The organism is Micromonospora aridisoli (assembly GCF_056150025.1).
Genome location: NZ_JAXCFK010000001.1, coordinates 1 through 115,343, shown reverse-complemented (window position 1 = coordinate 115,343; position 115,343 = coordinate 1). Strand labels below are relative to the sequence as shown.

General features: G+C 69.9%; 93 protein-coding genes and 2 pseudogenes (1 of these 95 running past the window's edge). 38 read left to right on the top strand and 57 right to left on the bottom strand.

Going from position 1 to position 115,343, the window contains the following annotated elements:
- From SM447_RS00475 to SM447_RS00465, 3 genes are all read left to right on the top strand, one after another.
- Positions 1 to 929: the 3' portion of an aldo/keto reductase gene (locus SM447_RS00475; RefSeq protein WP_474570709.1), read on the top strand. Its footprint begins 58 nt before the window's first position; only the last 929 of its 987 coding nucleotides appear in the window; its start codon lies off the left edge, out of view; its stop codon occupies positions 927 to 929.
- A 271-nt stretch (positions 930 to 1,200) separates the two neighbouring features.
- Positions 1,201 to 2,214 (top strand): ATP-binding cassette domain-containing protein, encoded by a 1,014-nt coding sequence (locus SM447_RS00470; protein WP_474570708.1) that lies wholly within the window; start codon positions 1,201 to 1,203, stop codon positions 2,212 to 2,214.
- Complete coding sequence (locus SM447_RS00465) at positions 2,211 to 3,068, top strand: ABC transporter permease (RefSeq protein ID WP_474570707.1); 858 nt, start codon at positions 2,211 to 2,213, stop codon at positions 3,066 to 3,068. Before SM447_RS00470 ends, SM447_RS00465 begins: the two co-directional genes overlap by 4 nt.
- Before the next feature lie 91 nt (positions 3,069 to 3,159).
- Here the strand turns inward: SM447_RS00465 and SM447_RS00460 are convergent, their stop codons facing one another.
- On the bottom strand, positions 3,160 to 6,600 hold the full coding sequence (locus SM447_RS00460; protein WP_474570706.1) for an ATP-binding protein: 3,441 nt from the start codon (positions 6,598 to 6,600) through the stop codon (positions 3,160 to 3,162).
- Positions 6,601 to 6,697: 97 nt separating this feature from the next.
- Positions 6,698 to 8,035: an AAA domain-containing protein gene (locus SM447_RS00455; RefSeq protein WP_474571215.1), complete on the bottom strand. Its 1,338-nt coding sequence runs from the start codon at positions 8,033 to 8,035 to the stop codon at positions 6,698 to 6,700.
- A gap of 401 nt (positions 8,036 to 8,436) precedes the next feature.
- On the opposite strand from SM447_RS00455, the gene SM447_RS00450 reads away from it, so the two are divergent.
- Positions 8,437 to 11,577 (top strand): NACHT domain-containing protein, encoded by a 3,141-nt coding sequence (locus SM447_RS00450; protein ID WP_474570705.1) that lies wholly within the window; start codon positions 8,437 to 8,439, stop codon positions 11,575 to 11,577.
- A 125-nt stretch (positions 11,578 to 11,702) separates the two neighbouring features.
- On the opposite strand, the gene SM447_RS00445 is transcribed toward SM447_RS00450, so the two are convergent.
- Positions 11,703 to 13,313 (bottom strand): DHA2 family efflux MFS transporter permease subunit, encoded by a 1,611-nt coding sequence (locus SM447_RS00445; RefSeq protein WP_474570704.1) that lies wholly within the window; start codon positions 13,311 to 13,313, stop codon positions 11,703 to 11,705.
- A 306-nt stretch (positions 13,314 to 13,619) separates the two neighbouring features.
- On the opposite strand from SM447_RS00445, the gene SM447_RS00440 reads away from it, so the two are divergent.
- Positions 13,620 to 13,940 carry a GYD domain-containing protein gene (locus SM447_RS00440; RefSeq protein WP_474570703.1) on the top strand — a complete coding sequence of 107 codons (321 nt, stop codon included), beginning with the start codon at positions 13,620 to 13,622 and terminating at the stop codon, positions 13,938 to 13,940.
- Positions 13,941 to 14,033: 93 nt separating this feature from the next.
- On the opposite strand, the gene SM447_RS00435 is transcribed toward SM447_RS00440, so the two are convergent.
- Both SM447_RS00435 and SM447_RS00430 read right to left on the bottom strand, forming a co-directional pair.
- Positions 14,034 to 16,454, bottom strand: coding sequence for an acylase (locus SM447_RS00435; RefSeq protein WP_474570702.1), 2,421 nt, complete (start codon positions 16,452 to 16,454; stop codon positions 14,034 to 14,036).
- 251 nt (positions 16,455 to 16,705) lie between these two features.
- A complete protein-coding gene (locus SM447_RS00430) occupies positions 16,706 to 17,290 on the bottom strand; it encodes a TetR/AcrR family transcriptional regulator (protein ID WP_474570701.1) in 585 nt (194 codons plus the stop codon).
- A 108-nt stretch (positions 17,291 to 17,398) separates the two neighbouring features.
- Here SM447_RS00430 and SM447_RS00425 point away from each other — a divergent pair, with 108 nt between their 5' ends.
- Together SM447_RS00425 and SM447_RS00420 are read left to right on the top strand one after the other, a co-directional pair.
- Positions 17,399 to 18,301, top strand: a complete 903-nt coding sequence (locus SM447_RS00425; RefSeq protein ID WP_474570700.1) for an alpha/beta hydrolase family protein — start codon at positions 17,399 to 17,401, stop codon at positions 18,299 to 18,301.
- A gap of 47 nt (positions 18,302 to 18,348) precedes the next feature.
- Positions 18,349 to 19,284, top strand: coding sequence for a cellulose binding domain-containing protein (locus SM447_RS00420; protein ID WP_474570699.1), 936 nt, complete (start codon positions 18,349 to 18,351; stop codon positions 19,282 to 19,284).
- Between the two features lie 187 nt (positions 19,285 to 19,471).
- Here the strand turns inward: SM447_RS00420 and SM447_RS00415 are convergent, their stop codons facing one another.
- Together SM447_RS00415 and SM447_RS00410 are read right to left on the bottom strand one after the other, a co-directional pair.
- A complete protein-coding gene (locus tag SM447_RS00415; RefSeq protein ID WP_474570698.1) occupies positions 19,472 to 19,849 on the bottom strand; it encodes a DUF4267 domain-containing protein in 378 nt (125 codons plus the stop codon).
- A 270-nt stretch (positions 19,850 to 20,119) separates the two neighbouring features.
- Positions 20,120 to 21,265: an FAD-binding oxidoreductase gene (locus SM447_RS00410; protein ID WP_474570697.1), complete on the bottom strand. Its 1,146-nt coding sequence runs from the start codon at positions 21,263 to 21,265 to the stop codon at positions 20,120 to 20,122.
- Positions 21,266 to 21,348: 83 nt separating this feature from the next.
- Between SM447_RS00410 and SM447_RS00405 the strand changes: the two genes are divergently transcribed.
- The 8 genes from SM447_RS00405 to dbpB (SM447_RS00370) all read left to right on the top strand — a co-directional run bounded on the left by SM447_RS00405 (position 21,349) and on the right by dbpB (SM447_RS00370) (position 27,886).
- Positions 21,349 to 21,480 carry a hypothetical protein gene (locus SM447_RS00405; protein ID WP_474570696.1) on the top strand — a complete coding sequence of 44 codons (132 nt, stop codon included), beginning with the start codon at positions 21,349 to 21,351 and terminating at the stop codon, positions 21,478 to 21,480.
- A gap of 149 nt (positions 21,481 to 21,629) precedes the next feature.
- A complete protein-coding gene (queC, locus tag SM447_RS00400; RefSeq protein WP_474570695.1) occupies positions 21,630 to 22,331 on the top strand; it encodes a 7-cyano-7-deazaguanine synthase QueC in 702 nt (233 codons plus the stop codon).
- Positions 22,328 to 22,975 carry a 7-carboxy-7-deazaguanine synthase gene (gene queE, locus SM447_RS00395; RefSeq protein ID WP_474570694.1) on the top strand — a complete coding sequence of 216 codons (648 nt, stop codon included), beginning with the start codon at positions 22,328 to 22,330 and terminating at the stop codon, positions 22,973 to 22,975. The genes queC and queE overlap by 4 nt, the downstream gene beginning before the upstream one ends.
- On the top strand, positions 22,975 to 23,334 hold the full coding sequence (queD, locus tag SM447_RS00390) for a 6-carboxytetrahydropterin synthase QueD (RefSeq protein WP_474570693.1): 360 nt from the start codon (positions 22,975 to 22,977) through the stop codon (positions 23,332 to 23,334). The genes queE and queD overlap by 1 nt, the downstream gene beginning before the upstream one ends.
- Before the next feature lie 101 nt (positions 23,335 to 23,435).
- The gene (locus SM447_RS00385) at positions 23,436 to 24,320 is read left to right on the top strand and encodes a hypothetical protein (RefSeq protein ID WP_474570692.1); all 885 of its coding nucleotides are present in this window, start codon (positions 23,436 to 23,438) and stop codon (positions 24,318 to 24,320) included.
- Complete coding sequence (dbpB, locus tag SM447_RS00380; protein WP_363922005.1) at positions 24,320 to 25,462, top strand: DGQHR domain-containing protein DpdB; 1,143 nt, start codon at positions 24,320 to 24,322, stop codon at positions 25,460 to 25,462. The genes SM447_RS00385 and dbpB (SM447_RS00380) overlap by 1 nt, the downstream gene beginning before the upstream one ends.
- Positions 25,459 to 26,700 carry a tRNA-guanine transglycosylase DpdA gene (gene dpdA / locus SM447_RS00375; RefSeq protein WP_474570691.1) on the top strand — a complete coding sequence of 414 codons (1,242 nt, stop codon included), beginning with the start codon at positions 25,459 to 25,461 and terminating at the stop codon, positions 26,698 to 26,700. The genes dbpB (SM447_RS00380) and dpdA overlap by 4 nt, the downstream gene beginning before the upstream one ends.
- The gene (gene dbpB / locus SM447_RS00370; RefSeq protein ID WP_474570690.1) at positions 26,684 to 27,886 is read left to right on the top strand and encodes a DGQHR domain-containing protein DpdB; all 1,203 of its coding nucleotides are present in this window, start codon (positions 26,684 to 26,686) and stop codon (positions 27,884 to 27,886) included. The genes dpdA and dbpB (SM447_RS00370) overlap by 17 nt, the downstream gene beginning before the upstream one ends.
- Before the next feature lie 115 nt (positions 27,887 to 28,001).
- Here dbpB (SM447_RS00370) and dpdD read toward each other — a convergent pair whose 3' ends face one another.
- From dpdD to dpdF, 7 genes are read right to left on the bottom strand one after another with little or no spacing between them, the layout of a single operon-like run.
- On the bottom strand, positions 28,002 to 30,155 hold the full coding sequence (dpdD, locus tag SM447_RS00365; RefSeq protein ID WP_474570689.1) for a protein DpdD: 2,154 nt from the start codon (positions 30,153 to 30,155) through the stop codon (positions 28,002 to 28,004).
- Entirely contained in the window at positions 30,155 to 30,685 is a 531-nt protein-coding gene (gene dpdK / locus SM447_RS00360; RefSeq protein ID WP_474570688.1) for a phospholipase D-like domain-containing protein DpdK, read from the bottom strand. The genes dpdD and dpdK overlap by 1 nt, the downstream gene beginning before the upstream one ends.
- Positions 30,682 to 35,106: a protein DpdJ gene (gene dpdJ, locus SM447_RS00355; protein ID WP_474570687.1), complete on the bottom strand. Its 4,425-nt coding sequence runs from the start codon at positions 35,104 to 35,106 to the stop codon at positions 30,682 to 30,684. Before dpdJ ends, dpdK begins: the two co-directional genes overlap by 4 nt.
- On the bottom strand, positions 35,099 to 35,788 hold the full coding sequence (locus SM447_RS00350; RefSeq protein ID WP_474570686.1) for a hypothetical protein: 690 nt from the start codon (positions 35,786 to 35,788) through the stop codon (positions 35,099 to 35,101). Before SM447_RS00350 ends, dpdJ begins: the two co-directional genes overlap by 8 nt.
- The gene (locus SM447_RS00345; RefSeq protein WP_474570685.1) at positions 35,781 to 38,858 is read right to left on the bottom strand and encodes an AAA family ATPase; all 3,078 of its coding nucleotides are present in this window, start codon (positions 38,856 to 38,858) and stop codon (positions 35,781 to 35,783) included. Before SM447_RS00345 ends, SM447_RS00350 begins: the two co-directional genes overlap by 8 nt.
- Positions 38,855 to 39,769: a protein DpdG gene (dpdG, locus tag SM447_RS00340; protein WP_474570684.1), complete on the bottom strand. Its 915-nt coding sequence runs from the start codon at positions 39,767 to 39,769 to the stop codon at positions 38,855 to 38,857. Before dpdG ends, SM447_RS00345 begins: the two co-directional genes overlap by 4 nt.
- Positions 39,769 to 42,201, bottom strand: a complete 2,433-nt coding sequence (gene dpdF, locus SM447_RS00335) for a protein DpdF (RefSeq protein ID WP_474571214.1) — start codon at positions 42,199 to 42,201, stop codon at positions 39,769 to 39,771. Before dpdF ends, dpdG begins: the two co-directional genes overlap by 1 nt.
- Between dpdF and SM447_RS00330 the strand changes: the two genes are divergently transcribed.
- Positions 42,139 to 42,288: a hypothetical protein gene (locus tag SM447_RS00330; RefSeq protein ID WP_474571262.1), complete on the top strand. Its 150-nt coding sequence runs from the start codon at positions 42,139 to 42,141 to the stop codon at positions 42,286 to 42,288. The genes dpdF and SM447_RS00330 overlap by 63 nt on opposite strands.
- 14 nt (positions 42,289 to 42,302) lie before the next feature.
- Here SM447_RS00330 and dpdE read toward each other — a convergent pair whose 3' ends face one another.
- Entirely contained in the window at positions 42,303 to 45,470 is a 3,168-nt protein-coding gene (gene dpdE / locus SM447_RS00325; protein WP_474570683.1) for a protein DpdE, read from the bottom strand.
- Positions 45,471 to 45,986: 516 nt separating this feature from the next.
- Between dpdE and SM447_RS00320 the strand changes: the two genes are divergently transcribed.
- The 7 genes from SM447_RS00320 to SM447_RS00290 all read left to right on the top strand — a co-directional run bounded on the left by SM447_RS00320 (position 45,987) and on the right by SM447_RS00290 (position 55,976).
- On the top strand, positions 45,987 to 49,058 hold the full coding sequence (locus tag SM447_RS00320) for a DEAD/DEAH box helicase (RefSeq protein ID WP_474570682.1): 3,072 nt from the start codon (positions 45,987 to 45,989) through the stop codon (positions 49,056 to 49,058).
- A gap of 348 nt (positions 49,059 to 49,406) precedes the next feature.
- Complete coding sequence (locus tag SM447_RS00315; protein WP_474570681.1) at positions 49,407 to 50,384, top strand: phosphotransferase family protein; 978 nt, start codon at positions 49,407 to 49,409, stop codon at positions 50,382 to 50,384.
- A 135-nt stretch (positions 50,385 to 50,519) separates the two neighbouring features.
- Positions 50,520 to 52,733 carry a choice-of-anchor J domain-containing protein gene (locus SM447_RS00310; protein ID WP_474570680.1) on the top strand — a complete coding sequence of 738 codons (2,214 nt, stop codon included), beginning with the start codon at positions 50,520 to 50,522 and terminating at the stop codon, positions 52,731 to 52,733.
- Positions 52,734 to 53,076: 343 nt separating this feature from the next.
- The gene (locus SM447_RS00305; protein WP_474570679.1) at positions 53,077 to 54,132 is read left to right on the top strand and encodes a trypsin-like serine peptidase; all 1,056 of its coding nucleotides are present in this window, start codon (positions 53,077 to 53,079) and stop codon (positions 54,130 to 54,132) included.
- Between the two features lie 147 nt (positions 54,133 to 54,279).
- Positions 54,280 to 54,633: a nitroreductase/quinone reductase family protein gene (locus SM447_RS00300; RefSeq protein WP_474570678.1), complete on the top strand. Its 354-nt coding sequence runs from the start codon at positions 54,280 to 54,282 to the stop codon at positions 54,631 to 54,633.
- Positions 54,634 to 54,661: 28 nt separating this feature from the next.
- A complete protein-coding gene (locus SM447_RS00295) occupies positions 54,662 to 55,096 on the top strand; it encodes a VOC family protein (RefSeq protein ID WP_474570677.1) in 435 nt (144 codons plus the stop codon).
- Positions 55,097 to 55,247: 151 nt separating this feature from the next.
- Positions 55,248 to 55,976 carry a DivIVA domain-containing protein gene (locus SM447_RS00290; protein WP_474570676.1) on the top strand — a complete coding sequence of 243 codons (729 nt, stop codon included), beginning with the start codon at positions 55,248 to 55,250 and terminating at the stop codon, positions 55,974 to 55,976.
- Positions 55,977 to 55,982: 6 nt separating this feature from the next.
- Here the strand turns inward: SM447_RS00290 and SM447_RS00285 are convergent, their stop codons facing one another.
- The gene (locus tag SM447_RS00285; RefSeq protein ID WP_474570675.1) at positions 55,983 to 57,215 is read right to left on the bottom strand and encodes a multidrug effflux MFS transporter; all 1,233 of its coding nucleotides are present in this window, start codon (positions 57,213 to 57,215) and stop codon (positions 55,983 to 55,985) included.
- A 108-nt stretch (positions 57,216 to 57,323) separates the two neighbouring features.
- On the opposite strand from SM447_RS00285, the gene SM447_RS00280 reads away from it, so the two are divergent.
- A complete protein-coding gene (locus SM447_RS00280; RefSeq protein ID WP_474570674.1) occupies positions 57,324 to 57,767 on the top strand; it encodes a MarR family transcriptional regulator in 444 nt (147 codons plus the stop codon).
- 50 nt (positions 57,768 to 57,817) lie between these two features.
- On the opposite strand, the gene SM447_RS00275 is transcribed toward SM447_RS00280, so the two are convergent.
- Together SM447_RS00275 and SM447_RS00270 are read right to left on the bottom strand one after the other, a co-directional pair.
- The gene (locus tag SM447_RS00275; RefSeq protein ID WP_474570673.1) at positions 57,818 to 58,702 is read right to left on the bottom strand and encodes an NAD(P)-dependent oxidoreductase; all 885 of its coding nucleotides are present in this window, start codon (positions 58,700 to 58,702) and stop codon (positions 57,818 to 57,820) included.
- Positions 58,699 to 59,568, bottom strand: a complete 870-nt coding sequence (locus SM447_RS00270) for an NAD(P)-dependent oxidoreductase (RefSeq protein WP_474570672.1) — start codon at positions 59,566 to 59,568, stop codon at positions 58,699 to 58,701. The genes SM447_RS00275 and SM447_RS00270 overlap by 4 nt, the downstream gene beginning before the upstream one ends.
- A 147-nt stretch (positions 59,569 to 59,715) precedes the next feature.
- On the opposite strand from SM447_RS00270, the gene SM447_RS00265 reads away from it, so the two are divergent.
- Positions 59,716 to 60,075 carry a winged helix-turn-helix transcriptional regulator gene (locus SM447_RS00265; protein WP_474570671.1) on the top strand — a complete coding sequence of 120 codons (360 nt, stop codon included), beginning with the start codon at positions 59,716 to 59,718 and terminating at the stop codon, positions 60,073 to 60,075.
- Positions 60,076 to 60,272: 197 nt separating this feature from the next.
- Here SM447_RS00265 and SM447_RS00260 read toward each other — a convergent pair whose 3' ends face one another.
- Together SM447_RS00260 and SM447_RS00255 are read right to left on the bottom strand one after the other, a co-directional pair.
- Positions 60,273 to 60,539, bottom strand: a complete 267-nt coding sequence (locus SM447_RS00260; protein WP_474570670.1) for a hypothetical protein — start codon at positions 60,537 to 60,539, stop codon at positions 60,273 to 60,275.
- A gap of 270 nt (positions 60,540 to 60,809) precedes the next feature.
- Entirely contained in the window at positions 60,810 to 61,925 is a 1,116-nt protein-coding gene (locus SM447_RS00255; RefSeq protein ID WP_474570669.1) for a hypothetical protein, read from the bottom strand.
- A gap of 274 nt (positions 61,926 to 62,199) precedes the next feature.
- Here SM447_RS00255 and SM447_RS00250 point away from each other — a divergent pair, with 274 nt between their 5' ends.
- Positions 62,200 to 62,997: a hypothetical protein gene (locus SM447_RS00250; protein ID WP_474570668.1), complete on the top strand. Its 798-nt coding sequence runs from the start codon at positions 62,200 to 62,202 to the stop codon at positions 62,995 to 62,997.
- 102 nt (positions 62,998 to 63,099) lie between these two features.
- Here the strand turns inward: SM447_RS00250 and SM447_RS00245 are convergent, their stop codons facing one another.
- From SM447_RS00245 to SM447_RS00195, 11 genes are all read right to left on the bottom strand, one after another.
- Positions 63,100 to 63,384 carry a putative quinol monooxygenase gene (locus SM447_RS00245; RefSeq protein WP_474570667.1) on the bottom strand — a complete coding sequence of 95 codons (285 nt, stop codon included), beginning with the start codon at positions 63,382 to 63,384 and terminating at the stop codon, positions 63,100 to 63,102.
- Between the two features lie 76 nt (positions 63,385 to 63,460).
- Complete coding sequence (locus SM447_RS00240; RefSeq protein WP_474570666.1) at positions 63,461 to 64,219, bottom strand: MerR family transcriptional regulator; 759 nt, start codon at positions 64,217 to 64,219, stop codon at positions 63,461 to 63,463.
- A 36-nt stretch (positions 64,220 to 64,255) separates the two neighbouring features.
- Positions 64,256 to 66,583 carry a putative bifunctional diguanylate cyclase/phosphodiesterase gene (locus SM447_RS00235; RefSeq protein ID WP_474570665.1) on the bottom strand — a complete coding sequence of 776 codons (2,328 nt, stop codon included), beginning with the start codon at positions 66,581 to 66,583 and terminating at the stop codon, positions 64,256 to 64,258.
- 452 nt (positions 66,584 to 67,035) lie between these two features.
- On the bottom strand, positions 67,036 to 68,529 hold the full coding sequence (locus tag SM447_RS00230; protein ID WP_474570664.1) for a hypothetical protein: 1,494 nt from the start codon (positions 68,527 to 68,529) through the stop codon (positions 67,036 to 67,038).
- The gene (locus SM447_RS00225; protein WP_474570663.1) at positions 68,526 to 69,656 is read right to left on the bottom strand and encodes a hypothetical protein; all 1,131 of its coding nucleotides are present in this window, start codon (positions 69,654 to 69,656) and stop codon (positions 68,526 to 68,528) included. Before SM447_RS00225 ends, SM447_RS00230 begins: the two co-directional genes overlap by 4 nt.
- Before the next feature lie 129 nt (positions 69,657 to 69,785).
- Entirely contained in the window at positions 69,786 to 69,956 is a 171-nt protein-coding gene (locus tag SM447_RS00220) for a hypothetical protein (protein ID WP_474570662.1), read from the bottom strand.
- On the bottom strand, positions 69,956 to 70,189 hold the full coding sequence (locus SM447_RS00215) for a zinc-ribbon domain-containing protein (RefSeq protein ID WP_474570661.1): 234 nt from the start codon (positions 70,187 to 70,189) through the stop codon (positions 69,956 to 69,958). The genes SM447_RS00220 and SM447_RS00215 overlap by 1 nt, the downstream gene beginning before the upstream one ends.
- A 92-nt stretch (positions 70,190 to 70,281) precedes the next feature.
- Positions 70,282 to 71,139 (bottom strand): SRPBCC domain-containing protein, encoded by an 858-nt coding sequence (locus SM447_RS00210; RefSeq protein ID WP_474570660.1) that lies wholly within the window; start codon positions 71,137 to 71,139, stop codon positions 70,282 to 70,284.
- Positions 71,132 to 71,689: a helix-turn-helix domain-containing protein gene (locus SM447_RS00205; RefSeq protein ID WP_474570659.1), complete on the bottom strand. Its 558-nt coding sequence runs from the start codon at positions 71,687 to 71,689 to the stop codon at positions 71,132 to 71,134. Before SM447_RS00205 ends, SM447_RS00210 begins: the two co-directional genes overlap by 8 nt.
- 103 nt (positions 71,690 to 71,792) lie before the next feature.
- Complete coding sequence (locus SM447_RS00200; RefSeq protein WP_474570658.1) at positions 71,793 to 73,133, bottom strand: class I SAM-dependent methyltransferase; 1,341 nt, start codon at positions 73,131 to 73,133, stop codon at positions 71,793 to 71,795.
- Positions 73,130 to 74,509 (bottom strand): FAD-binding oxidoreductase, encoded by a 1,380-nt coding sequence (locus tag SM447_RS00195; protein ID WP_474570657.1) that lies wholly within the window; start codon positions 74,507 to 74,509, stop codon positions 73,130 to 73,132. The genes SM447_RS00200 and SM447_RS00195 overlap by 4 nt, the downstream gene beginning before the upstream one ends.
- 166 nt (positions 74,510 to 74,675) lie before the next feature.
- On the opposite strand from SM447_RS00195, the gene SM447_RS00190 reads away from it, so the two are divergent.
- The gene (locus tag SM447_RS00190) at positions 74,676 to 75,371 is read left to right on the top strand and encodes an RICIN domain-containing protein (RefSeq protein ID WP_474570656.1); all 696 of its coding nucleotides are present in this window, start codon (positions 74,676 to 74,678) and stop codon (positions 75,369 to 75,371) included.
- 12 nt (positions 75,372 to 75,383) lie between these two features.
- Here the strand turns inward: SM447_RS00190 and SM447_RS00185 are convergent, their stop codons facing one another.
- The gene (locus tag SM447_RS00185) at positions 75,384 to 76,685 is read right to left on the bottom strand and encodes an MFS transporter (RefSeq protein WP_474570655.1); all 1,302 of its coding nucleotides are present in this window, start codon (positions 76,683 to 76,685) and stop codon (positions 75,384 to 75,386) included.
- Positions 76,686 to 76,756: 71 nt separating this feature from the next.
- On the opposite strand from SM447_RS00185, the gene SM447_RS00180 reads away from it, so the two are divergent.
- Positions 76,757 to 77,743, top strand: a complete 987-nt coding sequence (locus SM447_RS00180) for a GlxA family transcriptional regulator (RefSeq protein WP_474570654.1) — start codon at positions 76,757 to 76,759, stop codon at positions 77,741 to 77,743.
- Positions 77,744 to 77,812: 69 nt separating this feature from the next.
- Here the strand turns inward: SM447_RS00180 and SM447_RS00175 are convergent, their stop codons facing one another.
- Positions 77,813 to 78,280, bottom strand: coding sequence for a hypothetical protein (locus tag SM447_RS00175; RefSeq protein WP_474570653.1), 468 nt, complete (start codon positions 78,278 to 78,280; stop codon positions 77,813 to 77,815).
- Between the two features lie 32 nt (positions 78,281 to 78,312).
- The gene (locus SM447_RS00170) at positions 78,313 to 79,095 is read right to left on the bottom strand and encodes an SDR family NAD(P)-dependent oxidoreductase (protein WP_474570652.1); all 783 of its coding nucleotides are present in this window, start codon (positions 79,093 to 79,095) and stop codon (positions 78,313 to 78,315) included.
- A 105-nt stretch (positions 79,096 to 79,200) separates the two neighbouring features.
- Here SM447_RS00170 and SM447_RS00165 point away from each other — a divergent pair, with 105 nt between their 5' ends.
- Positions 79,201 to 79,773, top strand: coding sequence for a TetR/AcrR family transcriptional regulator (locus tag SM447_RS00165; RefSeq protein ID WP_474570651.1), 573 nt, complete (start codon positions 79,201 to 79,203; stop codon positions 79,771 to 79,773).
- A 49-nt stretch (positions 79,774 to 79,822) separates the two neighbouring features.
- Here the strand turns inward: SM447_RS00165 and SM447_RS00160 are convergent, their stop codons facing one another.
- From SM447_RS00160 to SM447_RS00150, 3 genes are all read right to left on the bottom strand, one after another.
- Complete coding sequence (locus tag SM447_RS00160) at positions 79,823 to 81,775, bottom strand: vWA domain-containing protein (protein WP_474570650.1); 1,953 nt, start codon at positions 81,773 to 81,775, stop codon at positions 79,823 to 79,825.
- Between the two features lie 2 nt (positions 81,776 to 81,777).
- A complete protein-coding gene (locus SM447_RS00155) occupies positions 81,778 to 83,283 on the bottom strand; it encodes a magnesium chelatase ATPase subunit I (protein ID WP_474570649.1) in 1,506 nt (501 codons plus the stop codon).
- A gap of 80 nt (positions 83,284 to 83,363) precedes the next feature.
- Entirely contained in the window at positions 83,364 to 83,954 is a 591-nt protein-coding gene (locus SM447_RS00150; RefSeq protein ID WP_474570648.1) for a TetR/AcrR family transcriptional regulator, read from the bottom strand.
- A 74-nt stretch (positions 83,955 to 84,028) separates the two neighbouring features.
- Here SM447_RS00150 and SM447_RS00145 point away from each other — a divergent pair, with 74 nt between their 5' ends.
- On the top strand, positions 84,029 to 84,484 hold the full coding sequence (locus tag SM447_RS00145) for a GNAT family N-acetyltransferase (RefSeq protein WP_474570647.1): 456 nt from the start codon (positions 84,029 to 84,031) through the stop codon (positions 84,482 to 84,484).
- Between the two features lie 51 nt (positions 84,485 to 84,535).
- Here SM447_RS00145 and SM447_RS00140 read toward each other — a convergent pair whose 3' ends face one another.
- The 3 genes from SM447_RS00140 to SM447_RS00130 all read right to left on the bottom strand — a co-directional run bounded on the left by SM447_RS00140 (position 84,536) and on the right by SM447_RS00130 (position 87,575).
- Complete coding sequence (locus SM447_RS00140; RefSeq protein ID WP_474570646.1) at positions 84,536 to 85,603, bottom strand: hypothetical protein; 1,068 nt, start codon at positions 85,601 to 85,603, stop codon at positions 84,536 to 84,538.
- Between the two features lie 77 nt (positions 85,604 to 85,680).
- Positions 85,681 to 86,331, bottom strand: coding sequence for a response regulator (locus SM447_RS00135; RefSeq protein WP_474570645.1), 651 nt, complete (start codon positions 86,329 to 86,331; stop codon positions 85,681 to 85,683).
- Positions 86,328 to 87,575 carry a sensor histidine kinase gene (locus SM447_RS00130; protein WP_474570644.1) on the bottom strand — a complete coding sequence of 416 codons (1,248 nt, stop codon included), beginning with the start codon at positions 87,573 to 87,575 and terminating at the stop codon, positions 86,328 to 86,330. The genes SM447_RS00135 and SM447_RS00130 overlap by 4 nt, the downstream gene beginning before the upstream one ends.
- Before the next feature lie 193 nt (positions 87,576 to 87,768).
- Here SM447_RS00130 and SM447_RS00125 point away from each other — a divergent pair, with 193 nt between their 5' ends.
- Positions 87,769 to 89,058 (top strand): TIR-like protein FxsC, encoded by a 1,290-nt coding sequence (locus SM447_RS00125; protein WP_474570643.1) that lies wholly within the window; start codon positions 87,769 to 87,771, stop codon positions 89,056 to 89,058.
- Complete coding sequence (gene fxsT, locus SM447_RS00120; RefSeq protein ID WP_474570642.1) at positions 89,045 to 93,097, top strand: FxSxx-COOH system tetratricopeptide repeat protein; 4,053 nt, start codon at positions 89,045 to 89,047, stop codon at positions 93,095 to 93,097. The genes SM447_RS00125 and fxsT overlap by 14 nt, the downstream gene beginning before the upstream one ends.
- Here the strand turns inward: fxsT and SM447_RS00115 are convergent.
- The 4 genes from SM447_RS00115 to SM447_RS00100 form a co-directional block, all read right to left on the bottom strand.
- The gene (locus SM447_RS00115) at positions 93,066 to 95,003 is read right to left on the bottom strand and encodes an HEXXH motif domain-containing protein (RefSeq protein ID WP_474570641.1); all 1,938 of its coding nucleotides are present in this window, start codon (positions 95,001 to 95,003) and stop codon (positions 93,066 to 93,068) included. The two genes, fxsT and SM447_RS00115, sit on opposite strands and share 32 nt — an antisense overlap.
- Complete coding sequence (locus SM447_RS00110; RefSeq protein ID WP_474570640.1) at positions 95,000 to 96,202, bottom strand: FxsB family cyclophane-forming radical SAM/SPASM peptide maturase; 1,203 nt, start codon at positions 96,200 to 96,202, stop codon at positions 95,000 to 95,002. Before SM447_RS00110 ends, SM447_RS00115 begins: the two co-directional genes overlap by 4 nt.
- Positions 96,184 to 96,354 (bottom strand): FxSxx-COOH cyclophane-containing RiPP peptide, encoded by a 171-nt coding sequence (fxsA, locus tag SM447_RS00105; protein WP_474570639.1) that lies wholly within the window; start codon positions 96,352 to 96,354, stop codon positions 96,184 to 96,186. Before fxsA ends, SM447_RS00110 begins: the two co-directional genes overlap by 19 nt.
- A gap of 197 nt (positions 96,355 to 96,551) precedes the next feature.
- Positions 96,552 to 97,520, bottom strand: a complete 969-nt coding sequence (locus tag SM447_RS00100; RefSeq protein ID WP_474570638.1) for an aldo/keto reductase — start codon at positions 97,518 to 97,520, stop codon at positions 96,552 to 96,554.
- A 144-nt stretch (positions 97,521 to 97,664) separates the two neighbouring features.
- On the opposite strand from SM447_RS00100, the gene mgrA reads away from it, so the two are divergent.
- A complete protein-coding gene (gene mgrA / locus SM447_RS00095; RefSeq protein ID WP_474570637.1) occupies positions 97,665 to 98,660 on the top strand; it encodes an L-glyceraldehyde 3-phosphate reductase in 996 nt (331 codons plus the stop codon).
- Between the two features lie 19 nt (positions 98,661 to 98,679).
- On the opposite strand, the gene SM447_RS00090 is transcribed toward mgrA, so the two are convergent.
- On the bottom strand, positions 98,680 to 99,615 hold the full coding sequence (locus SM447_RS00090; RefSeq protein WP_474570636.1) for a lytic polysaccharide monooxygenase auxiliary activity family 9 protein: 936 nt from the start codon (positions 99,613 to 99,615) through the stop codon (positions 98,680 to 98,682).
- A gap of 146 nt (positions 99,616 to 99,761) precedes the next feature.
- Here SM447_RS00090 and SM447_RS00085 point away from each other — a divergent pair, with 146 nt between their 5' ends.
- Entirely contained in the window at positions 99,762 to 100,763 is a 1,002-nt protein-coding gene (locus SM447_RS00085; RefSeq protein WP_474570635.1) for a 2-hydroxyacid dehydrogenase, read from the top strand.
- Between the two features lie 91 nt (positions 100,764 to 100,854).
- Here the strand turns inward: SM447_RS00085 and SM447_RS00080 are convergent.
- Positions 100,855 to 101,007 (bottom strand): annotated as a pseudogene (locus SM447_RS00080) (helix-turn-helix domain-containing protein); the annotation flags it as partial.
- A gap of 254 nt (positions 101,008 to 101,261) precedes the next feature.
- Between SM447_RS00080 and SM447_RS00075 the strand changes: the two are divergent.
- Together SM447_RS00075 and SM447_RS00070 are read left to right on the top strand one after the other, a co-directional pair.
- Positions 101,262 to 102,317 (top strand): trypsin-like serine peptidase, encoded by a 1,056-nt coding sequence (locus SM447_RS00075; protein WP_474570634.1) that lies wholly within the window; start codon positions 101,262 to 101,264, stop codon positions 102,315 to 102,317.
- 108 nt (positions 102,318 to 102,425) lie between these two features.
- Positions 102,426 to 102,824, top strand: a complete 399-nt coding sequence (locus tag SM447_RS00070) for a carboxypeptidase-like regulatory domain-containing protein (protein WP_474570633.1) — start codon at positions 102,426 to 102,428, stop codon at positions 102,822 to 102,824.
- A gap of 43 nt (positions 102,825 to 102,867) precedes the next feature.
- On the opposite strand, the gene SM447_RS00065 is transcribed toward SM447_RS00070, so the two are convergent.
- Positions 102,868 to 103,458: an FHA domain-containing protein gene (locus SM447_RS00065; RefSeq protein ID WP_474570632.1), complete on the bottom strand. Its 591-nt coding sequence runs from the start codon at positions 103,456 to 103,458 to the stop codon at positions 102,868 to 102,870.
- Positions 103,455 to 105,308, bottom strand: a complete 1,854-nt coding sequence (locus SM447_RS00060) for a serine/threonine-protein kinase (protein ID WP_474570631.1) — start codon at positions 105,306 to 105,308, stop codon at positions 103,455 to 103,457. Before SM447_RS00060 ends, SM447_RS00065 begins: the two co-directional genes overlap by 4 nt.
- 320 nt (positions 105,309 to 105,628) lie before the next feature.
- Here SM447_RS00060 and SM447_RS00055 point away from each other — a divergent pair, with 320 nt between their 5' ends.
- Complete coding sequence (locus tag SM447_RS00055) at positions 105,629 to 108,229, top strand: CHAP domain-containing protein (RefSeq protein ID WP_474570630.1); 2,601 nt, start codon at positions 105,629 to 105,631, stop codon at positions 108,227 to 108,229.
- Between the two features lie 76 nt (positions 108,230 to 108,305).
- Positions 108,306 to 108,869, top strand: a complete 564-nt coding sequence (locus tag SM447_RS00050; protein ID WP_474570629.1) for a hypothetical protein — start codon at positions 108,306 to 108,308, stop codon at positions 108,867 to 108,869.
- Here the strand turns inward: SM447_RS00050 and SM447_RS00045 are convergent.
- The 9 genes and pseudogenes from SM447_RS00045 to SM447_RS00005 form a co-directional block, all read right to left on the bottom strand.
- On the bottom strand, positions 108,770 to 109,189 hold the full coding sequence (locus tag SM447_RS00045) for an Hsp20/alpha crystallin family protein (protein WP_474570628.1): 420 nt from the start codon (positions 109,187 to 109,189) through the stop codon (positions 108,770 to 108,772). The two genes, SM447_RS00050 and SM447_RS00045, sit on opposite strands and share 100 nt — an antisense overlap.
- Before the next feature lie 352 nt (positions 109,190 to 109,541).
- On the bottom strand, positions 109,542 to 110,042 hold the full coding sequence (locus tag SM447_RS00040) for an inorganic diphosphatase (protein ID WP_474570627.1): 501 nt from the start codon (positions 110,040 to 110,042) through the stop codon (positions 109,542 to 109,544).
- A 129-nt stretch (positions 110,043 to 110,171) separates the two neighbouring features.
- Entirely contained in the window at positions 110,172 to 110,660 is a 489-nt protein-coding gene (locus SM447_RS00035; RefSeq protein ID WP_474570626.1) for a DUF5994 family protein, read from the bottom strand.
- A 68-nt stretch (positions 110,661 to 110,728) separates the two neighbouring features.
- Positions 110,729 to 111,130, bottom strand: coding sequence for a lipopolysaccharide assembly protein LapA domain-containing protein (locus SM447_RS00030; protein WP_474570625.1), 402 nt, complete (start codon positions 111,128 to 111,130; stop codon positions 110,729 to 110,731).
- A gap of 180 nt (positions 111,131 to 111,310) precedes the next feature.
- Complete coding sequence (locus SM447_RS00025) at positions 111,311 to 112,348, bottom strand: fatty acid desaturase family protein (protein WP_474570624.1); 1,038 nt, start codon at positions 112,346 to 112,348, stop codon at positions 111,311 to 111,313.
- A 297-nt stretch (positions 112,349 to 112,645) separates the two neighbouring features.
- Positions 112,646 to 112,819: a hypothetical protein gene (locus SM447_RS00020; protein ID WP_474570623.1), complete on the bottom strand. Its 174-nt coding sequence runs from the start codon at positions 112,817 to 112,819 to the stop codon at positions 112,646 to 112,648.
- 79 nt (positions 112,820 to 112,898) lie between these two features.
- Entirely contained in the window at positions 112,899 to 113,621 is a 723-nt protein-coding gene (locus SM447_RS00015; RefSeq protein ID WP_474570622.1) for a SigB/SigF/SigG family RNA polymerase sigma factor, read from the bottom strand.
- A 222-nt stretch (positions 113,622 to 113,843) separates the two neighbouring features.
- Positions 113,844 to 114,575 carry a GAF and ANTAR domain-containing protein gene (locus tag SM447_RS00010; RefSeq protein WP_474570621.1) on the bottom strand — a complete coding sequence of 244 codons (732 nt, stop codon included), beginning with the start codon at positions 114,573 to 114,575 and terminating at the stop codon, positions 113,844 to 113,846.
- A gap of 17 nt (positions 114,576 to 114,592) precedes the next feature.
- Positions 114,593 to 115,343: pseudogene (locus tag SM447_RS00005) on the bottom strand (hypothetical protein); the annotation flags it as partial.

Sequence of the window (115,343 nt, the reverse complement as noted above, 5' to 3'; positions counted from 1 at the left end):
GCCTCGGCGCGATGCTGTTCGGCACGAAGACCGACGAGGCCACCTCGTACGCGATCCTGGACCGGTTCGTCGAGGCCGGCGGCACCTTCATCGACACGTCGAACAACTACGCGTTCTGGATGACCGGCGGGCAGGGCGGCGACAGCGAGGAGTTGCTGGGCCGGTGGCGGCGCAGCCGGGGCGTCGGCGACGAGATCGTCATCGCCACGAAGCTCGGCGCGCGACCGCTGGCCCCCGGCACCAGCTATGTCGACAATCGGGAGGGGCTGTCGGCCAAGGTGATCCGGGAGTCCGCGGAACGCAGCCGGGAACGTCTCGGCGTGGACCGGCTGGACCTGCTCTACGCCCACATCGAGGACCACGAGGTGCCGATCCGGGAGACCGTGGAGGGCTTCGCCGAACTGGTCGCCGAGGGCACGGTCGGGCTGCTCGGGGCGAGCAACCACCGCACCTGGCGGGTCGAGCGGGCCCGCGCGCTGGCCGCCGCGGCCGGCCTGCCCGGGTACGAGGTGCTCCAGTACCACCGCAGCTACCTGCCCGCCCGGCTGGACGGACCGACCGACCTCGACCCCGACGGCAACGTGGGGGCAGTCGGCGGCGACCTGGTCAGCTACCTGCGGGCCGAACCCGGCCTGACCCTGGTGTCGTACGGGTCACTGCTGTGGGGCGCCTACGTCCGTCCGGACAAGCCGCTGGGGCCGGAGTACGACCTGCCGAGCGCACCGGTTCGGCTGGCCGCGCTGCGGGAGGTGGCGGAGCAGACCGGAGCGACGGTCAACCAGGTGGTCCTGGCCTGGCTGATCGACGGTGAGATCCCCACCATCCCGCTGGTGGGAGTCTCCTCGGTGGCGCAGTTGGACGAGAGCCTCGCGGCCGTGGACCTGGAACTGACGCCCGAGCAGCGGCACCGGCTCGACACCGCCTGGTAACGGGGGCCGGCAGCGCCACCGGCGCACTGCCGGCGGGTGGTGTCAGGACAGCCGCCGCTAGATCTGATCTAGCGGCGGCTGTCCGCCGTCTCGCGCCTGTGGGGTGAGCCGGTCACCGCCGGCCATCACCCGCCGTCCGGCGTCGTTGTAGCAGGCGGGCGGCCACGGGAGGAAGATTCTGTCGTACCCGTGGGATGTGGTGGGGCGTCGGATCGCGGTGTTGACACGCGACCGGCTCGCAGGTGTGACGAGCGGAAGGAACAACCCAATCATGAGTAGACGGACCGGCCTCGCCATCGAGGCCGAGGGTCTGACCCGGTCGTTCGGTGAGACCCGTGCACTCGCCGGCATAGACCTCCAGGTTCCTGCCGGCGCCGTGTACGGCCTGCTCGGTCCGAACGGGGCCGGCAAGACCACGGCGGTACGCGTGCTGGCCACCCTGCTGCGCCCGGACGGCGGGCAGGCCCGCGTGTTCGGTCACGACGTGGTCGCCGAGGCCGACGCGGTGCGCGCCCGGGTCAGTCTGACCGGCCAGTACGCCTCGGTCGACGAGGACCTGACCGGCATGGAGAATCTCATCCTGCTGGGCCGGCTGCTCGGGCTGCCCAAGTCCGCCGCCCGGCAACGGGCGGAGCAGTTGCTGACCGCGTTCGGGTTGACCGAGGCGGCCGGACGGCAGGTGAAGAAGTACTCGGGTGGCATGCGGCGGCGCATCGACATCGCGGCGAGCATCCTCAACACCCCCGACCTGCTGTTCCTCGACGAGCCGACGACCGGACTGGACCCGCGCAGTCGCAACCAGGTGTGGGAGATCGTCCGGGCGGTGGTGGCGCACGGCACGACCGTGCTGCTGACCACGCAGTACCTGGACGAGGCGGACAAGCTGGCCAGCCGGATCGCGGTGGTCGACCACGGCCGGGTGATCGCGGAGGGCACCCCGGGCGAGTTGAAGTCGTCGGTCGGCTCCGGCACGGTCCACCTGCGGCTGCGGGACGCGGACCAGCGGCCCGAGGCCGAGCGGGTGCTGCGCGCGGCGCTGAGCGTACCGGTCCAGTTGGAGGCCGATCCGGTGGCGATCACCGCCCGGGTCGGCGGTGACGGCAGCGACCTGGACGCCAGCGCCCAGGCCGCCCTGGCGTTGGGCGAGCTGTCGCGCGCCGGGATCGTGGTCGACGACTTCTCCCTCGGCCAGCCGAGCCTGGACGAGGTCTTCCTGGCCCTGACCGACCACCCCGCCGTGCCGGCCGAGGACGAGCGGGACGACGAGCTGGAGGCAGCCCGATGAGCAGCGACACCGCCACCTCGACCGGCCGGGCGCCGACGGTCTACGTCCCCTCGTCCGAGGCGTTGGCGACGGTCCTCGCGCCGGGTGCCCGACCGCCGCGGCCGAGCCCGCTGTCGGCGTCCCTGACGTTCAGCTGGCGCGCCCTGCTGAAGATCAAGCACGTGCCGGAGCAGCTCTTCGACGTGACCGCGTTCCCGATCATCATGGTGCTGATGTTCACGTACCTGTTCGGTGGCGCTCTCGCCGACAGCCCCCGTGACTACCTGCAGTTCTTCCTGCCGGGCATCATGGTGACCAGCGTCGTGATGATCACCATGTACACCGGTGTCGGGTTGAACACCGACATCGAGAAGGGCGTCTTCGACCGGTTCCGGACACTCCCGGTGTGGCGGCCCGCCGCCCTGGTCGGCATGATCGTCGGCGACGTGCTGCGCTACGTCCTCGCGGCGGTGGTGATCCTCACCGTCGGCCTGGTGCTCGGTTTCCGTCCGGACGGCGGCGTGGTCGGCGTCCTCACCGGGATCGGCCTGCTGGTGGTCTTCTCGTTCGCGTTCTCCTGGGTGTGGACGTTCTTCGGGCTGATCCTGCGCAGCGAGAAGTCGGTGATGGGGGTCAGCATGATGGTGCTGTTCCCGTTGACGTTCCTGAGCAACGTCTTCGTCGACCCGTCCACCATGCCCGGCTGGCTTCAGGCGTTCGTCAAGGCCAACCCGATCACGCATCTGGTCTCCTCGGTGCGCGCCGCGATGGCCGGCACGACGGACACGTCCGCCATGATGTGGATGCTCCTCTGGAGCGCCCTCTTCATCGTCGTTTTCGGCACCCTCACCATGTACCGCTACAACCGCCGCTGACCCACCCCCGGCACCGTTGGTCATGAGGTTGGCGGCACTCTGAAGATCAGAGATTGCCGTCAACCTCATGGTCAACTTGGGTCGGGTCGCGTCAGAGGTGCCAGGGGACGGGGGTGGGTGGGAGGTAGCGGCAGGCGGCGCCGGTGGAGACCGTGCCGCGCAGGTGGGCGGCGAGCGGTGGGTGCCGCTGATCGAGACGCCGCAGGGTGTCGCGGATGCGGGCGGTCACCGTCTTGCGGGCCCGTTCCGCCTCGTCGCCGAGCCGACGGGTACGTCCGGCCAACCCGGCGGCGGCCCGCAACTGGTCGATCAGCGCCTGCCGCTCGGTGTCCAGCGCCGCCACCCTGCCCTCGTCGCCGCGCCGGGCCGCCAGGTCGATCTCGTCGTCGAGCCGTTCCAGGTGACGCCGGTAGCGGTTCTTCGCTTCGTCGTCGAGCACCTCGTCACCGCCCATCCGGCGGGCGGCGACCAGCTCCGGACCGGCGGCCGGGTCGAGCAGTTCGACCGCGGGCACGTCGACGCCCGGTCGGCCGAGCAGCAGGCGCAGGTCGTGCAGTCCCTTGGCGTCGGGCAGGTGGACAGTGCGCCCGTCGAAGGTGAGTCGCCAGACGGCACCGTCCCGTCGGAACTCGTACGCCGGCCCCACCGCTCCACCGTTCGCGGCCGCCCCCACCGGCACCGACCCCGCCACCCCGACCGGTCGCGGCCCGGTTACGGCCGGCCCCATCCCCGCCGCACTCAGTGCGGCTGCTGCCGATCCCGCCGCCGAACCGGCCACCGCCGAACCGGCCACCGCCGAACCGGCCACCGCCGGGCCGACCGACGCTGGGCCGGCCGACACCGGACCGACCGACACCGGACCGGCCGAGGCTGGGCCGGCCGACACCGAGCCGGACGAGTCGGCGCCGGGCACGGTCGGGGTGGCCGGCGGGGCCGGCGTTGCGGTGGCGAGTCGGGCCAGGACCTGCGGCATGTCGAGTTCGCGGGCCTCCCGCTCGGCGTCGGCGCGCAGGGCGGCGGCGCTCGCCGCGTCACCGGTGCCGCCACGGGCGGTCAGTGCGTCGGCGAGTGCCGCGCGGGCGATCAGCGACCACGGGCGGGAACCCATCCGGTCGGCGGCGGCGCGGGCGGCGGAGAACCCTTCGACCGCGTCGTCCCAGCGCCGCTCGGCGGCGTCGACCACGGCGAGCCAGTGGTCGACCGGGCCGCTGAGGTCGCAGCCGTACAGCGAGACGAGCCACTGGCCCCGGTACGGCAGCAGAGCCGCACGGACTTCGGCGCAGCGGCTCGGGTCGGCGACCGTGGCGTGGGCCCGCAACCGCAACCACAGCGGGGAGATCGAGTTGGCGAACCGGGTACCGGCGGCCTCGAACTCCCCGGTGAGACGGGCGGCGGTGCCGTGGTCACCACGTTCGGCGGCGGTGATCGCCCGCAGCAGGCCGAGATGGGGATGGTCGGCGGGAGTGAGCCCGTCGAGCAGAGTGTCGGCCTCGTCGGAGCAGCCCCGCAGCACCAGCAGCGCCCAGCGCAGGTGATGACCGAGAAAGGCGTGGTCGGCGTGCTCCCACTCGTCCAGTTCACCCAGTTCGGCGTAGCAGGTCTCGGCCGCCGCGAAGTCGCCCCGGAAGGCGTTGATGATGCCGCTGTCGATGGCCGCCGCCATCCGGTGCCGGGGTTTGCCGGTCGCCCGCCCGCCGGCCACGAAGGCGGTGAGTTCGTCGAGGTAGTGCGGGTCACCGAGTTCCACCAGCGCCACCCAGCGCAGGGAGGTGGACCACAGCTCGGTCTCCCGGTCGCTGTTGCGGCGGGCGACGTCGCGGATCTCCGCGGTGAGAGCGGCCCGTTCGGGAGCCGTACCCAACCCCCAGGTGGAATCGTGGCGCACCCACAGGCTGAAGGTGAGCGCCTCGTCGTCCCGGGTCGACCGCGCGAGCGTCTCGGATGCGGTGATCAGGTCGGCTTCGAGGACGGCCGGCCCGGCGCTGTCGTCCGGTTCGCCGATGAGCCGCCGGTACGCCTCGCGCAGCAACGCCTCACCGTCGACGCCGGGTATGGCCTCGACCTGCCAGTGGCGACGCACGTTGAGGGCGAACCGGGCCAGCGCCGCCGAGTCGTCGACCATCAGGGCGAACGCCGTGGCATCGCTGAGCAGTTGGCGTGCCTCCTCGCGCTGGCCGGTGTGGAACAGTTGGTCGGTCAACGCCGTCATGATCTTGACTCGTTGGAGGTCGTCCCGCACCACCTCCAACGCCCGCCGCAGGTGGACGGTGGACTCGTCAAGCGCCAGCCGGCACCTCGCGTCGCGAGCGGCGTCGAGCAGCAGCTCGGTGACGCGGAACGCGTCGAGCCGCGTACCGGCCAGCCACGCGTGGCGGGCCACGTCCGCCGGGATCAGCAACCTGCCCAGGGCCTCGTGCTCCTCGACGGCCCGCACCACGGTGGCGTGCCAGTTGGTTCGCTCGTCATCGGAGAGACCGTCGTAGAGCGTCTCACGCACCAGATCGTGGACGAAGGCGTACCGGCCGTCGCCGAGAGCGAGCAGCAGTCGCGCGGTGACCGCGACGTCCAGCAGCTCACCGACCCGGGTCGACGGCAGGCCGGCACAGGCGGCGAGCACCTCACCGTGGCACTCCCGCCCCAGCACGGCGGCGCCGGTGAGCGCGTCGGTCACCATGGTGGGCAGGTGGTCCAGCCGACGCCGAACCACCTCCCGGACGCCGGGTGGAATGGTGGCCAGCGCGCCGTCGGCGTGCCACAGCCGAGCGGTCTGCTCCACGAAGAACGGGTTGCCGCCGGTACGCCGGTGCACGTCGTCGACGCACTGCGGGTCGGGCACCCGACCGGCGGTGCGGGCCATCAACGCGCCGACCTCGTCCCGGGCCAGGCCGGTGAGGCTGATCGTGGTGGCCTTGGCCACCAGCGACATCAGCAACGGACGCAGCGGATGGTCGGTGGCCTCCACCTCGGCGTCGCGGTACGTGCCGACGAGCAGCAGCCGCTCGAACCAGGTGTGCTGGGCGGCGAAGCGCAACAGCCGCATCGACGCCGCGTCGGCCCAGTGCAGGTCGTCGAGGATCACCATGACCGGCCGGCGCTGCGAGACCGCGACCAGGGCGGTGGTGACCGCGTCGTAGAGGGCGAACGCCTCCTGCTCCGCCGTGTCACCCTCGCCATGAGGCGTGGCCGGTGTCAGGGCGCTGCCCTCGCCGAGCAGCAGCGCGAGCGCCGGCTCGGCGGAATCCCGGGCCACCGCCCAGTCCTCCGGCGAGCGCCGCAACCGGCGCAGCACCTGCGTCCAGGGCCAGTAGCCGGGGGCGCTCGTCGAGTCCCAGCAGGCACCGCCGAGCACCAGCGCACCCTGTCGGCGGGCCTCGTCGGCGGCGGCGGTCACCAGGGTCGTCTTGCCGATGCCGGGCTCCCCGGCGACCAGGACCAGGCCGCCGTGGCTGGCCGTGGCCCGGTCGACCTCGCCCCGCAACAGGCTGGCGGGATGATCCCGCCCGATCATGGCTCCGCCGGCCTGCGCCCTCATGGCAACCGACGGTAGCCGAACAGGCCGACACGAAGAGCCCTCGCGGCCTTCCTTCCGGTCCCCGCGCGGTTCGCCGCAGGTCCGGCCCTACCGCCCGTTATCGGGTCACGGCGGCGAGGTGGGCGAGGATGGCCTGATTGGCCTCCCACCCGTCGGGGAACCGGACCGGCACGTCCAGCTGCGGCGCCTCGGTCGACGGGTGGGCGTCCAGCAGTTCGCCGATGCCGGCCCGGGCCACCACCAGGCAGGCCTGCCGATGCCGGGAGGCGAGCACACAGAGCCGCCCCGACTCCAGGTGGAAGGCGGTAGCGTCGCGCCGGCCGGAGAGCGGGTGCAGCACGACCGTCACGTCGTACTCCCGGCCCTGAAGGCGGTTGGCGGTGTCCACGGTGATGTCCGCCCCCGCCTCGCCGAGCTGCGCGCGGATGGCCGCCACCTGGTCGCGGTGGGCGGCACCGACGGCGATCCGGTCCGCGGTCACCGGCGCGCCGCCGGGCGCCTGCTCGCAGACCGCGACCGCGCCGCGCCGCAGCACCCGCAACGCGAGCGCGGCGCACGCGGCGGCGGCCTCCCCGTCGGTACGCAGGGTGTGTCGGGCCGGCAGCTCGTGCAGCGCCCAGCCGGTGGCGGCGGCCGACTCCACCGCCCGGTCGATGGCGTCACCCGGACCGTTCTCGGTGAGGTGAAGTACCCGGTCGGCCGGACCGGTGCCGGCGCGGAAGCCGGTGAACGGGTAGAACGCCCGCGACACGACCGGGGCCGCCGAGGCGGGCAGCCGCCAGGAAACCGGCAGCCGGTGCACCGGCAGGTGCGGGTTGTGGCGCAGCAGCACCGCCACCGCCGACTGCATCGGATCCCAGGTCAGCCCCGCCCACCGGCCAACCTCCACGGTGGAGAACGGGTCGAGCTGCCCCGGATCCCCCACGAACAGGGCCCGTTCGAACCTGCCGGCCACGCGCAGCAGGGCGTCCGAGCGCATCTGGTACGCCTCGTCCACGATCGCCCACGGCCAGCAGCCCTCGGTGACCGTGGCCCACTTGGCGGCCGTACCGATGACCACGGCCGAGGCGGCCAGGTCGGTGACCTTCGCGGCCACCCGGACCTGCGGGTGTGCCAGCACCCGGGGCGACGGCCGGTAGTCGCCCGCGGAGAGCCGCCCCACCCGCAGCTCCGGTGCCTTGGTCGCAAGTCGGTCGATCAGGTCGTCGACCTGCTCGTTCGTCTGCGCAATGATCATGAGCGGCTCGCCGAAGCCCGACCCTCCGGCGGCCAGCTCGATGGCGGCCCGTACCACCAGGGTCGACTTGCCGGCCCCCGGCGGCGAGTCGACCACCACGCCCCGATGCTCGCCTGACCGCAGGTCGGCCAGGACGGCGGTGATCACCCGCTCCGCCTCGACCGCCGGTGGCACCGCCAGCGGCGGCATCAACCCCATCTCCCCCACCGGCCGCACCCTACCGGCCCGACGGCGCTGTCGAGTTGCGGCATCTCGGGGCCTCCCGTTCCCCGGAGGGCAGCGGATGCCGCAACCCGCGCGGCTCAGCTTCACAGGCCCGTCCGACCCTGAGACCGCCCATCGCCGACCTGGATGGTCGCCGGCAAAACCGCGCCCCACCTGGGCAGACGCCACTAGCCTGGTACGGGAAGCCGCGTTGTGGCTCCGTCAGGTGCCGGCCATGCAACTCATGGGGGGTGACCATGCGCGGGCCGAAACGTGGTCCGGTCTGGGCGGCCCAGTTGTGGCTCCACCAACGCCGTCGTCAGTGGCGTATCCGTCGGGAGCGCCAAACTGAACGCAGTCTCCGCCGGCGGACGGAGGGACGCGCCGAACAGCGAATGAGCTGGCGGCACCACCGCGGGCTACGCCGACTGATCATCACGGCGGCCACGATTCTCCTGTTGTGGATGATCGGCTCATTGGTGCTGATGATCCTCGATACCGAGCCGCGATTCCTGCGGATCTCCGGCTGGTGCAAGAACTCGCAGACGAGAGACTACTACTGCGGGCAGGTGGAGGGGTTCGTCAAGGGTCCGCTGATCCTGGCGCTCGGTCTGGCGGTCTTTCTGTTCTGGCGCTACCTGCGGGTCCGGCGCTGGTACCGACGCAACGCCCTCCGCAATCGACGAATGGTTATACCGACCGCCGATCCGGAGATCAGCAGGGTTCGCATCGTCGGGCGCGACGAACTGTGTAAGCTGATCATGCAACGACTCCGCGACGAACACAGCCGTCGTCCGCTGCTCCTGGTCGGTGGCATCGGCACGGGCAAGACGGCGACGCTGGTGCGGCTTTCCGAGATGCTGCTGGCCACGAACGTCATACCGGTCGGCATCGATCTGCGGAACGTCACCTCTCCAGAGAAACTGAACTTCCGCCAACTCGCCCTTGAGCAGTTCGAGAGCACCATCGACGGCCAGTTGCACGGGTCGGCCGAGGCGGACAAGGTGTGGCGGAGGCTGCGGCTGGAGAACCGGGTCGTGGTACTTGCCGACGGCCTGGAGGAGGTGCTCACCGAAGCCGCCCAACCTGCGGACCGGGACAGCGTGCTCAGGGAGGCCTTCCGCCGCGCCACGCGCGATCGGCTACCCCTTGTTGTCGCCTCCAGACCCGACGATCCGCTTCGCGGACTGGACGCACTGCTGCTGCAGCTGGAGCCGCTCGCTCCCGCCGCTGCGCTCGAGTACGTTCAGGCACACAGCCGCCGGTCCGGCGCCGACGAACGGTGGGATCGCATCGCTGCCCTGGTCAAGGCCGCCGACGTCGCTGACTCGCCGTTCTTCCTGCGGGTCATCGGGGAGCTGTACGAGGTCGACCGGCTCGACCGCCTTCCACCCTCAGATCATGGAAGGTCCGCGCTGCGCTGGGTGCTGCTGGAGGAGTGGCGTGACGCCGTCGTCTCAGGCGACCTTTATGAGGATTACGGGATGCCTGCGGCGGAGCGGGCGGAGGCGATCGAGGTACTCTCGGCACTCGCCTGCCTCGGACTACGAGACAACCGGCAGTGGGTTCGAACCACGGAACTCGCCGCAGCGGAGCGGGACCCGAGCGGGCGGTGGATTCTCGCCGAGCTCCGGTCTCGACTGCACAAGCTGGACGCCGGCAACCTGCAAGATGTCGGACTGGCAGAAACCACCGGGAACGCACTGAACATCGTCGTGAAGAGGCAGGACGGCGTACGGTTTCAGCACGGCGTGGTACAGGCGTACCTGGGCGCCCGCTTCCTCCCTGCCGCCCTGCGCGACGACGACGCCTTTCTCGACCACGCGTTCAGAGAGCACAACGGACCCGGCCGGGAGTTGCTGGCCGCCCTCACGCTCTACACCCGCACGGACGGGACTTTGGAGCGCCGCGACGGTAGACGACGAGCGCCCGTTGCGTACGGACGGCTGCTCAAGCTCAGTGACACCGTGCGGCAGACCATCGGGCTGAGCCTCCGCGTCCGGGATGCGAAGTTCACCCGGGACCAGTCGATCAAGCTGGTGCGACGGCTTCGCGGTGCGGCGGTCGCGACGCGGAACCGGACGCGGGCGCTGGAGATGTTCGCGGCGGCGCTGGAGATGGATGCCGCCACCGGCCACGTACAACACCGGAAGCTGGCCGATGCGATCGGTCGCGCCTGGCCGTGCTATCAGGGGGATGGCTCCATCACCGACCGCCCACTCGAAGACGCCAAGATCGCTCTGGTGCACCGCTATGGCGATGCGGCCCACCAACTGCGAGACCACCCGCCGCAGCGCGGCGCGACACGTTGGCGGCAGCCAACGCCGCAGTACCGCCAGCTCTTCCAGATGATGGCAGACGAGACGTCCTATCTACCGCGCCTGGCGGCCGCGCGGGAGATCGCCCGGGGCGGCAATGCCGCGGTCCGCAGCCTGGCCGACTGGCTCGGTCGGCCACCATGGGCGCCCTCCAGCGAGGGACGAGAGCGCCTCGAGGAGCTGCGGACCTGGATCCTGCCACCGCTCTTTCTCTTCACCGAGGCGGAAACCGACCCGGGCAAGAAGGATCTCCAGTCGGAAACGTGCGGAATGCTGCGGCAGCTGGTCCGGCGGCTGGCGACCGATTCTGCCGAGGGCGCCCGCGTTTCCGAGCTGACGTTGGCTCAGGGGTTCCGGTTGGCCGCCAACTGCCGCACCTACCCACCGCACCGCAGCATCTTGATCGAGGAAGCCGAGAAAGCGCTGCGACACTCCCGCTTCTGGTACTCGCACCTGGTTCTCATCCAGGCTCTCACCCTCCTGGCTCTACCCCGTGATCCCGGTGAGCCGTTGCGCAAGCGAGGCCACGGCTCGGACCCGCGCGGACTCGTCAAGTTCTGGATCTCGATCGCCGGCCGAGGGCATCGCGCGCCAGAGGCCGGCGGCGGACGAACTCACCCACTCGTCCGCGCGGCCGCCGACCTGTGCGTCGAGACACTCATCGACCGCCATCCCGAGCGTCATTGCTGGGTCGATGAGCGGCAGATCGTCGGCCGGGTGGGTGCGGTGAGCGCTCATCAGGGCATCCGCCGGCTACAGGATTCCTGGCTGCCACCGTCACATGGTTGGGCCGTCCTCGAACCCCGGGCCCAACGTCTGCTCGCCGACGTCATGCTGCTGATGAATCTCGCCGATCGCGGCAGGGACGCCGACGAGCGGGCGCATCGACTGGGTCGAGCCAGCCGCTCCGACCTGCCCCCGTGCATCACGACCGACCGCAGTGCCATGCGGGTGACGCTGAGCCGCCGTCAGGCCCATGACGTGCAACCCGGTGCCACCTGCATCGACGACTGTCCGTTCCGGCTGTGTCCGCTGCCGCCCAAGGGTGACGAGCTGCCGTACCAGATGGACGAAGCCTTCTGCGCCCATCAGATCGATCTTGTCGGGCATCTGTTCCGCTCATCCGGACGAGCGGACTGGCAGGCGGTCGATCGCGAGGAACTGCGCACGTTCTGGCGCGACATGTCCGAGCGGATGGCTCCCGCCTGGCGTAAGTGACCGCTGCGCCGCCCTGGCCGGTCTGTCGGCTCCGCTGGTGAGCGCGACATGCGGCATGTCGGGCCTTCCACTGAGGCGGAGGGCCCGACATGCCGCAAGGTGCCGCGTTTGCCGTGGGGCAGGGGTCAGTGCACGACGACCGGGGTCTTCGGCTGATCGCCAGGCTGGTCACCGGGCTGGTCGTCGAGCAGGTGTGACCGTTCCCGCCGCCTGGGCAGGAAGGCGGCTGGGATGAACGTGGCCGCCACCAGGGCGAACGCCACCCAGAAGGTGGTGGCGAAGGAGTTGGCGGCGAAGTCCAGCCCGCGCTCGATCAGCGACGGGTCGGGGACCTGCTGGGCCAGCTCCGGCTGCCGCTGGGCGGCGATGGCCAGGCCGGCCTCGGTGACCGGCTCGCCGTTCGGGCCGGTCAGACCGGGGATCGGCCGGGAGCCGTTCAGCTCGTTGGTGAGGATCACCGACATCGTCGCGGCGCCGACGGAACCACCGATCTGCTGGAGGATGTTCACCAGCGTCGAGCCCCGGGCCACCTCGTGCCCGGTCAAGGTCTTCAACGCCGAGGTCATGATCGGCATCATGGTGCCGCCCATGCCCAGGCCCATGACGAACAGCGAACCGCAGATCAGCACGTACGAGGTGTCCGCGTCGAGCTGGGTGAAGGTGAAGAACCCGGCGAGGATGAGCACCAGCGCGAACGGCACCGTCCGGCCGACCGGCACCTTGTCGGCGAGCATGCCGGCGATCGGCATGGTGACCATGGCACCGATGCCCTGCGGCGCCATCAGCAGGCCGGCGTGCAGCGTCGACTCACCGCGTACCTGGAGGAAGTAGCTCGGGAACAGCAGCCCGGCACCCATGAAGGCGATGATGAAGACGAACATGGTCAACGCCGCGATGGTGAGCCGGCGGTTGCGGAACAGCCGCAGGTCGAGCAGCGGGTGCCGAGGCTTGAAGGAGTAGAGGACGAACGCCACCACCAGCACGGCACCGATCACCATCGGCCCCCACACCTCAGAGTCGGCGAAGGTGCCGGCCTCGGGCAGCGTGGAGACGCCGTACAGGAAGAGGGCGAGACCCGGGGAGAGCATCAGCATGCCGAGAAAGTCGAACGACTCGGAGGGCTGCGGGCTGTCCTTCGGCAGGGCCAGCTGCGCGTAGACCAGCGCCACGACGCCGATCGGCAGGTTGATCAGGAAGATCCAGTGCCAGCTCGCCACGTCGATCAGCCAGCCACCGAGGATCGGGCCGCCGATCGGGCCGAGCAGCATCGGGATACCGAGCACGGCCATCAGCCGGCCGATCCGGTTCGGCCCGGCCGCCCGCGTCATGATCGCCATGCCGATCGGCATGAGCATGCCGCCGCCCAGGCCCTGCACCACCCGGAACGCGATCAGCTCGCCGATCGAGTCGGCGGTGGCGCACAGCCCCGAACCGATGGTGAACAGGGCCAGGGCCATCATGTAGAGGCGTTTGGTGCCGAACCGGTCGGCGGCCCACCCGCTGAGTGGGATGACCGTGGCCAGGGCGAGCGTGTAGCCGGTCATCGTCCAGGCGACGCGGGCGTACGAGGCGTCGAACTCGCTCTGGAACGTCGGCAGGGCGACGCTGACCACCGTCACGTCGAGGATCGACATGATCGCACCGAGCACGACGACGCCGGCCACCTTGAGCACCGCGGCGTCGAGCTTGTCCGAGGTCGGGACAGGCTGCGGTGCCGCGACGGATTGCTGTGTCACGAGGTCTCCTGTTGTCGGAATCTGTCCGAGGGACGAGCGGTGGTGGCCGACGTGGCGCCCACGGGCCGGCGCGACGGCGGTGGTGAAGCCCGCACGGCACAGTAGCTCCGCTCTCCGACACTCCGCCGCCCGTTTAGCGACGAGCAGAGCGTTCTGTGAGCATGGCCACGCTCACTCGCCGTCACGGCGCATCGCGGCACGGCCGACTCGCGGTGGTCCGGGCCGGAAGGCGTAGCAGGGCGGAAAACGGGTAGGCGCGGCGGGCGCGGTCGAGGTTGGGCGGAGGGCGGGAAGGGCGGTGCCAGCGTGGCGAAGTTCCTGGTCACGGCGACCTACACGATCCCCGGCATGGCGGGCCTGGCCAAGGAGGGCGGGACGGCCCGGGCCGAGGTGATCGAGGCCCTGATCGAGAACGCCGGTGGTCAGGTCGAGGCCGTGTACTACGCGTTCGGCCAGTTCGACCTGTACGTGATCTGTGAGGTGCCGGACAGCGTGACCGCCGCCGGTCTGGGTATCGCCGTACGAGCGGCGGGCGGCGTGGACGCCCGCATCGTGCCGCTGCTGACCACGGAGGAGATCGACGCTGCGGTCCGGCTACCCGTCACCTACCAGCCGCCCGGCCGGTGACGCGGGTCGGGCCGGTGGCACCTCGCCACCCGACCCGCACCCACGTCACCCCGCCAGGCGCCGCGCCACACCGCCCAGCCGGACGTCCACCGCTCAGCGACGCTCGCCCACCCGGTACGTGACCAGGTTCGGGTCTGCCCTGAGCTGCTTCTGCGTGAACTTGATGGTGTCCCAGCCCTTGCCCGAGTAGAGCCGGGTCTGGTCGGCGTACCAGGGCGAGTTCGGGTTGGCCGACTGCGAGTAGGTCAGCAGCTGCCGACCCGACGGGCCGGCGCGGCCCAGTTCGACCGCCATCACGTACGACGTGCCGTGCCGCACCTTGGGGTAGCCCACCCCGGGCTGCACCTGGTTGATGATCATGTTGAAGACGCCGGCCTCCGCCCAGCCGCCGTGGATCGGGATGCGCTCGGTGCCGCGCGGTTCGGACTGGATGTCGCCGAGGCGGGCGTCCAGCGGGATACCGCCGAGCAACTGGACGGCGTCGGCGAGCGCGGTGCGTACCCGCGGGTCGTCGACGGCCAGCCGGTTCGGTGTGCTGAGCGGGGCGGCCGGGTCGAACGGGTCGGCGAAGCGCAGGCCGCCGGCTCGGGCGAACTCGGTGAACACGTGCGAGCCCCGGCTGCCCAGGTCGACGCGGAGGTCCCAGCGCCGCAGGGCCGCGCAGGCGGCCGCCAGGTCGACGGCGGTGCCGTCCGAGGCGGTGGCCGTGGGCTCGGCCTCGCAGATCCGGACCAGGTCGTCGCGGACCAGTTCGCCGCCGTACGCCCGGTTGCCGAACATCACGTCCCACAGCCGGCCGGTGGTGAACCCCCGGCCGGGGAGCCCGTCGGTGCCGGCGAGGCGCTCCCGTACCTGGTGCACGCCGAGCCGGGTCCGCAGGCTGCGCGCGGTCTGCTCGTCGCCGATGATGCGCGGGTACCCGACCAGCGGCCGAGCCGGGTTGGTCAGCCAGTAGCTGTCGTTGGAGTTGGTCACGTAGTCGCCGCGGACCAGCGTGGGTAGGTTCGCCGGCCCGAGGATGCCGGGCACCGCGGCGTCGCGGTCCCGACCCAGTTCGCACGACGAGCGGGAGCCGTCGAGGACGGCCTGGCCGCTGCTGGCGTACAAACTCTGGAAGGAAGCTGGAATGCACGCGGCCGCGAGCGAGTCGGTGACCCGGGGCACGACGGAGTGGTCGGCGTAGAGGGCCCGGCCGTCCCGGTCGGCGGCGATGACGTTGACCCAGGGCAGGAACTGCCGCCGGTCCAGCACCGACCGCAGCTCACCCACGGACCTGGCCCGGCCCATGGCGAGCCAGCCGTCCAGGGCACGGTTGTTGGTGGCGTTGACGTCGGTGATCGCGTACGCCGTGTCGGTGGTCCAGTCGAAGCGACCCGGCACCACCACGACCGGGCCGAAGTGGGTGTCGTAGAGGGTGCGACTGACCGGCCCGCCGGGGGTCTGCACGGTGACCGTGCGGGCGGTCATCTTCCGGATCCGGCCGTCGTAGCGGTAGCTCGTCGGGTCGCCGGGCGCCAGGGTGAGCCGGTGCCAGACGAAGCGGCGGGCGGTGGAGACGGTGTGTGACCAGGCAACCTTGCCGTTGTGTCCGATCTCGACGAACGGGTCGCCGACCAGGGCAGCGCCCTCCACGTCGTACCGGCCGGGCACCTTCAGCCGCATCCGGTAGAAGCGCTCGTTGCCGTCCCACGGGAAGTGCGGGTTCGCCAGCAGCATGCCGGCACCGCTGGTGGTTGCGTCGCGACCCAGACCGTACGCGTTGCTGCCGACTCCGGCCGGCGCCCCGTCGGCGGCGGTGACCACGGCTTCCGCCTGCGGGGCGCTGACCTTCGCGCCGCTCCCGCCGGTGCCGTTTCCGCTGGCACTGCTCGCGCTGGCGCTGCTTCCGTTGGCGCTGCTTCCGTTGGCGCTGCTTCCGTTGCTGGTGGCGGCGGGCGGGGCGGCGACGACGATGCCGTCGGCGAGCGCGCCGGAGCTGGCCCGGACCATCCGGGCCCAGTTGGCCCGCCAGAGGTCCAGCTCGGTGATCGGACGCACCCACTCCTGCCCGGCACAGGCCGGGTCGTTGATCTTCTTCTTCGCGCCCCGCAGGTAGGCGTTGTAGCCGGCGGCGAAGCCGCGCAGTTGGTCGCGTACCTCGTCGGAGGGTGCGTGCAGGCCGTCGCGCCGACCGACGAGCCAGCGCTCGGCTGCCCGGTCGTCGATCGCCTTCTGGTGGAACAGGTCGCTGCCGACGTTCCGGGTGTCCGCGCCGAACCAGCGGGACCGCTGACCGTTGACGGTGACCATCTGCTCGGCGATCAGGCAGACGTTGTCCTCCGCCTGCGCGTACCCGACGCCGTAGCCGAGGCTGGCGAAGTCACGCGCGGTGATGTGCGGTACGCCGTACGAGGCGCGCTCGATCATGGCCGAGTAGCCCTTTCCATGCCCGACGGCGGCCCCACCGGTCACGGCGAGGCCGGCGGCGACCAGGACAGCGGCGGTGGTTGCGGCGATGAGTGGACGGTGTTTCATCGGGCGGCTCGCTGGTGGTGGTGGCGCATGTGACGTCCTCCCCCGAGATGTGTCCAGGTCCGACCGACGCTAGTAGTGAAATTTGCTCAGGTCACTACCTGGTCGCCCCGGGATCGCGTCGGGGTTGGCCCGCAGGGGCTCCCGCCGCGCGGCTCCGGCCATCCCTGATCGGGTGCCGGCCGGCGACGCCCAGATCGCCGCCACACCACAGCCAGGGATCCGAGCCGGACCGTCCCTACCGGACGGTCCGATCAGGCTGGGGTGGCGCGGAGGCCCCTGACCAGGACTGCGGCCAGGTGGCGGGGGTTGTAGCGAGAGTCGGCTGAGGCGCCGATGCAGAGGTTGCCGACGCCCTGCAGCAGGGTCAGCGGGTCGATCGGGTTGATCTGGCCGGCGTCGACGGCGGCGTCCAGCAGCAACGTGACCGCCGGGAGCAGGTGGTCGAGGAAGTACGCGTGCAGCGGCTCGAAGGCGGCGGCGTCGGAGTGCATCGCCTCGGCCAGGCCGTGCTTGGTGATCAGGAAGTCGACGAACAGGTCGATCCACGCGGTGAGCGCGTCGTGCGGAGTGGGGCTGCTGGCCAGCAGTGCGGGTGCGGCCTGGGCGCAGGACTGCACCTGGTGCCGGTAGACGGCGACGATCAGGTCGGCCCGGGCCGGGAAGTGGCGGTAGATCGTACCCACGCCGACGCCGGCCCGGACGGCGATGTCGCGGACCGGGGCATTGACGCCGGAGTCGACGAAGGCCGCGGCGGCGGCCTCCAGCAACGCCTGCTTGTTGCGCTCGGCGTCGGCCCTCTTCCGGGGAGCCGGTGTTTCGGTGTCGCGGGCCGGCACGGTCCTGTGGCCTCCGTCACGATGACTGGTAAACGGAACGTGGTTCCGTATCGTTTAAGCGGAACGCCGTTCCGTTTCTATCGTCCCTCCTGCTGAGGAGCAACAGTAATGAGCATCCCAGAGCAACAGCCCAGCCCGGTGCTCTCGGTACGGCCGGTGGTGCTGCCGGCACCGACCCGGGGCACCGACCTCCAGGTCCGGGTCACCGCCCCGCTGACCGGGACCGGGCTGCCGATCGTCGTGTTCGCGCACGGCTTCGGCGGAAACATGGACATGTACGCGCCGCTTGTCGAGCACTGGGCGGCCCACGGCTTCGCGGTGCTCCAGCCGACCCACCTCGACTCCCGGACCCTGGCCATCGGCCCGGACGACCCTCGGTACCCGGACATCTGGCGCTTCCGGGTCGCCGATCTCGTCCAGGTCCTCGACTCGCTGGACGTGATCGAGGCAGCCGTCCCTGGACTCGCCGGGCGACTCGACCGCGATCGGGTCGCGGTGGCCGGCCACTCGTGGGGCGGCCAGACGGCCAGCATGCTGCTCGGCGCCCGGGTGCTCGACGCCGACGGCACCCCGGGTGAGGACATGTCCGATCCTCGGGTGAAGGCGGGCGTCCTGCTCGCCACCACCGGCACCGGCGGGGCCGATCTGACTCCGTTCGCGGCCGAGCACTTCCCGTTCATGAGCCCGACGTTCGCGCAGATGACGACGCCCGCACTGGTCGTCGCGGGCGACCAGGACAAGTCACATCTGTCGGTACGCGGACCGGACTGGTTCACCGACCCGTACTTCCTGAGCCCTGGGCCGAAGAGCCTGCTCGTCGTGTCCGGCGGGGAGCACTCGCTGGGCGGCATCCCCGGCTACCACGTCACCGAAACCACCGACGAGAGCCCGGAACGGGTCGCCCTGGTCCAGCGCGCCACCACGGCGTACCTGCGCAGCGCGCTCATCCCGGGCGACCCGGCCTGGACGCAGGTGGACCCGGGAGCCCTGGGCCGGATCGAGTCCCGATGATTCCCGGCCATTGATATTCATGCATCAAGCTCTCTAGCATGCGCACTATGCGTGCTCGTCGGGTAACCCTGGCCGCAGTCCTCGGCATCGTGCTCGGGCTCTCCGGCGCCGCCGTCGCCCATGCGGCCGACGATCCGATCCTGACCGCCCCCGGCGCACCGGTGGTGGTGGCGAACGAGCCGCACCGGCTCACCCTGACCTGGTCACCGTCGACCTGGATCGGCGAGCCGGGCGGGACGCCCATCCGGCACGAGGTGCGGGCCTGGCTCGGCCCCAACACCTACCGCAGCCTCGGCACCACCACCGGCGGCCAGCTCACGCTCACCGACCTCGCACCAGGCACCGAATATCGACTCACCGTCTGGGCGTACACCGACGGCGGGTACTCCCTCGACTCGCCGGTCACCCCGGTCCGCACCGCGTACGGGAAGGCGCGGGTCAGCTACCGGAACCTGAGCTGGTCGCCGACGGACAACCAGATCCAGCACGTCCTCCAGGTCATCAACACGGGCACCGCCCCGCTCGACCTGGCGGACGTGCGGGTCCGCTACCACGTGACGTTCGAGGGCGGGAACACCTCGCTGGTCACCAACTGCGACTGGGCGGCGATCGGCTGCGCCAACGTGCACCGCCACATCCAGTTCTTCCCGCCACCGTTGCCGCCGGGCCCGCCGGCTGCGCCGGTCTCGCCTCCCCCGACCTCGGCAACCCCGTCGCCCCTGCCGCCGACGCCCACGCCGACGGTCTTCCCGCCGCCGGGTACGCCGATCCCCGGCTGGATCGAGCTGACCTTCACCGGCGGGGAACTGGCCCCCGGCGCGTCGACCGGACCGATCTACCTACGCCACCACCGCCCCAACTGGACGGCCATCGACGAGCGCGACGACCTCAGCTGGCAGCAGGCCACCGGCGAATGGGCCGACATCAGCCGGATCACCCTCGACGTCGACGGCATCCGCGAATACGGCGACACCTACGCCTGAACCAAGCGACAGCCGGCACGACGGTCAGCCGGAGATGGGCCCGGTCGACAGCACTCTCATCGGTCGATGATCCTCCACCCGGCCGGAACACGGGCGCGCATCGACGGCGGGAACTTCTCCGCGTGCGGCTGCGCCCTCAGCAGGGCTCGCGTGCCAGATGGCCATCAGTCGCGGCGAGCGGGGTCCGTCATGCGATGAGCAGGAGCACGCTGATCGCCAGCGTCACCACTGCGGCAGTGCCGTGGATCCCGTAGGCGGCCGCCTTGGGCCCGCCGCTGCGAAGCACGATCAGAGCATCACCGAGGGGAATGAGGGTGACGGCCAGCACGAGCCAGCCCAGCAGGCGAGTTGTCCCGCCGACCAGCACGATGAGGATGAGGAGCCCGGTGGCTACGTCCCGCACGACCTTGACGGACAGCCAGGCGTGGAAGGTGCGGTCCTCGGCCGATGTGCCGGGGATACCGAAGTCGACCGCGACCTTTGGCGCCCAGAACGCACGGACGCCAGTGAGGATGCCAGCCACGCCGATCAATCCGGCCAGCGCAGTGGCAATGTTGCCAACCATCGGCACGCATCTCCGCTTCGCGATCAACAAATGTCATGGAACTTCGATTTGCGTCAAAGCCATTGAGCACTGTAGACAGTTCGTGCGATACAGCGTTCCCACGAACGGCCACTCTCGGCGGCCAGATCTCCCGCACCACTCGGCCGACCGCCAGCGACGCCGCGCGACTGCGGCAGAACATCCGCGATGATCGTTACAGCATGTGCGATTCACGTACGACGATGAGGCCGATCAGGCGGCGTCCGCTACCGATTGCACGATGGCAAGCGATCATCGCCACGGAATTTGATTAGGCAAGTAAATCCGCTCGGCGGGTATTCCAGCCGCGCGGAGTCGTTCCCGGGCAACATCGAGCATGGCGGGTGGACCGCAGACGTAGACATTCTGGCCGGGGCGATAGCGGCAGAACGCGTGGGTCAACGCGTCGCCCTGTTCGGCGGGGGCGACTAACGGGTCGTGGGAGAAGGCCGGGACCACGGTCAGCCAGGAATGGGCTTGGTCGAGCCTGTCCAGGGCGATGGCGTCGTAGAGGTCGGCGATGGTGCGTGCGCCGACGATCAGGGTCACCCGATGGTCGTGCGGGGCGGCGGCGACCTGCTCGACCAGAGAGCGTAGCGGGGCCAGCCCGGTCCCGCCGGCCACCAGCAACAGGTCCCGGGACGCGGCCGGCCCTGCGCCGGCCCGCTCCGCCCCCGCCTCGGCCGGCCACCGGACACGGCTCAACTCCGAACTGGCGGGCAGGCGGGGACGGGACGGATCCGGGGTGGCGGGCAGGCTGAGGCCGATGTCGACGGGTGGGCCGAGGTGAAGGAGGTCGTTGGGGCGTACCTCGTGGACGAGGCTGTGGGAGACGGTGCCGGCGGGGACGGCGCGGACGTGCAGTTCGACGGTGCCGTCGGGGCGTGGGGCGTTGGCCGGGCAGTACCAGCGCCACCGGCCGGGGTGGCGCGGCACGCAGACCGGCACCGCCTGGCCGGGGTGGAACGGCAGCCGCCGCGAGGGGCGTACCGTCAGGATGACGATGCCCTCGGCGGCCAGATCGCGGCCGACGACCTCGGCCAGCCAGAACGCTGGCCCGCCCCCCACGCGTGCGGCGGCACGCTCGACGAGCGCCCAGGCCCGGCGCCACCGTCGCTCCCAGCTGACCTGTGGTGGGCACAGTCGTGGCGCGACCGGCGCCAGCGCGGCACCGATCAGCGGGCCGTGCTCGGGTCGCAGCCGGTACCGGCGGTGGACCCGGCCGAGCACCGCCAGCAACGCCAGCCGCCCGGCCCGGTCACCGCCGCCGCCGACCAGACGGGCCAGCGCGGCGACGACGAGCGCCGCCACCCGCTCCGGCAGCAGCCCTGGGCAACGTTGCTCCAGGCCGGTCCGGAAGCTTGCGGCAACCTGACTGACCGTCTGCCTCACCGCCACGCCGACCGCCGCCACGTGGATCGAACGCGAGGCCCCGGCATAGCAGACCGGGTATCCCGCCCGGGTCAATTGGCGGAAGCCCGGTGAGCCCCGAGCCACATCCGCCGGCCACCACCGTCGCCGTCGTGCCCGCCACCGCCTTCAAGCATCGCCACCGCAATCACGACGAGCGCCGCACGTCGTGGCTGGGCTTGTGCCGCACCTTCGACCAGTAGCTGACGAGTTCGGAAGACACGCCCTGGCCACCTTCCGACAACGCGCAGTACTCGGGTAACGTGACGCAACCTGCGAGCCATAACTGCACACCCGCTGGCTGAGCAAGCCGCTGCAGTTTCTCGACCGTTGACGAAGCGAGGAGCCTCAGATGTCAGCAGCCAAGCCTCAAGCTGTAGTACTGCTGAGCGGGGGTCTCGACTCGGCTACGGCCCTTGCTGTGGCCGTGAACGAGGGGTTCGAGGCCAACGCCCTCAGCTTCCGGTATGGGCAGCGGCATACCGTGGAACTGGAAGCCGCCGCACGGGTCGCGAAGGCTCTTGGGGCAACGCGTCATGTGGTCGCCGATATCGATCTCCGGCTCTTTGGCGGCTCTGCGCTGACCGACGACGACCTCGCGGTGCCTCATCACGAGAGCGCGGAGGAGATCGGGACCGAGATCCCTGCCACGTACGTGCCAGCGCGGAACACCATCTTCCTGTCGTTCGCGCTCGCCTGGGCGGAGACGCTTGGCTCGTCGGACATCTTCATCGGAGTGAGTGCACTCGACTACAGCGGCTACCCCGATTGCCGGCCTGAGTACATCGAGGCGTACGAGCGTATGGCGAACCTTGCCACCAAGGCTGGCGTCGAAGGCAGCCAGCGAATGAAGATCCACACCCCGCTCATCCACCTCACAAAGGCGGACACCATCCGGCTGGGTCTCAGCCTGGGTGTGGACTATTCGCTCACGCATAGTTGCTACGACCCCGCCGACGGCCAGCCGTGCGGCAGCTGCGACTCCTGCCTGCTCCGTACCCGCGGATTTGCCGAGCTCGGCATGTCGGATCCCGTCCTCGGCGGCGTATCTTGAGGTCTGCGTACCGGGTCAAAGAGATCTTCTACACCCTGCAGGGTGAGGGCATGCATGCCGGGAGGCCGGCGGTCTTTTGCCGGTTCACCAGCTGCAACCTCTGGACGGGCCGGGAGAAGGACCGCCACCGGGCCATCTGTCAGTTCTGCGATACCGACTTTGTCGGTACGGACGGGCCAGGAGGAGGACGCTTCCAGTCGGCGCGCGACCTTGCTGCCGCGGTGGCTAAGACATGGGCCGGTGCAGCCCATCCGAGAAGCAGGCCGTACGTCGTCTGCACGGGCGGTGAGCCTCTGCTGCAACTCGACGCCGCTGCCGTCGAAGCGCTACACGAGGAAGGCTTCGAGGTCGCTATCGAGACCAACGGGACGCAGCCCGCACCGGCCGGCATCGAGTGGATTTGCGTCAGCCCGAAAGCGGGGACAGACCTGGTTCTCCGGAGGGGTAACGAACTCAAGCTCGTGTACCCACAGCATGGCGCAGAGCCCGAACGATTCGAGGACTTGGATTTCGGCCACTTCCTCCTGCAACCGATGGACGGACCGGACCAGGCAGCGAACACCCGAGCCGCTATCGATTACTGCCTTGCCCATCCTCAATGGTCGCTGAGCCTGCAGACGCACAAGTACATCGGGATTGCGTGATGGAAATCTTTCGTGAGTTCACCTTTGAAGCCGCTCATCGCCTGCCTCACGTGCCCGAGGGGCACAAGTGCGCCCGTCTCCACGGCCACTCCTACCGGGTTGAACTGCACGTACGGGGTGAGGTAGGTGCATCTTCGGGCTGGGTGATGGACTTCGGTGACATCAAGGCGGCATTCCGCCCCATCCTGGATCAACTGGACCACTACTACCTGAACGAGGTGCCGGGTCTCGAGAACCCGACGAGCGAAGTGCTGGCGCAATGGATCTGGGCGAGACTTGTCGATCAGCTGCCGCTATCAGCCATCGTGGTCAGGGAGACCTGCACCTCGGGCGCCGTCTACCGCGGCGATGCCTCGTGACGAGAGCGACGGCCGACGAGCATCCACCAGGTGCGGCCCGGGAGAAAGGACCGGCACGCGTAAACATCGTCGTGACCTGCACCAACCGTAAGAGTCTCGCGGTGCCAGCCGATCTGCGCGTCGGAGCCCTTTCAGAGTACCTGCCGAGGCAAAGGCTTGCGGAGTGGCTTCGACGACTATCCGAACCCGGCCAACCTTCCACTGCCGCCGCCTCACTCTATGCCGGCGAGCATTGGGCAGCGGCACGTCAACTGGCCCCCTCGGTACGCGCGGAAGCGGAACTTTGGGTTTGCTCGGCGGGTTACGGATTGATTCCCGCCACCGCACAGATCCGTCCCTATGCCGCGACCTTCACGACGCGGGAGGCAGACTCGGTCGGGCGCAGGGCGGCCGAGAACCGCGACTGGTGGCGCGGGCTCAGTGAATGGGTCGGCCCAGAACCCGGCGCGCCGCGGTCGTTCTACGACCTTGCCTGCACGAACCCCGACGACACGATCATCGCCGTCCTGTCGGACACCTATCTTCGGGCGTGCAGTGACGATCTCCGTAGAGCGGCGGGGCAGGTAAGCGACCCACAACGGCTGACGATCGTCGGGCCGGCCCAGGCGGATCCCGACCTGGACGAGCTCGTCGTCGGCGTAACCGCTCAAATGAGGCCGGCAGTCGGCGGCAGCCTGCTCGCCCTCAACGTCCGGGTAGCGCAGCGCCTCCTCGGCCTCGTTACCGCGGATCCCGACACCCACCGCCGCTCCCACCTCCGCGCCCTGGCTCATGAACTGGCCGCCACAGCGCCCTCGCCAGCACCTAGAGCTCATCGCGAGCGAATGACCGACGATGAGGTCAAGGCTTTCATCCGGCCACTCGCAGCGGCCGGACCAACCTCGGCAACGCGCCTGCTCCGACAGCTACGGGACTCCGGCAAGTCATGTGAGCAGGGACGTTTCAAGCAAATCTTCGACGCAATCGAATTGGACGTGCGCCGCTGATGCCCCCCGCACACGACTCCAAGACCGTAGCGCGCCGTGCTCTGCGAATCGCCCAGCCCGGCACCCCGGCCCTCTATCTCTTCGCACTTCAAGCGGAAGAGGTCCTGCAAATCGCGGACATCTCCCGGGTCAGTCGGGACGACGCCGGGAAGCTCATCGGCTACCAACGCCCACAGGTGCGTAAGCACATTCAAGAGATCGTCGACTACCTCAACACCGAGGCCGCTGTCTTCCCCAATCCCATCATCCTGGCCTTGTCCTCCAACGTGCGGTTCCAGTCGAGCAGAGGACCGGGCGCCGGGGACGGACTCGCCACCTCCGGGGTGCTCAGCATTCCCTTGCCGCAACCCGGCAAGCCCAAGCCCGCTTGGATCGTCGATGGGCAACAGCGGGCTCTCGCGCTGTCCCGTACCCAGCGGCAGCAGTTTCCGGTACCGGTAACCGCATTTGTCGCGGACAGCGTCGGGTTCCAGCGCGACCAGTTCCTACGGATCAACAACACCCGTCCGTTACCGCGGGGCCTCGTGACCGAGCTACTGCCGGAGGTCGACAGCCCACTACCCCCGCGACTCGCCATCAAGAAGGCGCCCTCAGCGCTGTGTGACGTCTTGAATGCCGACAAGGCATCGCCCTTCTACGGGCTGATCAAACGGGCGTCAACCAACCGCCAGCAGGCACCGAACGCCGTGATCACAGACACCCTCGTCGTCGAGATGATCCAGGAGAGCCTCACCTCACCGGCCGGCTGCCTCTTCCCCTACCGCGACGTCGCCCGCAACGAGACGGACTTCGACGGGATCCTCCAGGCACTCTGCACCTATTGGTCAGCGGTCCGTGACACCTTTCCTGACGCATGGGGCAAGCCACCCACCAAGAGCCGCCTCATGCATGGAGCGGGCATAAGGGCCATGGGACGACTGATGGATAGGGTGTTGGGCACTGTGGACCCCCGCCTCCCCGAGGCGCCACAACTGGTCAGCAAGCACCTCGCAGTGATCGCTCCGCACTGTCAGTGGACGGGAGGAACGTGGGGCGAGCTCAACCTTCGTTGGAACGAAATCGAGAACGTATCCCGACACGTACAGGAGCTGTCCAACTACCTAATCCGCGTCTACCTGAACGAACGGGCGGGAATTCGATGAAGTTCTTCTTTCCCGACAGCCAGGACCAGGTAGACCCCACGTTTAACTTCCTTACCGAGGAACGCGACCCGTTCCGGGTACGCCAACGCGACGATCTGTACGCCCACGAAGTGTTGAAGCCGCCGCCGTTCAACGGCCTCCTGGTCTCCAAAGCCATCGTGGACGGGACCGCCGGCTCCAGCACCGGCAAGTACACCCTGCCCCAGCGCCACAGGCTGTACCGGGAAGGGGCGCGGAAGTTCTTCCGCCTCGACAACGGCAGCGCCCCGCTGAAGATCATGGGCGACTGTGGAGCCTTTTCGTACGTCGGCGAGGAGTACCCGCCCTACACGGTCGAAGAGGTGATCGGCTTCTACGAGGGGTGCGGGTTCGACTACGGCATCTCCGTCGACCACGTCATCTTTCAATACGAGCCGAAGGTCCTCCGGATCGACGAGGCGGCCAAGGAGTGGGTCCGCCGGCAGCAGATCACGCTCGACCTTGCCGCAGAATTCTGGCTACGCTGTTCAGCAAGCGACGTTCACTTCACGCCTCTCGGGGTGACTCAGGGTTGGAGCCCGGAGTCATACGCCTATGCGGTGGTGGAACTGCAACGGATCGGGTATCGACGAATTGCGGTCGGCGGCATGGTTCCGCTGAAGACGAAGGAGATCCTCGCCTGCCTCCGCGCCATCGACGACGTACGCGAGCCCGACACGCAGTTGCATCTCCTGGGTATCAGCCGCGTCGACGAGATCCCCACCTTCGCCGGCCACAGCGTGACGAGTTTCGACAGCACGTCGCCCTTCCGGCAGGCGTTCAAGGATGACCGGGACAACTACTACGCGCTCGACCGGACCTACGTGGCGCTCCGCGTCCCCCAGGTCGACGGCAACGCGAAGCTCAAGGCACGGATTCGTTCAGGCGAGATCAGCCAAGGGCGGGCCATGCAGTTGGAACGCGCCGCACTTACACGTCTTCGAGAATTCGACAGGGGCGAGGTCGACGTAGAGGTCGCCCTAGAGGCACTCGTCGCCTACAGCGCGGTATGGGACGGCAAGGCGGACAGGAGCAGTCAGTACCGCGAAACACTCGAGAATCGGCCGTGGCAGGCCTGCGACTGCTCGATCTGTAACAAGGCCGGCATCGAAACAATCATTTTCCGCGGGGCGGAACGCAACAAGCGCCGCGGCTTCCACAACCTACACGTATTCGGGCGGCGACTGCGCCGGCAGCTTGGAGATGACGACCGTGACTAAGCAGGGAGACGAGAGCGCCATGGCAAAGAGCCACAGGCAGATGCTGCATCTTCCAGCTCTCGAGATCAGGCAGGGCCCGAACCGGCGTCTCTACACCTTTGCGGTGGACGGCAAGCAAGTCCCGTCGTTCGCCGCCGTATCGCGGGTCCGACGCGACAGCCAGCAGCAACTGCACGGCTACCAACGGCCCGAGGTCCTGGCCCACGTGGCGGCGATCCGCCGCTACGTGGAGTCCGACGACAGCCCCTTGCTGCCCAACGCGATCGTCGTCGCCTTCGATGACCGAGTTCGCTTCGTCCCTTCCGACGACACCACTACCGACGGACCCGGCTACGTCCGCATGGGAACCCTCCTGGTACCTGTGAGCGAGGACTGGGAGGAGGCCGACAAGCCTGGCTTCATCGTGGACGGCCAGCAGCGTTGCGCGGCCATCCGCGACGCGGAAGTCACGGCCTTCCCCATCTGCGTCACTGCCTTCATCACCGCCGACCAGGCCGACCACCGGTCGCAGTTCATCCTGGTCAACTCTACGAAGCCGCTTCCCAAGGGCCTGATCCACGAATTGCTTCCGGCAGCCTCCGGCCCGCTACCGAACCAACTACGCGTACGGCAACTCCCCGCGACGGTTCTCGAGCGGCTCAATTTCGACGAGCGGTCACCGCTGCGTCATATGATTCAGACGCCAACGAATCCGACGGGCGTCATCAAGGACAACTCCATGCTACGCATGCTTGAGAACAGCATCTCGGATGGAGTTCTGTACCGGTTCCGCGGAAGCGACAGCACGCTACCCAACATCGGGCTGATGGTGACGGTACTTAGCGACTTCTGGACAGCGGTACGGGAGGTGTTCGGTGAGGATGCGTGGGGCAAGCCCCCTCGCAAGTCGCGGCTGATGCACGGCGCCGGGATCATCAGCATGGGGTACCTGATGGATGCCATCGCCGACACGAACGGCAGTGGCGAGGACGTCCCCGACGTCCAGGGATTCGCCGCTGGGCTGAAGACGGTGAAGGACTACTGCCGCTGGACCGAAGGCACCTGGGATCTGGGCGACGGCATTCCTCGACGGTGGAACGACGTCCAGAACACCCCACGCGACATCCAAAGGATCACCGACTTCCTGCTCTCGACTTATTACGCAAAGCAGGGGAAACGACACGACCGGTCGAGTCGGCTTTTCTAGAGCACCACTCGCTCCGCTAGAGCGCTGGTGCGGTCCCACGCTTTGGAGCGCTAGTACCGCACCAGCGCAATACTTCCCTTGAATGCAGTCAGCAGCGCTTCCAACGACTGTGACGTTATTTAATTGTTGAAGCCACAGTGAGCGACTGCTCCAATGCCTGCAGGAACGCCGTCACGCCGCGACCCTGGGGCAGGATCTGCCGGTTCCTTGCGCGCACCGCGTCGATGGCACCGGTGGCTGCATGTGATGCATGCCAGGTGTCCACAATCAGATAGTCAGCGCGACGAGCGAGCGACTGTAGTGCACCGGTGGAAACTGTGTCGGCATTTCCCTCAACTGCCTTAGGCGAGCAAAGTCGAGACAGGCGTTTCTCCAGCGATTCCGCGGCTCGCGGCAGAAGAGAATAGAGACCGATCGTCCGACCGTCAAGCTGGCGCCATAGTTCCTCTGTTTCCCCCGTCGGCTCTTGTACAAACTGGAGCGGCAGGCCAAGCTCTTCGGCCAGTGCTTGCAACTCTGAGCGTTGCCTCAGGCTAAGCCGCTTCTGGAAGTCCTGCCCTCTGCCCAGAACTTCGATTACGGCTGCAGCCCGGCTGCCGGTGTCCGGAGCAGGAGAATTCAGCAGGACATCGACGAGAGCCAGCGCCCAGTCGAAGACGATCGGTGATGCCGCCCGTCGCCAGACGCTGACCACCTGGTCCAGCAACTCCTGGTAACGATCCGCTGTTGGCGCCGCCTGCAGCAACTGCTCAAGCAGAATCAGGTACGCCTCACGTACCGGTCTGCTCATGTTTTGCTGGTCCGCTAGCACTTCCAGAACAGTGTCACAAAACTCTGCCCCCTGTCCTGTTCTAGCAGCATCGGCAGCGGCCAGGCACAGGAGATCAAGAACCATGGCCACCTGATCTGTGTTGACACCTGCCCAGGCATCCAAAACGTCGTCCGCGAGCTTACTGAGCTTGGAAGCCGAAACCGTTTGCAGATTTTCCCATTGCGCGTGCTGTGTACGCAGGACCTCCGCCGCTTCTGGCCAGCGTTCGTCCCGGCTCAACCGGGAACACCAGTCAATCCAGCCGTCACAGGCACCGTCGACGAGGCGGCAAAGGTCATCAATATCCCTGCGTAGCCGCCGGTCGAGGCTTAACCGTTCCTGCTGAACGAGTGTCTGGACAATCTCGAGTACAGCGGCCCCGTTGCCGCTGTCCTGCTTGTCGAGGACGGCCTGTACAGCGAACTCCGCGATATCGGGTTCGGCGGTATTGAGGAAGGCCTGAATGACCTCATCGTACTGCCCACCCTCGAACAACACTCGAACGTCGTCGCCGCCACTCGTTGTCGGCTGCGTTGCAGCCTGCGCGATCGCTGCTAGGCGGTACAGGCGCTCCCGTTCGGCGCCGTCAGCGGCGTGCAGCAGTCGCTGAAATCGCTCACCGTCCCCCCGCGTCAACGCGTCGACTGCGGCGACCCCACGGCCGCCGGAGGTCGCGGGGACGTCGACCGCAGCTAGGAGGACACCGTAGCGGGCGCCGAGTTGGGCGTTCTCGTATACCTGCTGTGGGGTGAGACCTGCCGTGCACAGGTCGGCTACCTCGGTCCACCAGAGCATTTCGAGGAGGACCTCGTTAACCCTACGGGGCCGGCGCGTGCGCAACAGTTCGGTCAGATATGGCAGCGCCCGGAGCTCGCGCCACCGCCCCAGTTCGCCGAGAAGTTCGGTGTTTAAAAATCGGAGGTTCTCGGCGCTGAGTTGCCCGGTGAGGCGCAGGTCCTCCAGCGCCTGATCGGCGAGCCGACTGTCTCGCTGCAATAGGGCAAGTCGGAAGTCACGCAGCAGGTCGACATGCGAGGGCCGGATCGGACGCACCCGTGCGTCCCTCCCCCTAAGGGTCGCGACAGCGTCCTCCAGGCGATCGAGCAATTCCCCGGGGGTGACAGTGGCACGGCGGACGTACGACAGCTGCACCAAGCCCGCCGCCTGCAGGGACCGATCGGCCTGCTCCGCGGTCGGAGAGAACTGGACCGCCTCGATGGTCGCGGCCGCTGGACCGAGGAACGCCTGTAACACCTCACGCCCTCGACGATGCCCCTCCCGGTCCTCGGACAGCAGGTAAAACCCGTGAGGGTTGCGGTGGAGTGGGATGACCAACCAGCCACTGGAGCCGCTGACCCAGTCCTTCGCCTGTCCCTCTACGAGCAGTTCCACACGCTGGCGTAGCCCCTTGAAGCGGGCCGTGTCTCCGATGCTGTGCTGCAGCGCCTCCAGCACCATCACAGCACACCCCCAAAGCGGTCGAAGGCGTCCATCCTCGCCTGGGCGACGTAGGTGGGATCGCGCCTCAACTCCACCTGCTCTTCGTTGAGAAGGATGCCGCTGTAGGTGATGTTCATACTGCCGACGAGGGCGTAATCGTCCCCGGTCAGCGCCTTAGTGTGTAGGCCGCGAGTGCCGTCCACGACCATCGTGACTTGGTCGATGACCCGCATATCCACAATGAGCCGTCCGATGCGGCGGCGGAAGATGTCGTTGTGAGCGTCGGACGTCGTGGCAATCACGACCCGCGTCCCCTCTGCAGCCAGGCTGGTGAGGACCTCAGCCAGCCGAATCCGCCGGCGTCCGAAACGGGTCAGGGCCGGAAAGGTGCCACTGCGGTTGTCGACGACCTCAACGTCGGAGATCCACGGCGACACCAGCCACAGACACTTGCTAGGGCTGACGAGTTCCGCAGCGATCAACGCGCCGAGCAGGTCCAATACCTCGCTCGCGCTCTGCGCCTTGGACTTACGAATCACCCTGTTCACGGCGCCTCCCGCAGCAGCACCCGGGCTTCGAGGAAGTGAACGGTCTTCCGTACGCCCAGAACCACCGGATGACACAGGAGCGCCCCGACCTCGACCGGTTCGGTCTGTAGCCCCAGGAGAACGGATCGCAGTATCGCCCGATCGGCGTGTCCGACCTGCAGCGCCACCTCACGGTGCTCGATCAGCAGTTCATGGAGTTCCTTACGCCGTTTGTCATCCCACGGCGCGACGTCGATCACGACCGGTCCGAGGTCCACGTGGTCCCGCACAAGGGGAAACGACGGCGCGAGGCGGGGGGCATAGGGGTTTGAGGAGACAGTCGGCTGGGCGGTCTGACCCCACGGCCACAGCACGTTGGATACCGCGCGGGCCCGCCGCTGTGCAGTTACCCCGGCTCCAAGGTGCAGCACCTCGTCGAGGTCAACGTGGTCGGCCACCAGCGCCCCGAGCGTCCGGGTACTCACCTCAATCCCAGTTTGCTCGGCAGCCCGATCCCGTAGATCCAGCCACGACGCGACCTCCGACAAGAGGCGAGAATGGGCACCCGGACCGGCAAGACGGGTGCTCAGCGCGGAGCGAGCCGCACCGCCCAGGGCCAGACCGTGCGCATATGCCGCTTCGTCCACGCGCTCGGTTGCTCCGGCGACGACAGCGTGACCGTTACGCCAAGAGAGCCGCAGCCGGTCAAGCGCCGTCCGCACATCAGCTGCCTCCGTGCGCACTAGCAGACTGAGTTCCTCGTCCATCGTCTCGGTCTCCGAAGGGATGAGCGCGTCCTCGAGCGCATGAGCGAACGCCTCCGGATTTTCGGCGAGTATCCGCTGGAACGCCTCCACGTGCCCTGTCCCACCGGGCGAGGGCTCAGAGATCCAGAACACGGCGTCGTCTTCGGGCGACAGGTCCACCATGAGGTCATCGGTGTCGACCCCCGGGCATAGCGTCGAGAGCGCAGCCAGGGCGAGTTGGGCCGCTGACAGGGTGAACCGCCGCTTCCACCAGGTGGTCCACGCGGGTGACCGATCATTGTCCGTAATCTCGCGCAACGCGTCGTGCACAGCAGAGAGCACGGCGGGGTCGCCGAGCCAACTCTCCCAGCGTCGCTCGTCGTTATCGTTCGGCTCGCCGGTCTCGTAGAGTGCGGTCAGTCCCAACGTCTCGGCTGCCTGCCGCAACCCACCCGCCAGGCCTGGCTCGTCCAACGGCTTCCCACTCTCGATTTTCTCAGATGTGGCTGCCAGCAGTACCACGTCGACGAGGGTGTCCCGGTCGAAGACCGACATGTCGTTCGGGAGGTCAGCTTCGACCTCGAGCCGGTGACGTAGGCGCTGTGACCGTTCCTGGGGTGTGGGAGGCTGGATGTCGTCGGGGATCCTGACCCTGCTCTCCAAGGCGTCGCATTGCACATCCACACCCACGGCTGCCGGCAGCCACCCCTGCTCTCCGGCAAGACCGAAGCTGAGGGTGACCGGTCGAGGACGGGGCTCCCACATCGTCCCGCGTGCGGTCCTGGCGTACCGCACGGTCCGGATCCCACCGCCTTGGACGTGGAGGTGAGCGGTGAGCGCTTCGAGCAACCGGCTAACTTCCCGGGCCAGCCGGACTGGGGAGCCAACGCCGAGGGTCGACACGTGAAACCGCCAATCAGGGCGGACACTGGACGCGTCCCGGACGCTGTCCTGGACAGGCTCCAGGGTTGCTGCTGCCGGCGAGTAGACGGCGACCCGGTCGTCGCCATCGTCGATCAGGTCCACCAGCGCAGCACGGTAGGTGCTACCCACGTCGACCAGCAATTCCTGCTCCCCCGCAGCATTGGTGGGCAGCGGCAGCCAGTGCCGCTTGTTCGTCGCCCACACACCGAAGTGCCTGCTCACGTTGCCCGGGCAGAATTCGTTCAGCGCTCTCAGCGCCGGGAGGTGCGCGACCTCCACCTCGCCACCACGCCCCGGCACCTGCAACTCGACGTCCGGGACCAGGAGATCGTCAAAGAGATTGCCCGGCACAAACTGCCGCAGAGGCGTGCGCGTCCGCAGCCCGGCATCGTCCTCAAGTGGCTCCTCGCCGCGCCATTGGTCCCGTAGTTGACGACGCATCGTCGGCACTACGGCCAGCAGCAGAGGCCTAGGCGAATCCCATAGAAGGGTGTCGACCACAGAATTCGCCCACTCGCCCTTGCCGATGGCGAGCGCCTCCCGTAGGTGACGCCGGAGCCGCTCTCGTTCCGGACCGGGCCGCAACAGCCGATCGAGCAGGGCCGACAGAGCAGCCTGTCGGCTACGCACCTCGGTCTGCTTGTTTGGGTTCTCGCCAAACAGTGCCGAGGCAGGGCCTGCCAGGTCTTCCCAGGTGGAACCGCCGCCGGAGTAGTCCAACTCCATGGATAGCCAGTCGAGTAGTGCATAGACCGCCTGGATTCGCAGAACGTAGAAGTTCTCGATGGGAAGGTTTCGCGGCGGTAGGTCTGGGTCGAATAGGGCGTCATAGGCGTCCCACGCCTGGCGATCCCGGCCCCAGTCGCTGAGCACCACCACTGTCCACGGCCGCATCGACGGCATACGTCCCGCGCGGCCCTTGCGCTGCAGGAACTGGGCGGCGTCGTGTGGTGCCCTGTGTTGCAGGACCGCGCCCACCCGGTCGTCGTCAAACCCGACCTCTAGGGTGGCGGTCGCGACGATCACCTGGGCTCCGGTGGCGACTCCCCGGTCCTGCGAACTGGTGCGCCCGATCTGCAATGGTCGGTCAGCCTCGACACCATGACCAAGGTGGTCTGGCAGCCACCACCATTGCCCGTCTGGATCGCGGTCACCGGCGGCCTCCCGGCGGTCCGCTCCCATCCTTCCCTGCTTTTCGCCGCGTAGGTGAGCGAGGGTCTGCGGCCGGCGTGTGAGCTTCTTTCCGGGCCACTTCCACCCTTCGGCGTCCAGCAGATCCCAATAGAGGCGGTTGGTGCTGTCAAGCTTGTCGGTAAAGGCGAACAGCCGACTCCCGAAAGCGCCGCCGGACGAGGGCGGTGGGTTGAACGGGTCATCCACGCTGGAGTCGAGGCAGCGGGCGAGCGCCATGCACGCCTGGATGGTGGTGGATAGCGTGCCCGTTCGGGAATGCGGGTCGTGGCGAAGTGCCAGGAGGTACTCAGCTCCTGACTCCTCCAACTCGCCGACGTCTGGCTCGACGACCGTGACGGAGCTAGGCGGCAGGTCCACGAGTTGGGAGAAAAAGCCCCCCGCATTCCGCAGCGTCGCCGACAGGCCGACCCAAACCGGAGTACGGCCCAACCGGTGTTTGAGCCGGCGCAGCAGGAGGGCGCTCTGCGCGCCAGCGGTGCCCTCATACGTGTGCACCTCGTCCAGCAGGACGGTGGCGAGGGTCGCCGGACGAATGCCGAACGCACCGAGGTTTCTTGGAGCGGCGAGTTGCCGGTTGAGCGACTCTGTCGTGCTTAACATGAGATCGGCAGGCTGCTGCCGTGCACGATCGCGCGTCAACCTCAGGTACTTCCCCTCCACCTCCGCCCTACAGGAGGAGGAGATACAGACGAGCCGCTCGTCACCAGCACGGCAGTCAGCTTCGGGCCATACGAGTTCCGCGTCGCATTCGAGACACCGCAGGTACGGACAGAGGTAGCCCTTTCCGCGCTTCTCCCAGCCCTCGGCCCAGCCCTTCTGCACGTGATAGGCGGAGGCGGGGGTGGGACCAAACCAGGTGGCGACACTCAACGTCGCGCCCCGCGAACGGCCGGTTTCGCCGAGGCGCTTTGCGTAGCCCACCAGCGTGCGCAGTTGGTCCTTGAGCAGCTCGTTACGGGGATACAGGGCCAAAGCCAAGGTGCCGTGCGGTGACCCACGCCCTGTGGCCGTTTGGTCCGCCAACCAACTGATCAACGGGAGGTAGAAGGCCAAGGACTTCCCACTGCCGGTCCCAGCAGTGATCATCGCTCCCGCCTGCTGACCGCTGATCAGCGCCTCCAGCACGGTCACCGTGCTACGCCGCTGAAATCCGGACAACGCCTCGGGGATGAGATGCCTCGCCGCGGCGAGGCCCGACTGACCCAGCGCCCCACGGATCTCCGCGAGCACCTGAACGGCGGCTACGTCCCGCTTGGGGCGCCTTCGTGGCCGGTGGAGAAACCGATGATCCAAGACAAGCGGCCGGCCGTCGGTAACGCGCTTTCCCGAGAATGCCTGACGCAAAGTGGCGAGCAGACGTACAGTCTCGGCCCCGCGGGACCGGTAGCCGCCGTTCGGGGAGCGAACAACGAGCGCTGCGTCGACCAGTTCACGGAGCAGCGCGGTCGGTTCGCCGTGGCCCGCCAGCAGCGCCAGGAGTTCGTCTTCGGTCCACTCGGCGCCAACCGCTCCCCACGCGAGAAGTTCCGCCTCACGTAGTTCGATGGTCGTGAGCGCTTCGAGCGCCGGTTCACCCACTGTTGCCATCCTGAGGCCGCCCCGGCACCACCCGGAAGTTGTGCAAAGCATTGTTGTCTACAAGCCAATTCCGCACGTCATCGTCGAGGAGGCCGAGGGCGGCGCCGCCCCTTGTCGCTGCAGAGACAAACCCCTTCACGGCCGCAGGTAGCCGCTGCTCAAGCAGTGTCAGGAGTTCGGTGACCTCGGCGAGCACCCGCACCGAATCGGCGTTGGGCGGCTTTCGCTGCAGCCGCGCCAGGTGGCCGAGGGCCCCATCCATCTTAGGCGCCACGTCCTCGAGACCCTCAACGCCGGCGAGTGCCTTAACCAGGTCCCGGAGTTCGAGAGCATCACCAGCCTGCGACGCGACATGGTTGCCCCACCCGTCCCGTACAGCGTCCCGCACCTGGCTCCTGAATTCGTTGAGCAGGCGCACGACCGAACCCAACTGCCGTACGTTCAGCTCGCGTTGTGCCGACCGCAGTTGAGTCCAGAGGTCCGGTTTGGCGTCCACTCCGGTCCACCAGTCACCACGGTCGAGGGCTGCAGCCTGCGCCAGAGCATTTAGCTCCTGTAGGGCATCGTCAAGCTGCTCATCGAACTGACCAAGATTGTCAAGGTCGTTCTCCAGCCGCAGGGTATCGCTGGCATGGTGGACCGCTTCACGCGTCTTCCTGATCCACGTCGTGGCGTCAGCCATTCCTCGCCTCCGCGGTACTCAATGCTTCTAGCAGCGCCTCAACCTGATTGAGCTTCCGGCGCACTGTCGCCGACAGGTGGTCCAGATTGCCGGCCTGCCCTCCGCTGCGGGCGCACTCTCGGTGAGTCGCTGCCAGGGCTTGCCGGACCAGGTGAAGGTCGCGCGCTCCCAAGACCGCCTTTCGTGCCCAGTGCTGGACGTCCAATGCCTCCTGCGCGGCTGACTTTCCTAGGTTTGCCTGCCAGTCGAGCGGTAGATCAGCTGGGAGGTTCTCGAGCCGGTCAAGCGCATTGCTGAACGTGTGCCAGCCGTCATGAGGACGGAACAGATGGTTGTCGAGAGCGCGCTTGCCTACCTCCTTGGCGGCCTGGGCAACCGACCTCGGTGCCTGCCCTTCGAGGCCGCCGGCCAACTCCTTGATGGCCGCGACCACCTCCGCCAGGAAGCCTTCAGCTTCTTTTTCCATGGCGGACAGCAGGTCCCGCGCCGCCTTTGCGACGACCGGTGCAGCATCGACGTATCGCGTTGCCACCGTTCTAAGGTGCTCTGCCGGTGCGGCGAGCACTCGTTGAAGTCCTGCCTCAAGCTCGGCGGCATCGATGAGTTGTGGTTTGCCGGTCGGTCCCTGCCGCACTGCCGCGAGTTGCCCCACCAGGTCAGTCGCTCGCACATCCCGGAGCACGTCATGTGCCACGCCGTCTACTGCCGCCCAACCCGTTGTGCTCTTGACGGTGGCTCCGGCGGTACCTGCCAGCACAACCCCGACGTCGCGAAGTTGGTCGGGCGAGGTGCCAGCGGCGAGCAGCGCCACTGCTCGGGTGCCTACCGCAGCACACGCCAACTCCCGTCCACCGACGTAATCCCGGAATGCCGCATGAACGAGCTCAGCCCAGGAATCCAGCCGCTCTTCGAGGCTGAGCATCATCTCGACCGGGTCATAGCCGTGGGGCCACGGCCATCTGCCCTTGTCTGAGAGCCAGTGCCCGTGATCCACGAACCATCGCGCGGCGATCAGGACCCGGACGTCTTCGGCAGTACGACGTAATTCGAAGCGAAGCTTCCCGGTGCCGGCGGATCGACCACGAGCGTCCGAGCCGAAGTCGAACGTTTGCCGGCTGAAGAGGCCTGTCAAAATCTCAGCACCAGGGGTGCTCGCCGTCGCAGTGTGGAACAGGTCCTGGTCCAGGTCGAGGCGCGAGGACACGAGACGATGAAGGATGTCCCGGTAGAGGTCTACCTGGTTATCCGGAAGCCGGTCACCGTTCTGCCACTGGAAGAGGTCCGCGAGGGGACTTGGTTGCACCTGCGGTGGTTCCGGACGCCGCTTGGGCGGGATGGTCGGCCCCTTCTGCTGCTGTCGTGCCGCGCGGCTGTCGAGCCCGAAGGCCTCAGCAACGGCCGGCGGTAGAGGCTCTTCGTCTCCCCATATTACGAGGGCTCGGTACAGCCGCTCTGCCTCGTCACCGGTTCGACCGCCGAGCAGGATCTCCTTCCCACGTTGAACCTTGAAGTCGAAGCGCTCGCGCACGCGCTCGTGGGGATAGCTACCGCGGGCGATGTGGGTTTCCGCCTCAACGAGCGCCTCCGAGACGCAGACGTCCAGGATCTGCCTCGGCGTTGCGTCGGAGCCGCGGGCTTCAAGGGACCGCCGTAGTGCGATGTTGTTGTATGGGTAGAGCCCGACCTCGCCCAGTCCCGGAACGTCCGTGTTGCCGAAACCCGCATGGCACTGACTGCGGAACCGGCACGGCAACCCCTCCTCGCGGGTATCACATGCGTTGGGGATCCAGTCCTTTGTTCCATTGCTGCGAGCCGCAGCCCAAGCCGACTCGACATTTTTACGCCCGAGGCGGACGAGGTTCAGGTAGCGGGCCACGAAGGCGTCGCGGTCATCGAGGGGAAAGGTGTCAACCTTGAACTGGTGCGTGATGCGAGTCTGTACGGTCTCTGGGAAGTCGGCGTAGCGGTGCTCGGTCACCGCAAAGAGGACGCGTAGTGGAGCCAGGTCGGACCCGGGCTGAATGACGAACTGGTCGTACAGTTCACCATCGACCAGGCCGAATTGGGCGAGATCCTCGAAGAGAAGGACCAATTCGCGTCCCTGTTTACGGAGCGCTTGCCGGGAACGCTGAAACAGCAGGCTGAGGGTCTCGCCAGTGTGGTCATACAGGCCGATGGTCCTGGGCAGAGCCTTGCGCAGCGCCTCATCCAACAGCCGCAACGCCGGCTCCGGATCCAGCGTAACCTGATCCCATAGAACGCGGAGGTTGCCGTTCAGAGCCAATTCTCGGCGCACACCCGGCACGCGCAGTGGTAGATCCGCTTCCTCGAACCGCTCCTGCTGTTCGTCTCGTCGAGACGTCTGCGCGAAGATCGATTGCATGACGTTGTCGAGTAAGCCACCTGGCCGGAGGAGAACCCGGTTAACCTGTGGCAGGACCAGAAGATCGGCCAGCCCGTCCCGGCGTTTCCCGTTTTCATCAGGCTCTCCCAGGAGGCTGTTGCGCTCCTCCCGAGCACTCCGCTTGTCCGGGTCTTCGTCGTTACTCCCTGCTCTTAGCTCGAGCGTCCAGGTAAGGGCGAGCCGCATCTCCTCCAGCAGTCGGTCCTGCAACTCGGCAGGCGTCGTCTTCCCAACGGCTGCGTCGATGCGGTTCATCAGATCCTGCCCGCCGCCCCCGGGGAGACCGGCCACGATACGCCGAAGCAACTCGCGGATGGTCTGCACTGCCCGTGGCACATAGAGGACGTGGTAGCGAGGATCCGGGTCTAGCTGCGCATTGACCCACCGGACCACATGGCTCTTGCCCGCTCCGGATTCACCGGTGACCGCGATCAGCGTGTTCCGGTCGGGATCTCCTATGTGCGCCTGGAGGGCCCTTAGGACCTGGCGTTCGTCGAAACCATCGCCCGGAAGTTGTTCGCCCTTAGGATGTGACACGACCATGGGCGTATGCGCGGCGAGAAAGACTGCGTCTGCATCACTGGGCAGTGCTCCGATGTCGGAGTAGACCGTTTGGCGCACGTCCGCGTTCGTCCAGCAGCGGAAACCCTTCATAGTGCTGGTCATTCGACCACCTCCGCAACACCTACCTGGCCGATCCGCCAACTATGGCCACCTATCCGCAGGACGGCTGCAGCGCTTGCGTCGGCGGACGGGGCGAGATCGAGCATTCCTCGACGCTTGAGCTTCTGTGTGGCTAGCGCAAGCGATGCGGATATTCCCTGAGCCCGCGCACTACCCTGCGGCAGGGCCGATATGAGTGCCGGGTGGCCGAGCACGGGCAGGACCTCATGTAGTTGTTGGAACCACTGCTCCGCGCGTTCCTGTCGGGGAAGTTTGTCTAGTACATCAAGTAGCGCCCTAGTCGGGTCTGCCAAGAGGTAGGCCTCCTGCCTGCTGACCTGTGCGACTGTCGCGATCCCGAGTGACCGGGCCCAGCGCTGGAAGGCTCGCCACTGCTCGGCGTTCGAGACCGCATTACGCATGCCGGCGTTCTCGAACGCAGCTTCCGGCCCCTTGTCCCAGTTCATCGAGAGAGGTTCCAGCGGATCCCGCAGCAGTATCCACGTCAGGGCGAGCGCGACGTCGGAGGGTTGATTTTCAGCCCTGACCTCTTCGAGGGCACGCGCGCAGAGCCGTCGAAGTACCAGGCTCCGGAAGCTGCGGGAGGCTGTGGATGGAACTCGCTGCACCTGGTCCCGGATGCTGTCCCTCAGCCTCCATAGGCGTCGTCCACGCCCACTTCGCTCGCTGTCGAACAGCCCCAGGTCCTCGCCGACACTCAAAGATGATGTGAGGACGTTGGATGCGTCGTCGCCCCCGGATGAGACGCTACGCCTGTCGGCAATAGCCTCTGGCCGCAGCACCTTCTGTAGTTCGTTTTCCTCCACGCCAGTAGGCAGCGTCGACAGATAGCGGCTGACCACCAAGAGCGCGGGAACACTGGCAAGCATGTGCTGTTTCAGGTAGTCCACCATTAACTCCCCAGGATGTGCAGGGCGGTGTCGGCGTCAAGCCCGGCTAGATCACGCCCCACCTCACGACCTCCGATGGTTGCCCGTGTGGGCACCAGCAGCACATCGAAGGCCGAAGGAGCGGCGAGCCGTCGGGATGATCGGGCTCGCGGGCTCAGCCAAGATCTCGGGATGCGCTGTCCTGGCGGCCATACCACAAAGGAAGAGCAGGGCGTCAAGTCGCTCGGGGCAACAGGTGACGGGTCGAGAAACAGCCAGTCGCCGTCTTCCGCGGGACTTCCTACAGCCCCGGCGAGGTGTCGCACGCCTCGGCGAACCAACGCGCGAGCGAGTCGGGGAGCGACGCGGTCCTGGTCGTTTGTCAAGAGGAGGATGAGACCATCCCGGGCGCCCGCCGCGTCCGCGAGGTCGTCGAGATCAGCGGTCATGTCGCTTGGGAGCGGCCAGGCCTGGGGAGGCCACGGTGGTCGTTCGTCCGCCCTGGTCTCCCCGTCGGCTCTGCAACCCGAGCAGCGCCCGCACGGCCAGGCGGGCTCGACGAAATGGGCTGCCTGGCCGAACAGCGAATAGAGGTCGTTGTCTGGACGGTACGACTGCGCGATCGCCTCGCAGGCCCGGAGGTCCCGCTTGGCGACCGACTCCATGAGTTCCAGGGCTTGGGTGGAACGCGTTGCTTCCCTCTTCTGCCATGGCGTCCACTCCTGTGACCAGAAGTGAGGGGTAGCGAGGTCGCCCTGAGCCAATTCCACGGCCGCCCAGTCAGCCTGCTGCTCGTCGCCGTCCCGGACCAATTCAGCCAGATCCTCCGCGTCGACCTGAAAACGGCCAAGCCGGCGCAACTCAACGAGCGCCTGAACGAGTTGGGCGTTCCAGCGGCGGTTATACGATCCTCGGCCGACACCGCGGCTGCCTTCCAGATCGAGGAAAGACCTCCCACGCAACTCTCGACGATGGTGCCAGAGGTCTGACCATCGCTCGCGAGCAGTATCGGCGGTGAGCACCGTAATCCCGAGACTTGCTGCCTCTCGACGGTCTTGCGGAGCGGTCACCAGAAGCGCAACCGAGGCATCGCCGTCGCGCCCACCCCGACCCAACTCCTGGTACCACCGGTCCACCGTCTCGGGCAGGCATGCATGGACGACGGTCCGAATATGTCCGTAATCAATACCGAGGCCGAAGGCCGACGTGGCGACGACGAGGTCTACCTGGCTTGAATGACCGCCGGTGGTGCGGAGATCGGCCAACACACGGGCGCGGTCGTCCGAGCTAGTCTCGCCCGTAACCATCGCCACTCGCCGATACCCTGCAGTGCGTAGCCGAGTCAGCCAGCGCTGGGCGATTTCCGGAGAGGTCACGTAGAGCACGGCTGGTCGCGGCAGGTGCGCCAGGGCTTCAAGCACCCACTCCTCACGCTGCTGATTGTCCTCTGCGTCGCTAATCCACATATCGGGCTCGGCCCGAAGGGAGTTGGCCGCAATCAGGGTGCACGTGCCCCCGCATCCGAAGAGCTCCCGTAGGTCGCGCAGTTCGTGTGAACCCAGAGTGGCGCTGAGCAGCAGCGTCGTCGGGCTCGGATGGCCTGCTTCCCCGGCCCGCGTCACGAGGTCATCGCGAAGGTTGGCGAGCGTCCGGAACTCGGGGCGGAAGTCTCGCCCCCACTGGGTGACGAGGTGGGCCTCGTCGACGACGAAGCCTCCCAGGCGACCGCCAGACGCCCCCTCGATCAACAGTGAGCGCAGTGCCCGGCTGACGGACTCTGGCGAGGTGACGAGGATCGGTTGTGTGCCGTCAAGGACCCGACGCCGCAGTCTTTGCCTCAGATCCTCGTTCGTGCTGGCAGTCCACGCGAAGTGCAGGGCGGACTTGTTCACCCGGGGGTTCCTGCGCGCGTAGTGATCTCGGAACCGGCGTTCGAAGTCGTAGGCCAGTGCCACAGTCGGCACGACGATGAGGGTTACCGCGTCCGGGTACCGATCCGCCAAGCAGAGCGCTACCTCTGTCTTGCCGGAACTCGTGGGCAGCATGGCGATGATGCTGCTGCCGTCTGGAATCGACACTGCGGCCCGACAGGCGGCACGTTGGCCGGCCGTGCGGTAGCGCACATGCCCCGTAATGCGCTCGAAGAACGGATCGGCGGGCAGGTCGTCCTGGTGAAAGCGTTGCGCCGATTCCGTGCCAGCCGCAGCGGCGGCGTCCGGTGCTTCACCCGACAGATCGAGCCACTTGGGCTGCCAGGCGGGCGCGACCCAGATGCCGCCCCAGACCTCTCGTAGGCCTACGACCTCAGCCACTCGGCGCAGCCGGGCGGAGATCTCTGGGGAGACGCTAGCTCGCACGTTCCGATTGGCTACCAGGGACCACCGTCGCAGGAGATGCCGAACGAGTACAGCGAGGTCAAGCTCAGCGCTCTTGGCGTCGCGGACGAGTTGCGCCACCCGGGCATAGAGATCGTCCTCGAATACCGGTGCGCCCATGGAGGGGGAGACGAGAAGCTGGCGAAGCAGTTCGTCCTGATCCAGTGAGGGCGAGTGCTCTGTCATGAGGCCGGCCAGAGGACGATGCCGCCACAGGCGGTCATTGAGACAGCGGGTGTGCTGACGCCTTGCATCAGCGCCTGGCCGATTGCCTTCTCGCGCTCAAGGTCCAGTTGGGCGCTCAGACGTTCGGCGGCTGACCGCAGCCGCTCCGATCTGGCACGTAGTACGGCGAGGCGAGCACCTATTTCCTCATGTGCCCGCTTTGTTGCAGCCGCCGGTGCATTCGCCAACGCCAAGGAGGTTCGCGGGAGGTCTTGCGCGATCTCCCCAGCCATCTGGCAGAGTTGCTGCCAGTCAGGAAGAGCGGACAAGACCTTATCCCACAGGTCGCCCCTTAACACCTGATCGGATCTCGGGTCGAACGGTAAGCCCAGTACATCCCGCACCAGGTTTGCCGGCGCGGGACCGGAGGCCCCCGTCCAGGTACGAACTATGGTTGGTGGCAGCAGTGCGTCGGCCCGGCGTCGCAAACGCCGGCGGTCGGCTTCGCTGGTGACCTGTGCGTGCGAGTCGTCGAATTCCACCAGGAAGTCGCAGTGCAGCCAAAAAGTAGGTACTTCGACCGCCGAGCAGGCTCGAACGAAGGCGTATGCCCGTCCCCTTTCGTCTTTCTGCAGATATCCGGAGAGCCAGTCGACGAGGGGATCCCCGAGGCGTAGCGGAGCAGCTCCTCTTCGGGCGATGGCAGCCTCGCGCCCGTACGCCCGGGGCCGTTTCAGTAAGGGACGGAGTTCCTCTACAGCATCCGCGGGAATTCCGTGGATTTCCGAGCCGAAGTGCACCAGGCGCTTGTCCGGATCCTCATACGCCCGGAGCCCGACACCTCCTCGCCTCCCTACAAGCCGTGAAAACGCTTCACGCAAGTCGGTGACGTCCTGTTCCGCTTCGCGGAGTTCAAGCACAGACGTCTGGTCGAAGTGCGATGTAAGGGCGCCGGATTCGACCTCCTCGAGAAGGTCGACCTCCTCGCGCTCCTCCTCAAGATTGGCCCGCAATTCGGCCAGGTCAAACTCGAACGCTTGCCTGCCGGACTGCTGCAACCGTTGGGTCACTTCATCCAGAAGTTCAGCCAACCTGTGCTGTAGTGTCGCCGCAGATTCCTCGAAGATTCCGATGCCGTCAGTCAGTAGACGCAGGTGTGCGCTGACCCAGTCGCTGTCGGGCTCAGCGAAGACCACGATCTCCGCAGCGCCGGGTCGCTGACTGTATCGATCCAAGCGCCCGATTCTCTGCTCCAGCCGGTTCGGGTCGAGCGGTAAATCCAAGTTCACGAGTACGTGGGCGTCCTGGAGGTTCCTGCCCTCCTCGAGTGACTGGTCTCCGACCAGTACCTGACCCCCTCGCCCTGACAAGAAGTCCCAGACGACCTCTTCGTGATCGCTCTGCTCCGCACCGCTGAAGTGCCTGCCGACTCGCCCAGGCCAGCGAGCGGTTGCGTGTTCGTAGAACTCCCGAGCAGTGTCGGGCGATGTCCCTAGGACCACCACCTTCAGGCCATGGGCGAGCCGATCTTGTACGACCTCGAGGCTAGAACGGAGTCGGACTGTTGTATCCAAGAGTTCCAGTCGAGCCACGGCTGCCTTCAGCAGCGGCCGGTCGTTCGGGGGTACGAAGTCGTTAGTCCCGGGCGATGCCGTGAGCCGCAGCTGCAGGTGACGTAGAAGCGCGCGCGGCCCACCCAGCCCATTAAGGACGGCCCTCGCGTACAGACTTCGACTAGTTCGGGAGCCAAGATGTTCCCGGTATCGCTCCATGAACGAATCCACTGCTGGACGGGCGGGATCGTCGATTCGGACGAAGACTGTGCGCCGGCCGGCGACTGGGTACTCTTCCGTCGCCGGCGTATTCCGGCGATGCCGGACCATTCGCCTGCTGACGCGGTACGTCTCCCGCACATAGTTCACCAGCTCCGACCAGAGGGAGGATGCACCGTCCTCCTCCGATCGGCACTCCTGCACGAGGCGAAGAACTGTCGGGTCCGTCCCGTGCAGCAACTCCAGATTGTTCAAAACGCTAAGACGGTGGCGTCTGGCAGTTCGGGGCGAGGAGAGTAGCTGAAGTCCCGTGGCTTCTCTCTCACGTTGTTCTACTCGGCTCCGGAATCCCTCGATATCATTCCTCGGGAAGGCGACGGGATCAATGAGGTTTAGGAGGTCGAGGAACGTCGCGTAATTTCTGCGCATCGGCGTCGCCGACAGCAGTAGGAGGGCCTTGGTCTGCAGCAGATTCTCACGCAGGGCGGGCATCTGCTCGAGAAGATCAGCCACTCGATGAGCTTCGTCCACCACAACAAGCGCAAACTGGCCGAGTGAGGGATATTGCGCTAGTTGCCGGTGGGAGGCCAATTGTAGCCTCCCCTCGTCGATTTCCTCATCAAGAAGGAACCGCTCGTACAGTTCCTCCTCCCATTGACTCGTCAGCTCGACTGGCGCGGAAACCAGTACGGTCGCGCCAGAGTCATCGAGGAGCATCTGGCGAATGACCAGCCCGGCTTCTATTGTCTTGCCAAGCCCGACCTCGTCTGCCAAAAGATAGCGCGGCACGGGATCTGCCAGGACCCTGGCTGCGGTATCGATTTGGTGCTGGTAAAGGGCAATGGGGGCGGACAAGGCAGCAGTGAACCCGCGGGCGACGCGGCGCTGGTGTATCAACTGGTCGAGGAAGCGGTAACGCGCCTCATAGTACTCGGGTGAATCACAAAACCCCTGCGCCACCGCGGCGATGGGATCGGCCAGTGGCCGATTCCACCGCACCAACAAGTGCTGTTCTTCTAGGGCGATGTCCCCTGAGACTCCAGGTAGCCGTACCAGGTATCGGCTTCGGCTAAGATGGCCCGTAACCTCGCCTGCCATCCAGCCGTATACCGTGCTCCTAACCCAGACTCGCGCTCCGTGGCTAAGCTTGGCGATGCGAACTCGGCCGACGGATACCTTATGGACCTCCTCGCGCACACCAGGCAGGTCGACGTAGCGGAGGCGCGCCTTTCCACCCTCGATAATTTCGCACCAGGCGAAGCCGTCATCGCTTTCAACATCGTAAACAATGCGCCCGACTAGGTGAGATTTACCCTGGTGTGTCTCGCTCACAGGCCGAGCCCGAGCCGCGGCACTCGATGCTGGGGGCAGTCCGGACAAAGCTACCTTCCATTGATCGCCGATGTTTGCCATCGACTGTTCTTGTTGGCGGGATCAGACAGCAACTACGCGGGCCGCGGCGACCTCTCTGGCGGCAGGTACCACCTGAGTCGCCTCGCCTGTTCAGCGTGCGAGATCGACGCCAACGTCTGGCAGCCGTGGAACAGCCCGAAACGCCCCGCCCAAGGCCACCCGCAACGTCCCTCGACCGCAGTCGACAGGCTCATGTCCGCGGGCATCGACCTCACCTCCCCACAAGGTGTGCCGCGGACACTACCGGCAGGGGTCCTACGAGGGGGACCCCTAGGTGTTCACCCGATCAGTCGGTCTTCACTGGCCTATTTGAGCTGTCAACTACCTACAAGTTGATATTGCTCCTAGGCAACGACTGATCATGGCCGCATGATTCTGCGGAGGCCAGGACGGGGTTCCGCGGACGATAGCAATCATCGACTTGGACCTCACTTTGGCAGCATGCCGCCAAAGCCTGTCATAGATCCGACACGCGCAGAGCCCAGCAGCTCCTTGTTCGCAGGCTACGTTGCCCACGTGACGGATCTTGAGCGGGGCGTCTACGAGCACGTCGTCACGCGCGACCTGGCCGACCGGCTCCAGCACATCGACCCTGTGCTGATCCAGCACGCAAAGCTCGACCCAGCTGACGCCCCGGATGCCCTTGCCCGCCACATCGCCACCCTGGCTCGCCACGCCCTGCACGCTGTCGGCGGCGGCGACGACGACAAGCTCCACCGCCAAGTCGAGTTGGCCAACCGCATCGCCGACACCATCGCCTTCCTGAGCCCGCAGGCCGCCACAGTCGATGACCAGGTCACCGACGCGGAGCACCTCCTGCACGCCATCGCCGCACCGCCGACCCCGCCGGCCGCCCCCGTCTTCCCGATACGTCCCACCACCCCACTCTCCACCGGCGCGCTCCTGGTCAACGGCCGGCACCAGCCGCGCATCGGTCACGAGGTCACCCACGAGATGGCTTCCGCAGACCAGGTCGACCTGCTGTGCGCGTTCATCAAGTGGCATGGCCTGCGCATCATCGAGCCCGCCGTCCGCCGCCTGATCGAGCGCGGCGGACGTCTCCGAGTCATCACCACGACGTACCTCGGCGCGACCGATCAGCGTGCCCTGGACCGGCTCGCCGAGTTGAGTGCCGAGATCAAGGTTTCCTACGAGACCCGGACCACCCGCCTGCACGCCAAAGCCTGGCTGTTCCAGCGCAACAACGGCATGACCACCGCGTACGTCGGATCGTCGAACCTGTCGAAGGCGGCGCTGGTCGACGGGTTGGAGTGGAACGTCAGGATCTCGAACGTCGAGCAGCCGTACGTCATCGACACGTTCACCGCCACGTTCGAGGACTACTGGCACGATCCGGCGTTCGAGGACTACGACCCCGGCAGCGACGGCGAGCGGCTGCGGACCGCGCTACGCGGGGAACGACGCGACGAAGCGCCGACCGAGATCGCCAACCTGGATGTGCGGCCGTACCCGTATCAGGCGGAGGTCCTGGCGGATCTCGACGCCGAGCGGAAGGTGCACGGCCGGTGGCGCAACCTGGTCGTGATGGCCACCGGCACGGGCAAGACGATTGTGGCGGCGCTCGACTACCGCCGGCTGCATCGGGAGAAGGCCGTTGACTCGTTGCTGTTCGTGGCGCATCAGGAGCAGATCCTGCGGCAGAGCCTGGCGACGTTCCGGCAGGTCATGGGGGACGGCAGCTTCGGCGAGACGCTTGTCGGGGGCCGGGAACCGCAGCACTGGCGGCACGTCTTTGCCTCCATCCAGTCGCTGCACCGGCGGGAGATCGACCCCGAGGCGTACGACATGGTGGTTGTCGACGAGTTCCATCACGCGGAAGCGCCCACGTACGCCCGGCTGCTCACCCGGCTGACGCCGCGCGTACTGCTGGGATTGACGGCGACCCCCGACCGCAGTGACGGCGGCGACGTGCGGCGGTGGTTCGACGGTCGCACGGCCGTTGAGCTGCATCTGTGGGAGGCGTTGGAGCGGCAACTGCTCGCGCCGTTCCAGTATTTCGGGCTGCACGACGATGTCGACCTGTCGCAGCTGCGGTGGAAGCGTGGGCAGGGGTACGACCCGGCGGAGCTGGACGGCGTCTACACCGGCAACGACGCGCGGGCGCGGATGGTGCTGCGGGCGGTACGGGACAGCGTCGACGTCCACCGGATGCGGGCGCTCGGGTTCTGCGTGAGCATCGGGCACGCCGAGTTCATGGCGGACTGGTTCAGCAGGCACGGCGTACCGTCGGCGGCGATCACGTCCCGCGTCGACACTGCCGGTCGGCAGGCTCTGCTCAAGGAGTTCAAAAACCGCGCGCTCAAGGTGCTGTTCACCGTCGACCTGTTCAACGAGGGTGTCGACCTGCCGATGGTCGACACGATCCTGATGCTGCGGCCGACCGAGAGTGCCACGATCTTCCTTCAGCAGCTCGGCCGTGGCCTGCGCCTGGACGACGACAAGCCGTGCCTGACCGTGCTCGACTTCATCGGCGGGCAGCACGCCAACTTCCGCTTCGACCTACGGTGGCGGGCTCTGACCGGGGTCAGCCGCCGCGCGATAACCGAGGCGGTACGCGACGACTTCCCGTCCCTGCCAAGCGGCTGCCACATCCAGCTCGACCGGGTGGCCAAGGACATCGTGCTGGCCAACCTGAAGTTAGCGATGCCGACCTCGAAGACCGGTCTGGTGAAGGAACTACGGCTGCTCGGGGACGTCGGCCTGGGCGAGTTCCTGCGCGAGGCCGGCGTGGAGATCGAGGACGTCTACCGGTCGGCGACCATCGGCGGGTGGACGGGGCTGCGGCGACTCGCCGGGCTGGAAGCCTCACCGGGCGGGCGGGACGACCGCGAGTTGGGCCGGGCCATCGGGCGGATGCTGCACCTGGACGACCCGGACCGGCTGGACCTGTTGGCCCGGGTGGCGGCCGGCGAACGGCCGGAGGTCGGGCGGCTGTGGGACACGCTGCACTTCGACCTGTGGGGGCCGAACGCGCCGCTCACCGAGCGGGAGGAGCGGCTGACCCGGCTCTGGGCCGAACCGGCGCGCTGCGCGGAGCTGCGGCAAGTGGCCGAGGTGCTCCGCGATCGCATCCACCGGGTCACGGTGCCGACCGAGGGGTTGCCGCTCAACGTGCACGCCCGGTACAGCCGCAACGAGGCGTGCGCCGCCTTCGGCATGGCGAACCCGGGCTCGTTGCGGGAAGGCGTGAAGTGGTTGCCGGACGCCAAGGCCGACATCTTCTTCGTCACCCTGGTCAAGTCCGAGCAGCACTACTCCCCCACCACGATGTACGCCGACCGGGCCATCACCGACACCCTGTTCCAGTGGGAGTCGCAGAGCACCACGTCGTCGGCGTCGGCGACCGGGCAGCGCTACATCAACCATGAGAAGCAAGGCTCGACGGTGCACCTCTTCGTGCGGGAGACCCGAATGCCGGACCGTGACCTGGGCGCGCCGGCCTACCTGTACGCCGGGCCGATGACGTACCAGCAGCACACTGGCGACCGTCCGATGCGGATCATCTGGGAGCTGAGGCACCCGCTGCCCGCCGACATGTACGCCGCCGCCCGCGCCATCGCCGCGTAAGCCTGTGCCGGAGGGCAACTGCCCCATCGAATCCAAATCTTGGACAGTTTCCGTTAGCTCGTGACGGGAACTGTCCAAGATTTCCCTCTCGTCTCCGCTGGCGCCGGACGACCCCGACCACCCGTGGTGGCAGCGACGGCAAGGAACGGTACAAGCATTTCCCAGTTTTCTCAGACAATACTTATACGTCCTTTTTGTCGGCTTTTCGGTCGAGGTTCAAGTGGGCACACATTTCACGACCTCGTCGCTCGATGCCGCGATCGCGGGTGGCCGGCCATGTCGCTGGCGGCCCGTTCGGTGAACGTCGGGCTGTTGTGGAAGTCTTTTCACGGGTGGGATGCTCCCCGCGTGTGGAGCATCACCAAGCGTGACCTGTCCCGGGACGAGATCGTCGGTCTGCTGCGGCAGGGCCTCGGTGCGCAGGTCGAGCTGAGCGACGTCGTGGAGTTCACCGACGGCTATTTCAACGCCACGTACGGGGTGACCCTCGCCGACGGTCGTGACCTCGTCATGAAGGTGGCGCCGCCGCCGGAGCTGCCGCTGCTGCGGTACGAGGTCGAGTTGATGCGTACCGAGCTCGAGTTCTACCGGCGGGCGGCGGAGGTGGGGCTGCCGCTGCCGGCGCTGCGCGCCGCGGACCCCGACGTCGGGTATCTGATCGTGGACCGGTTGCGCGGCGAGTCGCTGGAGACCGCGAAGGAGGCGATGAGCCCGGCGCAGTTGTCGGCGTTGCGCCACCAGCTCGGCGCTCTCGCGGCCCGGCTGCACAGGGTGACCGGGGAGCTGTTCGGCTATCCGCGCCGGGACGGTCGTACCCGCTCGGCGAGCTGGCGGACCTCGTTCCTGGCCATCATCGACGACATCCTCGCCGACGCCGTGGCCTACGACCGTGAGCTGCCGGCACCGGCGGAGACGATCGGCCGGCTCATCCACCGCCAGGCCGACCTGCTCGACGAGGTGACCCGGCCGGCGCTGGTCCACTTCGACCTGTGGGACGGCAACATCTTCGTCCGGCCGGACGGGGACGGCTTCGCCGTCGAGGGGATCATCGACGGCGAGCGGGCCTTCTACGGCGACCCGATCGCCGAGCTGGTGTCGCTGGCGGTCTTCGCCGACCCGGCCGGGGTGCCCGGCCTGCTCCCCGGCTACCTGGGCCGGGATCATCTGACCGACCCGGAACGCGGCCGCCTGCGGCTGTACCAGATGTATCTCGCGCTGATCCTGCTCACCGAGGACGCGACCCGCTGCTACCCGGTCGAGGAGTACGCGCCGATCCGCCAGCAGGCCGCGGCGCATCTGGACGCGGCGCTGGCCTGCCTCGGCTGATCGACGGCGGTGAGGGGTTGCCTGATCGGGGGCGACGTGCACAGGATACGGAGACGCTCGATCAGCGTGCGTAGATCCGCCGATGCCCGGGGCGCCCCGGGCCGGGGCGAGGTCTTCCACCTATGAGGAGGTTCCGTGGCACGACGCCGCTTCGCGGGGATAGCAGCCAGCGCCATCGTCCTACCGTTACTCGTCATCGCCCAGCCGGCTCCGGCCGCCGCCACGGAGACCGCCGCGGTGAAGCCGGTGCCCGCGCCGGCCACCGGGCTGGCCAGCGACGTTCGTGAGCTGACCCGCAAGGACTTCACCTTCAACGGTCAGCGCCTGGAGGCGCCCACCCAGTATCAGCCGCGTACCCAGGCGCGGTCGCAAGCGGCGGCGGCCGAGACGCCGCCGGTCGGTACGGTGCGGCAGTGGCTGGCCCTGGACGACTACCAGGGCGTCATCTACCTGAAGCCGTACACCCTGCGCGGCGTGGGCGACAACATCGAGGTGTGGGTCGCCAACGACACGGAGTTCCCGGAGGGCGACTGCCGGCGGCAGATCCCGAACTCGACGGTGGTCACCGACGAGCAGGTCGCGCACCTGGTCAACGAGTTCGACACGAACATGTACCCGAAGTCGACGGCCGCGTTCAGCACCCCGCCGGAGCGGGACGGCAGCAACGCGCAGATCGCCGGGGACTACACCGGCGCCGGCAACCGGACGGTCACGCTCGTCGACAACGTACGCGACGACAACTTCTACGACTTCCCGGCGGCCCCCAGCTACATCGCCGGCTTCCACTTCTCGCTCTTCAACGAGCTGCTCGACCGCAACATCATGACGGTCGACGCGTTCGACTGGGCGCACCGCACCGGCGCGAACCCGCCGAACGAGCCGACCGACGACCTGTGCACCAGCCGCCCGGCCCGCCCGAACCTGTACGAGGGCACGTTCATCCACGAGTGGCAGCACCTGGCGCACTACTACACCGACCCGTTCGAGACGACCTGGCTGAACGAGGGTCTTTCCGACTTCGCCCAGACGCTGGCCGGTTACGTCGACGCCACGGCCCGGGTGGACCAGCCCGGCACGGACAGCCACATCCACTGTTTCCAGGGCTTCGGCATTGTCCAGACGGACTACAACACGAATCCACGGGACTGCGGCGGCCCGGAGAACTCGATCAACCTGTGGAACGAGGGGAACACCTCAAGCGGGGTGCTCGCCGACTACGGCAACGTCTACTCGTTCACCCTGTTCCTGTACGACCGCTACGGCCTGGACTTCATCTCGCGGCTGCACCGCGACGGTGAGCTTCAGGGCTTCGCCAGCCTCGAGGCGGCGTTGAAGGCCGAGGGCGTCAAGGACATGTACAAGGTGATCCACGACTACCAGACGATGAACCTGGTGGACCGGATCGTCGGCAACTCCAAGCTGGGCGTCATGCTCGGGGTGGACAAGCGCCGGGTCACCACGCCCAGCCTGAACGCCACGGTGAACCTGGCCAACCCGGCCTCGTACGCGACGGCCGGCGCGGCACCCAACGGCGCCGACTACATCCCGTTGCAGAAGGCGAACGGCAAGCCGCTGAGCCGGGGCGACCTGCGGTCGATCAAATTCCAGGGCGCGAAGACGCTGCCGCCGGTCCCGCTGGCCTGGCAGATCGTGGGCAGCGACCCGGACCGGCCCGGCAACCCGGTGCTGTGGTCCGGCAACGCCAGCAGCCTGGACGTCGCCGCGGTCACCCCGGTGACCGTGCCGGCCGCCGACCCGACGCTGACCTTCCTGGCGAAGTACGGCGCGGAGGCCGGCTACGACTACGGCTACGTCAGCGTCTCCACCGACGGCGGGAAGACGTACACGGTCATCCCCGGTGAGGAGACGGTCGCCGGTCCGCTCGGCCCGGCGCTGAACGGCACCACCGAGGGCTTCGAGCCGCACTCGTTCGACCTGTCCGCGTACGCCGGTCAGGAGGTGCTGCTCAGCTTCCGGTACGTCAGCGACGGCGGTGTCAACGAGGGCGGTCTGCTGATCGACGACATCGCGGTCGGCGGCACGCTGGTCAGCGACGGCTCCAGCCTGGAGCCGTTCGACTCGCCTTCGGAGATCTCCCCGACGCCGGTGGCGAACTGGAACGTCCGGTTCGTCGGCATCGACGAGAAGCACAAGCTGGCCCTCCAGGTCGAGGTAGACGGCAAGTCCGGGTTCACCCTCGGACTGGTCCAGACGGCGCTGCTGACCGCCTTCCCGAAGGTGGTCGCCATCGTCGCCTACGACGAGCCGACCGAGCAGGTGACGCAGTACGCGCCGTACACCCTGACGGTGAACAACGTGGTGCAGCCCGGCGGCGGGCCGCTGAGCTGACCTGACCAGAGAGCTCCCGGTGTCGCGTCGCGGCACCGGGAGCTCTTTCTTTCCCGGACCGCTCCGGCAAGTTGCGGAATTTCACAGCTCGTTCGTAGTTGCCGACGGCGGGAAGAATCTGCCACCGACGAAAAGAACACCCGTTGGGATTTGCGCCATCCAGTCGATCCGGAATGGCAATCTTCCCTGGTTGACGGGGTCTTCCATTGGCTCGCATTCGATGAGTGACCGTGCTGATTTGCCGTTTCTCGCGCAGTTCACTCACGCGACGGCTCGCGTAATTTATTTAACAGCCTCGATGCTTAGCCTTGGGTCCTCCCGTCCCCTAACGGAGGAGTGCCCAATGTCCAGAGAACGGTTGCGCAGATTCGCCCTGATTGCGACCTTCGGGCTCGTAGCCGCCCTGCTGCCGACCGCGGCGCAGGCGGACGCGACCCCGTCGGCGCAGCGGGTGGTCTCCGCCCCCGCTCAACTCAGCGCGGACGTGGCACGGACTGCGGGCAGCGACGACGCTGACTCCCGCGAGCGTGCCCTGGCGCAGTACTGGACCCCCGAACGGATGCGTTCGGCGAAGCCCGAGAGCGAGCTGCCCGCCGTCAAGGCCATGGCCGCACAGAAGCGGTCGCTCGACCGGGTTCCGCCGTCGTCGGGTAAGCCGGAGCGGGTGCCGCCGGCCCCGCCGCAGGTCGAGCCGGAGGCGGTCGGTGGCACCGGGGTTTCCACCCAGGCGTACGACCCGGCCTACCCCGTCGGCCACCCGGTCGCCCGGACCAGCGGCAAGGTCTTCTTCACCCTGAACGGTGGCAACTACGTCTGCTCGGCCGGCGTCGTCAACAGCGAGGGCCGGTCGATCGTGTGGACCGCCGGTCACTGCCTTTCCAGCGGCGCCGGCACCTGGGCGACGAACTGGACCTTCGTCCCCAACTACGTCAACGGCTCCGCACCGTACGGCTACTGGTACGCGATCGACCTCTACACGCTGAACGGCTGGTTCTACTCCGGCGACTTCCGTTACGACTTCGGCGCGGCGCTGATCGGCCGCAACGGCGGCGTACGCATCGTGGACTATCTCGGTGGCCAGGGAATCGCCTGGAATGTGGGTTCGCCCCAGTACGTGTACGCCTTCGGCTACCCGCAGGCGTCCCCGTTCAACGGCCAGATCCTGTATGCCGAGAACGGTTACGCCTACAGCAACGGCGACGGCACCATCTACCTGCTCAACTACATGACCGGCGGATCGTCCGGTGGCTACTGGTTGGCCGGCTTCGACGGCAACTGGGGCTACATAAACGGACTCAACAGTTTCAAGTACACCGCCTACCCGCAGTACATGTTCTCGCCGTACTTCGGCGACGGCGCGGCCAGCCTCTACAACGCGGTACGTAACCTCTCCGCGTAACACGGCACCACCGGGTCCCGGCGCGCTCCGCGCCGGGACCCGGCACGCCCATCTCGGATGAAGCTGCCGGATCCGGCGACGCGGGTCGGCGTCCGTCCCTAGCCTGGCGAGCGGGGGCATCGTCGGGGGCGAGCTGCGGGAGACACCATGACCAACGCGATCGGTGACGCGCTTGACGGCGTACGCGAGGTCGAGCTGACCGTGACCGGACGCCGGACCGGGCGACAGATCACCCACCCGGTGTGGTTCGTGCAGGAGGACGACAACGTCTTCCTGGTGCCGGTGACCGGCTCGGACAGCCAGTGGTACAAGAACGTCCGGCAGACCCCGATGGTCCAGTTGGCCGTGAACGGCACCGCGTTGAGTTCCAGCGCCACCCCGATCACCGAGGCCGACCGGGTCGACCACGTCGTGGCGATGTTCCGCGCCAAGTACGGTGCCGACCAGATCGCCTCGCTCTACCCGAAACACGACGTCGCCGTCCAAGTCCCCCTGGGCTGACCGTCGCACGCCGGGTTAGGTTGCCGGGATGGAGCAGCGTCTCAGCCTGATCACACTCGGCGTGGCCGACCTGGCCCGGTCCCGCGACTTCTACCGGCAGCTCGGCTGGCAGGGCCAGGAGGTCGAGCAGACAGTGTTCTTCCAGGCGGGCGGGCTCGCCGTCGTCCTGTGGGCACGGCAGTCGCTGGCCGAGGACGCCGGTGTCACCGACCGTGCGGCGGGCGGGTTCGCCGGGATCGCGCTGGCGCACAACGTACGCGAGCGCGACGAGGTGGATCAGCTGATGGCCGCCGCCGACCGGGCCGGTGCCACCGTGACCCAGCCGGCCCGCGACACCTCCTACGGCGGGTACGCCGGCTACTTCAGCGACCCGGACGGCCACCTCTGGGAGATCGCCTGGAATCCGGGCTTCCCGATCGCGGCGGACGGCACGATCACCGTCCCCGACTTCGGCACGGTCTGACCCGATCGGGCTTCACCCCGGTCAGGAGTGGCCAGGGCATTCCGTCCGGTTGAGCGCCGCGGAGCGGCGGTGGCCGGTGCGGGCGAGGTCGGCGCGGGTCGCCTCGGCGTGCCATGCTCGGCACTGCCACTCACAAGATCGAGGTGTCGCTGTGGAGCTGCGCAGGAATCGGCGTTCGCTGGCGCTCGGCGTCCTGTTGCTCGCGGTCGGGGTGTCCCTGCTGCTGGGCAAGGGCTCTCCCGGGGTCAGTGCCTGGATCTTCGCCGGAGCCGCGTTGCTGACCGGTGGCTGGATCACCGCCCGGTCGCTGCGACCGTTCCGGTTCCGGATCGGGGCCGAAGGACTGGACCTGAGGGTCGCCGGGCTCAACCGGCTGGTGCCGTGGATCGAGATCGACGCCATCGTGCTGGACCAGCCGGCGCGGGCAGCCGGTTCGTCATCACCCGGCCCGTCGTTGCTGCTGATCCCCGGTGTGGGGTCGACCATCGACCGGCCGCTCACCGGTCGCAGCCCGGTCGACGGCCGGGCCGCCCTGGTCCTGCTCGACCTCGCCGACGTGCGGCAGTCGGCGGACGAGGTGGCCGCCGAGTTGACCCGGCACAGCGGTGGCCGCTTCACCGACGCACGGCAGCGCGGACAGGAAGGTCTCGACGAGCCGGTCTTCGACACCGCGCTGCGCGGCTATGACAAGCGGATGGTGGACAGCCTCGTCCTGCGGGGCCTGGACGCGCTCGCCGCCGGCACGGCGGCGCGGCGTGCGTCGCTCAGGGAAGAGTTGCACCGCTCGACGCTCGAGGTCGCGCTGCGCGGCTACCACATGGGCCAGGTCGACGACTACCTGAAGCGGCTCGCCACCGCCCTCGAAGAGCAGCCGCGGTAGCCGCGGCTACCGCACGCCGGTCGGGCGGGCGAGGGTGAGCACGGCGAGCATCGACCCGACCAGGGCGGTGCCGAGCACCACGGCCATCGGCACGGCGCTGCCCTCGCCACCGAGCCCGACCAGTGGCGCGGCACCGGCGGCGATGACGGCCTGGATGCCGCCGAGCAGCGCGGCGGCGGTGCCGGCGTGGGCGGCGTGCCGGTCCAGGGCGAGGGCGGTGCCGTTGGGCATCACCAGGCCGAGGGAGCCGAGAAAGACGACGAGTGCGGCGATGACCAGGGGCAGGGAGCCGAGCAGTGCCCCGGCGAGTACGCCGACGGCGGCGAGCAGGCCGAGGCCGAGGCCGCTGAGCAGCAGCGGGCGCGGGTCGTGGCGGTCGAGCAGTCGGGCGTTGAGTTGACCGACCGCGACGAAGGCGAGGGCGTTGGCGCCGAAGACGAGGCTGAACGTGCCGGCGGAGAGACCGAAGACGTCCTGGAGGACGAAGCTGGAGCCGGAGAGGTAGGCGAAGAGTCCGGCGAAGGCCAGCCCCTGGGTCAGCGCGTACCCCAGGAAGACGCGGTCGGTGAGCACGGCGCGGCCGGCGGTGACGGTCGCGGCCGGGCCGCCGGTGCTGCGCAGCCCGGCGGGGAGCGTCTCGGGCAGCCGCCACGCGACGGCGGCGGCGAGCAGACCGCCCACGACGGTGAGGGCGACGAAGATGGTCCGCCAGTCGCCGAAGCGCAGGATCAGGCTGCCGAGGGCGGGGGCCGCCATCGGGGCGAGACCGAAGATCAGAACCAGCCGGGAGAAGTACTTCGCGGCGGCCCGACCGGAGTACAGGTCCCGCACCACGGCGCGGGCGACCACGGTGCCCATGCCACCGGCGAAGCCCTGCGCGAAGCGGGCCGCGGCCAGGGTCTCCGCCGACGGTGCGAGGGCGCAGACCAACGACAACAGGGTGTACGCGGCCACACCGACCAGCACCGGCCGGCGACGCCCCCAGCGGTCGCTGAGCGGACCGGTGACCAGCTGCCCCAGGGCCATGCCGATCAGGCAGGTGGTGAGGGAGAGCTGGATCTGTGCCTGGCTGGCGGCCAGGTCGCGGGTCATCCCGGGGAACGCCGGCAGGTAGGTGTCCAGCGACAGTGGACCGATCGCGGTGAGGGACCCGAGCAGCACCAGCAGCGCGAGGGCGGCCCGGCCGGCGGGTGGGGTGATGCGCTCCGGCGGGCGTACGGGCACGTCGGTCTGCGGCATCGGTGGTCCCCTCGGCGGTCGGTGCCACCACGGCGTGGCCGGCTGCCGGGGGCGTCCGGCTACGATAGCTCTGCCTACAGAGGTGTTGCAGCGTGGAAGGGCGGCACTGTGACCGACGAGACGCTCGACCAGCTCGGCGCCGCCCTCAGCGACCTGCACCGGGTGCTGCGCCGGCGGGCCATCCAGCGGACCGGACGCGCCGCCCTGCCGGACGCTCAGGTCGAGGTGCTGCGGCTGGTGCAACGCCAGCCCGGGATCAGCGTCCGGGAGGCCGCCGAGCGGCTGGGCACCGCCGCGAACACGGTGAGCACCCTGGTCGGCGAGCTGACCACCGCCGGCCTGCTGCGCCGGGACCGGGATCCGGCCGACCGGCGTACCGTCCGGCTGGAACTGACCGACCTGGCGTACGAACGCATCGCCGCCTACGGCCAGCACCGCCGCGACCTGCTCGCCGCCGCCCTGGCCGAGCTGGACGGGACCGACCGGGCGCGGCTGCACGCCGCCGCGCCCGCCCTGTCCCGCCTCGCCGACCGCGCCGCCGACCTGCCCTGAGAGGGCCGGGCGGGCGGCGCGGTGGTCGACCCCCTGCGGACGGCCGGCCGTCAGCCCTTGGCCCTGATCACCTCGTACAGGGCGGTCCAGTCCTGCTCGCCGTGGCCGGCCGCGATGGCCCGCTCGTAGTGCGACCTGACCGCCTTCGGCAACTCGACGTCGACGCCGGCTGTCTCGCTGGTCCGCAGGATGTGCTCGGCCGTGGCACCCATCATCCGCGCCGTGCTCAGATCGCCCGGATGCTCGCCCGCCTCCAGTGCGCGCGCCAGCTCCAACCCGTCGCCGATCATCGCCGGGATGTCGGTGAGGGTGGTGAGCGCGTCGGGAAGGAAATCGGCCGCCGGCACGCCCGCCGCGGTGACGAGAGCGGTCGCGTGCAGCAGGCTCGACAGTGAGGTGAGGAAGACATCGAGGTGTGCCTGGTAGAACAGCTGCGCCAGTCCCGGATCGGCGCCCAGGTACCTCGGTTCTCCGATGATCTTCAGCACCTCTTCGCTGCGCGCGTACGCCTCGTCCGCTCCGCTGTAGAAGACGTACGCCTCGCTGGTGCCGACCGCAGGGGCGGGCACCATCACCCCTCCGGTCACGAAACGCGCGCCGTGGCCGGCGGCCCACGTGGCCGCCTGCCGTGAGACGTCGGGCGTGTCGGAGCTGAGGTTGACCAGGGTGCGGTCGGCCAGCGCCCCCGGTTCGCTGACCACCGGGCCGAGAATGTCGTACATCGCCGGGTAGTCGGTGAGGCTGAGGATGGTCAGTTCGCTCGCAGCCACGGCGGCGGCGGGCGTCGGTGCGAGGGTGGCTCCCGCGGCGACCAGGTCGTCGGCCCGGCTCGGGGTGCGGTTCCACAGCGTGACCGGATGTCCGGCGCGCATCAGGGCGGCGGCCATCGCCCGCCCCATCGGTCCGAGACCGATAACGGTGACCGGCCGGGTCATCGGACGCTCCTCAGTTCCTCGAACATGCGGGCGGTGCCGTGGTCGCCGTACCCGGCGGCGATCTGGCGACGAACGATCTCGTGCACCGGCTTGAGGACCTCGTCGGTGACGCCCTGCCCGGTGCTGGCCTGGAGGACCGTGGTGAGGGCTGTGTCGGTGAACCGCAGGCTCTGCTGCCCCGGCCCCAGGTAGTCCCGCTCGTCGACGGTCGCGGCGAAGCCGGCCAGCTGCTCGGTCATCGCGGCGAGGAACGGTGCCTGCCGCCGGGCGAACTCGCCGGCCGGCACCCCTGCGGAGCCGACCATCGCCGCGCCGTGCAGAAAGCCGGCGAACATCGCGTACATGCCCGCGAGCATCGCCGTGTCGTGCAACGCCGCCATACCGGCGTCCGGTCCGACGTAGCTGCTCTCGCCCCACAGGTCGAGCAACGGCCGGTGGCGCGCGAAAACCGCCGACGATCCGCTGTAGAAGATCGTCGAATCCGGGCCGCCGATGGTCTCGGGGACGGCCATGATCGCGCCGTCGAGGAGGTCGATGTCCCACGCACCGGCCCAGCCGGCGAGGTCGCGGGACTGGTTCGGCGTCGTGGTGGTCAGGTTGATCACGGTACGACCGGACAGGCCGGTCACCACGGGTTCGAGGACGTCGCGTACGGAGGCGGCGTCGAAGAGGCAGACGACGATCGTACGTGCCCCGGTGACCGCCTCCTCGACGCTGTCGGCGATGGCGGCGCCGCGTTCGCCGAGGCTCTGCGCCCGGTGGCCGCTGCGGTTCCAGCCGACGACCCGGTGGCCGGCGTCCAACGCCGCTGTCGCGAGCGCGCTGCCCATCGCGCCCAGTCCCAGGAAGGTGGTGTCGAGGGTCATCCGATGGTCCCCTGATCTGGTCGGTGATCTGACGGGCGCGCCGATCACCATCGTTGGCGACCACAATCGAGCGGGCAAGTACCCACTATTTGTTCAATACTTACCTGAACGTAAGTAACGGACGTGGGCTACCGAGGAGGCGGATCCATGGCATCGGGCGACAGGTGCGGCCCGTACATCTGCGGGCTCGACGCCGCGATGGACGTGGTGTCGGGCAAGTGGAAGTCGCTGATCCTGTGGGAGCTGGACAACCACGGCACCCGACGGTTCGGCGAGCTGAAACGCGGCCTGCCCGGCGTCAGCGAGAAGATGCTCATCCAGCATCTGCCCGAGATGGAGCAGGACGGCCTGGTCCACCGCGAGGTCTACCGCGAGGTCCCACCGAAGGTGGAGTACTCCCTCACCGAGCACGGCAGGTCGCTCAACGAGGCGCTCGGCCCGCTGGGTGAGTGGGGGCAGCGCCGGGTCGAACGGCTCGCCACCGAGGGCGTCACCGCCTCCTCCTGACCAGGTCCGGTAGCGGCCCGGCGGGGGGCGGCCGGTCCACCGTCGTGGGTCGTACGCTCGTCGCGGTCGCCATTCCCGCCTCCTCGTCCTGCCGGTGGTTCGCCGGTGCGCCGTGCCGGTTCGTCCGGCTGTCACTGACGCCTCGCGCGACCCGGGCGGGTTTCGACATGGCGGGCGGGATTTCTTCGCGATGTTTTTCAGCGGCCGGGCGGGACCCCTCTGGCGCAGTCGGCGGCCCGCTCCCGCAGCAGCGTCCGCTCCCGGGCGTTGCCGGTCAGCCCCGCCGCGCGGGTGAACTCGGCGGCGGCCTCGTCGTACCGGCCCAGCTTGGCCAGCAGGTCACCGATCACCGCCGGCAGCAGGTGGTAGCGGGCCAACGCCGGCTCGTCGACAAGCGTCCGCGCCACCGCCAGGCCGGCGGCCGGGCCCTCGGCGAAGGAGACCGCCAACCGCATCCGCGTCACCCGACCCCCTCCGGGGTCGCGCCCTCATCCCCACACCCCGCCCCGCCACCGGGTCCCGTCAGGCCAGCAACTTCGGTGATGTCGCTGCCTCAACCCCACGCCAGGACAGCAACTCCGGGAAAGCGCTGCCTCAACCCCACCCTCGGCAGCAACATCGGGGAAAGTGCAGCCTCACCCCCACGCCAGGCAGCAACTTCGCGGAAAGTGCTGCCTCAACCCCACGCCGGGGCGGCGCGTGCGGGGTGGGGGGCGTCGGGTGGGCGGCGTGGGTCAGTTCGAGACGGTGCGGCGGACGCCGCCGTGCAGGCCGCAGGCTCTAGGGCTGCCGCCGGCCAGGCTGATCTTGCCGTTCTCGCACTGCACCAGGTAACCGCGTCCCTCCCAGAACCCGGGTACGCAGTCGAAGTGGTCGCACACCTCGCGGGCCGGTTCGCGGATCCGTTCCCCGCCGCAGAAGTCGTACCCCATCGGGTTGGCGGGAGCGCCGCAGCGCCGCTCGGGCTTCGGGCTGGTCCGACGCGGCTTGGGTGAACCGGTGGCGCGTGGTGCCGTCGAGGCGTTGGCGGCGGCGGGGGCGGGGGCGGGGGTGGCGGCGACCGCGGTTTCGGTGCGGGTCGGGTCGGACGGGCCGGAGTTGGCGAGGGCCACCGGCACCATCACGGCGAGCGCGGCAGCGACCACCGCGGTCCGCCGGCCGCCGGGAATGAGTGCCGACAGCCGGGCCTGCCCGGGCGTGGCGATGCCCGGGCGGGACGGGCGCAGCCGGGCATGCTCGCTGATCAGCTCGTCGAGCTGGTCGACGACCGTCTGCCGCTGCTCGATGGCGTCGGCGAAGGCCAGGGTGAGCACGAAGCGGAACTCGGCCGCCACGTCCGGGCGCAGCAGCACCCCGGAGGTACGCCGCCGGTCCAGCACCTGGATCAGGGTGACCGACGCGTGCGGGTCGTGCGCCAGACCGGTCATCCGGCCGTACGCCCAGTCGCGCCGGCCCCGTCCGCCCAGCAGCACCAGCCGCCGGTTGGTGATCACCGCCATGCCGGCGTCGGTGACCCGTACACCGTCGGGGAGGCGCCGACGCAGCCGGCCGGTCTGCGCACCGACGGTCAGGTCGGGGGCGGGCAGCACGGCGTTGTGCCGCATCTCCACCAGTTGTGCGGCCGGCACCACCCGGAGGACGACCTCATCGGGGGCCAGTTCCAGCGGGAGGCCGTCGCCCGCCGAGGCCGAGCCGTGACACTGCTCGGCGAGCGTACGTAGGCGGCGCAGTTCGTCGTCGCGTCGCCGCCAGGTCCCCTCGGCGCTGCGGAACAGCCGCAGCCGGCGCTCGTTCTGCCGGCGCGCCCACCGGTACCGCCATGTCGAACCCGTCGAATCAGTCCTTGCCACGCCGACTCCTTCGCCGCGCATGCCACCAACCGCAGGCCACCAAATGGGGTGTCACAGTGTTAACGGTTGAGGGCACCACCATGGACACGGCCATAGGTGGTCGAATTACCCGATCGGTGGAGCAACATGGACGAGATGGTGGTTACGCTCCGCGTCGTCCGCCCATCCGTCCGGACTGCTGTGACGGAACCGGCCCCCGGTACGCCTATCAGTCGTACGGGTTGACGAGGGCCGCCATCGGACGGCGGCACGTGACGGCGAATCTGGTGACGACGTGCTCGATCGGGACACCGCCGAACGGCTGCTGGACGGTGATCCGGCCGCCCTGAGCAGGGCCGGTCGGCTCGCCGCGGCACTGCACGCGGTGCGCGGTCCGGTCCGACTGCACGAGGTGGCCGGCGAGCAGCGGGCGCTGGCCGCGTTCCGGGCCGCGATCGACCTCGGCCCCGGACTTCCACCACGGAGGACGTCGCTGCTCAGGACCGCCTCGGCGAAACTGCTCACGGTCAAGGCCACCGCTGTCGTGGCGGCAACCGGGCTGGGTGGCGTGGCACTGGCCGCCGGCACCGGCGCGCTGCCCAATCCGCTGTTCGCCCCGTCCCGGCCTCCGGCGGCGTCGCCGGCCACGCTTCCGGCGGTGCCGCCGGGCGCCCACCCACCGGCGGCCACGCCGTCACACCCGGTCGGAACGCCCGACCGGGCCGGCGCGGTCGGCAGCCCCTCGCCCTCGACGGTCGAGCTGTGCCGGGCGTACGCGGCCGGTGCCGCTGCGAACCCGGGCAGGAGGCTGGAGAACCCCGCCTTCGCCGAGCTGGTCGAGGCGGCCGGCGGCGCCGACAACGTCGACCGGTACTGCGCGGACACCGCGTCGGAGCACCCCGCTCATCCCACGGGCACGCCGACCGGTGTCGGCCGGCCCACCGCCCGTCCCACCCACACGGGCGGTGGCGCACCGACCACCCGCCCAGACAGGCCCACCACGAAGCGGCCCGGTGCCCTCCCGACCGCGACCGCCCCCGGTGCACCTACCGGGGGCGTTCCGGGCGCGACGCACCGCACCCCCGGCCGCTGACCGCGCGGGGCCGGACGGGTTCTCCCCGACCCGTCCGGCCCCGCGCCCCGCCCCGGCCGTCCGCGCCCCGCTGCCCGCGCCCAGCGCCCAGCGCGAGGGGTCTCAGGGCGACTCGACCGTGCTGATCAGGAACTTGTGGACCTCGGCCTCGACGATCGCCACCTGCTGCTCCGGCTCGGGTCCCGAGCCGCGGAAGTCCAGCAACTGCTCCTCGGACTCCCACCGCTCGTAGACGTTGATCCGCCCGGGTTCGACCAGGTCGGGGCTGATGGCGAAGTCGAGGCAACCGGGCGACTGTCGGGCCTGCCGTACGATTTCGACGCAGGTGGCAAGGTAGTCGTCCCGCTCGGCCGGGTCGACGTGAAGCGTGCCGGCGACGATCAGCAATGCGAACCTCCGAAGATCGGGAGAGCGGACCCGCCAGTCATACTCCCCCGATCCGTGACCGACCGCACGCCAATGATCAGGCGCGGGTGATGGCGTTGGCGTGGATCGCCTCGGCCAGGTACTCCGCCAGGCCGGGTGCCATCGCCTCGTAGTGCGCGGTGAACCGTTCGTCGGCCAGGTACATGTCGGCCAACCCGGTGTGGATCTCGTACGAGCACTCGTAGAACCACCGGCTGATCTGCTGGCGGTGCTCCTCGGCCAGTTCCATGGCCTCCGGCCCGTCCGCCGGCGCGCCCGAGGCCAGCAGCGCGACGATCCGCCGCCCCCAGTCCTCGGTCTCGCCCTTGATCCGCAACCAGTCCTGCCTGCTGTAGCTCGACGCGCGCCGGTTCGACTCGCGGTACGCCTCGGTGCCACCCCACCGCTGCTCCGCCTCCTCGGCGTGTGCGTCCGGGTCGAAGTCCCCGAAGACCTCGAACCGTTCCTCGGGGGTCAGTCGGATGTCCAACTTGCTCGCCTCCATCGCGAACTCGATCGCCGCGACCATCTCCTGAAGGCGCTTGATCCGTACCGTCAGCAGCTCGTGCTGGCGGCGCAGGTGCGTCCCCGGGTCGCTCGCCGGGTCGTCGAGGATCACGGCGATCTCTTCCAACGGGAACCCCAGCTCGCGGTAGTACCGGATCAGCTGCAGGCGCTCCAGGTCCGCCTCGGAGTAGCGGCGGTATCCCGCGCCGGTGCGGCCGCTCGGCGTCAGCAGCCCGATCTCGTCGTAGTGGTGCAGCGTCCGGACCGTCACGCCGGCGAGCTTCGCCACCTGACCAACCGTGTGGGCCATGGTTCCCCCTTTCCGGAACCACGGTCCCGCCTGCCGTCACGTGAGGGTCAAGCCCGATTCTGCGACGCCGGACACCCCGCGCGCGTCGGTCTTCGCCAGCACGGTACGCAGCTCGGCCAGGGTGGCCGGGCGACCGTAGCGGTAGCCCTGGCCCTGCACGCAGCCGATCGCGGCCACCGCGTCGTGCTGCCGGTCGGTCTCCACGCCCTCGGCCACCACGCCGAGGTCGAACGCGCCGGCCAGCCGGGTCACCATCTCCACCGTCGCGTACGCCCGGGAGTCCTCGGTGATCCGGGCCACGAACGACCTGTCGATCTTCAACTCGGTCGCCGGGATCCGGTGCAGGTAGCTCAGCGACGAGTAGCCGGTGCCGAAGTCGTCGATGGCGATCCGGATGCCCAGTTCCCGCAGCTGCCCGAGCCGGTCCAGCACCGCGTCGCTGCCCTCGATCAGCGCCGACTCGGTCAGTTCCAGGGTCAGGGCCCGGGGCGCCAGCCCGGCGCCCGCGGTGGCCTCGGTGACCGTGGCGATCAGATCGGGCCGGCGCAGGTGCGACGCGGCGATGTTCACCGCCACCGTCGTCGCCGGGATCTGGTCCTGCCAGGTGGCCGCCGCCCGGCACGCCTCGTGGATCACCCACCGGTCGATCGGCAGGATCAGCCCGGTCTCCTCGGCCAACGGCAGGAACCGGGCCGGGCTGAGCATGCCGAGCCGGGGATGACGCCACCGCACCAACGCCTCCGCGCTGCGTACCGCTCCGCTGGCCAGGTCCACGATCGGCTGGAACTCCAGGTGCAGTTGCTCCTCGTCGACGGCCCGCCGCAGGTCGGCGATCAGCTCTGCCCGGCTCACCGCCGACTCCCGCAGCCCCTGCGTGCACCGACGGTACGCGGACTTGCCGGCCGCCTTCGCCGCGTACATGGCGATGTCGGCGTCACGCAGCAGATCGGTGTGCGAGATGTGCTGCGGTCCGTACTCGGCGATGCCGATGCTGGCCGACGGGTGCACCCCGACCAGTTCCTCCCCGGGGGACGGCTGCAGCGCCGCCAGCAACCGCTCGGCCAGCCGCTCCGGTGCCGTCGGCCGCCCGTCGGTGACCAGCACCGCGAACTCGTCACCACCGATCCGGGCGATCATGCCGTCGTCGCCGACCGCCCGACGCATCCGCCGGGACAGGCCGGACAGCAGGGTGTCACCGGTCGTGTGCCCGAACCGGTCGTTGACCTGCTTGAAGCCGTCCAGGTCGAGCAGCAGCACGGCGACCCGTTTGGTGCCGCGCAGCGCACCACGCAGCCGGCGGATGAACGCCAGCCGGTTCGGCAGCCCGGTGAGCTGGTCGACGTAGGCGAGCTGCCGCAGCCGGACCACCAGTCGCAGGTTCTCGTTGGCCGCCAACCCCTGGCGCAGCGCCAACGCCGCCAGCAGCGCCATCATCGCCAGGAAGATCGGCAGCGGAGTGTGGCCGGCGGCGTCGCGGGCCAGCATGGTCGCCACGATCGCCCCGCCCACCGGCAGGTAGGGCAGCACCACCCGCCACCACGGCGGCAGCGGCGCCTCGGTGATCTCCTCGGCAGCCCCGAGGTCCTTCGGTGGGGACATCCTGGTCGCCACCACGATCAACAGGTAGCTCAGCGGCCAGAGCACGTCGACCGGGGTGCCCGGCTGGTAGGTGCCCGCCGCCACCAGCGCCACGTAGATGGTGTCGGCCACGGCCCGTACGGTCAGGCTCACGCCGAGCAGCGCCATCGGTCGCCACACCGGCCGCCCCGGGCCGACCACCGCGACCAGGATGGTCAGCTGCATCAGGTCGAACATCGGATAGAGCAGGCCGGCGGTGCGCAGCGGCTCGTCCAGGTCGGCCAGACTGACGTTGCGGAAGATCAGCAGCCAACCGATCGGGATCAGCGCCAGCCCCACGATCACGCCGTCGAGCAGCGTCCTGACCCGACCCACCGTGGTGCGCGGCGCGGTGACCGAGCAGAAAAGCGCCCCGGTGCCGGTCAGCAGGCTGGCCGCGAAAATCAACCCGATGGGCAGGGTGTGCGGCAGGCTCTCGCCGAGCAGCCGCTGCGACGTCCACAGTGCCCGCCCGGCCAGCGACAAGGCCATGGTGGCGGCCAGCAGCAGCCAGAACCGGCGCAACGTCGACGGATGACGGCGGGCGGCCGCGAGGCAGGCCATCGCGGCCCAGCCCGCCACGGCGAGCGCACCGAGATCGCTGACCAGTGCGCCGGAGGGCAGTTCCAGCATCAGCCAGAGCGCCTCGATCGCGACGACGAGGCCGGCACCGATCAGCCCCACACGGCCGACCCGGTCCTGTCCGGGCGAGCGCGCGGCAGCCTGCTCGACGTCCTTCCGCGACACAGCGATCGCTCCGGCTCTCTCTCGTGCGTACACCCTCGACGGCGAGGACCGGCCCTGGCAAACCCCGAAAGCCTAGCCACGCTCGCGACCACCCCGCCAGATCGACCCGTACCCGACTCCACAGCGTGGCGGCCGCACCCTTCCGCCTCGCGTCTGTTCATGATCCTTTCTGGACGCAGAGTGACGACCCAGGGACGTCACCCAACGTGACCCTCGCCGCCCTGCCATGCCTACCGTCTCCCACGCTTTGCTCTGCTTACCTCCACGCAACCCCACTGCCAGCTGGGGTGGTGTCGTAGAGGCGGCAATCGGCAGGTTCACTCAGAGTAACCAGTGCTTATGGGTAAGCAGAGCAAAGGGGGCGACGGTGGGGTTGGGTGGGGAGCTTTGGGTGACGGTAGGTGACCAGCCGCCGCCGCCAAGAACGGCTCCCGGGGCTGCACGGCAAGCGCTCATTCCCGTTCGTCGTCGGAGGCTGCCGGTCCAGCCGGGGGCGGACCGCCGTGCGTCCACGGGGTCTCCTCGACGGCCGGGAAGGTCGCCGCCGGAACGTACGCGTCGCTCAGGGTGGTGTAGCAGAGCCGTTCCCCCACCTCCGGCACGCTGCCGGGGCTGGGCGTCAGGCCGCGTCCCATCCGGCCGGACAGTTCCAGCACCACCTCGGTCTTGCCGTCGGCCGCCGGGGTAACGAACACCACCCGCGCCTTCTGACCGGGTCGGGCCGGTGCGGCCAGGGTCGCGCCGACCGGCACCAGGACCGGGTCCGTGGTCACCAACTGGATACGCGGGCGCAGCACCGGCCGTCTGCCACTGTCGTCCACCCGGGTCGGATCGGCCAGGATCACCTCGCCGACGAACGCCTCCCCGGTCAGCCGGTACTCCGCCATCACCAGCGGGTCGTCGTAGGCGCGCTGCACCGCGTAGGTCGCCGCGGCCCGCTCCAGGCGGTGCAGCCGGGCGGCGGCGGTCACCGCGCCGTCGCGACGCGGCTGGGGCGGACCGTCGTCGTCGAGATGGTCGGCGTGGGCGGTGAAGGCGTCCCGGTCGCCGTCCCACCGCCCGGCAACCCGGGCGCCGGGCGGCAGGGCACGCAGCAGCCCCAGGCCGCGCCACATCAGCTCCCAGGTGGGCGTCAGCTGGTCCCGCAGCAGCCTCTCCAGCTCCGCGTACGCATCGACGCGCGCCGCCTCGTCATCCTCGGCGGCGGCGTACGCCTCGACGGCCGGCGCCAGTAGCCGGTTGTCGAACTCGGGATCGGTGGCCGGGCCGGCCGGCGGGCAGACCGACGGGTCCTCGGCCCGGGCTGCCGCCTCGGCGCCGGACAATCCGGCCGGCGGGTCGATCCACCCGAGCAGTGCCGGCAGGTGCAGGTCCTCCACCGCGCTCTGCCCGGTCGCCCAGTGCAGCGTCAACGCCTGGGTCATCGCGACCAGCGCCGACGAGCCGGGATGCTCGGCCCGCTCGGCGAAGAAGGTCAGCCAACGGCCCAGCAGCGGCACCTGCGGCGGCACCGGGTACTCGCCGTCGACCCGGCGGAACCGGGTGGAGCGGCCGAGCAGTCGCAGGAACGCCACCCCCGCTGGGTTCGGCACCAGCAGCTGTGGCGCGTCAAGGTACCGGTACCGCACGTCCCGGCCCCGGTCCACGGCGACCGCCTCGCTCCCCGCCCGATGTCCGTCCACATAGGGCAGCACGATCGCGGCCAGCTCGGCGGCGAAGGCGAACCGTTGGTTCCGGTTGCGCGGCTGCGGCACGATCAGCAGCCGCGCCTCGCCGGGTGCCGCGCCGACCATCGCGGCGAGCGGGGCGTTGGCCTCCCCGGCCATGGCCAGGGGGACCAGCACCAGGGGCCGCCTCGACAGGTGCAGATGCCGGACGGTCGCCACCGGTTGGGCCACCCCGGCGGCCACGGCCTGGGCCGCCGCCAGCGCCCGCAACGTACTCATGCCGTCGCACCGGTGAGGGCGTCGGCGCGTAGGCGGGCCGCGGTCCGCAGCAGCGCGGCGGCCTCCGCCCGCTCGGGGTCGGCGGCGCGTTCCCCGCTGGCGAGCGCCAGGACCTCGTCGAGGTCGGCGATCCCACCGAGCGCCTCGCGGACCGGGCGACCGAGCGCCCCGGTGTGCCCGCGCGCCTCGTGCCGACAGAAGTACGCCAGCTCGCAGCTGGCCAGGCACTCGGGGGCGTACCGGGCCGGCACCCGCGCCAGCGAACCAGCCAGGCTCGCCGGATCGGCGGCGGGATCGGCGGTGAAGTCGGCCGGAACGCCGGCCAGCAGGGTGTCGAGCCGGTCCATCCGGTCCAGTTGCCGGCGTACCACCAGCAGCTGCTTGCGGACGTCGAGCAGGTGCGCGACCGGGTCGTTGCTGAAGTCCCGGGGGCAGACCAGCACCACCTCGTGCGACACCAGGTGCTGTTCGTGGCCTCCTGCGGCGAACAGCTCCCGCAGGGCCAGCACGTAGACGGCGGACTGCACCGCCGCGGCGGCCAGCTTCGCCGGATCCGCCTGGCCGTCGATCACCGGAAAGGACTTGATCTCGACGACGTGGAACCTGCCCCCCAGCCGGGCGGCCACCAGGTCCGGTTCCAGGTGCACCCGCTGCCCGGCGACCTCCAGGCCGAGCATCGGATGGTCGAAGAGCGCCGCCGGCTCGTCGGCGTGGGACGGCTCGTCGGCGTGGGAGTCGGCGGGTGGCAGTGCCTCGGTGAGCAGTGCGGCCGAGCGTCGTGCCCGGGCTGCCGGGTCGTCGCCGTCGTCGAGTTCCGTCCAGCGGGCCGCCGCCGGCACCGGTACGCCGAGCCGCTCCGCGACCAGCCGCAGCAGCGCGGCCCCGCCGTCGGCCTTCACCTGTGCCTCGAACGCGTTGCCCCGGGTCAGGGCGAACCGGGACTGCCCGAACCGGGCGGGGAAGCCGATCCGCTCGGCGAGCGCCGGCTTGTCCACCCCGGCACCGTCGAGGACGGCCCGCCGGGTGCAGCCCGGGTTGCCGGTCAGCGCGGCGATCGTGCGCGCGTTGTGCCGTCGCGGGGGTGTGTCGCCCCGGATCTCGGCCAGTCGCTGCTCGGTGTCCGTCACGACTGGCCACGATAGCCGTGGCGGCGGATTCCGGCCCGTCGCCGACGCCGGGGACGCGCGGCACACCGACCGTCGAGGACCGCGCGGCACATGGACCGGGCGGTCGCCGCACGGCGACCGGGGGCCGGGTCAGCGGCGGCCGGAGCGGTTGCGTGGCGCGCGGGGCAGCGTGCCCACGGTCACCGACGCGGGCGGCCGGCGGGCTCGGCGGCGCCCGGGTGTGCAGGGCGGCCGGGCCACCCGCTGCGGCGGCGCGGGGCAGGTGCGGCGACCGATCAGCCAGCCCAGCAGGCGGCCCATCAGGCGGCCATGAGGCGCTCGGCCTCGGCACGGGTCACCGGGTACTCGGCGGCGCAGAAGGTGCACTGCTGCATGTGACGGGTACGCACCGGGATCAGCGGGATGAAGAAGAGGCTGAACTTCGTCGAGCGACGGGTGAGCACCTGGGCGGCGTGCTGCCCGCAGTGGGGGCAGACCTGCTGCACCACCGCCGACCGGGTGACCCTGGTCCGGAGTCCGAAGATGAGGAACACCGCCGGCCATTACCCCGTCGCGCACCGGTTGATGCCACCGGGTTGGGCGGCCACCCGACCGTCGTCTGGTGACCGCCCCGTGCCGGTCGGGTTCAGCCGGCCGTCGCGGTGGTTTCCTCGGGCAGCCAGATCGGCTGCCAGTCGGGCACCTCGTGGAAGCGACGCAGTTCGGCCAGCCCGGAGACATTCCCGGCCCAGGCGGCGTACGGCGGGTTCTGCTCGTCGAAGCCGCTCTGCACGAAGGTGAGCTTCGTCCGGCCCTCGGACTCGGCCAGTTCCCAGCTGGTGACGCCGGCCGGTCCCCAGTCGACGGACATCCGCCGGCCGGGCTCCAGGTCGACCACCTTGGCGGCGAAGCCGCTGTCGAAGCCGCCCATGGCGTACCGACCGCCGACCCAGGGCTCGATGCCGATCGGGTAGCCGAACCAGGCGCTCGCCTGCTCGGAGTCGGTCAGGGACTCCCACACCTTGTCGGCCGGGGCGGCGATCTCCATCTCGCCTCGGAAGTCGGTGCCGGTGAAGTCCGTCTTCGGTAGCAGCGGCGCGCCGGCCAGGTGGGCCTCCAGGTTGGCGACCGCCAGGGCCCAGTAGGTCTGGAGCACGCCTCGGATGCTGGTGCCGTTGATGACGTCGTTGAAGTCGAAGTGGGTCTGCGACAGTCGCAGCACGGTGGCGTCCGGCCCGTCCGGACGCAGGGTGATCTCGGTGGTGGTCTCCACGCCGTCGAGCAGCCAGGCGAAGCGCAGGCGGTCGTCGTCGGCGTGCAGCAGCCGCTGGTGTGGGGCGTCGCCCTCGGGCGTGTAGCGGCCCCAGAACTCGTACCGGTGTGGCAGGTCGACCTCGGCGTGCTCGGCCAGCCAGACGCGCAGCTCGGCGGGGTCGGTCAGGGCTTGGCGCACCCGCGCGATCGGCGCGGCGAGGCGGGCGGCGAGGGTCATCGGTTCAGTCACGGTCGGTCCCCTTCGGGTAGCAGGCCACGGCGAGCTTGAAGGCGTCGCCCTCGGCGCCGCCGTAGCGCGTGAACAGGTCCTGCAGCGCGGACTGCAGGTCGTGCAGAAACTCCTGCCGGCGCTCGGCCGGCACGCGGATCTCGCCGGAGACGCCGATCGAGGGCAGTTCCGACGCGGTGCGGTCCAGGGCGGCGACGTCGGCCTGGACCTCCTCCATCAGGTCCAGCAGGTAGCCCAGGCTCAGCTCGTCGCGCGCCCGGCGCAGCCCGATCCGACCGACCAGCCGGGGCGAGAGCCAGTACGACCGGGCAACCGCCTGATAGATGCCCTCGGTGATGCCCCGGACCTTGCGCTGGTCGACCTGCTCGACCAGCCCGGCCGCGACGAGTTGCTTGACGTGGTAGTAGACGCGCTGCGGCGTCTGCTCCAGCCGGGCGGCCACCTCGGTGCAGGTGCGTGGCTCGGCCAGCTGCCGCAGGATCTCGACGCGCTGCGGCTTCAGCAGCACCTCGGCCTGCTCGATCTGCTCCAGGTACAGGACGTCTCTCATGGCAAAATCAGTTTGTACGTAAAAAACTTCCTTGTCAATGGCTTCGAGAGAGGCCGCGCCGGGAAATCCGGCGCGGCCCTCGCTCAGACGCCCGGTTAGCCGGTCAGGGCAGCCAGTCCGGGCGCAGCGGATAGCCGTTCACCGCGTCGGGACCGTTGCGCGTCGCCACCACCTGGTGCAACTGGATGCCGTTGCGCTCGAACGCCAGCCGCGAACCCGCCATGTAGAGCCCCCACACCCGGGCCGTGCCCGCACCCACCTCGGCGACGCAGAAGTCCCAGTGCTCCACCAGGTTGCGGCACCAGGCCGCGAGGGTCAGCGCGTAGTGCTGGCGCAGGTTCTCCTCGTGGTGCACCTCCAGCCCGGCATCGTGGATCTCACTGATCACCCGACCGGGCCCGGCCAGCTCGCCGTCCGGAAAGACGTACCGGTCGATGAACGCTCCGGAGCGGTGCGGGGCCCGGTTGTCCGCCCGGGTGATGCAGTGGTTGAGCAGCCGCGCGCCCGGACGCAACCGGTCACGCAGGAACCCGAAGTAGGCCGGGTAGTTGCGTACTCCGATGTGCTCGGTCAGGCCGATCGAGGAGACCGCGTCGAACTGTTCGCGTGGCGCGTCGCGGTAGTCCAGGTGCCGCACCTCGGCCAGCCCCGACAGCCCTTCCCGCTCGATCGCCGCCTGCGCCCACTGCGCCTGAGCCCGCGACAGCGTCACCCCGAGCGCCTTGACGCCGTACTCGCGGGCCGCGTGCCGGACCATGCCGCCCCAGCCGCAACCCACGTCCAGCAGCCGCATCCCGGGCCGCAGCGCGAGTTTGCCGGCGACCAGGTCGTACTTGTTCGCCTGCGCCTGCTCCAGCGTGTCGTCCGGGCCGCGGTACACCGCGCAGGTGTACGTCATCGACGGGCCGAGCACCTTCTCGTAGAAGGCGTTCGACACGTCGTAGTGGTGCGAGATGGCGCTGCTGTCGCGCAACCGCGAGTGTCGCAGGCCCCCCACGATCCGCTTCCAGCGCGGCCGGGCCTCCTGCGGCGGGGCCGGCGGCGGCAGCAGCCGCTCCCAGCCCAGCTCGCGTACCAGCGCCAACCCGTCGGCCAACGCCGGGGGCCGCACCCGCAGCCCGCTGAGCACCCGTAACGCCTCGTACGGGTCACCCGGGTGCACCCCCTCCAGGCTCAGGTCACCGCTGACGTAGGCGCGTGCCATGCCCAGGTCACCCGGTGCGGTGAGCAGGTATGACAGCCCTCGCTCGGAGTGGATCGACAGGGTGATCCCGGCGTCGGCCGGGCCGAGTGCACTGCCGTCGTACGCGGTGACCCGTACCGGCAGGGGACCTGAGGTCACCGCCCGGACGATGTCCGCCACGGTCAGCCCACGCCGCCGGCCCCCCGGGGGCGGCGTGGCGGGAGCGCCTGCCGCTCCCTGGCTTCGGTCGGTAAGGCTCATGCGCGTGCTACCGCCTTCTCGTACAGTCCGGTGAGCCGATGCTCCGGGTCGTACCGGTCCCGGACGGCGCGCCACGTCCCGCCGCCGTAGAGCCGGTCGAACGAGTCCCGGTCGTAGTACGCGTCGGAGTAGAGCGACTTGTGTCCGCCCGCCTCCGACACCGCGCGCTCGATCTGCCGGTTGACGTCGCCGTCGGCGGCGCCCTCGGCGATCGGCACGCTCCCCCAGAATCCGATGTTGACGTAGTCCTGCCCTGGTCGCAGCGGATACAGCGGCCAGGACCGGGCCGATCCCGTACCCGCCGGCTCGCGCAGCCGCAGCGGGCACAACCACACCGGTGTCATCCCGACCTCCCGGGCGAACCAGTGCAGGAACTCTGCGGTGCGCTCCAGCGGAATCTCCACGTCCTGCACGACCCGCTCCCGGGCCGGCTGGCCGCGCCACCGGTCGATCCGGGCGGCGACCCGGTGTCGGTGTTCCAGGCGCACGATGCGGTGGTAGACGTCGCTGCGCCGCCACCGCGCCGGCCACAGTCGCCGTACCACCGGATGCTGGACGCCGAACGCCGCCGAGCACCAGAACCAGTCGGTGTCCCAGCGCCACAGGTAGTCGTGGACGGTCAGCGCGTCGTGCGGGCGCCGGCGCAGCGAACGGTAGTAGATCTCCTGGCCGGTGTAGTCGGAGACAACCGGCACCTCGTCGGTGAAGCTGCCCAGCACGAGGTACGCCTCACCGGGGCTGAACATCACCCCGTCCATCGCGTCGACGCTCTCGCCGGCCCACCGGCGGGTCGCGGCGATCTCACCGATCGCCTCGGTCAACGCGGTCAGCTCGGTGAACCGCACGTTGCGCAATGCCACGTACCGGCGGACCGGTTGCAGCTCGATGCGCAGCCTGGTGGCGTACCCGAGACTGCCCAGGGAGTTGGGGAACGCCGCGTACAGGTCGGCGTGCTCGCCGTCGGGTCGGGCGGTGACCACCTCACCGGCACCGGTGAGTACGTCCAGCTCGGTCACCGACTCGTGCGGCAGTCCGTTGCGGAACGAGGTCGACTCGATGCCCAGCCCGGTCACCGCCCCGCCGAGGGTGATGGTGCGTAGCTGCGGCACCACCAGCGGCATCAGGCCGTACGGCAGGGTCGCGTCGACCAGCCGCTCGTAGGTGCACATGCCCTGCACGTCGGCGGTGCGGGCGGCCGGATCGACGCCCAGCACCCCGCCGAGGCCGCTGACGTCCAGGCCGGAGGCGGGGGCGCTGCGCGGGCGGAACAGGTTGGAGGTGCGTTTGGCCAGCCGCACCGGCTGGCCGGGCGGCACCGCCGCGTACGACCGTCGCAGCTGGGCCACCGCCTGGTCATGATCACGCACGGCGTGCATGGGATCACTTTACGCGCGATGAGGGCTCCTGACGGGATGTCCATCGGAGACGTTTCGCACCCCGATCAGGTGAAAACGCCTTGTGGCGGACGTCCGGGTGGTCGACCGGGTCACCGTCGTCGGGGGCGGCTGGCCGGCACCGGGCGCCGTGGGACAGGATGCCGGCATGTCGGAAACCGATGGGTCGGGCACCGTGTACGGCAACCGCCGCCCCGGGCCGCCCCGCGACCCGCTGCTGGTCACGGCGCTGGCCGTCGGGCTGGTCGGCGTACTGCTGGGGGTGCTGTTCGCCACCGGCGTGCTCGGCGGCGGCGACCCGGAGCCGGCGCCGACGGTGGCCGCACCCAGCCCGAGCGCGGCGCAGCCCAGTCCGACCGAGAGTGAACCGGAGCCCGACCCGACGACGTCCGAACCCTCCCCCACGCCGAGCCCCAGCCAGGACCCGGACGCGGTCGTCGGGCCGAAGGTGTTCCGTGGGGTCGGCTCGGGCCTCTGCCTCGGTCTCGACGGCGACGGCGAGAAGGCGGTCGCCAAGCTGACGGAGTGCAGCGGTGGGCCGGAGCAGCAGTGGGTGGTCAACGCCTTCGGCCCGGACACGGTGACGCTGACCAATGCCGCCCACAACCAGTGCCTCGACGTCGAGGGCGGCAGCGGTGACGACGGTGCCCGGTTGCAGCAGTTCGGCTGCCACGGTGAGGGCAACCAGCAGTGGCGGCTGCAACCGGTGGGCGACGGCGCGGTGCTGGTGGCCGTGCACAGCGGCAAGTGCGCCCAGGCCCGCGACGGCGGTGCCGCGGCCGGCACCGACATCATCCAGGTCCCCTGCGACGGCAACCCGGCCCAACGGTGGGCACTGCAGTAGTCCCGGGCGGGGTCAGCCCCGATAGCTCCATGCTCTCGGTGCGGCGGCGACCGGGATCGGCTCGGTGAAGCTGGTGCCGCGGCGGCGCAGCAGCATCAGCGACAGCACGGCCGCGCCCACCGACAACGTCCCCGCCACGTACCAGGCGAGGGTGTACGTGCCGAGTTGGTCGCGGACCAGGCCCGCGCCACTCGCCGCCACCGCGGCCCCGAGCTGGTGCGAGGCGAACACCCAGCCGAAGACCACCGCGCCCGAGGTGCCGAAGTACTCCCGGCACAGCGCGACCGTCGGCGGTACGGTCGCCACCCAGTCCAGGCCGTAGAAGATGACGAAGACCAGCATGCTCGGTTCGGTGGTGGCCGCGAAGAGGCCGGGCAGCACCAGCAGCGACCCGCCGCGCAGCGCGTAGTAGGCCACCAGCAGCAGCCGAGGGTCGAAGCGGTCGGTGAGCCACCCGGAGGCGACGGTGCCGACGATGTCGAAGAGGCCGACCAGCGCCAGCAGCCCGGCCGCCGTGGTCTGCGGCATCCCGTGATCGTGCGCGGCCGGAATGAAGTGCGTACCGACCAGGCCGTTGGTGGTCGCGCCGCAGATCGCGAACCCCGCGGCCAGCAGCCAGAACGGCCGGGTACGCGCGGCCTGGGCCAGCGCGCCCACCGCGCGGGCGGCGGCCCCACCCGCCGGCCGGGTCGCGGGCTCGATCTCCGTCGCACCGTACGGGGGCAGCCCCAGATCCGCCGGGTGTTCCCGCAGCAACCACAGCACCAGCGGTACGACCAGCAGTGCCGCTCCGGCGACGACCAGTGCCGCCGCCCGCCAGCCGTACCCGGCCACCAGCATTGCCAGCAGCGGCAGGAAGACCAGCTGGCCGGCGGCCCCACCGGCGGTGAGCACGCCGGTGACCAGGCCACGGCGACGTACGAACCAGCGCCCGGCGACGGTGGCCACGAAGGCCAGCGCCATCGACCCGGTGCCCAGTCCGACCAGCACGCCCCAGCAGAGGATGAGTTGCCAGCTCGCGGTCATGAAGACGGTCAGCCCGCTGCCGGTGGCGACCAGCGCCAGCGCGCCGGCCACCACCCGGCGGATACCGAAGCGGTCCATCAGCGCCGCCGCGAACGGTGCGGTCAGTCCGTAGAGGAGCAGGTTCACCGAGACGGCCGCCGAGATGGTGGCCACCGGCCAGCGGAACTCGGCGTGCAGCGGGTGCAGCAGCACCGACGGTGTGGCCCGGAACCCGGCGGCGCCGACCAGCGCCACGAAGGCGACGGCGGCGACGATCCAGGCCGGATGCAGGCGGGCGGGTCGAGTCACCAGGCGAGTGTGCGGCGGGCCGGCACGGGCCGGCGAGTGGCCGGCAAGCCACCTTGCGCAATAATCGGGCCATGACTCCCCATCGGGTCGCCGTCCTCGCCGTCGACCAGGTGGTCGGGCTGGATCTGGGCACCCCCGCCCAGGTCTTCAGCACCGCCCGCGACGCCGACGACCGGCACCACTACACCGTCGACACGTGCACCCCCGGCGGCCGGCCCGTCCGGAGCACCGCCGGCTTCCGGTTGCTGCCCGACCACGGACTGGAGCTGTTGGAGCGGGCCGACACGGTGATCGTGCCGGGGGTGCACGGCGACGCCACGCTCCGCCGCGACGTCATCGGGTCAGAGGTGACCGAGGCGCTGCGGGCCGCGTACGACCGGGGCGCGCGGATCATGTCGATCTGCACCGGCGCGTTCGTGCTGGCCGCCGCCGGGTTGCTCGACGGGCGCCGGGCCACCACGCACTGGGCGTACGCCGACCGCTTCCGCCGGCTGTACCCGCGTGTGGATCTCGATCCCGAGGTGCTCTTCGTGGCCGACGACCGGATGCTCACCTCGGCCGGGGTCGCCGCCGGCATCGACCTGTGCCTGCACGTGGTCCGCATCGACCACGGCAGTGAGGTGGCCAACCGGGCCGCCCGCCGGTGCGTCATGCCGCCGTGGCGCGACGGCGGTCAGGCCCAGTACATCGAACGCCCGGTGCCGCAGGCCCCCGACACCAGCACCGCCGCTGCCCGGGAGTGGGCCCGCCAGCGGCTGCACGAGCCGGTGAGCCTGCGTGACCTGGCCGGGCAGGCGCGGATGAGCGTCCGCACCTTCACCCGCCGGTTCCGGGCGGAGACCGGCCTGAGCCCGGCCCAGTGGCTGCTGCACGAACGCACCGACCATGCCCGGCTGTTGCTGGAGAGCACCGACCTGACCGTCGAGCAGATCGCCCGCCGCAGCGGGTTCGGCACCACCGCCGCCCTGCGTCAGCAGCTGCACCTGCGCATCGGCGTCGCCCCGTCGGTGTACCGCCGGACCTTCCGCCGCGCTCCCGAGGTGGCCGGCTCGGGCTGAAGGCCGGCCAGGCTTCCCCGCGCACCGCTTCCGGCGCAGCGGGGTCCGGGGCACGACCTTCGGCGACCGTCAGGGCGGGGGGCGCAATGCTCGCAGCTCGTTCAGGTGCCGGGGCAGGTGCACGCGGGTGTGCAGGTCGATCGTGCGGCCCCACGGTAGCGGCTCGTCGATGACGAGTTCGAACCCCTCGCGCAGGTGTGTCTCGACCGGGGTGTCCGCCGCCGGGCCGAGCTGGGCCACCAGCGTCACCAGCCGTTCGCTGGTGGCGCGCAGCCGGGTGGTGAGCCCGCCGAGGCCGCCGCACTCGGCGGCCAGCTCGTCCAGTTCCGGCCGGTGGACCTCGTCCAGGTCGTAGAAGGCGTACGGCGCTCCGGCGAGCACCGCCTCGGTGGCCTCGCGCATCAACTCGTCGCTGGCAACCAGGTGCGCCACGATCTGCTCGGCGCTGTACCGGCCGGGCGGGGGCGGTCCGAACCCGCCCACGTCGGCCTCGGCCAGCACCGCGTCGTACGCCCGCCGCAGCCCGTCGACCTCCACCCACCCGAGCCTAGTCGCGGCGTACGTGCCGGTCAGGCCGACAGCACGCCTCGGGTGACCGTACGGCTGATCCGGGCGACCAGCTTGCGCGGGCGGCGCGGTTGCAGGTGCGCGCCGACGAAGTTGCCCGCCCCGGGGACCACGTAGCCCCGGTTGCGGTCGAGCGCCCGCAGCGCCCGGGCCACCACCGCCTGCGGGGTCTGCATCCGGCCGCCGATCGCGGCGTCACGGGTGCCGATCGCGGTGAAGAAGTCGGTGTCCACCGGGCCGGGACACAGCGCCAACACCCGGACGCCCCGATCGCGGTACTCGCTCCACAGGGCCAGGCTGAAGTTGAGCACGAACGCCTTGGCGGCACTGTAGACGGCGAAGTACGCCGAGGGCTGGAAACCGGCGGTCGAGGCGACGTTCATCACCGCTCCCCGGCCCCGGGCCAGCATGCCGGGGACCAGCGCGTGGGTCAGGTCGGTCAGCGCGACCACGTTGACCATGAGCTGGTCGTGGTCACGCCGCGCGGAGATCTCCTCGAACCGGCCGCAGGTGCCGAAGCCGGCGTTGTTGACCAGCAGGCCCACCGCCAGGTCCCGGGCGGCCAGCGCGTCGACCAGACGCTCGGCGGCGTCCGGCTCGGCGAGATCCTGCCCGATCACCTCGACCGGCACGCCGTGGGCCTGCCGCAGCTCGGTGGCGAGTGTCCGCATCCGGTCGACCGAGCGGGCGACCAGCACCAGCGGATGCCCCCGAGCGGCGAGTTGACGAGCGAATTCAGCGCCGATCCCGGAGGAGGCGCCGGTAACGAGAGCGACATCTGTCATGCGTCAGAGAGTATCCGATGAGGCCCATAAATGAAACACCGTGTTGCAGATAAAGCGAGAAAGGGTCGTCGGAGTATCGTTTCCCCTCGACCGGGAGGAGGCAGCGTGGCCGAAGGACAGCGGCGGCTGCGGGCGGACGCCGAGCGCAGCGCCCGCACCATCGTCGAGGCGGCCGAACGGGTGCTCGCGGAGGACCCGAACGCCACCGTCGAACAGATCGCCGAGGCCGCCGGGGTGGCCCGCACCACCGTGCACCGGCGCTTCGCCAGTCGCGAGGCGCTGATCATGTCCATGACCCACACGGCGTGGGAGCAGATCGGCGCCGCGGTCGCCGCCGCCCGGCCCGCGACCGCACCGCCACTGGTCGCGCTCCACCAGGCCACCGCCAACATCCTCGACATCAAGTCCCGCTGGCGGTTCGCGCTCGGCCAGGCCGTCGCCGACGCCGCCACCACCGACATCCAGCAGAAGGTCTTCGCTGGCTGTGAGCTGGCCCTACGCCGCGCGCGCGAGGCCGGCGTGCTGCGTCCCGACGTCGACCTCGACTGGACCCGGCGGGTCTACCTGGCGTTGATCGACGAGACGATGCACGGGCAGCCGGCACCGAACGACGATCCGGACACCCTCGCCACCCGGATCCTGGACACGCTCCTGTACGGCACGGCCCCGCGCTCCTGAGCGACGGACCCGGCGTCGACCGCGGACGGGCCCCGCGTCGACGGCGGGCTCAGCGTCGGCCGCGGCGGGCCCGTAGGTAGTCGCTGACCACGTACTCGCCCAGGTCGTCGGCGTCCGGCGTGAAGACCCGGCCGCCGCTGCGCCGGGCCACCGCGTCGACGAACCGGCGCAGTCCGGGATCATCGCCGAGCATGAAGAGGTTCAGGGTGGCCCCGTAGCGGCCGAGCCGGTCCACCTCCCGGATGGTCGCCTCGATCGTCTCCGGCGACGACGGCCACGCGAACAGCGCCTCACCGTCGTCCGGGTCGAGGTGGGCGGTGGGTTCCCCGTCGGTGACCACCAGCACCACCGGCTCCGCGTCCGGATGACGCCGCAGGTGGCGACCGGCCAGCCGTAACGCGTGTTGCAGGTTGGTGCCCTGCGTCATGTCCGGCTCGACCGCGGCCAGCTCCTGCTGCGTCAGCGTCGCCGCCTGCCGGCCGAATCCGATGATCTGCAACGCGTCCTGGGGAAACCGGGTCGCCATCAGATGGGCCAGGGCCAGCCCCGTCTGCTTCATCGGCCCCCACCGCCCCTGCGAGATCATCGAGTACGACAGGTCGACGCAGAGCGCCACCGCCGCCGACGCCCGTCGTTCGGTCTCCACGACCTCGAAGTCCTCCACGGCCAGCTGCACCGGCACGCCCGGCCCGGCGCGGCGGACCGCGCGGGTCAGCGTCCGCACCACGTCCAGCGGCTGCTCGTCGCCGTATTCCCAGGGGCGTGACGCACCGGTCACCTCACCGGCCGCGCCGGCCGAACGCAGGTCGTGCTGACCGCGTGGGCCGGCGGTCAGCTCGGCGAAGACCTGCCGCAGCGCGGTACCACCGAGCCGACGCAGCGCCTTCGGGCTCAGCGTCAGGCCCTCGGCATCACGGGTCACCCACCCCTGCCGGCGCAGTTCCCGCTCCAGCTCGCGGAGCCGCCGTACGTCGTCGGCCGCGTCGCGGCCGAGCGTCCGGGCCACCGTGTCGACGTCGATGTCGTCCAGGGTCGCCCCGGGATGCGCCTGGCTCAGCTGGTCGAGCAGGTCGTCCAGTTCGGCGACGTCGTCGAGCACTCCGGTCGCCTCGCCGTAGCCCAGCGGCTGGCCGCCCTGCGCCCGCTCGCCCCGCCCCCAGCGCAGGTCGGGTCGCAGGGCTCGCAGGTTCTCCTCCAGGGTGGCCAGCTCGCCGGCGAGCCGGTCACCGAGGGACTCGCGCATCAGGCCGGCCAGTTCCTCCCGCTGCCGCTGCGACAGCGAGTTCATCAGCCGTTGCCCGGCCGCCGCGCGCCGCGCCAGCAGGTCGATCAGCTCGTCGACGTCGCGCGGTCGCTCCGGGAAGAACTCGCCGTGCCGGCGCATGAACTCGGCGAACGCGTCGGTGGTGTCCTCCGCGCGGGCGTGGCGGGCCAGCAGGGCGTTGAGGTCCCGCGTCATCTCGGCCACCCGCTCCTGCACCGCCGGGTCGCCGGCCAGCCGCGCCGACTCGCGCAACCCGGCGAAGCGCTGGCCGAGCACGTCGTCGCGCAGTCCGTCGAGGATCCGCTGGTAGGTCTGCCGGGCCTCGGCGCTCGCCCACCGGTAGTCGGACAGCTCCCGGACCGCCTGTGCGGTGGAGCGGGGCAGGTTCTCCAGCACCGTCTCGGCGAAGCGGGCCGTCTCGTCGTCCCGGCCGGCCAGCTCGTCCCGTTCGGCGGCCAGGGCCTGATCGAGCAGGGCACGCGCCCGGGTCACCGCACCGTCGAGGTCACCCCGGCGCAACGCCTCGCGCCGCAGCCGGCGGGCGCGGGCGGTGAGCCCGTCCAGCCCGCCACGCCCCTGCGGGCCCCGGCGCAGCAGATCCCGCAGCGCGTCACGGAGGCTGCCACCGGCCAGCACCTCGGCACCGACCTGGTCCACCGCGGCCTGCACGTCGTACGGCGGGGCGAGCGGATCGGGACCGCCGCGCCACTGCCCGTACCGGAACCGGTTGCCAGCCATGCTCAGTCCCGGCCGCCGTAGCGGGTCCGCCCGCTGTCGGTGACGTCCTTGCCCAACCGGCGGCTCAGATGCAGCCCCTCCAGCACGAACTCGACGGCCGCGGCGGCCTGCCCGGGGCTCGGCGCGTCGCCGATCCCGAGCCGGTCGAGCACCTTCGCCAGCCCCGGCACCGTGCCCACCTGACGCAGCAGGTCATCGGCCGAGACCAGCTCGCCGGTCTCGATCGCCTTCCCCTCCTCGACCAGCGCGGTGAAGCCGGACAGGTCCAGCCCGGCCAGCCGGGCCCGGAACGTCTCGGCGGTGGCGGTCCGCAACAGGTGACCGAGGAGTTCGATCTCCCGGCCCTCCTCGCCGCTCTCGAACTCCACCTTGCCGCGCAGCGTCGACGTCACCGACACCGCGTCCCCCACCCGCGCCACCGCCTCGGGTGAAAGGAAGGGCACCTTATTAACGTCTGCGGTAGAGGAAGGGCCCCCTGTTAACACCTCGTCACCGTCGGCCGACTCGACGCCGAGCAGGCACGCCCGGCGCAGCGCGGCCGCGGCGACGGTTTCCGCCGCGGCGATGGCGAACCGGGCGGAGACACCGGAGCGCGGGTCCACCGAGGGCGAGTCGCGTACCGCCCGGGCGAACCGGGCCAGCACCTCCAGCACGTGCTCCGGCACCTCGGCGACCAGGTCGGCCTCCTGCCGGATCAGGGCCAGCTCCAGTTCGAGATCGGTTGGGTAGTGGGTGCGGATCTCCGCGCCGAACCGGTCCTTGAGCGGAGTGATGATCCGGCCCCGGTTGGTGTAGTCCTCCGGGTTGGCGCTGGCCACCAGCAGCAGGTCCAGCGGCAGCCGCAGCTGGTAGCCACGCACCTGGATGTCGCGCTCCTCCAGCACGTTGAGCAGCGCCACCTGGATCCGCTCGGCCAGGTCGGGCAGTTCGTTGACCGCGAAGATGCCCCGGTTGGTGCGCGGCACCAGCCCGAAGTGGATCGTCTCGGGGTCGCCGAGCGTACGCCCCTGGGCCAGCCGGACCGGGTCCACGTCGCCGATCAGGTCGCCGACGCTGGTGTCCGGGGTGGCCAGCTTCTCGCCGTAGCGCAGCGAACGGTGCAGCCAGCCGACCGGCAGGTCGTCGCCGGCCTGGGCGACCAGCGCCCGGGACGTCGGGGTGACCGGGTGCAGCGGGTGTTCGTTGAGCACCGAGCCGGCGATCACCGGCGTCCACTCGTCGAGCAGCGCCACCAGCGACCGGATCAGCCTGGTCTTGCCCTGGCCCCGCTCGCCGAGCAGCACCATGTCGTGCCCGGCGAGCAGCGCCCGCTCCACCTCGGGCAGCACGGTGTCGTCGTACCCGACGATGCCGGCGAATCGAGGGGTGCCGTCGCGCATGCGGGCCTGGAGGTTGTCGCGCAACTCCTGCTTGACGGTGCGGTAGCGGTGCCCGGCGGCACGCAGCGCACCGAGCGTGGTGGGCAGGTCGGCGGGTGGGAGCGGCGAAACACGCGATGACTCACTCACCCCGCCCACGCTAGCGCGTACCTGCCGCCGTCAGCCTGGCGCGAGCGTGAACTCCGGGGTCCGTACCGCCGGCTGCCTGCTCAGGATTCGGCCGTGATTCGGGTGAGCGCGGCGTCGAGGGCGATCCGCTGGGTCCGCTCGCCGTAGGTCTCCGGATCGACGCAGGCGAGGGCGTTGAGCCCTTCCACGAGGGCCACCAGGCTGGTGGCGGTGGCCGCCGACTCGGCCCGACGCCAGTCCGGTCGGGCGGCGGCGACCAGCTCACGCACCCGGTCGACGAACCGGCGGTTGTAGTTGCGGTGCAGGTCGGCCAGGACCGGATCGGCCAACGCCGCGGCGAGGAAGCCGACCCAGACCCGGGCCTCCTCCCGCTTCTCCTCGGTCGGCGAGGCCGCCTGCAACAACACGGCCCGCAGCGCCTCCACGGGGGTGCCGGCGGTGGCCTGGGCGGCGTCGGCGCGCTGGCCGGTGCGGCGGTGCAGCAGCTCGCGGGCGTGCACGAGCAGGGCCTGCTTGTCGGCGAAGGTGTGCAGCACCATGCCGGTGGTGCAGCCGGCCCGCTCGGCGACGGCGCGCAGGGTGAGCCCGGGCAGGCCGCGTTCGGCCAGCACCGACCAGGTGGCCGCCGACAGGCGCCGCTGCTGGTCGGCGAGATCACGTCGTCTGGCCATCCGCGCCCCTTCCCCGGTCGACGGGCCATACCGTACCGTACGTTACGGTAACGCTCGTTACGGAAAGGCAGACCGTGCTCTCCATCGACCACGAACCCTGGGAGTCGCCCGACGCCGCCCGGCTGCGCGCCGCCCAGCGGGCCGAACTCGACGCCCGCTACGGCTGCGACGACCACGAGCCCGGCGCGCCGCCCACCGCCGAGACGGTCAGCGTCTTCCTGGTCGCCCGCGACGAGGGCGGCACCGCCGTCGGCTGCGGCGGCCTGCGGTTTCTCGCCCCCGGCTCCGCCGAGATCAAACGGATGTACGTCAGTCCACCGAACCGGGGCACCGGCGTGTCAACCGCCGTTCTGCGTGCCCTGGAGGAGGCCGCCCGCGAGGCCGGCGTGCGCACCCTGCTGCTGGAGACCGGCACCGCCCAGCCCGAGGCCATGCGCTTCTACGAACGCGAGGGTTACCGGCGCATCGACAACTTCGGGCCGTACCGGGGTGAGCCGCTCTCCGTCTGCTACGCCCGCGACCTGCCGTGAGTGCCCGGTCCGCCGTCCGCCCCGTGCCGGACGGCGGACCGGGCCCGCCGGTCACCCCTGCGCGCAGCGCCCGCAGACGCCCCGGCGGCGCAGGTGGTACGCGTACGCGGCGGCGCCGAGCGCGAGCCCCCACACCGGGAAGAACAGCAGCGGGGCGCCGGCCGCACCGAGCCCACGGCCCGGTTGCCAGAACTCGGGCAGGCTCAACGCGTTCAGGCCGGCCGCGGTGGCCAGGACCGCCACCACCGTCGCGGGAACCACGGCCAGCCGGACCGGCACCCGCCGGCCGGCCAGCCCCGGCATCCAGCGCGGGAACCGCTCACCCCAACGCTGCACCAGTCCGAGGGTGAGCACCGAGCCCACGGTGGCGAAGGCGCCCAGCCCGGCACCGGCCCAGACGGCACCGGTCTCCCACAGGTCGGCGAGGTCGTCGCGGGAGATGCCGAGCGGCACGCCGGCCAGCCAGGCGAACCGGGTCAGCGCGTAGCCGAAGGGGATCACCGCCGCGATCCAGGCGGCCCACCGGCCCCAGCGGGCGGCGGCCGCCCGGCCGGTCCAGCTCCGGTCGGTACCGTCGCGGCCACACCCCACGCAGGAGCCGGCGGTACGCCGCTGCCACACCAGCAGCGCCCCACTCAACAGCACGCCGCCCACCATCGCGGCGACCCGGGCGGCCAACGCCCAGGTGAAGACGTCGGCGTAGTCCACCGGCGGCCAGCCGAAGGGTGCACCGAGCAGCAGCATCGGCGCGTACCCGACCAGGGCCAGCACCTGGACGCCGGGGACCACCACGGCCAGCACGAACGCCACGGCCCAGCCGTAGCCGAGCAGCAGCAGCCGCAGCGGTCCGGCGGTACCGGTCGTCCGGCTGGCCAGGGCCAGCACGGCGGCGGTGAGCAGCGTCCCGGCGAAGAACGGTGGTCCCGCCTCCGTCGGGAGCAGCCGGAGCAGGGTCGAGTCGAGGTGCGGGTCGTCGACGCCGAACGGGTAGCCGGCGCCGGTGAGCGCCGACACCAGGGCCAGCAGCCCCCACAGGCCGAGCCAGCCGACGGCGAGTGGGGCGAGCAGGCCGGGACGGCGGGACGTGTCGCGATGTTCGGATGCGGCTACGGTCGTCATGCTTCCCAGCCTCGACCGGAGCGCCCGCCCCGCCCTCCCGTACGGCGGGGAACCCTCTCCCCCTCGTGGGGGACATCTCAGCCGCTGGGGACGACGAACCCCGACTCGTACGCGGCGATCACCGCCTGGGTGCGGTCGCGCACCCCGAGCTTGGTCAGCACGTTTCCGACATGGGTCTTGACCGTCTCGACGCCGACCACCAGGCGCCCCGCGATCTCCGGATTGGAGAGTCCGGCGGCCATCAGCCGCAGCACCTCCGCCTCCCGTTCGGTGAGCCGGGCCGCCCGCAGCCCGTCGGCGTCCCGCCGCCCGTACGCCCCGACCAGCCGACGGATCGCGGCCGGGAAGAGCAGCGAGTCGCCGCGGGCCACCACCCGTACCGCCGCCACGACCTCCGCCGGTCGGGCCCGCTTGAGCAGGAACCCGCTGGCTCCGGCGCGCAGCGCCTCGTAGACGTACTCGTCGCTGGCGAACGTGGTGATGACCAGCACCCGGGGCGGCTCGGCGGAGGTGGCCAGCAGGTGCCGGGTGGCCTGGATGCCGTCGATCCCCGGCATCCGCACGTCCATCAGCACCACCTGCGGTCGGTGCCGGGCGACCAGCGCCGGCACCTCCGCCCCGTCGGCGGCCTCCGCCACGACCCGCAGGTCCGGCTGGGCGTCGAGGATGGTCCGCAACCCGACCCGGACCAGTTCGTCGTCGTCGACGATCAGCACGTCCACACTCATCCGTCCACTCCGATCGGCAGCCGCACCCGTACCCGCCACCGGTCCCCCTCCGCACCGGCGGTCATCCCGCCGCCGAGCAGCAGCACCCGCTCCCGCATGCCGACCAGCCCTCGACCGCCGGCGGGGGCGGTCGAGGGGTCGGGTCCCGGTTCGGCAAGGGCGTTGACCAGCTCGATCTCCAGCGCGTCCGGCACCACGTCGACCCGCAGGGACGTCGCTCCTCGGCCGTGCCGGGCGGCGTTGGTCAACCCCTCCTGCACGATCCGGTAGCCCTCCCGGGAGACCACCGGCGGCAGGCTGTCCACCGGTCCGCGTACCAGGCTGTTCACCGGCGTGCCGGCCGCCCTGGTGTCGGCGACCAGCCGGTCCAGGTCGGACAGGGTCCGTTGCGGCGCGACGACCGCCGGCTCCCCGGTCTCCCGCAGCAGCCCGAGCACATGGTCCAGGTCGTCCATCGCTCGCCGCCCGGTCTCCTCGATGGCGGTCAGCGCCCGGCGGACGTACTCCGGGTCGTTGTCGAGCACCTCGCGCGCCGCGCCGGCCTGAAGGGTGGCGACGGTCAACGCGTGGCCGACCGAGTCGTGCAGTTCCCGGGCCAGGCGGTTGCGTTCGGCCAGCCGTGCCGCCCTCGCCTCCAGCGCGGCGATCCGCTCGGCCGGAGCCGGGCCCAGCAGCACGGGGGCCATCGACGCGGCCAGCGCGCCGAGCCCGGCCACGATGTAGCCGAGAGCGACCAGCACGAGCACCCCGATGAGGCTCAACCAGCCGCTGTCGCCGCCGTCCAACGGTCCGAACCGCTCGGCATCGGAGATTCCGACGTCCATACCGGCCTGCGCGACGATGAACGCCAGTGCCATCGGCACCGCGCTGAACAGTGCGGCCACCACCAGTGCGCCACTGGTCAGGTGCAGCCCGATCCAGAGTGCGGCGCGGATCCGGGTCTCCCGGTCGAGCCGGCGGCCGGGCAGCGGTTCAGGTAGCTCGACCCCGAGCAGCCCTCGGACCGCGGCTATCTCCAGCGCGCGGCTCCCGCCGAGGAAGACCGGTACGACCGCGATGGTGGCCGCCGGCACCAGCAGCACCAGGACCAGCGACCGGGGCGCGTCGGAGGTGAGGAAGAGCTGCGCGAAGCTCACCCCGAGCACCGCGTACGGCAGCGCCAGCACCCCGCCCAGCAAGAGGAACACGCCGCGCCGCCAGGTGGTGCCGGCGACCAGCGGACGCAGCACCGCACGAGGGTCCATCGCCCCATGATGCCGGTGGCCCATCGGCCGGCCGCCGCCACCTGGGATACGACAGTTCAGCGGGCTGCCACGCCCCGCTTCCACACCTATACTCGCGGTGAAGCTCCCGCCGCCACGGCCGCTGGAAACTGGCCCACCGGCGACAGCCACGACCCAGCCACCCCATGGCCAGAGTCCCAGGCGCGGAGGTGCGGTGCTGTACTTCTTCCTCAGCTACGCCAGAGGCGACGAGGACGCGCTCGTCCAACGGTTCTACGAGGATCTCAGTGCAGAGGTGCGGCTGATCGCCGGTCTGTCCCGCGACGAACGGGTCGGGTTCGTCGACCGGACGATCCTGCTCGGCGAACGCTGGCCGCAGCGGTTGGTCGAGGCGCTCGGCAGCTGCCGGTCCTTCCTCGCCCTGATGACACCACGGTATTTCCAGAGCCGGGTGTGCGGGCAGGAGTGGCAGCTCTTCGCCGAGCGCACCGCCCGGTTCGAGAGCCAGCGACGGGTCGACACCTCGTTGCTCAAGCCTCTGATGTGGATTCCCGCACAGCCCGGGCGGATCCACCCGGTGGCCCGTCCGTTGCAGTACTCCTCCGACAGCCTCGGCGACCTCTACCAGCGCCTCGGCGTGCGGCAGCTGATGCGGCTGCAGCGGCACAGCGACGACTACCGCACCTTCCTGTTCGAGCTGGCCAGCCAGATCGTGGCCAGCGTCGAGGCCAATCCGCTGCCGGAACAGCACCGCGCGGTCGACCTCCAGTCCGTCGAGAGCGCCTTCCATCCGCAGGAGGCCACCAACGGGACCGACCGGGCCACCGCCACCGACGGGGACGCGACCAACCCGATGCTGGTGCACTTCGTGGTGGCCGCGACCAACCGGGACGAGATGCGCGGGATACGCCAGCACGTCACGGTGTACGGCGACGATCCGTTGCAGTGGGCGCCCTACCGACCGCCGATGCCGGAGCCACTTGTCGACTACGCCCGGGAGATCGCCGCCGGCCGCAGCTACCAGTCCACCGTGGTGGAGGTCGACAAGCTGCCCCGCAGCGCCGAGCTGGCCGCCCGCTACAACCAGATCCTCGTGCTGATCGTCGACGCCTGGATGACCCGCCTACCGCAACGACGGCAGGCCTTGGTCGCGCACGCCTCGGCGGCGCTGGGCCACCGGCGTGCCGCCACCGCTGTCCTCATTCCCAGCAGTCGCGACGACCCGGAGACCCGCGAGCACTGGCAGGACCTCTCCCGCGCGTGCCGGGAGATCTTCGAGGAGTTCACCTCGGACGACGAGCTCTACCGGTCGAACATCATCACCCACCGGGCCTTCGAGGAGGAACTGCCGGAGGTGCTGGAGGTCGCCCGGAACCGGGTGTTCAGTCGAGGTTCGGTACACCGGCCGCCCGACCCGTCGACGGACACTACGCCGCCCCGGCTGGACGGCCCATGGGCGCCCGACGACCAGCCTGAACGGGAGGACCAGCGTGACGAGCAGTGACCCGGTCGCGACGGCCGCCGGCAGGGAAGGCCGGATCATCACGTTCTACTCGTACAAGGGCGGCACCGGACGCACCATGGCGCTGGCGAACGTGGCCTGGATCCTCGCCGCGAACGGCCACCGGGTGCTCGCCGTGGACTGGGACCTGGAATCCCCCGGCCTGCACCGCTACTTCCATCCGTTCCTGCTCGACAAGGACCTGCGCACCTCGCGCGGGGTGATCGACATGGCGCGGGACTACGCCGACGCCGCGGTCCGTCCGATGGACGAGACGGAGGACCCGGACTGGATCGGCACCGCGGCCGACGTGCTGCGACACGCGGTGTCGCTGGAGTGGCGCTTCCCGACGCCGCACCGCGACGTCACCGGCGGTGCCCACCCGGTCCGCCCCGGATTCCTGGACCTGCTCCCCGCCGGGCGTCAGGATCCGTCGTACACGAAGGCGGTCAGCACCTTCAACTGGCAGGCGTTCTTCGAGAAGCTCGGCGGCAACACCTTCCTGGACGCGCTGGCCGCGAGTATGCGGGCGAACTACGACTACGTGCTGATCGACAGCCGGACGGGGGTCAGCGACGGTGCCGGCATCTGCACCGTGCGGCTGCCCGACGCGGTCGTCACCTCCTTCACGCTCAACGAGCAGAGCATCGACGGAGCCGCCGCGGTGGCCCGGTCGATCGTCCGGCAGCGCGGCGACCGGCCCGTACGGATCCTGCCGGTGCCGATGCGGGTCGACAACGCCGAGCAGCTCAAGCTGGAGGCCGGCCGGGACCAGGCGCGCCGGCGGTTCACCCCGCTACTGCCCCGGCTCTCGCCGGAGGAGAGCGACCGGTACTGGGGGGAGGTCGAGATCCCTTACCAGCCCTACTACGCCTACGAGGAGATCCTGGCCACGTTCGGGGACCGGGCCCACCACGAGGCGACCCTGCTCGCCGCGTACGAGCGGTTGACCCGCGCGATCACCGACGGCGAGGTCGAGGACCTGCCCCCGCTGGACGACCGGCTCCGCCGCACCTGGCTGGCGAAGTTCGAGCGGCAGCGGCTCGTCGGCGCGGCCCCCGACGTCTTCGTCAGCTACGCGGCCCTGGACCGGGCCTGGGCGGAGTGGATCTGCGACGAGCTCCGCGCGGCCGGGTTGCGGGCGGTCATGCGGGAGGTCGACTTTCCCGCCAACCCGTCGGGCGGCGACCGGTCCACGGTCGGTCTGAACGACGCCGCCCGGCTCGTCGTACTGCTGTCCCAGGAGTACATGCAGTCGCCGAACGCCGCCGAGCTGTGGAGTCAGGCCACCGCCCACGACCCCACCACCGGCACCAGCTACCTGGTGCCGGTACGGCTGGACAACTCCCGCGCTCCCGGGTTGTTCCTGGAACGCATACCGGTCGACCTGGTGGGGGTCAACGAGCAGGAGGCGACGGCCCGGCTGCTGGAGGCGTTGGACCATCCCGCCCGCCCTGCCCCGGATCCGGAGGATGCCCAGCGACGCCGCCGCTTCCCGGGAAACGAGCCGCCGGTCTGGCGGGTTCCGCTGCCACGCAACGTCCAGTTCGTGGGGCGCGGTCCGCTGCTGGAGGAGATGCGGGACTGGCTGTCCAGTTCGGACGCCGGGCACGTGCCGCTGGCGCTGCACGGTCTCGGCGGTGTCGGCAAGAGCCAGATCGCGCTGGAGTACGCCTACCGGTTCCGCGCCGAGTACGACATCGTCTGGTGGATCTCGGCGCAGCAACCGAGCGTGCTGCGTCTCGCCCTGGGCGCGCTCGCCGACCGGCTGGCCGTCGAACTCGACGCACCGCTGAGCGGCAGCGTGAGCGAACGAGTCACCTGGGTCCTCGACGTGCTGCGTCGCGGCGTGCCGTTCCGGCGCTGGCTGCTCATCCTCGACAACGCCGACGACCCCTCGGAACTGCACGACCTGATCCCGCAGGGGCCCGGGCACGTCCTGGTCACCACCCGCAACCAGGCCTGGGCCCGGCCCGCCCGGATGCTGGAGGTCGGTGCCTTCGACCGGGAGGAGAGCCTCGCCCTGCTGCGGCGACGGGCCCGGCATCTGGCCGACGGCGACGCCGACCTGATCGCCGACCGGCTCGGCGACCTGCCGCTGGCCATCGAGCAGGCCGGCGCGTGGCTGGACACCACGGGCGAAGCACCGGCCCAGTATCTCGCCCGGGTCCGGCGCTACCTGCCGGACATGCTCGCCGAGGAACTGCCACCCGACTACCAGCAGACCGGTGCCCAGCCGTGGATGGTCTCGCTGGACAGCCTGCGGGAACGCAACCCGGCGGCGGCGAAGCTGCTGGAGGTCTGCGCCTTCTTCGCCAGCGAACCGATCCCGATGTCGCTGATCAACGGCGACCGCTTCATCAACGTGCTGCTCTCCTACGACCCGGCGCTGCGCGACCCGCTGCTGATGGGTCGAACACTGCGCGACATCGGCCGGTACGCGCTGGCCCGCATCGACAGCGTGCGCGGCGGCGGCCGGGGGCGCGGTCAGGAACGTACCGACGAGGCCGGCCAGACCAGCCTGCGCATGCACCCGCTGGTGCAGGAGCTGATCCGGGAGTCCCTCTCGGAGCAGGAGAAGGACGAGAACCGTCAGCACGTGCACGCCATCCTGGCCGCCGCGAATCCCAAGGATCCCGACAAGCCCGACAACTGGCCGGTGTACGCGGAGCTGTGGCCGCACCTGCTGCCGTCGCGGACGCTCACCTCGGACCAGCCGGAGGTCCGGCAGCTGTTGCTCGACGTGGCCCGCTACATGTGGATCCGGGTGGGCTTCGCCTCCTGCGCCGAGCTGGCCGAACAGGCGATCGCGCGGTGGCAGCGACGGTACGGCCCGGACGATCCCCAGACGTTGATGATGCGGTTCCAACTGGCCAACGCCCTGCGTCTGGAGGCCCGTTACCAGGAGGCCTACGACATCGACCGCGACGTCTACGACCGGCTGCGCCGCAGCCTCGGCGAGGACCACGAGTACACCGTGATCGCGGCCGGTAGCCTCGCCGCCGACCTGCGGGCGCTCGGCCACTTCGAACGGGCCCGGGAGCTGGACACCCGCACCGAGGAACTGGCCCGGGAGGTGTTCGGTGAGGACCATCCACGAGCGCTGATCGCGGCGCACAACCTGGCCATCTCGCTGCGCCTGGTCGGTGACCTGCGCGGTGCCCTACGCCGCAACGAACGCACCCTGGCCCGGCGCCGGGAGACGCTCGGTCCGATGCACCCCTTCACCCTCTTCTCCGCCGGTGAGTACGGCCGCGACCTGCGCGACACCGGTGACCTCGTCGAGTCCCGCCGGGTGCTGGAGGCCGCGGTGGAGGCGAACCGGCTGGTGCTGGGCGAGGAGGACCCGGAAACCCTGCGGGCGTTGAAGAACTACGCGGTGACCCTGCGCAAGCTCGGCGAGTTGGAGCGAGCGCACGCGCTGAGTACGGACGTGCTGGTGCGCTCCCGCCGCCGGCACAGCCCGGACCACCCGGACGTGCAGGCCAGCGCGATGAACCTGGCCTGCGACGAGTCGGCGATCGGGGACGACGCCGGAGCGCTTCGCCGGGCCCGTCCGGTGCACCGCTGGTACCGGGAGAACATGGGCGAGGACCACCTGTTCACCCTCGCGTACGCCAACAATCTGGCGATCTTCCTGCGCAAGGCCGGTGACGCGGAGGCCGCCTTCGCCCTCTCCGAGGAGGTGGTCGCGCGCCTCAGCGCGCGGATCGGTGCGGACCATCCGTACACCCTGGCGGCCAACATCAACCTGGCGAACTGCTGGTTCGGCCGCCGTCAGTTCCCGGAGGCCCTGGCCAGCGACCAGGAAGCCTACGAGCGCAGCCGGCGGATCCTCGGGCCCGGGCACCCCGACACCCTGGCGGTGGCGAACAATCTCGCCACCAGCCTGAGCGTCACCGGCGACCACGCTGCCGCCCGGTCGCTGCGGGAGCAGGTCATGCCGCTGTTCCGTCGGGTGCTCGGTGAGGAGCACCCGAACACCATCGCCCTGGTCGAGGCGAACCGGCTCAACTGCGACCTGGAGCCGCCGCCGACCTGACCGATGCCGGCTCACCCGGCCGGTGCCCGCCCTGCCGCAGACCGCCCGGCAACGGTGCGTCCGGAGCGGAGACGCACGTCACCGGGGCCAGCCAGCGGGACAACTCCAGCGGGTCCGGCGCTTCCGCTGTCTCCGCGAGCGTGCACAGGACCGCACGGCACAGCTCCGGGTCGGCGTGCAGGGCCGCCTCGGCGGTCGGCAGCCGATTGTCGGCGAGCGTCAGGCCGACCCAGGCCGCTACCTGGTCCGGCCGCCGCCGCACCTGTCGCTGGTACCACGCCCGCGCGGTGAGGTGCTCGCCGGCGGCCAACGCCAGGTCGCCGTCGGAGGCTTCGGGGAGCGCCTCGGCGAGGCGTTCGGCACCATTGCGCAACCGCTCGAAGCGCGCCGGATCCGCCAACCGCAGCCGGACCAGGTCCAGCCGGGGACTGCGGCTCAGCCACCTGCCGTCGGCGGGCCGTACCGCGACCGGGACGGTCATCGCGGGGCAGGTCACGCCCGCCCGCCACGCCTCGGCGAGCCGCCGCACCAGCCGGTCGTCCGGTCGCCGGTTACGCAGCCGCCACACCGTCCAGTGGTCGTCGGCGGCCTCCCGGGCCAGCGCGGCGGCCTCGGCCGGCACCGCCTCGTCCCGCCAACCGTCGATGACCTCGCCCAGCCCGGCGACGAACCGGTGGCCGGCCACGGTCAACCGCCCGTGCGCCCGGATGTCGGCGCAGGTCCGGCCGACCCGGTCCCGCCAACGCGCGAACTCCACCTCGGCCAGCCGGATCCGGTCGGGCGGGACGACGGTCCGCCGGACACGCCAGAACTCCGTCACCGCGACGAAGGCGTAGACCCCGTGCAGGGCGGCGCCGAGCGGGCGGGGATCGTCCCGCCAGGGCGCGTAGTAGTACCGCCGGTCGTCCGGGTCGTGGAGCGGCTCGATGTCGATGGCGGCACCGAGCTTCGCGTGCTGGAACTCGTGCAGCAGGCCGAGGGCCAGCGCCGTACCGTCGGCAGGCGGGGTCATCGAGACCGCACCGAAGGCGTCCATGCTGGTGACGTTCACCCCGGCGCTGGCCGAGTCGGCCTGCAACGGCACGATCACCCGCAGCCCCTCGGAGATCGCCTCGGCGTGCCCGCGGTGGTGCCGTACCAGCATCGGCCAGGCCTCGTCGAGCATCCGCTGCCACCGATCGACCGCGGTCGTGTCCAGCCGACCGGTCGCGCAGAGCCGGTGGCAGTCGCGGTACGGGTCGAGATCGTCGAGCCACAGTTCGAGGCGGAGACCGTCGGCGTCGCTGGCCAGCCGATGCAGGCCGGACCAGCCGTCGCGGCCGACGCCCGCACCAGCCGGTCGGTGGTCGTCCGACGACGGCACCTCGACGGCTCCCACCCGCACCCGGTCCCCCGACCGGGACACCGTCACCGAGTCGGTGTCGCAGCGTGCCCGTCCGAGGGACGGCAGGAAGACCTCACCGTCGGGCGCCGGGAGGGTCAGCTCGAAGTCCAGGCCGGCCCGGATCGCTGCCGTCGCGGCCAGCGCGCCGAGATAGTCCAGGTCGACCTCGGCCGCACGGTCCGGCTCGGGCGGCAACTCCAGCCCGTCGGTGGTGCGACCGGGTGTCGCGGGGGCCGTGGGGCGACCGGCACGCAGCCGGCGCAGGGTGGCCGCCAGCCACGCGCCGGTGTGCGGCAGGGCCAGCACCGCCGGTCCGACCGCCGGATCCCGCCGGACCGCGGCGCTGAGCAGCGCGAAGTGACCTCCGGTCCGCGCCGGGCCGGTCAGGTCGAGCACCGCGCGCAGTTGCAGCATCCGCTTGCTGACCTGCCCGGCACGCAGCACACGTACGAGATCGGCGCTGCCCGGGCCGGCGGCGAGCGCGGCGAGATCGGCCGGCCGTAGCCGGTGGTGACCGGTCACCGGCCCCGACTCCGCAGCCCGGCCAGATCCGACCGCAGCCGGCCCGAGACGTGCTCGATGAGCAGGCGCAGGTCGTGGCAGTACACGGAGGGATTGCGGAAGCTGCCGGCCCGGTACCGGTGGGGGTAGTTGCCGCCGCCGCAGACCAGGTGGACGGGACAGACCCGGCAGTCGTCGGCGAGCGCGGACAGGCCCGCCTGGCGTGCGGCCACGGCGGGGTGGCGCAGCACCTCGTCGAAGGAGTGGTCGAAGACCGTCAGGTCGGTGTCGACCGCCCCGGGATAGCTGGACCTGAGGGTGTCGACCTGTTCGTACCCGCCGTCGGTGTTGACCACGACGGCGGCGACCGGGCTCAACCCCACCGACTCGGTGCGGCTGCTCCCGCCGAGCAACAGATTGATCAGCTCCTCGAAGAGCCGGACCCGGGTGCGCCGCACCGGCACGTCGTACCACGCGTCGAAGGCGGCACGGAGCCAGCTGCCGTACGCGTCAGCGCTTGCCGCCGGTCGGGGCGGCGGGGAGTCCCAGTTGGCGTGCGGCAGCAGGAAGTCCACCATCGGCGGGCGGTACGCCAGCAACGCCTCGTAGGTTCGGCGCGGGTCGGCGTCGAGGTCCACCACGCAGAGAATGCCCGCGTAGGCGCCGGGCCGGTCGGCCAGCAGGCGCAACGCCCGGTCGACGTGGTCGAAGCTGCCGCGGCCGGAGGCGTACCTGCGGTGCCGGTCGTTGGCGGACCGATCGCCGTCCAAGCTCACCCCGACCAGCACCCCCGCGTCGGCCAGTACGGCCAGCGTCCGCTCGTCGAGCAGGGTTCCGTTGGTCTGCACGCTGACCCGGGCGGCGGCGGGACGCAGGGCGGCCCGCAACCGCTCGGCCATCCGAGCCAGCGTCGCGGCCCCGGCCAGCAACGGCTCACCGCCGTGCAGCACGATGCGCGCCGTACCCAGCTCGTGCGCGTGGACGTGCTCGGCCACCCGTCGGCAGGTCAGCTCGAAGATGTCGGTGGACATCAGGGGTGGGTCGGTGCGGGCACTGCGGTCCGCCAACTCGTACATGTAGCAGTAGTCGCAGGCCAGGTTACATCTGCTGTGGACCTTGAGAATGAACTCGGAGAAGGGCACCGGCCGCGCCGGTGCCGGGAGGTCCACCAGCGTCCGGCCACGCCCCTCGCCCGGCACGGTCACATCGCCGAGTTCCACCCGGCGACCGCGTCCTGCGGGCGGTCGACTTCCTCTAGGATCCGGCGCAGCGAGCAGGCGAACGGCGACCCGTCCAGCTCCGGCAGCTCGGCGAGGCTCACGTCGCTGAGGTCCACCAGGACTCCAGGGGAGTCGTCTTCCGTCGTATCCATAGTGATCCGTCCACCCGCGAAAGAAACTCGCGCCCGAATGAGCGATGACTTGTGCGGGAGCCGCCGGACCAGAGCCCGTCCCTACCGCCGAACCCGCCAACGAACCGGGCCATCGTAGCGGCACAGCGCAACGCGGTGACTCGGGTGGGTCACCCGGTTCAACGGTCCCGGTGGTGCGGCGGACATCGTCCGCACGGTCAGCTGCTCACCCGGGACCTGACGAGCTTCGGCACCGCGGCGAGTCCGGTGACCGGGCGGAACGCCCGGGCCCCGTTGACCAGCGCGGCGTACTCGTCCTCGGTCAGGTCGATCTCCGCGGCGGCGGCGTTCCGCTCCATCTGCTCCACGCTGGACGCGCCGGGTATGGCCACCACGTTCGGGTGACGCAGCACGTACGCCAGGGCGATCTGGCTCGGGGTCGCGTCGTGCGCGGCGGCCACCTGGCGCAGCGTGTCGATCAGCGCGCCGCCCCGTTCCAGGTTCTCCGGCAGGAAGTAGGGGTTGGCCCGGCGGATCGCACCGACCGGCGGATGGTGTGCGTCGTACCGCCCGGAGAGAAACCCCTGCGCCAGCGGACTGTACGCGATGACCAGCCGACCGGCCTGCTCGGCGTACCGGAGCAGATCCTCCTCCGGCTTGCGGTCGAGCATGCTGTAGCGGACCTGGTTGCTCAGCACCCGCCGGCCCAGCGCCGCCTCGGCCACCTGCCAGCGGCGCAGGCTGTAGTTGCTCACCCCGACCTCGCCGACCAGGCCGACGTCCTGCAAAGCACGCATGCCGCGCATGGTCCGGTGGTCGCCGGCCACCGGGTTGGGCTGGTGCACCTGGTAGAGGTCGATGCTGGTGACGCCGAGCCGGGCCGCCGAGGCGACGGCCCGTTGCTGCACCACCGAGGCCACCGGCAGCACCGGGAAGAACTTGGTGGCGACGGTCACCTTGTCCCGGGCGGAGGACAGCGCCGCGCCGAGGATCCGTTCACTGCGGCCGAAGCCGTAGATCTCGGCGGTGTCGAAGAGGGTCACGCCCAGCTCGACGGCGCGCCGGACGATGTTCGCCGCCAACCGTTCGTACTCGGGGCCGTACCCCCACTCCCGGGAACCGAACTGCCAGGTACCGAGGCCGATCCTGGACACGGGCTTCGGGGTGTCGAGCCGCACGTAACGCATGCTTCGACGCTACCCCGCACGGAGCACGACAACCGCCGATCAACAGGCGGACCTGCACCGAAGCGCCGGCCACGGCCAGCCAGGCCAACCCAGGTACGCGGACCGACTGCCGTCCCCGGCACCGGTCCGACCTCGGTTAAGGTCATGATCGTGACCTACCTCGCCGCTGACACGCGCTACGACCAGATGACCTACCGGCGCAGCGGGGCCAGCGGGCTCCGGCTGCCCGTGATCTCGCTCGGGCTGTGGCACAACTTCGGGCCGGACCGCCCGTTCGAGCGTCAGCGGGACATCGTCCGGCGCGCCTTCGATCTCGGCGTCACCCATTTCGACCTGGCCAACAACTACGGACCGCCGCCGGGGTCCGCCGAGGAGAACTTCGGCCGGATGCTCGCCGGGGACCTCAAGCCGTACCGCGACGAGCTGGTCATCTCCAGCAAGGCCGGCTACCTCATGTGGCCCGGCCCGTACGGTGAGTGGGGCTCGCGCAAGAACCTGATCGCCTCGCTCGACCAGTCGCTGCGTCGACTCGGTCTGGACTACGTCGACATCTTCTACAGCCACCGGTACGACCCGGACACCCCGCTGGAGGAGACGATGGGTGCGCTGGACGCCGTCGTCCGCTCCGGTAAGGCTCTCTACGTCGGCATCTCCAACTACACCGCCGAGCAGACCCAGCGGGCCGCGGCGATCCTGCGTGAGCTGGGCACCCCGTTGCTGATCAATCAGCCGGCGTATTCGATGTTCAACCGGTGGACCGAGGAGGACGGGCTGCTCGACACCCTGGAGCGGGTCGGCGCCGGCTGCATCGCCTACAGCCCGCTGGCACAGGGCCTGCTCACCGACCGCTACCTCGACGGCATTCCGGCCGACTCCCGGGTCCGCACCAGCGTCTTCCTCAACGAGAGCGATGTGAACGAGCAGCGCCTGGCCACCATCCGAGGGCTGGCCGGCATCGCCCAGCGCCGGGGCCAGTCCCTCGCGCAGCTCGCGCTCGCCTGGGCGCTGCGCGACCCGAGGATGACCAGTCTCATCATCGGCGCCAGCAGCGTGCCGCAGCTGGAGGCGAACATCGCCGCGGTGGACAACCTCGACCTGACCGCCGAGGAACTGGCCGAGATCGACGCCCAGCTGGCCTGACCGGAGCGCCGGGCGCAGCTCACCAGACGCGGGGGTTGGCCCGATGGTTGCGTACCGTGCAGGGCCGGCCGGGCGCCGGGCCGCTGCGGGATCCGCGCAGCCGCATGCCGACCAGCAGGATCAGCAGCGTGACCAGCGCGCCGCCGGCGATCAGCAGCCACCGTCGTGGATCCACCGGGGTCACCGACGCCACCGGGACGTTGCTCTCCGCCACCGCCCCGCCGCCGGTGGTCTCGGCGACCGGCGGCGCACCCGCCTTCGCCGCGCCGTCCTTCGTGGTGCCGGTGGTGGTGGCGTCCGCCACCGCGCCGGCCGGCTCCGACTCGGTCCCGCCGGCCGGTAGGACGTCCACGTCGGAGCAGGAGTAGTAGGTGTCGGCGCTGTCGGAGTTCTGCCAGACGGTGTAGATCACATGGCGGCCGGTGCGGTCGTCCGGCAGCCGTCCGGTCATCTGGTACGCCCCGTCGCGTACCGGCGGGTCAGTGGCGCGCAGGAAGGGCACCGTCTCCAGATCCGCCCAGGTCAGCTTCTTCGTGGGCAGGTATCCGACGCGGGTCAGGTAGATCCGGAAGGTGCCCTTGTGCGGGATCGTGGTGCGGTAGCGGAAGACGAACTCCGCGCCCGCCGTCAGCGGCGTCGCCGGCCAGTCGGACCGCGCCAGGTCCAGTCCCCGGTACGCCGAGAGACCGCCGCTGCACAGCTCGCCGTCGGGGATCCGTTCCCGGTCCCGGCCGTTGACCCCGAACACCCTGATGTTGTCCCACTCGCGCAGCGCCGCACCCGCCTTGACCGCCGCCCGGCAGGCCGGCGTTTCGACGTGCTCGCCGCCCGGGGCGCAGGCGGCGGACCGGCTGAGCGGGTAGGTCGGAGCGCCGTGCGCGGCGGCGGGCACCGCGCCGGTCGCCAGCGCGACTCCGGCGCCGAGCGTGATCACGACGATCCGACGTACGGTCATGGCTTTGTCCGACCTCCCGGCCACTGGTACGTGCGCCGAGGGCGAACAGTTCGACGCGAGCGTGGGACACCCGACACGCATCGACAGGACGCAGGACCCTGCCCATAGCCGGTGTCCGGCCGTAGCGTTGCGGGCGGAGGTGGCCCATGCGAGTGGCAGTTTTCAGCACCAAGCCCTACGACCGGACGTTCCTGACCGAGGCGAACGCCGGGGCCGGTCACGAGCTGACCTTCCTGGAGCCCCGACTCACCACACAGACCGCCCGGCTCGCCGAGGGGTGCGACGCGGTCTGCGCCTTCGTCAACGACGACGTCTGCGCCGAGGTGCTCGACCAGCTCGCCGACCTCGGTGTCCGGGTGGTGGCGCTGCGATCGGCCGGTTTCAACAACGTCGACGTGGCCGCCGCCCGGAAGCTGGGCCTGACCGTGGTGCGGGTGCCGGAATATTCTCCGCACGCGGTGGCCGAGCACACCGCCGGCCTGATCCTCGCCCTCAACCGCAAGATCCACCGGGCCTACAACCGGGTACGTGAACACAACTTCGCCCTGGCCGGGCTGCTCGGCTTCGACCTGCACGGCCGTACCGTCGGAATCGTCGGCACCGGACGGATCGGGGTCTGTGTCGCCCAGATCATGGTGGGCTTCGGCTGCCGGGTGCTGGCCACCGACCCGTATCCGAACGAGGCGGCCATCGCCGCCGGGGTCGAGTACGTCCCGCTGGAGCGGCTGCTCGCCGAGTCGCACATCGTCACCCTGCACTGCCCGCTCACCCCGGACACCCGACACCTGATCAACGCCGAACGGATCGCCCTGCTCCGCGAGGGCGTCATGCTCATCAACACCGGTCGGGGTGCGCTGGTCGACACCCGGGCGGTGATCAAGGGGCTCAAGAGCGGCCGGATCGGCTACCTCGGCCTCGACGTGTACGAGGAGGAGAGCGACCTGTTCTTCGAGGACCGTTCGGAACGGGTCCTCGGTGACGACGACTTCGCCCGGCTCACCACCTTCCCCAACGTGCTGATCACCGGGCACCAGGCGTTCTTCACCGAGGACGGCCTGCACAACATCGCCGCCACCACCATCGCCAACCTCTCCACCGTCGAACAAGACGGCCCCGACTCCGTCCCCGAGCCCGCCCACGTCTGCTGACCCCACTCCGCGCCGATCTTGCACTTTCGGTCGCCGAAATGCCGGCCACCGGGGGATCTGTCCCGATGGGAAGTGCAAGATCGCGGCGGGGTCAGCGAGGGCGGGCGAGGCGGCGGTAGGCGCGCGGGGTGTGGCCGGTGACGCGCTTGACGGCGACGCTGAGGGCGCTCTCGGAGCCGTAGCCCACCAGCTGCGCGATGCCAACCAGGGTGTCGTCGCCGCGGCGGAGCCGGTCGGCGGCGACCCGCTGCTGCCGCAGCTCCATGTCGACCTGGTCGATCGCCCGGCGCGGGATGGCGGCCTCGGCGGTTGCCCCATGCCAGCCCAGTCGATCAGACCCGCCGATCGACGGACGGTGGAGCAACACACCAGTACTTTGCGCGATCTGTCGGGAACTGAACGTAGCGGTGTCGACGGACAGACAGAGACGAGTCTGGAGCAATCCGGCCGTTATAGCTTGCCCCTCGGAAGCGTCCAGCTTCGATGAGGAGGGCTCTCGTGACGTCCGTACCGTCCAGCAGAACCCGACCGAGGATCATCCTCGCGGTCGGGATCGTCACCGTCCTGGCGTTTGCGCTCGCCGCCGCACCGGCCAGCGCCGCACCGACCGCCGAGGCTCCGGCCACCGCCGCCCGTACCGAGGTGCACGGCGCGGTCGCCGACTCGGGTGCCGTACCCGCCGCCGTCGCGCTGCCCACCGTGCAGCGCGGACTCAGCGGCGTGCGGGGCTCCGGAACCTCCGGAACGGTCGGCACCGGCAAGGCCGGTCCGGGAGGCAGCCGGTTCGACGCCGGGGGTCGTCCCGCCGCGTCCGACGGCGATTCGATCGGCATCCAGAGCATCATCGGCACCGACAACCGGGTCCGGGTCGACCCGACCACCGTCTTCCCGTCCAGCGCCATCGTGCAGATCGTCCGGACCACCAACGGCACCACCTGGGGCTGCACCGGCTGGCTCTACGGGCCGAGCATCATCGCCACCGCCGGGCACTGCGTGCACCCGGGCGGCGGCCAGAACGGCGGTGGCGGGAACAACTTCTACCCGCGTGGGGACTTCCAGATCATCCCCGGCCGCAACGGGGCGGCGACGCCGTACGGCACCTGCACCGCGACTCAGCTCCTCTCGGTCAACGGCTGGACCCAGAACGGCGACGAGACCTACGACTACGGGGCGATCCGGCTCAGCTGCGCCGCCGGCAACAGCACCGGCTGGTTCGGCATGTGGTGGCAGAGCGCCACGCTCACCGGCACCGCGACCACCGTCAGCGGTTACCCCTGCGACAAGACCTTCGGCCAGCAGTGGCGACACGCCGGGCAGACCGTCACGGTCACCCACGACCGGCAGGTGTTCTACCAGAACGACACCTTCGGCTGCCAGAGTGGCAGCCCGGTCTACCAGACCCGGGCCGCCGGCAGTTCCTTCTGCACCGGGCAGTGCGTGATGGCGATCCACGCGTACGGCCTGCACGGCTCGTCACCACACTCCACCAACAACCACGGCACCCGGATCACCGAGAGCGTCTTCAACAACCTGATCACCTGGCGTAACAGCTGAACCGAGCCGGTTCCGTGCGGGGCGGACGATGCACCGTTCCCGCACGGAACCGGCGTCACCCCGAGTGCGTCCCAGTCACTGTCCGTCATCTCAGTTGAGGGAGCAGTCATGAGCAGGACGCGTGTCGGGGTGCTGGCACTCCTGATCGCCGCACCATTGCTGATCGGGGCGAGCCTGCTGGCGTTCGGCGGCGACCATCCCGTCTCCGACGACGGGCCGCCGCCCCCTCCGGGCCGCACCGACACGACCGGAATCGTGACCGGCACCGTCACCACCCCGGTGGGCGAGCCGGTACGCCAGGCCTCCGTGCAGGTCACCTCCCTCGACGAGCCGGCACCGGCGCTCCCCGAGATCGGCGTCCTGACCGGGGACACCGGCCGGTACGAGTGGCGACTTCCGCCGGGGCGCTACGAGATCGTGGTCAGCACCGGCGGGCGGAACAGCGCCCCGCAGACCGTGACCGTGACCGCCGGCCAGGTCACCCCGCTCGACTTCACCCTTCCCTGAGTCCCTCCGCACGCCTCTGCACCCGCCCGTCGGCAGGGGCAGCTCATCCAGTGCCGAGGGCTCCTCGGCGGAGGGCTTCCCCGGCCAGCCGGGCACGCCGTCGGTCGTCGTTGCCGAGCAGGCCGAACTTGTCGTACAGGCGGGACAGGTGCTTCTTCACCGCACTGTCGGTGATGTGCAGCTCGGCCGCGATCACCCGTACCGTCGAGGGCTCGGGGAATGGCGCCGTGTCCGCGACGTATGGCCGGCAGAGCGCCGCGAGCACCTCCTGCTCGCGCATCGTCATTGCCGGCGGAGGCGGCGCCGACTCCACCCCGACGGTCCGCGTGCCGCTCTGCCCACCGGGCGCGCGGAACACCAGCCGGGCAGGCCCGATCCCCACCCGGTCCCCGTCCCGCAGCACCTGGGTGTTCCGCAGCTGCTGACCGTTGACGGTGGTGCCGTTGGTGCTGCCCAGATCCCGGATCGACCAGCCGGTGGGAAACCGTTCGATCACGGCGTGCAGCCGTGACACCAGCTTGCTGTCGATGGTCACCTGGTTGCCCGCGGCCCGCCCGATGGTCAGCGTGTCGCTGAGCGGCACCAGACGCACCGGCCCGGCCAGGTAGACCTCGAAGTACCCGCCCATGCTCATCCACAGTAGGGTTCGGTCGTCGCCGTGATCAACTCACCGGTACGTCGGTGCGTCAGGGTCGCCGTGGCCACCGTGCAGGCGCCGTCGACGACGAAGGGCACGGTCCACAGCTCGTGCGGCTGCCCCCGCGCCCGCTGCGCGGCCCCGACGCCGCCGTCGGCCGGACCGACGGCCAGTTCCACAAGCCAGGTGCCGCCGTCGGGCATCGCCGTGTCCCGGTACTGCTTCCACACCCAGACGTATGCCATCGTCGCCCGGCAGCCCGGCGACCAGTACTGCTTGACCGAGAGCGCGCGCAGGCCGCCCGCGTGACCGTAGGCGGACGGCCCGACCTGGAAAGCGTCGTCGTAACAGCGGCCCGGCGGCGCGTCGTCCCGGCTCGCCGGGCGGAGCCGACCGGCACCCACCATCCGCACGGTGGTGGGTTTCGCCCGCCCGACGACGGCCACCTCCAGCAGCGGCGTCCGCTCGCCCGGCTCCTGCGGCGTGAACACCAGCCGCACCTCGCACCGCTGCCCGGGAACCAGATCACGACCGCCACACCCGTCGCCACTGATCCGCAGGTCGGCACCGTGCGGGCCGGCTGGTGCCACCCCGGCCAGCCGGATTTCGCGCCCGCCGCCGTTGTGGACGGTCAGCACCTGTTCGTCCGAGGATGAGTGGACTTCCTGCTCCCCCACGGCCATCTCCACCGGCGCCACCACCCGGCCCGGCGGAGGCGGCGCCGCCGAACCCGCGAGGGCTAGCACCGAGATCCCGGCGGCCAGCGCCGTGACGGTACGCGCCAGGCCCGGGCGGCCGGACGCCGCCGGGCGGCCCGCGACCGTGGTCGACAACTCCGACGCGAGAGCGGGCCACCGGGCTGGTAGCGGCAGGCGGCGACGCGTCGGCTCCGCGGCCCCCGCTGTCTCGGTCTCCGCACCCAGCACGAAGGGGGTGACCGGACGTCCGGACATCCGCTGTGCCTGCCGCAGTTCCTCGGCGAAGGCCTCGACGCTCTGCTGGCGCCGCGCGGCGTCCTTGGACATGGCCCGCTCCAGCGCGACGCATACCGCGTCGGGCACGCCGTCCGGCCGCAGGTCGGGTACGGGATCGGTAGCGACGCGCCGCAGCAGTTCGGCCTCGGAATCACCGGTGAAGACCGGCGCGCCTCGGATCCAGTGCAACACGGTCGAGGCCAGGGAGTACACGTCCGAGGGCACCGAGGCCGGTTCGCCGCGGAGCACCTCCGGCGCGGCGTGTGGGATGCTCGCGGTGATCCAACGCCTGGTGGCCTCCGGTGTCTGCGAGCGCGGTCGGGACAGCCCGAAGTCGGCCAGCTTGGGCTCGCCGTACCGCGAGATGAGGATGTTCCCCGGTTTCAGGTCGCGGTGCAGCACCCCGGCCCGATGCGCCGTCTCCAGGGCACCGGCCACCGCGATGCCGCCGGCCACCGCCACCGCCCAGCGCGGCTCGTCGGCCACCGCGCCGGGCGCGCTCGCGGTGACTTCGGCGGCCAGTTGGTCCGCCAGGGAGCCGCCCTCCTCATACGCCATGAGCAGGTACGGGTTGCCGGCGGCGGTGCGACCGGCTTGGTGCAGAGTCACGATATGCGGGTGGTCCGACAGCCGACCCAGCGTCTTCAGCTCCCGCTCGAAGCGGGTCCGGGACGGGCCGTGCCAGTCCAGCGCGAGCACCTTGACCGCGACCCAGCGGTGGAAGTCCGGCTGCCACGCCCGGTAGACGATCCCGAAGCCGCCCCGGCCGACCTCCGTCGCGTCGACGCACCCCGGGACACCGAGGTCCAGCCCGGGAGTATCGGGGAACCCGCCGGAAGGCCGCCGGGCCTCTTCATCACTGTGGACCATCATCGACCATTATGAAGGAGGGGCAACCGGCCGCCGCCCACCCATGACCGCCACCGCCCGGCGGACCCCCGTTTCGCCCGCCGGGCGGGGACACCTCGGACCTCCCGCAGTTCCGATCAGCTGCCATCAAGCGAACCGTCGCCGCGCGCCGGCCGGTAGGTGGCGAACCGGGGAGCTTTCCCTCCCCACCTCTTGGAACGCGACCTGTGCCGGTTCTACCTTGAGGCCGCCCCGAGCCGGAGTCGGCCACCGATGACCAGGCTCCAGTTCGGCCGGTTTCGCTGTTCTTTCTCGCCGCCGGCGATACGAGCCCGGGAGGCTCCATGTCCAGATCCAGACGAGCAGTTGCCGTACTGGCCATATTGACGTTCCTGTCGTTCAGCGTCGTCCTCGGCGACGCGTCGCCGGCACAGGCGAGAACGTACGGCCCGTACCCCGCCAAGGTCGCCATCGACGGGCGGGGCAGCATGGACCCGAACGACCGGGTGAAGACCGACGCGTACCTCGCCGGCTCCCCGGTCCACATCCGCTGCCAGGACACCGGGCTGACCGCTGGTGGCTCCACCCTGTGGATCTACACCAGCACCGGCTACTGGATCCCCGACGCGTACGTCACCACGGGCACCAACGGTTACCTGGCCGGGGTTCCCCGATGCATCGCCATCGGGATCAACGGAACCCCGAGGGGCGGTGGCAGCAACGCCGGCCCGTACCCGGCCAAGGTCGACATCGACGGGCGGGGCAGCGCAAACCCGGACGACCGGATCCGGGTCGACGCCTACCTGGCCGGCAGCCTGATCTATGTCCGGTGCCAGGACCACGGCGTCGCAGCCGGCGGCTCCACCCTGTGGATCTACACCACCGACGGTTACTGGATCCCCGACGCGTACGTCACCACCGGCACCGACGGGCGGTTGCCGGGCGTACCGAGCTGCCTGTCGATCGGGATCAACGGCGGCCAGGCAGGTCACTCCGGTGGCGGTCGGCAGTTCCTGGTCCGCACGACGCTCAACGGCTACCACGCCAAGAGCCTGTCGGCGAGCAACGTCTGGGACAGGTACCCCGAGGGCAGCTACATCACGGTGATGTGCCAGGCGTACGGAGAGGTCAACTACGGCGGCTCGAACATCTGGGACTACACCAGCGACGGTCTCTGGGTTCCCGACCACTACGTGCGCACCGGCTCCACCGGAATCGTCATGAACCGGTGTGACAACGACGGCCCCTCCGGCAGCGGCAACCGCTATCTGGTGAAGGAGACGCTCAACGGTTACTACGCCAAGAGCCTCTCGGCCGCCCGCGTCGAGGACAAGTACCCGAAGGGCTCCTACATCACCATCGAGTGCCAGGCGTACGGCGAAGTCAACTACGGCGGGCACGCGGTGTGGAACTACACCAGCGACAAGCTCTGGGTGGCCGACTACTACGTCTACACGGGCTCGTGGGACATCACGATGCGTCGGTGCGACAACGACCCGAAGCCCGGCGGCGGATCCAACCCCACCGCGCCGGGCAGCCCGGCCCCGGGCAGCGTGCACGACTCGCAGATCCGACAGACGATCGTCAACGCCGCCAACAGTCAGCTCGGGCTGCACGAGTGGGGAGACAACTGCAACCCGTACGGCCGTACCGACAACGTCGTGTGCGGTCTGCCCTGGTGCTCGATGTTCGCCAGCTGGGTGTGGCGGCAGGCCGGCATCAACGTCTACTTCCCGTACTCAGGGGACTTCGAGACCTGGGGACGCAACCGTGGCCTGCTGCGGTCGAAGGGCAACATCCGCCCCGGAGACCTGGTCATCTACGGCAGCAGCTACCACGCCAGCCACCACATCGGGGTGGTGGTGGACGTGGACGCGGCTGGACGGATCACCACCATCGAGGGCAACTACGGGAACCAGGTGAAGAAGGTCGGCCCGTTCGACCCGTTCAACCCGTCGCCGGTCCACTCGTACAGCAACATCTACGCCGTCGTGGCGCCGGTCGACGACACCTCGAAGGTCTGGGGATCCGGCACACCGGCGAACAAGGCCAACTGCACGGTCTCCCGGACTCGCAACGGGGTCACCTACCGGCTCTGCCTGGAGTTCACCCACAGCTGGCAGAGCAGCGACCGGCGCTGGACCAACACCACGGCCCGCGCGGTGGCAACCGCCCTGACCGGCGGGTCCGACGTGGTGCAGGTGTCGCTGCGGTTGACCAACGAGGGTGGCGGCTCGGCCAACGCCATCTGCGCCGGCGCCCTGCTCAGGTCGGGCACGACGAGAAGATGTGAGACCGGCCAGGTGAGCCTCTCCGGCCGGGGTGTCGTCACCGCGACGGGCGACTTTTCGATCAACGGTCAGACCCAGAGTGCCCTACGGGTACGGGATCTGAAGCTGATCGGTTTCGAGCAGGAGAACCCGAAGACCTACTGCGGGCCCGCCGCCATGAAGAGCGCGATCGCCACCATGCGGGCGAACACGGTGCCCTCCCAGGACACCCTGGCCTCGCAGTCCGGCACCAACGCGTTGGGCACCATGCCGTGGAATCTCGCCGAGACGTTGAGTCTGCACACCCCGATCGCCGGCACCGGCTACACCACCTACACGTGGGCCTCGTACGCCGACCGTGGGCTCGGGCTCGAACAGGGCCTGGACCACGTCCGACGGCAACTGGACAAGGGGCAACCGAGCATCGTCCTGGTGCAACCGGCCTACCTGCCGTGGAGCACGACCGGCGACGCGACCGTCCGGCACTACCTGATGGTGCACGGTTACAGCGCCGCGCAGCAGACCGGCGGGGCTGTCTCCTGGCCGGTCGGCGCGCTACAGGTCTGGGATCCCGGTACCGGGTCCGACCATTGGATCACGGTTGACCAGTTGGTCCACGCGGCCCGCACCGCGGCCGGCCTCGGCGAGGTGGACGTGGTGACCCCGAAGGTCTGACAAGCCCGGACACGCCGCCCCGGCCGCTGCTCGTCGCGGTCGGGGCGGTGCTACGCCGGAGGTCGGAACACGGCGGGTGCGGCGTGTCGCGTCCGGCTGCCGGGACGCGGACGCCGACGGCGAGCATGCGGCCCCCGCGGGCCTCCTCGTGGAAGTCGGGCGCTACGGAACCACTGCCGACGACCGACGGGTACGCGACTACGAGGCGCTGCTCGACGAGGTGCCCGCCCCCGCACCGCCGGTCACCGTCGACGAGAACGACGCGGCGAGCCCCTGCTACACCTCGGGCACCACCGTGCCGATGTTCCACGTCAACGCCTGGGGCCTGCCGTACGCCTCGATGCTCGCCGGCACCGACCTCGTGCTGCCCGGCCCCGCGATGAGCCCGGCCGCGCTGGCCGGGCAGCTGTCCCGCCACCGGGTCACCTTCGCCGCCGCCAGCGGTAATAAGGCGGCCGAGTCGCACGTCTGCCTGGGATCCGGCCTGCGGTTCCAGTCGTGGTCCCGGGCCGGCCACGCGCAGGCCGGCCCGGGCACCGATCAGTTCTTCTTCCCGTTCTCGACCTTGACCGGGATCTCCTTCACGGCCGGCGTGATCTCGTCGACCTTCGCGGTGATCTCAAGGATCCCGTCGACGTAGCGGGCGGTGATGGTCTTCTCCACGACGCCGGCCGGCAGCGGGATGGTCCGGAAGAATGACCCGTAGTGGAACTCGGAGCGGGTCTTCTCCAGGTGGGTGGTCTCCTTGCGCACCACCTCCAGCCGCAGGTCGCCGCCGGCGACGGTGATCCGCACGTCGTTGATCGGGTCGATGCCGGGCATCTCGGCGCGGATGACGTACTGGTCGCCCTCCAGGTAGTCCTCGATCCGGATGCCCTGTGCGAGCAGCGGGAACAGAGACAGGTTGGCCCAGTCGAACGGTGCCAGCGCACCGCCCCTGAAGCGTGTGATTGTCGACATCACGACCTCCTTGTCGCCTCGTCGTCACCTCCATCCGAACTCGCCACGTCCGAACCGGACAGGGCCGATCGACCCGTCTCGACAGGCCCTTCAGCGCTCACCGGAGCGGGGGCGCAGTGACTCTCGACCCGCCCCGCCACCAGGCCATGCAGCCCGAGCAGCCCGAGCAGCCGGGCCGTCGTTGATCGACTTGCTGAAGTCGACGGGACAGAACGCTGCGGAATTGCGTGTTTAGGGTTTGGCCGCCATTGAGATTCCACCTGCGACCGAGGGCATCGTCGACCGACCGCCGCCACAGCAGGCACTCTGCCTGCCCGACCGGATCGTGGTCTGCCTCTGGCCGGAACATGAGTCATCTGGCGGAGGTGGCCTGGCGGGCGCGTTCCTGTGAGTGTTTGATCTCCGTCTCGGCTTCGGTCCGGCCGGCCCAGATCCCGCGTTCGACGTCGACGCTCTTGCCGGGTTCGAGGTCCTTGTACACGTCGAAGAAGTGTTGGATCTCCAGCTTGTAGAAGTGCTCCAGATCCGCGACGTCGCCGAGGTGCGCGAGGCGAGGGTCAGCCGTCGGCACGCATAGCACCTTCGGGTCGGGCCCCTTCTCGTCCCGCATGCGGAACATGCCGATGGCCCGGCATCGGATGAGGCAGCCGGGAAAGGTCGATTCCTGTACCAGTACCAGCGCGTCAAGGGGGTCGGTGTCTTCGCCGAGGGTGTGTTCGATGAAGCCGTAGTCGGCCGGGTATTGGGTAGCGGTGAACAGGGTACGGTCCAGTCGGATCCGGCCGGTCCGGCGATCCATTTCGTATTTGTTGCGTGTTCCCTTGGGAATCTCGATGGTGACGTCGAACTCCATGTGGTTGTTCCGCTCCTCGGACCTTCAGTCGGTGGCCGGCTGTCGGTCTGGTCGTGATGGCTTCGGGGTCCGGGACCTCGAACCGAGGTCCCGGACCCCGCGCCTACCGACCCGGGCCGATTGGAGCGTTCAGGCCCGGGCCGGCGCTGTGGGGTGTCGATCGGATTGAAGGTGGCCGCCTTCGGTCTCCCAGACGGCGACATCGGGGCCGCGTCGCACCAACGGTCGTGAGCGAGGGCTGGGCGGTATGGACAGGATGTCGGCGGCGCGGGTGGTGTTGGCGGGGCGGGAAGCCGCGAGCATGGCCGCCATCGCCGCGGCGTACGTGGTCTCGGGCGCTATCACGGCCAGGTCGATCCGCAGATCCCGCCGGCCTGTGATGATCACCAGCTCGGCACCAAGAGTGGCGAACCAGCCCACTCGCACCACGGCACCGCCGACGCCGATCCGGCACGGATGCCTGTCCCAGGCCGCCGGCTGCAGCATGATCCGTTCGATCACGCCACCACGCCGGGCGGTCAGCGCCGCGACCAGGCTACACAATTCGATGACCGGGTCGCGTGACGTGGGCCACCAACCGCCGTCGAGCATCGCGCGGCTGGACGGCGGGTCGTTCATCCGCAGGCGTGCCGTAGGCGGCTCACCGATGCAGGCCCACGTCATACGGTCCTCGGCAGAGCGGACCATCAGTTCCGTCCCTCCGGTACGTCGGTGCCCGGGTCGGTGTCGGCGGGGTCTGGACGGGTGATGGTGGTGTAGGAGGTGGTGCGGCGCCTGTGGGTCAACAGCCGCAGTTGGATGATGCGCCGCATGGTGGCTTGGACGGTCACCAGCAGCACACCGAACACCGCGGCGAGCAGCAGCGCGACTCCCATCGGCAGTTGCCCCTGCGCGCCGAAGAAGTGCACCTCCGTGCGTTGACCGTTCTGCAGGATGAAGATCAATAGCAGGAGCAGCACCACGGCGGACCCTGCGAACGCGACCAGCGAACCCCCAGCGCGGACACGCGGCACTGGCCGGGGCCGGTCGTTGATCTGCCGGCCCGACTGCACGTTGGTGGAGCGGGCGGAGCCGGTGAACCTGGTCATTGTGGACCTCATCTCGACGGTGGTGCGCGAAGTACGCGAACCGGAGCCGCCGGGGTCCAGGACGACATGCCCAGCCTACTCTCCGAGCGGCTGATCGGTCCGCCCGAGATGTCGGATATACCAATCCGGACAAACAGGCCCAGGAGGGCGCCTCAGCTCCCGCCCGGCTGGCACGGCAGCTCAACGCGTGGCGATCGGAGGCGCGGGGGATCCAGTATCGTCCAGGTGGCGCAGCACCTCGGCCCAGGAACGGCCCAACGTGGTTTCGCGGTAATCGATGTCGCGCTCGGCGCAGAACCGCCTAATCAATGGTCGGGCGCGACGCAGGTTGGGACACGGCATGCTCGGAAACAAATGGTGTTCGATCTGGTAGTTCAGGCCGCCGAGCACGATGTCGAGGAACCTCCCGCCACGGACGTTGCGAGAGGTGAGGACCTGCCGCCGGAGGTAGTCGAGCTTGTCGTCGGCGCCGAGGATGGGCATGCCCTTGTGGTTCGGGGCGAAAGAGCAGCCGAGGTAGAGGCCGAGCACGCCCTGGTTGACGACGATGAACGCGACCGCCTGCGCAGGGCTCAGGACCAGGAACACCGCGGTGAGGTAACCGCCCAGATGCACGGCCAGCAGTACGGCTTCGACGGGTCGGCGGGCGATGCGGCGCGGACCGAGGACCGCCTTCACGCTGTTGACATGCAGGTGCAGGCCTTCCAGCAGGAGCAACGGGAAGAACAGATACGCCTGGTAGCGCACGAGCAGCGCAGGGAGTCCACGTCGACGGCGGGCCTGGTCGACTGTGAAGGCCAGGGGTGCCACGGTGATGTCCGGGTCCTTGCCTTCGGTGTTGGGGTGCGCGTGGTGCCGGTTGTGCTTGTCCACCCACCAGCCGTAGCTGAGCCCGGTCAGGAGGTTGCCGTGCATGATGCCGATCAGGTCGTTCGCCCGGCGGGAGCTGGCAATCTGCCGGTGCCCCGCGTCGTGGCCGATGAACCCGGCCTGCGCGAAGACCACCGCCAGAGCCACCGCGACGCCGAGCTGCCACCACGACTCACCCAGTCGGATGAACAGGGCGCACAGTCCGGCGAAGGAACCGACGACGAGGCCGATCCGCACCGCGTAGTAGCCCCGCCGTCGCCCGAGTAGACCCGCCGCTCGGATCAGCCGGGACAGGTCCGCGTAGTCGCTACCGCGCTGCACCTCGGTGCCGAGGCTGGTATCGCTCATGATGGCTACTCCCGCTGGTCCTTCTCCGTCTGCCTGTCTCACCGGCGGCTCGACCATCCGGTCAGGCGGGCCATGGGCTGTTGAGGCATCCGCCACGGAACCGGGCTCTCGCGGGCACGTCGCATCAGGCCGCACGCTTTCTCCCTGGTCGGCCCCGAGGCGGCCGGCTCCGATGCCTCTTCACCTTGAATTTTCGTCATTCGGCCAACCCGTCGCAGCGGATTCGCTCAATAGCGCCGGAGCACGTCGCCGCGGTGGGAGGTGTGGGCCCGGCGAAGGGTCCGAGCAGAGCGCGCCTCACGGGGACGGCTCGTCCGCGAGATCGGCCGGATCCAGATGCAGGATGGCGAGCAGCCCAGCGTGCTCCTCGGGGTCCACCCGCTCCGGTAGCTCGCGCTCGACCCAGTCGGCCCTAACCTGCTGGCCGCGTTGGCGAAGAATGCTGACGATCTTCTGCCTGGCGATGTTCATCGGATGCTCCCTGGAAGGCCGTCCGGAAGGGTCGTGTTACCGGTCACCGCGAAACACGCTGGTCCCGGTCGACTACCGGTCAGCGGAGCAGCCCGGCTCTCAGTTGGGTCAGCGAGCGCTTCAGCAGCCGGGAGACGTGCATCTGGGACAGCCCGACCCGGGTGGCGATCTGCGCCTGGGTCAGATCACCGTCGAACCGCATGGTCAGGATCCGACGTTCACGTAGCGGAAGCGCCGCGAGGAGCAGTCGGAGGGTGAGGTGGTCGTCCACCGCGGCGTATCCCGGATCGACGGCGCCGATGCACGCGTGCCGCTCGATGCCGTTGCCCCCGGGCCGTGGATCGTTCAGGGACTGCGGGCGATAGACATCGGAGGCGGCGACGGCGGCCACGAGTTGGGCGGCGGTCACCTCCAGGTGGTCGGCGAGTTCTCCGTCAGTCGGTTCGCGACCGTACTGCTGCCCGAGCTTGCCCCGGGCCTCGGGCACTCGGGCGCCCAGTTCCTGCGCCGCTCGCGGCACCCGGATCGCCCAGGCCGAATCGCGGAAGTGCCGTCGGATGCTGCCGAGGATTGTCGGGATGGCGTAGCTGGCGAACGGCACACCCCGGTTGGCGTCGTATCCGTCGACGGCTTTGATCAGGCCGAGCGCGCCGACCTGCGCCAGGTCCTCGTGGGGATCTCCGCGACCGATGTAGCGGCGGGCCAATCGACTGGCCATCGGCAGGTTCGCTGCGATGATCTGGGTTCGCAGCCGTGCGCGGTCGGGATCGTCGACGTTCAGGGCTGCGCGTCGACGCAACATTTGTTCGCTGGCCCCGGTTGCCGGGCCCAGCGTCGGAGGAAGCGAAACGGCCGTGGGTGTCACGATGGGGTGACCATTGTTGTACGCCCCTAACGGGCTGGTGGCGGCGAGACTGGCGGCCACCGGGGACCCGGGCGACACCGTCACCGTACGCCTTCATCGTCCCGACCGACACCCCTGGAAGCCGCGCCTTCGGAACCGACCTGGCGGTGGAGCCGCTCGTCAGCCGGGCGGGCTCGCGACCGGCCCCGGCGCGAACTGCTCGGAGCCGTCGACGATCGCCTGGGACAGTTCGGACAGCCGCCGGTTACGGCTGCGGGCGCCGTCACGCAGTATCGCGAAGGCTTGGCCCACGTCCACCTGTAGGCGTTCGGCAAGGATCCCCTTGGCCTGCTCGATCAGGACACGGCTGTTCAGGGCGGTCTGCAGCTGTTCGGTGAGGATGTCGCGCTGATGGATGGCGCGGTGTTGCAGCAGTCCGATGGTGGCCACGTCGGCGAGCGCCTGACCGATGCGGAGCTTGTCCCCGTCGATGGCCCCTGGTTGGACGTCGAAGAGGTTCAGCGCGCCGATCACCTCGGAGCGCAGGCGCATGGGCAGGGCATGCACCGCGGCGAAGCCGACCTCGGCCGCGGCGGCGGTGAACCTCGGCCATCGGGAAGTGGTCAGGGTCAGGTCAGCGACCGATACCGGTTGCCCGGTATGGAAGCAGTCGAGGCAGGGTCCCTGGTCGGTCTGGAGCTGGAACAGCTCCAGCAGTCGGGTGCGTTCGGAGGAGGCGGCGGCCACCTGCAGCGTGTCCCGTTGATCGGTCAGGAGCAGCCCGGCCGCCGACACACCCAGCAGCCCGACACATCTCTCGGTCAGCACGTGCAGGAACTCGATCACGTCGAAGTCGTCGATGAGAGTGTCGGCCATCTCCACAAAAACGTCGGCCAGCTGGGTCTCGGCCATGTCAGTTACCTCGTCAATCAGTGGTTCCGCCGGTCGCCTGACGGAATGGTCCGTAACGCGCCGGTCCCGGCGAGCACCGCGGCCGGCGCGAACACCGGCCAGCGGTTCCGGCACTTCGGCACGGTCAGATCGCCGGCCAGGACAGGTCCACCGGTGGTCGCGTCCACGCTCGGCCCCTCACCGAGCGCCAGGGTCAGGTCTGCCAGCTCCAACGCCCTCCGGTCCGTGGCACACACCAGTTCGCGCGGCGTGGCGTCGAGGATCACCGCGACAGCCCCCGAATCGACACCGGCGACCGATACCGCCGCCGCGCAGACATGATCGACCGCGACGGCACCACCTCGGGCGGCATCGACGACAACGACCCACAGCCGCCGCCGGCGATCGGCGGTCACCGGATCGCCATGCCCCGGGTTGTTCCTGTCCACTGCTGACTCCGACCCGTCGATCTCGCGAAGCCGTTCCGCTGCCCGGCGGTCGGCGATGGCCGTCACCACGCGAGACGCCAGCAACGGCCGTGCCGCATCTGACGGTACGAGTCGGCACCCGGGTACCACACCTTTTTGCGCCCCACATTCCGCCCCGGCAGCACCCGGACCGGCGGCGCAGTCGAAAGATCCCTGGCCAGAGGCCGTTTCGGACGAAGTCTGAACACCGATCGTCGAAGTGCAGTGAGCGTTTTCCAACTGGGTTTGCGTTGGTAGAGGGTGGGTTCGGGTGCCCCGCTGGTGGGTCGGGTTGAGGCTCCCGATAGGACAGCGATCGACC

What these genes read in the sequence shown, in the direction of transcription:
- SM447_RS00455 (WP_474571215.1), bottom strand. Translation starts at nt 8,035, where the DNA reads ATGGGGTTGATGCCGCCGCTGGCGGTGCCACCGGCGGTCGAGGCGGAG.
- SM447_RS00045 (WP_474570628.1), bottom strand. Translation starts at nt 109,189, where the DNA reads ATGTCGACAATCACACGCTTCAGGGGCGGTGCGCTGGCACCGTTCGAC.
- SM447_RS00195 (WP_474570657.1), bottom strand. Translation starts at nt 74,509, where the DNA reads ATGCACGCCGTGCGTGATCATGACCAGGCGGTGGCCCAGCTGCGACGG.
- dbpB (WP_363922005.1), top strand. Translation starts at nt 24,320, where the DNA reads ATGCCCCCCGCACACGACTCCAAGACCGTAGCGCGCCGTGCTCTGCGA.
- SM447_RS00010 (WP_474570621.1), bottom strand. Translation starts at nt 114,575, where the DNA reads ATGGCCGAGACCCAGCTGGCCGACGTTTTTGTGGAGATGGCCGACACT.
- SM447_RS00295 (WP_474570677.1), top strand. Translation starts at nt 54,662, where the DNA reads ATGGAGCAGCGTCTCAGCCTGATCACACTCGGCGTGGCCGACCTGGCC.
- SM447_RS00470 (WP_474570708.1), top strand. Translation starts at nt 1,201, where the DNA reads ATGAGTAGACGGACCGGCCTCGCCATCGAGGCCGAGGGTCTGACCCGG.
- SM447_RS00350 (WP_474570686.1), bottom strand. Translation starts at nt 35,788, where the DNA reads ATGGCTGACGCCACGACGTGGATCAGGAAGACGCGTGAAGCGGTCCAC.
- SM447_RS00420 (WP_474570699.1), top strand. Translation starts at nt 18,349, where the DNA reads ATGCGTGCTCGTCGGGTAACCCTGGCCGCAGTCCTCGGCATCGTGCTC.
- fxsA (WP_474570639.1), bottom strand. Translation starts at nt 96,354, where the DNA reads ATGGATACGACGGAAGACGACTCCCCTGGAGTCCTGGTGGACCTCAGC.
- SM447_RS00100 (WP_474570638.1), bottom strand. Translation starts at nt 97,520, where the DNA reads ATGCGTTACGTGCGGCTCGACACCCCGAAGCCCGTGTCCAGGATCGGC.
- SM447_RS00465 (WP_474570707.1), top strand. Translation starts at nt 2,211, where the DNA reads ATGAGCAGCGACACCGCCACCTCGACCGGCCGGGCGCCGACGGTCTAC.
- SM447_RS00035 (WP_474570626.1), bottom strand. Translation starts at nt 110,660, where the DNA reads ATGAACGACCCGCCGTCCAGCCGCGCGATGCTCGACGGCGGTTGGTGG.
- dpdD (WP_474570689.1), bottom strand. Translation starts at nt 30,155, where the DNA reads ATGGTGCTGGAGGCGCTGCAGCACAGCATCGGAGACACGGCCCGCTTC.
- SM447_RS00085 (WP_474570635.1), top strand. Translation starts at nt 99,762, where the DNA reads ATGCGAGTGGCAGTTTTCAGCACCAAGCCCTACGACCGGACGTTCCTG.
- SM447_RS00130 (WP_474570644.1), bottom strand. Translation starts at nt 87,575, where the DNA reads ATGGACCCTCGTGCGGTGCTGCGTCCGCTGGTCGCCGGCACCACCTGG.
- SM447_RS00220 (WP_474570662.1), bottom strand. Translation starts at nt 69,956, where the DNA reads ATGGGCCGCCTGCTGGGCTGGCTGATCGGTCGCCGCACCTGCCCCGCG.
- dpdG (WP_474570684.1), bottom strand. Translation starts at nt 39,769, where the DNA reads ATGGTGGACTACCTGAAACAGCACATGCTTGCCAGTGTTCCCGCGCTC.
- SM447_RS00070 (WP_474570633.1), top strand. Translation starts at nt 102,426, where the DNA reads ATGAGCAGGACGCGTGTCGGGGTGCTGGCACTCCTGATCGCCGCACCA.
- SM447_RS00230 (WP_474570664.1), bottom strand. Translation starts at nt 68,529, where the DNA reads ATGAGTACGTTGCGGGCGCTGGCGGCGGCCCAGGCCGTGGCCGCCGGG.
- queC (WP_474570695.1), top strand. Translation starts at nt 21,630, where the DNA reads ATGTCAGCAGCCAAGCCTCAAGCTGTAGTACTGCTGAGCGGGGGTCTC.
- SM447_RS00275 (WP_474570673.1), bottom strand. Translation starts at nt 58,702, where the DNA reads ATGACCCGGCCGGTCACCGTTATCGGTCTCGGACCGATGGGGCGGGCG.
- SM447_RS00160 (WP_474570650.1), bottom strand. Translation starts at nt 81,775, where the DNA reads ATGGCTGGCAACCGGTTCCGGTACGGGCAGTGGCGCGGCGGTCCCGAT.
- SM447_RS00055 (WP_474570630.1), top strand. Translation starts at nt 105,629, where the DNA reads ATGTCCAGATCCAGACGAGCAGTTGCCGTACTGGCCATATTGACGTTC.
- queD (WP_474570693.1), top strand. Translation starts at nt 22,975, where the DNA reads ATGGAAATCTTTCGTGAGTTCACCTTTGAAGCCGCTCATCGCCTGCCT.
- SM447_RS00090 (WP_474570636.1), bottom strand. Translation starts at nt 99,615, where the DNA reads ATGACCGTACGTCGGATCGTCGTGATCACGCTCGGCGCCGGAGTCGCG.
- SM447_RS00450 (WP_474570705.1), top strand. Translation starts at nt 8,437, where the DNA reads ATGAGCTGGCGGCACCACCGCGGGCTACGCCGACTGATCATCACGGCG.
- SM447_RS00460 (WP_474570706.1), bottom strand. Translation starts at nt 6,600, where the DNA reads ATGAGGGCGCAGGCCGGCGGAGCCATGATCGGGCGGGATCATCCCGCC.
- SM447_RS00020 (WP_474570623.1), bottom strand. Translation starts at nt 112,819, where the DNA reads ATGAACATCGCCAGGCAGAAGATCGTCAGCATTCTTCGCCAACGCGGC.
- SM447_RS00135 (WP_474570645.1), bottom strand. Translation starts at nt 86,331, where the DNA reads ATGAGTGTGGACGTGCTGATCGTCGACGACGACGAACTGGTCCGGGTC.
- SM447_RS00140 (WP_474570646.1), bottom strand. Translation starts at nt 85,603, where the DNA reads ATGACGACCGTAGCCGCATCCGAACATCGCGACACGTCCCGCCGTCCC.
- SM447_RS00030 (WP_474570625.1), bottom strand. Translation starts at nt 111,130, where the DNA reads ATGACCAGGTTCACCGGCTCCGCCCGCTCCACCAACGTGCAGTCGGGC.
- SM447_RS00330 (WP_474571262.1), top strand. Translation starts at nt 42,139, where the DNA reads ATGCCGAACGAGTACAGCGAGGTCAAGCTCAGCGCTCTTGGCGTCGCG.
- SM447_RS00300 (WP_474570678.1), top strand. Translation starts at nt 54,280, where the DNA reads ATGACCAACGCGATCGGTGACGCGCTTGACGGCGTACGCGAGGTCGAG.
- SM447_RS00065 (WP_474570632.1), bottom strand. Translation starts at nt 103,458, where the DNA reads ATGAGCATGGGCGGGTACTTCGAGGTCTACCTGGCCGGGCCGGTGCGT.
- SM447_RS00190 (WP_474570656.1), top strand. Translation starts at nt 74,676, where the DNA reads ATGTCGGAAACCGATGGGTCGGGCACCGTGTACGGCAACCGCCGCCCC.
- mgrA (WP_474570637.1), top strand. Translation starts at nt 97,665, where the DNA reads ATGATCGTGACCTACCTCGCCGCTGACACGCGCTACGACCAGATGACC.
- SM447_RS00150 (WP_474570648.1), bottom strand. Translation starts at nt 83,954, where the DNA reads ATGGCCAGACGACGTGATCTCGCCGACCAGCAGCGGCGCCTGTCGGCG.
- SM447_RS00180 (WP_474570654.1), top strand. Translation starts at nt 76,757, where the DNA reads ATGACTCCCCATCGGGTCGCCGTCCTCGCCGTCGACCAGGTGGTCGGG.
- SM447_RS00345 (WP_474570685.1), bottom strand. Translation starts at nt 38,858, where the DNA reads ATGACCAGCACTATGAAGGGTTTCCGCTGCTGGACGAACGCGGACGTG.
- SM447_RS00240 (WP_474570666.1), bottom strand. Translation starts at nt 64,219, where the DNA reads ATGGCCCACACGGTTGGTCAGGTGGCGAAGCTCGCCGGCGTGACGGTC.
- dpdA (WP_474570691.1), top strand. Translation starts at nt 25,459, where the DNA reads ATGAAGTTCTTCTTTCCCGACAGCCAGGACCAGGTAGACCCCACGTTT.
- SM447_RS00285 (WP_474570675.1), bottom strand. Translation starts at nt 57,215, where the DNA reads ATGCCGCAGACCGACGTGCCCGTACGCCCGCCGGAGCGCATCACCCCA.
- SM447_RS00435 (WP_474570702.1), bottom strand. Translation starts at nt 16,454, where the DNA reads ATGAAACACCGTCCACTCATCGCCGCAACCACCGCCGCTGTCCTGGTC.
- SM447_RS00205 (WP_474570659.1), bottom strand. Translation starts at nt 71,689, where the DNA reads ATGAGAGACGTCCTGTACCTGGAGCAGATCGAGCAGGCCGAGGTGCTG.
- SM447_RS00265 (WP_474570671.1), top strand. Translation starts at nt 59,716, where the DNA reads ATGGCATCGGGCGACAGGTGCGGCCCGTACATCTGCGGGCTCGACGCC.
- dbpB (WP_474570690.1), top strand. Translation starts at nt 26,684, where the DNA reads ATGACGACCGTGACTAAGCAGGGAGACGAGAGCGCCATGGCAAAGAGC.
- SM447_RS00040 (WP_474570627.1), bottom strand. Translation starts at nt 110,042, where the DNA reads ATGGAGTTCGACGTCACCATCGAGATTCCCAAGGGAACACGCAACAAA.
- SM447_RS00415 (WP_474570698.1), bottom strand. Translation starts at nt 19,849, where the DNA reads ATGGTTGGCAACATTGCCACTGCGCTGGCCGGATTGATCGGCGTGGCT.
- SM447_RS00170 (WP_474570652.1), bottom strand. Translation starts at nt 79,095, where the DNA reads ATGACAGATGTCGCTCTCGTTACCGGCGCCTCCTCCGGGATCGGCGCT.
- SM447_RS00200 (WP_474570658.1), bottom strand. Translation starts at nt 73,133, where the DNA reads ATGAGCCTTACCGACCGAAGCCAGGGAGCGGCAGGCGCTCCCGCCACG.
- SM447_RS00305 (WP_474570679.1), top strand. Translation starts at nt 53,077, where the DNA reads ATGTCCAGAGAACGGTTGCGCAGATTCGCCCTGATTGCGACCTTCGGG.
- SM447_RS00060 (WP_474570631.1), bottom strand. Translation starts at nt 105,308, where the DNA reads ATGATGGTCCACAGTGATGAAGAGGCCCGGCGGCCTTCCGGCGGGTTC.
- dpdE (WP_474570683.1), bottom strand. Translation starts at nt 45,470, where the DNA reads ATGGCAAACATCGGCGATCAATGGAAGGTAGCTTTGTCCGGACTGCCC.
- SM447_RS00025 (WP_474570624.1), bottom strand. Translation starts at nt 112,348, where the DNA reads ATGAGCGATACCAGCCTCGGCACCGAGGTGCAGCGCGGTAGCGACTAC.
- SM447_RS00015 (WP_474570622.1), bottom strand. Translation starts at nt 113,621, where the DNA reads ATGTTGCGTCGACGCGCAGCCCTGAACGTCGACGATCCCGACCGCGCA.
- SM447_RS00270 (WP_474570672.1), bottom strand. Translation starts at nt 59,568, where the DNA reads ATGACCCTCGACACCACCTTCCTGGGACTGGGCGCGATGGGCAGCGCG.
- SM447_RS00425 (WP_474570700.1), top strand. Translation starts at nt 17,399, where the DNA reads ATGAGCATCCCAGAGCAACAGCCCAGCCCGGTGCTCTCGGTACGGCCG.